Origin of the sequence: Nonomuraea aurantiaca (assembly GCF_020215705.1) — a bacterium.
Classification (GTDB): Bacteria; Actinomycetota; Actinomycetes; order Streptosporangiales; family Streptosporangiaceae; genus Nonomuraea; species Nonomuraea aurantiaca.
In genome coordinates this window covers 1-110845 of record NZ_JAIWNB010000023.1, presented here as the reverse complement: position 1 = coordinate 110845, position 110845 = coordinate 1, and the positions used below count along the sequence as shown (strand labels likewise).

The 110845-nt window shown below is 69.5% G+C and carries 118 protein-coding genes, 1 tRNA gene and 1 pseudogene (1 of these 120 cut by a window edge); 51 read left to right on the top strand and 69 right to left on the bottom strand.

The window, feature by feature from the left end:
- From LDL49_RS40425 to LDL49_RS40385, 9 genes are all read left to right on the top strand, one after another.
- Window positions 1-88, top strand: the 3' portion of a protein-coding gene (locus LDL49_RS40425; RefSeq protein ID WP_225299711.1) for a cysteine hydrolase family protein. Its footprint begins 467 nt before the window's first position; only the last 88 of its 555 coding nucleotides appear in the window; its start codon lies beyond the left edge, outside the window; its stop codon occupies window positions 86-88.
- Window positions 89-150: 62 nt separating this feature from the next.
- Window positions 151-348, top strand: coding sequence for a hypothetical protein (locus LDL49_RS40420; protein ID WP_225299709.1), 198 nt, complete (start codon window positions 151-153; stop codon window positions 346-348).
- A 187-nt stretch (window positions 349-535) separates the two neighbouring features.
- Window positions 536-1366: a helix-turn-helix transcriptional regulator gene (locus LDL49_RS40415; RefSeq protein ID WP_225299707.1), complete on the top strand. Its 831-nt coding sequence runs from the start codon at window positions 536-538 to the stop codon at window positions 1364-1366.
- A gap of 44 nt (window positions 1367-1410) precedes the next feature.
- Complete coding sequence (locus LDL49_RS40410; protein WP_225299705.1) at window positions 1411-2373, top strand: quinone oxidoreductase family protein; 963 nt, start codon at window positions 1411-1413, stop codon at window positions 2371-2373.
- Between the two features lie 320 nt (window positions 2374-2693).
- Window positions 2694-3020: a PadR family transcriptional regulator gene (locus tag LDL49_RS40405; RefSeq protein ID WP_225299704.1), complete on the top strand. Its 327-nt coding sequence runs from the start codon at window positions 2694-2696 to the stop codon at window positions 3018-3020.
- On the top strand, window positions 3017-3373 hold the full coding sequence (locus LDL49_RS40400) for a DUF1048 domain-containing protein (RefSeq protein ID WP_225299702.1): 357 nt from the start codon (window positions 3017-3019) through the stop codon (window positions 3371-3373). The genes LDL49_RS40405 and LDL49_RS40400 overlap by 4 nt, the downstream gene beginning before the upstream one ends.
- A gap of 1 nt (window position 3374) precedes the next feature.
- The gene (locus LDL49_RS40395; RefSeq protein ID WP_225299700.1) at window positions 3375-3701 is read left to right on the top strand and encodes a DUF1048 domain-containing protein; all 327 of its coding nucleotides are present in this window, start codon (window positions 3375-3377) and stop codon (window positions 3699-3701) included.
- Window positions 3702-4180: 479 nt separating this feature from the next.
- Window positions 4181-4951, top strand: a complete 771-nt coding sequence (locus tag LDL49_RS40390; protein ID WP_225299698.1) for an ABC transporter ATP-binding protein — start codon at window positions 4181-4183, stop codon at window positions 4949-4951.
- A 9-nt stretch (window positions 4952-4960) separates the two neighbouring features.
- Window positions 4961-5722, top strand: coding sequence for an ABC transporter permease (locus tag LDL49_RS40385; RefSeq protein WP_225299696.1), 762 nt, complete (start codon window positions 4961-4963; stop codon window positions 5720-5722).
- A gap of 519 nt (window positions 5723-6241) precedes the next feature.
- Here the strand turns inward: LDL49_RS40385 and LDL49_RS40380 are convergent.
- Complete coding sequence (locus LDL49_RS40380) at window positions 6242-6949, bottom strand: thioredoxin-like domain-containing protein (protein WP_225299694.1); 708 nt, start codon at window positions 6947-6949, stop codon at window positions 6242-6244.
- 121 nt (window positions 6950-7070) lie between these two features.
- Here LDL49_RS40380 and LDL49_RS40375 point away from each other — a divergent pair, with 121 nt between their 5' ends.
- Both LDL49_RS40375 and LDL49_RS40370 read left to right on the top strand, forming a co-directional pair.
- The gene (locus LDL49_RS40375) at window positions 7071-7724 is read left to right on the top strand and encodes a DUF305 domain-containing protein (protein ID WP_225299692.1); all 654 of its coding nucleotides are present in this window, start codon (window positions 7071-7073) and stop codon (window positions 7722-7724) included.
- 168 nt (window positions 7725-7892) lie between these two features.
- Window positions 7893-9365, top strand: a complete 1473-nt coding sequence (locus LDL49_RS40370; RefSeq protein ID WP_225299690.1) for a phytoene desaturase family protein — start codon at window positions 7893-7895, stop codon at window positions 9363-9365.
- An 85-nt stretch (window positions 9366-9450) separates the two neighbouring features.
- Here LDL49_RS40370 and LDL49_RS40365 read toward each other — a convergent pair whose 3' ends face one another.
- The 5 genes from LDL49_RS40365 to LDL49_RS40345 form a co-directional block, all read right to left on the bottom strand.
- Window positions 9451-10497 (bottom strand): threonine aldolase family protein, encoded by a 1047-nt coding sequence (locus LDL49_RS40365; protein WP_225299688.1) that lies wholly within the window; start codon window positions 10495-10497, stop codon window positions 9451-9453.
- Window positions 10494-11123: an SDR family NAD(P)-dependent oxidoreductase gene (locus LDL49_RS40360; protein ID WP_225299687.1), complete on the bottom strand. Its 630-nt coding sequence runs from the start codon at window positions 11121-11123 to the stop codon at window positions 10494-10496. Before LDL49_RS40360 ends, LDL49_RS40365 begins: the two co-directional genes overlap by 4 nt.
- On the bottom strand, window positions 11120-13222 hold the full coding sequence (locus LDL49_RS40355) for a DUF6421 family protein (RefSeq protein ID WP_225299684.1): 2103 nt from the start codon (window positions 13220-13222) through the stop codon (window positions 11120-11122). Before LDL49_RS40355 ends, LDL49_RS40360 begins: the two co-directional genes overlap by 4 nt.
- An 88-nt stretch (window positions 13223-13310) precedes the next feature.
- Entirely contained in the window at window positions 13311-14825 is a 1515-nt protein-coding gene (locus tag LDL49_RS40350) for a serine/threonine protein kinase (RefSeq protein WP_225299683.1), read from the bottom strand.
- Window positions 14825-16336 carry a hypothetical protein gene (locus LDL49_RS40345; protein WP_225299681.1) on the bottom strand — a complete coding sequence of 504 codons (1512 nt, stop codon included), beginning with the start codon at window positions 16334-16336 and terminating at the stop codon, window positions 14825-14827. The genes LDL49_RS40350 and LDL49_RS40345 overlap by 1 nt, the downstream gene beginning before the upstream one ends.
- Window positions 16337-16442: 106 nt before the next feature.
- Between LDL49_RS40345 and LDL49_RS40340 the strand changes: the two genes are divergently transcribed.
- Window positions 16443-18446 carry a hydantoinase/oxoprolinase family protein gene (locus tag LDL49_RS40340; RefSeq protein ID WP_225299679.1) on the top strand — a complete coding sequence of 668 codons (2004 nt, stop codon included), beginning with the start codon at window positions 16443-16445 and terminating at the stop codon, window positions 18444-18446.
- The gene (locus LDL49_RS40335; protein WP_225299676.1) at window positions 18439-20175 is read left to right on the top strand and encodes a hydantoinase B/oxoprolinase family protein; all 1737 of its coding nucleotides are present in this window, start codon (window positions 18439-18441) and stop codon (window positions 20173-20175) included. Before LDL49_RS40340 ends, LDL49_RS40335 begins: the two co-directional genes overlap by 8 nt.
- On the opposite strand, the gene LDL49_RS40330 is transcribed toward LDL49_RS40335, so the two are convergent.
- From LDL49_RS40330 to LDL49_RS40290, 9 genes are all read right to left on the bottom strand, one after another.
- Window positions 20176-20832: an adenosylcobinamide amidohydrolase gene (locus LDL49_RS40330; protein WP_225299674.1), complete on the bottom strand. Its 657-nt coding sequence runs from the start codon at window positions 20830-20832 to the stop codon at window positions 20176-20178. It lies immediately after the preceding gene.
- Window positions 20829-21632, bottom strand: a complete 804-nt coding sequence (locus LDL49_RS40325; protein WP_225299672.1) for an ABC transporter ATP-binding protein — start codon at window positions 21630-21632, stop codon at window positions 20829-20831. The genes LDL49_RS40330 and LDL49_RS40325 overlap by 4 nt, the downstream gene beginning before the upstream one ends.
- Window positions 21629-22627, bottom strand: coding sequence for a FecCD family ABC transporter permease (locus LDL49_RS40320; protein WP_225299866.1), 999 nt, complete (start codon window positions 22625-22627; stop codon window positions 21629-21631). Before LDL49_RS40320 ends, LDL49_RS40325 begins: the two co-directional genes overlap by 4 nt.
- 11 nt (window positions 22628-22638) lie before the next feature.
- On the bottom strand, window positions 22639-23598 hold the full coding sequence (locus LDL49_RS40315) for an ABC transporter substrate-binding protein (RefSeq protein ID WP_225299670.1): 960 nt from the start codon (window positions 23596-23598) through the stop codon (window positions 22639-22641).
- Window positions 23599-23798: 200 nt separating this feature from the next.
- Window positions 23799-24662, bottom strand: coding sequence for a Gfo/Idh/MocA family protein (locus LDL49_RS40310; RefSeq protein ID WP_225299668.1), 864 nt, complete (start codon window positions 24660-24662; stop codon window positions 23799-23801).
- A gap of 228 nt (window positions 24663-24890) precedes the next feature.
- Entirely contained in the window at window positions 24891-25706 is an 816-nt protein-coding gene (locus LDL49_RS40305) for an SDR family NAD(P)-dependent oxidoreductase (RefSeq protein WP_225299666.1), read from the bottom strand.
- A complete protein-coding gene (locus LDL49_RS40300) occupies window positions 25703-26965 on the bottom strand; it encodes a cytochrome P450 (RefSeq protein WP_225299664.1) in 1263 nt (420 codons plus the stop codon). The genes LDL49_RS40305 and LDL49_RS40300 overlap by 4 nt, the downstream gene beginning before the upstream one ends.
- On the bottom strand, window positions 26962-27918 hold the full coding sequence (locus LDL49_RS40295; protein WP_225299662.1) for a phosphotriesterase family protein: 957 nt from the start codon (window positions 27916-27918) through the stop codon (window positions 26962-26964). The genes LDL49_RS40300 and LDL49_RS40295 overlap by 4 nt, the downstream gene beginning before the upstream one ends.
- Before the next feature lie 33 nt (window positions 27919-27951).
- Entirely contained in the window at window positions 27952-28713 is a 762-nt protein-coding gene (locus LDL49_RS40290; protein ID WP_225299660.1) for a phytanoyl-CoA dioxygenase family protein, read from the bottom strand.
- A 179-nt stretch (window positions 28714-28892) separates the two neighbouring features.
- Between LDL49_RS40290 and LDL49_RS40285 the strand changes: the two genes are divergently transcribed.
- From LDL49_RS40285 to LDL49_RS40275, 4 genes are all read left to right on the top strand, one after another.
- The gene (locus LDL49_RS40285; RefSeq protein WP_225299659.1) at window positions 28893-29546 is read left to right on the top strand and encodes a hypothetical protein; all 654 of its coding nucleotides are present in this window, start codon (window positions 28893-28895) and stop codon (window positions 29544-29546) included.
- A 128-nt stretch (window positions 29547-29674) separates the two neighbouring features.
- Window positions 29675-34045: a cation-translocating P-type ATPase gene (locus LDL49_RS40280; protein ID WP_225299657.1), complete on the top strand. Its 4371-nt coding sequence runs from the start codon at window positions 29675-29677 to the stop codon at window positions 34043-34045.
- Between the two features lie 101 nt (window positions 34046-34146).
- Window positions 34147-34272, top strand: a complete 126-nt coding sequence (locus tag LDL49_RS57515) for a hypothetical protein (protein ID WP_263656124.1) — start codon at window positions 34147-34149, stop codon at window positions 34270-34272.
- 336 nt (window positions 34273-34608) lie between these two features.
- On the top strand, window positions 34609-35520 hold the full coding sequence (locus LDL49_RS40275) for a TIGR03621 family F420-dependent LLM class oxidoreductase (RefSeq protein ID WP_225299654.1): 912 nt from the start codon (window positions 34609-34611) through the stop codon (window positions 35518-35520).
- Here LDL49_RS40275 and LDL49_RS40270 read toward each other — a convergent pair.
- Window positions 35510-36475 carry a zinc-binding dehydrogenase gene (locus LDL49_RS40270; protein WP_225299652.1) on the bottom strand — a complete coding sequence of 322 codons (966 nt, stop codon included), beginning with the start codon at window positions 36473-36475 and terminating at the stop codon, window positions 35510-35512. The genes LDL49_RS40275 and LDL49_RS40270 overlap by 11 nt on opposite strands.
- A 59-nt stretch (window positions 36476-36534) precedes the next feature.
- Between LDL49_RS40270 and LDL49_RS40265 the strand changes: the two genes are divergently transcribed.
- Window positions 36535-37119, top strand: coding sequence for a histidine phosphatase family protein (locus tag LDL49_RS40265; RefSeq protein ID WP_225299650.1), 585 nt, complete (start codon window positions 36535-36537; stop codon window positions 37117-37119).
- Window positions 37120-37167: 48 nt separating this feature from the next.
- On the opposite strand, the gene LDL49_RS40260 is transcribed toward LDL49_RS40265, so the two are convergent.
- The 6 genes from LDL49_RS40260 to LDL49_RS40235 all read right to left on the bottom strand — a co-directional run bounded on the left by LDL49_RS40260 (window position 37168) and on the right by LDL49_RS40235 (window position 40594).
- The gene (locus tag LDL49_RS40260; RefSeq protein ID WP_225299649.1) at window positions 37168-37434 is read right to left on the bottom strand and encodes a sigma factor; all 267 of its coding nucleotides are present in this window, start codon (window positions 37432-37434) and stop codon (window positions 37168-37170) included.
- Window positions 37434-38324 carry a maleylpyruvate isomerase mycothiol-dependent enzyme family protein gene (locus tag LDL49_RS40255; RefSeq protein WP_225299647.1) on the bottom strand — a complete coding sequence of 297 codons (891 nt, stop codon included), beginning with the start codon at window positions 38322-38324 and terminating at the stop codon, window positions 37434-37436. The genes LDL49_RS40260 and LDL49_RS40255 overlap by 1 nt, the downstream gene beginning before the upstream one ends.
- A gap of 21 nt (window positions 38325-38345) precedes the next feature.
- A complete protein-coding gene (locus LDL49_RS40250; RefSeq protein ID WP_225299644.1) occupies window positions 38346-39104 on the bottom strand; it encodes a hypothetical protein in 759 nt (252 codons plus the stop codon).
- A gap of 47 nt (window positions 39105-39151) precedes the next feature.
- Entirely contained in the window at window positions 39152-39403 is a 252-nt protein-coding gene (locus LDL49_RS40245; RefSeq protein ID WP_225299642.1) for a 3'-5' exonuclease family protein, read from the bottom strand.
- Window positions 39404-39490: 87 nt separating this feature from the next.
- Window positions 39491-39727 carry a DUF397 domain-containing protein gene (locus tag LDL49_RS40240; protein ID WP_225299640.1) on the bottom strand — a complete coding sequence of 79 codons (237 nt, stop codon included), beginning with the start codon at window positions 39725-39727 and terminating at the stop codon, window positions 39491-39493.
- Complete coding sequence (locus LDL49_RS40235) at window positions 39728-40594, bottom strand: Sco1979 family transcriptional regulator (protein WP_504854023.1); 867 nt, start codon at window positions 40592-40594, stop codon at window positions 39728-39730.
- A 176-nt stretch (window positions 40595-40770) separates the two neighbouring features.
- On the opposite strand from LDL49_RS40235, the gene LDL49_RS40230 reads away from it, so the two are divergent.
- Both LDL49_RS40230 and LDL49_RS40225 read left to right on the top strand, forming a co-directional pair.
- Window positions 40771-41277, top strand: coding sequence for an ATP-binding protein (locus LDL49_RS40230; protein WP_225299639.1), 507 nt, complete (start codon window positions 40771-40773; stop codon window positions 41275-41277).
- Between the two features lie 79 nt (window positions 41278-41356).
- Window positions 41357-43777, top strand: a complete 2421-nt coding sequence (locus LDL49_RS40225) for a helicase-associated domain-containing protein (protein ID WP_225299637.1) — start codon at window positions 41357-41359, stop codon at window positions 43775-43777.
- Here the strand turns inward: LDL49_RS40225 and LDL49_RS40220 are convergent.
- A complete protein-coding gene (locus tag LDL49_RS40220; RefSeq protein WP_225299636.1) occupies window positions 43761-44759 on the bottom strand; it encodes an ABC transporter substrate-binding protein in 999 nt (332 codons plus the stop codon). The two genes, LDL49_RS40225 and LDL49_RS40220, sit on opposite strands and share 17 nt — an antisense overlap.
- Before the next feature lie 95 nt (window positions 44760-44854).
- Between LDL49_RS40220 and LDL49_RS40215 the strand changes: the two genes are divergently transcribed.
- The 5 genes and pseudogenes from LDL49_RS40215 to LDL49_RS40200 form a co-directional block, all read left to right on the top strand.
- Complete coding sequence (locus LDL49_RS40215; protein ID WP_225299861.1) at window positions 44855-45895, top strand: FecCD family ABC transporter permease; 1041 nt, start codon at window positions 44855-44857, stop codon at window positions 45893-45895.
- On the top strand, window positions 45892-46899 hold the full coding sequence (locus LDL49_RS40210; protein WP_225299633.1) for a FecCD family ABC transporter permease: 1008 nt from the start codon (window positions 45892-45894) through the stop codon (window positions 46897-46899). Before LDL49_RS40215 ends, LDL49_RS40210 begins: the two co-directional genes overlap by 4 nt.
- A gap of 88 nt (window positions 46900-46987) precedes the next feature.
- Complete coding sequence (locus LDL49_RS40205) at window positions 46988-47806, top strand: ABC transporter ATP-binding protein (protein WP_225299631.1); 819 nt, start codon at window positions 46988-46990, stop codon at window positions 47804-47806.
- Entirely contained in the window at window positions 47725-48021 is a 297-nt protein-coding gene (locus LDL49_RS59805) for a YxiG-like protein (RefSeq protein ID WP_443689897.1), read from the top strand. Before LDL49_RS40205 ends, LDL49_RS59805 begins: the two co-directional genes overlap by 82 nt.
- Window positions 48021-48134 (top strand): annotated as a pseudogene (locus LDL49_RS40200) (hypothetical protein); the annotation flags it as partial. The gene LDL49_RS59805 and the pseudogene LDL49_RS40200, both read left to right, overlap by 1 nt.
- On the opposite strand, the gene LDL49_RS40195 reads toward LDL49_RS40200, so the two are convergent.
- From LDL49_RS40195 to LDL49_RS40185, 3 genes are all read right to left on the bottom strand, one after another.
- Entirely contained in the window at window positions 48098-49234 is a 1137-nt protein-coding gene (locus LDL49_RS40195; RefSeq protein WP_225299629.1) for a glycosyltransferase family 2 protein, read from the bottom strand. The pseudogene LDL49_RS40200 and the gene LDL49_RS40195 sit on opposite strands and share 37 nt — an antisense overlap.
- Complete coding sequence (locus LDL49_RS40190; protein WP_225299627.1) at window positions 49224-50336, bottom strand: iron-containing redox enzyme family protein; 1113 nt, start codon at window positions 50334-50336, stop codon at window positions 49224-49226. The genes LDL49_RS40195 and LDL49_RS40190 overlap by 11 nt, the downstream gene beginning before the upstream one ends.
- A 206-nt stretch (window positions 50337-50542) precedes the next feature.
- Window positions 50543-51175, bottom strand: a complete 633-nt coding sequence (locus LDL49_RS40185; protein WP_225299625.1) for a TetR/AcrR family transcriptional regulator — start codon at window positions 51173-51175, stop codon at window positions 50543-50545.
- A gap of 36 nt (window positions 51176-51211) precedes the next feature.
- On the opposite strand from LDL49_RS40185, the gene LDL49_RS40180 reads away from it, so the two are divergent.
- Window positions 51212-51526 (top strand): rhodanese-like domain-containing protein, encoded by a 315-nt coding sequence (locus tag LDL49_RS40180; protein WP_225299623.1) that lies wholly within the window; start codon window positions 51212-51214, stop codon window positions 51524-51526.
- A 132-nt stretch (window positions 51527-51658) separates the two neighbouring features.
- Here LDL49_RS40180 and LDL49_RS40175 read toward each other — a convergent pair whose 3' ends face one another.
- Window positions 51659-52912: an ArgE/DapE family deacylase gene (locus LDL49_RS40175; protein ID WP_225299621.1), complete on the bottom strand. Its 1254-nt coding sequence runs from the start codon at window positions 52910-52912 to the stop codon at window positions 51659-51661.
- Window positions 52913-52978: 66 nt separating this feature from the next.
- Here LDL49_RS40175 and LDL49_RS40170 point away from each other — a divergent pair, with 66 nt between their 5' ends.
- Together LDL49_RS40170 and LDL49_RS40165 are read left to right on the top strand one after the other, a co-directional pair.
- Window positions 52979-53950 (top strand): endonuclease/exonuclease/phosphatase family protein, encoded by a 972-nt coding sequence (locus tag LDL49_RS40170; protein WP_225299619.1) that lies wholly within the window; start codon window positions 52979-52981, stop codon window positions 53948-53950.
- Window positions 53951-54000: 50 nt separating this feature from the next.
- Window positions 54001-54321, top strand: a complete 321-nt coding sequence (locus LDL49_RS40165) for a GroES family chaperonin (protein ID WP_219533268.1) — start codon at window positions 54001-54003, stop codon at window positions 54319-54321.
- A gap of 6 nt (window positions 54322-54327) precedes the next feature.
- Here LDL49_RS40165 and LDL49_RS40160 read toward each other — a convergent pair whose 3' ends face one another.
- Window positions 54328-55311 carry a TolB-like translocation protein gene (locus tag LDL49_RS40160; protein ID WP_225299616.1) on the bottom strand — a complete coding sequence of 328 codons (984 nt, stop codon included), beginning with the start codon at window positions 55309-55311 and terminating at the stop codon, window positions 54328-54330.
- Window positions 55312-55366: 55 nt separating this feature from the next.
- Entirely contained in the window at window positions 55367-55822 is a 456-nt protein-coding gene (locus LDL49_RS40155; protein WP_225299614.1) for a TIGR02611 family protein, read from the bottom strand.
- A gap of 175 nt (window positions 55823-55997) precedes the next feature.
- Here LDL49_RS40155 and LDL49_RS40150 point away from each other — a divergent pair, with 175 nt between their 5' ends.
- The 3 genes from LDL49_RS40150 to LDL49_RS40140 all read left to right on the top strand — a co-directional run bounded on the left by LDL49_RS40150 (window position 55998) and on the right by LDL49_RS40140 (window position 59169).
- Entirely contained in the window at window positions 55998-56894 is an 897-nt protein-coding gene (locus LDL49_RS40150) for a phosphotriesterase family protein (RefSeq protein WP_225299612.1), read from the top strand.
- A 140-nt stretch (window positions 56895-57034) separates the two neighbouring features.
- Window positions 57035-58462: a sensor histidine kinase gene (locus LDL49_RS40145; protein WP_225299610.1), complete on the top strand. Its 1428-nt coding sequence runs from the start codon at window positions 57035-57037 to the stop codon at window positions 58460-58462.
- 56 nt (window positions 58463-58518) lie between these two features.
- Window positions 58519-59169: a response regulator gene (locus LDL49_RS40140; protein WP_225299859.1), complete on the top strand. Its 651-nt coding sequence runs from the start codon at window positions 58519-58521 to the stop codon at window positions 59167-59169.
- Here LDL49_RS40140 and secY read toward each other — a convergent pair whose 3' ends face one another.
- Window positions 59170-60462 (bottom strand): preprotein translocase subunit SecY, encoded by a 1293-nt coding sequence (gene secY / locus LDL49_RS40135; protein WP_225299608.1) that lies wholly within the window; start codon window positions 60460-60462, stop codon window positions 59170-59172. It lies immediately after the preceding gene.
- A gap of 88 nt (window positions 60463-60550) precedes the next feature.
- Between secY and LDL49_RS40130 the strand changes: the two genes are divergently transcribed.
- Complete coding sequence (locus LDL49_RS40130; protein ID WP_225299606.1) at window positions 60551-61132, top strand: P-loop nucleotide/nucleoside kinase family protein; 582 nt, start codon at window positions 60551-60553, stop codon at window positions 61130-61132.
- On the opposite strand, the gene LDL49_RS40125 is transcribed toward LDL49_RS40130, so the two are convergent.
- Window positions 61129-61908: a putative hydro-lyase gene (locus LDL49_RS40125; protein ID WP_225299605.1), complete on the bottom strand. Its 780-nt coding sequence runs from the start codon at window positions 61906-61908 to the stop codon at window positions 61129-61131. The genes LDL49_RS40130 and LDL49_RS40125 overlap by 4 nt on opposite strands.
- Window positions 61909-61983: 75 nt before the next feature.
- Between LDL49_RS40125 and LDL49_RS40120 the strand changes: the two genes are divergently transcribed.
- Together LDL49_RS40120 and LDL49_RS40115 are read left to right on the top strand one after the other, a co-directional pair.
- Window positions 61984-63615 (top strand): sodium:solute symporter family protein, encoded by a 1632-nt coding sequence (locus LDL49_RS40120; protein ID WP_225299603.1) that lies wholly within the window; start codon window positions 61984-61986, stop codon window positions 63613-63615.
- Window positions 63612-63773 (top strand): hypothetical protein, encoded by a 162-nt coding sequence (locus tag LDL49_RS40115; RefSeq protein WP_225299601.1) that lies wholly within the window; start codon window positions 63612-63614, stop codon window positions 63771-63773. Before LDL49_RS40120 ends, LDL49_RS40115 begins: the two co-directional genes overlap by 4 nt.
- 53 nt (window positions 63774-63826) lie before the next feature.
- On the opposite strand, the gene LDL49_RS40110 is transcribed toward LDL49_RS40115, so the two are convergent.
- Together LDL49_RS40110 and LDL49_RS40105 are read right to left on the bottom strand one after the other, a co-directional pair.
- A complete protein-coding gene (locus LDL49_RS40110) occupies window positions 63827-64063 on the bottom strand; it encodes a helix-turn-helix domain-containing protein (RefSeq protein WP_225299599.1) in 237 nt (78 codons plus the stop codon).
- Entirely contained in the window at window positions 64063-64287 is a 225-nt protein-coding gene (locus LDL49_RS40105) for a DUF6158 family protein (protein WP_225299597.1), read from the bottom strand. Before LDL49_RS40105 ends, LDL49_RS40110 begins: the two co-directional genes overlap by 1 nt.
- Before the next feature lie 97 nt (window positions 64288-64384).
- Between LDL49_RS40105 and LDL49_RS40100 the strand changes: the two genes are divergently transcribed.
- Window positions 64385-65317, top strand: coding sequence for a LysR family transcriptional regulator (locus LDL49_RS40100; protein ID WP_225299596.1), 933 nt, complete (start codon window positions 64385-64387; stop codon window positions 65315-65317).
- A gap of 88 nt (window positions 65318-65405) precedes the next feature.
- On the opposite strand, the gene LDL49_RS40095 is transcribed toward LDL49_RS40100, so the two are convergent.
- A complete protein-coding gene (locus tag LDL49_RS40095) occupies window positions 65406-65933 on the bottom strand; it encodes a histidine phosphatase family protein (RefSeq protein WP_225299594.1) in 528 nt (175 codons plus the stop codon).
- A 106-nt stretch (window positions 65934-66039) separates the two neighbouring features.
- Here LDL49_RS40095 and LDL49_RS40090 point away from each other — a divergent pair.
- Window positions 66040-66113, top strand: a tRNA-Ile gene (locus tag LDL49_RS40090).
- A 145-nt stretch (window positions 66114-66258) separates the two neighbouring features.
- Here the strand turns inward: LDL49_RS40090 and LDL49_RS40085 are convergent.
- The 25 genes from LDL49_RS40085 to LDL49_RS39965 all read right to left on the bottom strand — a co-directional run bounded on the left by LDL49_RS40085 (window position 66259) and on the right by LDL49_RS39965 (window position 82650).
- Complete coding sequence (locus LDL49_RS40085; RefSeq protein WP_225299592.1) at window positions 66259-67662, bottom strand: tyrosine-type recombinase/integrase; 1404 nt, start codon at window positions 67660-67662, stop codon at window positions 66259-66261.
- Window positions 67662-67862 carry a helix-turn-helix transcriptional regulator gene (locus LDL49_RS40080; protein WP_225299590.1) on the bottom strand — a complete coding sequence of 67 codons (201 nt, stop codon included), beginning with the start codon at window positions 67860-67862 and terminating at the stop codon, window positions 67662-67664. The genes LDL49_RS40085 and LDL49_RS40080 overlap by 1 nt, the downstream gene beginning before the upstream one ends.
- A gap of 183 nt (window positions 67863-68045) precedes the next feature.
- Window positions 68046-68744: a DUF3631 domain-containing protein gene (locus LDL49_RS40075; protein WP_225299588.1), complete on the bottom strand. Its 699-nt coding sequence runs from the start codon at window positions 68742-68744 to the stop codon at window positions 68046-68048.
- Window positions 68633-69289, bottom strand: coding sequence for a hypothetical protein (locus LDL49_RS40070; protein WP_225299586.1), 657 nt, complete (start codon window positions 69287-69289; stop codon window positions 68633-68635). Before LDL49_RS40070 ends, LDL49_RS40075 begins: the two co-directional genes overlap by 112 nt.
- Complete coding sequence (locus tag LDL49_RS40065) at window positions 69286-70200, bottom strand: bifunctional DNA primase/polymerase (protein WP_225299584.1); 915 nt, start codon at window positions 70198-70200, stop codon at window positions 69286-69288. Before LDL49_RS40065 ends, LDL49_RS40070 begins: the two co-directional genes overlap by 4 nt.
- Before the next feature lie 144 nt (window positions 70201-70344).
- Complete coding sequence (locus LDL49_RS40060) at window positions 70345-70854, bottom strand: hypothetical protein (protein WP_225299582.1); 510 nt, start codon at window positions 70852-70854, stop codon at window positions 70345-70347.
- Between the two features lie 65 nt (window positions 70855-70919).
- Window positions 70920-72821 (bottom strand): DNA polymerase, encoded by a 1902-nt coding sequence (locus tag LDL49_RS40055; RefSeq protein WP_225299580.1) that lies wholly within the window; start codon window positions 72819-72821, stop codon window positions 70920-70922.
- Window positions 72818-73105 carry a hypothetical protein gene (locus LDL49_RS40050; protein WP_225299578.1) on the bottom strand — a complete coding sequence of 96 codons (288 nt, stop codon included), beginning with the start codon at window positions 73103-73105 and terminating at the stop codon, window positions 72818-72820. The genes LDL49_RS40055 and LDL49_RS40050 overlap by 4 nt, the downstream gene beginning before the upstream one ends.
- 96 nt (window positions 73106-73201) lie before the next feature.
- Window positions 73202-73666, bottom strand: coding sequence for a single-stranded DNA-binding protein (locus tag LDL49_RS40045; protein WP_225299576.1), 465 nt, complete (start codon window positions 73664-73666; stop codon window positions 73202-73204).
- A gap of 20 nt (window positions 73667-73686) precedes the next feature.
- Window positions 73687-73995, bottom strand: a complete 309-nt coding sequence (locus LDL49_RS40040) for a hypothetical protein (protein ID WP_225299574.1) — start codon at window positions 73993-73995, stop codon at window positions 73687-73689.
- 14 nt (window positions 73996-74009) lie between these two features.
- Complete coding sequence (locus LDL49_RS40035; RefSeq protein ID WP_225299572.1) at window positions 74010-74327, bottom strand: hypothetical protein; 318 nt, start codon at window positions 74325-74327, stop codon at window positions 74010-74012.
- A gap of 31 nt (window positions 74328-74358) precedes the next feature.
- Entirely contained in the window at window positions 74359-74577 is a 219-nt protein-coding gene (locus LDL49_RS40030; RefSeq protein ID WP_225299570.1) for a hypothetical protein, read from the bottom strand.
- A gap of 139 nt (window positions 74578-74716) precedes the next feature.
- Window positions 74717-77059, bottom strand: coding sequence for a cell division protein FtsK (locus LDL49_RS40025; protein ID WP_225299568.1), 2343 nt, complete (start codon window positions 77057-77059; stop codon window positions 74717-74719).
- A gap of 112 nt (window positions 77060-77171) precedes the next feature.
- On the bottom strand, window positions 77172-78134 hold the full coding sequence (locus LDL49_RS40020; RefSeq protein WP_225299566.1) for a hypothetical protein: 963 nt from the start codon (window positions 78132-78134) through the stop codon (window positions 77172-77174).
- On the bottom strand, window positions 78131-78676 hold the full coding sequence (locus LDL49_RS40015) for a hypothetical protein (RefSeq protein ID WP_225299561.1): 546 nt from the start codon (window positions 78674-78676) through the stop codon (window positions 78131-78133). The genes LDL49_RS40020 and LDL49_RS40015 overlap by 4 nt, the downstream gene beginning before the upstream one ends.
- Window positions 78673-78822 carry a hypothetical protein gene (locus LDL49_RS40010; protein ID WP_225299559.1) on the bottom strand — a complete coding sequence of 50 codons (150 nt, stop codon included), beginning with the start codon at window positions 78820-78822 and terminating at the stop codon, window positions 78673-78675. Before LDL49_RS40010 ends, LDL49_RS40015 begins: the two co-directional genes overlap by 4 nt.
- A complete protein-coding gene (locus LDL49_RS40005) occupies window positions 78819-79199 on the bottom strand; it encodes an RRQRL motif-containing zinc-binding protein (RefSeq protein ID WP_225299557.1) in 381 nt (126 codons plus the stop codon). Before LDL49_RS40005 ends, LDL49_RS40010 begins: the two co-directional genes overlap by 4 nt.
- Complete coding sequence (locus LDL49_RS40000; RefSeq protein ID WP_225299555.1) at window positions 79199-80200, bottom strand: DUF4097 family beta strand repeat-containing protein; 1002 nt, start codon at window positions 80198-80200, stop codon at window positions 79199-79201. Before LDL49_RS40000 ends, LDL49_RS40005 begins: the two co-directional genes overlap by 1 nt.
- Entirely contained in the window at window positions 80197-80451 is a 255-nt protein-coding gene (locus LDL49_RS39995) for a hypothetical protein (RefSeq protein ID WP_225299553.1), read from the bottom strand. Before LDL49_RS39995 ends, LDL49_RS40000 begins: the two co-directional genes overlap by 4 nt.
- A complete protein-coding gene (locus tag LDL49_RS39990) occupies window positions 80448-80756 on the bottom strand; it encodes a WhiB family transcriptional regulator (RefSeq protein ID WP_225299551.1) in 309 nt (102 codons plus the stop codon). The genes LDL49_RS39995 and LDL49_RS39990 overlap by 4 nt, the downstream gene beginning before the upstream one ends.
- Before the next feature lie 118 nt (window positions 80757-80874).
- Entirely contained in the window at window positions 80875-81048 is a 174-nt protein-coding gene (locus tag LDL49_RS39985; RefSeq protein ID WP_225299549.1) for a hypothetical protein, read from the bottom strand.
- 97 nt (window positions 81049-81145) lie between these two features.
- Window positions 81146-81346 (bottom strand): hypothetical protein, encoded by a 201-nt coding sequence (locus LDL49_RS39980; RefSeq protein ID WP_225299548.1) that lies wholly within the window; start codon window positions 81344-81346, stop codon window positions 81146-81148.
- Between the two features lie 103 nt (window positions 81347-81449).
- Window positions 81450-82109 (bottom strand): NUDIX domain-containing protein, encoded by a 660-nt coding sequence (locus tag LDL49_RS39975; protein ID WP_225299547.1) that lies wholly within the window; start codon window positions 82107-82109, stop codon window positions 81450-81452.
- Window positions 82110-82226: 117 nt separating this feature from the next.
- Entirely contained in the window at window positions 82227-82391 is a 165-nt protein-coding gene (locus LDL49_RS39970) for a hypothetical protein (RefSeq protein ID WP_225299545.1), read from the bottom strand.
- Window positions 82392-82494: 103 nt separating this feature from the next.
- The gene (locus LDL49_RS39965; protein WP_225299543.1) at window positions 82495-82650 is read right to left on the bottom strand and encodes a hypothetical protein; all 156 of its coding nucleotides are present in this window, start codon (window positions 82648-82650) and stop codon (window positions 82495-82497) included.
- 246 nt (window positions 82651-82896) lie between these two features.
- Here LDL49_RS39965 and LDL49_RS59400 point away from each other — a divergent pair, with 246 nt between their 5' ends.
- The 5 genes from LDL49_RS59400 (at window position 82897) to LDL49_RS39940 (ending at window position 87315) form a co-directional block, all read left to right on the top strand.
- Window positions 82897-83334, top strand: coding sequence for a GntR family transcriptional regulator (locus tag LDL49_RS59400; RefSeq protein WP_372470539.1), 438 nt, complete (start codon window positions 82897-82899; stop codon window positions 83332-83334).
- Window positions 83335-83601: 267 nt separating this feature from the next.
- On the top strand, window positions 83602-85245 hold the full coding sequence (locus tag LDL49_RS39955) for a hypothetical protein (RefSeq protein WP_225299539.1): 1644 nt from the start codon (window positions 83602-83604) through the stop codon (window positions 85243-85245).
- Between the two features lie 36 nt (window positions 85246-85281).
- Complete coding sequence (locus LDL49_RS39950) at window positions 85282-86274, top strand: asparaginase (RefSeq protein WP_225299537.1); 993 nt, start codon at window positions 85282-85284, stop codon at window positions 86272-86274.
- Between the two features lie 55 nt (window positions 86275-86329).
- The gene (locus LDL49_RS39945; protein ID WP_225299534.1) at window positions 86330-86791 is read left to right on the top strand and encodes a PPC domain-containing DNA-binding protein; all 462 of its coding nucleotides are present in this window, start codon (window positions 86330-86332) and stop codon (window positions 86789-86791) included.
- 50 nt (window positions 86792-86841) lie between these two features.
- Complete coding sequence (locus tag LDL49_RS39940) at window positions 86842-87315, top strand: hypothetical protein (protein ID WP_225299532.1); 474 nt, start codon at window positions 86842-86844, stop codon at window positions 87313-87315.
- Window positions 87316-87683: 368 nt separating this feature from the next.
- On the opposite strand, the gene LDL49_RS39935 is transcribed toward LDL49_RS39940, so the two are convergent.
- Window positions 87684-88700 carry a tyrosine-type recombinase/integrase gene (locus tag LDL49_RS39935; RefSeq protein ID WP_225299530.1) on the bottom strand — a complete coding sequence of 339 codons (1017 nt, stop codon included), beginning with the start codon at window positions 88698-88700 and terminating at the stop codon, window positions 87684-87686.
- A gap of 54 nt (window positions 88701-88754) precedes the next feature.
- On the opposite strand from LDL49_RS39935, the gene LDL49_RS39930 reads away from it, so the two are divergent.
- Window positions 88755-89588 (top strand): hypothetical protein, encoded by an 834-nt coding sequence (locus tag LDL49_RS39930; protein ID WP_225299529.1) that lies wholly within the window; start codon window positions 88755-88757, stop codon window positions 89586-89588.
- 719 nt (window positions 89589-90307) lie between these two features.
- Here LDL49_RS39930 and LDL49_RS39925 read toward each other — a convergent pair.
- Window positions 90308-91081 (bottom strand): SMODS-associated NUDIX domain-containing protein, encoded by a 774-nt coding sequence (locus LDL49_RS39925; RefSeq protein WP_225299527.1) that lies wholly within the window; start codon window positions 91079-91081, stop codon window positions 90308-90310.
- Window positions 91082-91654: 573 nt separating this feature from the next.
- Here LDL49_RS39925 and LDL49_RS39920 point away from each other — a divergent pair.
- The gene (locus LDL49_RS39920; protein ID WP_225299525.1) at window positions 91655-93292 is read left to right on the top strand and encodes a hypothetical protein; all 1638 of its coding nucleotides are present in this window, start codon (window positions 91655-91657) and stop codon (window positions 93290-93292) included.
- Between the two features lie 87 nt (window positions 93293-93379).
- Here LDL49_RS39920 and LDL49_RS59395 read toward each other — a convergent pair whose 3' ends face one another.
- The 5 genes from LDL49_RS59395 to LDL49_RS39895 form a co-directional block, all read right to left on the bottom strand.
- Window positions 93380-93643 carry a CHAT domain-containing protein gene (locus LDL49_RS59395; protein WP_225299858.1) on the bottom strand — a complete coding sequence of 88 codons (264 nt, stop codon included), beginning with the start codon at window positions 93641-93643 and terminating at the stop codon, window positions 93380-93382.
- A 249-nt stretch (window positions 93644-93892) separates the two neighbouring features.
- Complete coding sequence (locus tag LDL49_RS39910) at window positions 93893-94174, bottom strand: SDR family NAD(P)-dependent oxidoreductase (RefSeq protein ID WP_225299523.1); 282 nt, start codon at window positions 94172-94174, stop codon at window positions 93893-93895.
- 105 nt (window positions 94175-94279) lie between these two features.
- Complete coding sequence (locus tag LDL49_RS39905; RefSeq protein ID WP_225299522.1) at window positions 94280-95101, bottom strand: alpha/beta fold hydrolase; 822 nt, start codon at window positions 95099-95101, stop codon at window positions 94280-94282.
- Window positions 95098-95670, bottom strand: a complete 573-nt coding sequence (locus tag LDL49_RS39900) for a DJ-1/PfpI family protein (RefSeq protein ID WP_225299519.1) — start codon at window positions 95668-95670, stop codon at window positions 95098-95100. Before LDL49_RS39900 ends, LDL49_RS39905 begins: the two co-directional genes overlap by 4 nt.
- 92 nt (window positions 95671-95762) lie before the next feature.
- Window positions 95763-96512: a GntR family transcriptional regulator gene (locus LDL49_RS39895; protein WP_225299517.1), complete on the bottom strand. Its 750-nt coding sequence runs from the start codon at window positions 96510-96512 to the stop codon at window positions 95763-95765.
- 430 nt (window positions 96513-96942) lie between these two features.
- On the opposite strand from LDL49_RS39895, the gene LDL49_RS39890 reads away from it, so the two are divergent.
- The 8 genes from LDL49_RS39890 to LDL49_RS39855 all read left to right on the top strand — a co-directional run bounded on the left by LDL49_RS39890 (window position 96943) and on the right by LDL49_RS39855 (window position 105568).
- Entirely contained in the window at window positions 96943-98295 is a 1353-nt protein-coding gene (locus LDL49_RS39890; protein WP_225299515.1) for an extracellular solute-binding protein, read from the top strand.
- Window positions 98296-98375: 80 nt separating this feature from the next.
- A complete protein-coding gene (locus LDL49_RS39885; RefSeq protein ID WP_225299513.1) occupies window positions 98376-99242 on the top strand; it encodes a carbohydrate ABC transporter permease in 867 nt (288 codons plus the stop codon).
- Window positions 99242-100153, top strand: a complete 912-nt coding sequence (locus tag LDL49_RS39880; protein WP_225299510.1) for a carbohydrate ABC transporter permease — start codon at window positions 99242-99244, stop codon at window positions 100151-100153. The genes LDL49_RS39885 and LDL49_RS39880 overlap by 1 nt, the downstream gene beginning before the upstream one ends.
- Window positions 100153-101220, top strand: coding sequence for an ABC transporter ATP-binding protein (locus LDL49_RS39875; RefSeq protein WP_225299508.1), 1068 nt, complete (start codon window positions 100153-100155; stop codon window positions 101218-101220). The genes LDL49_RS39880 and LDL49_RS39875 overlap by 1 nt, the downstream gene beginning before the upstream one ends.
- 8 nt (window positions 101221-101228) lie before the next feature.
- Entirely contained in the window at window positions 101229-102296 is a 1068-nt protein-coding gene (locus LDL49_RS39870; RefSeq protein WP_225299506.1) for an ABC transporter ATP-binding protein, read from the top strand.
- Between the two features lie 185 nt (window positions 102297-102481).
- Entirely contained in the window at window positions 102482-103942 is a 1461-nt protein-coding gene (locus LDL49_RS39865; RefSeq protein ID WP_225299504.1) for an NAD-dependent succinate-semialdehyde dehydrogenase, read from the top strand.
- Entirely contained in the window at window positions 103939-104334 is a 396-nt protein-coding gene (locus LDL49_RS39860; protein ID WP_225299502.1) for an Ldh family oxidoreductase, read from the top strand. The genes LDL49_RS39865 and LDL49_RS39860 overlap by 4 nt, the downstream gene beginning before the upstream one ends.
- Before the next feature lies 1 nt (window position 104335).
- A complete protein-coding gene (locus tag LDL49_RS39855; protein WP_225299501.1) occupies window positions 104336-105568 on the top strand; it encodes an iron-containing alcohol dehydrogenase in 1233 nt (410 codons plus the stop codon).
- Between the two features lie 893 nt (window positions 105569-106461).
- Here the strand turns inward: LDL49_RS39855 and LDL49_RS39850 are convergent.
- From LDL49_RS39850 to LDL49_RS39840, 3 genes are all read right to left on the bottom strand, one after another.
- On the bottom strand, window positions 106462-107370 hold the full coding sequence (locus tag LDL49_RS39850) for a class I SAM-dependent methyltransferase (protein ID WP_225299499.1): 909 nt from the start codon (window positions 107368-107370) through the stop codon (window positions 106462-106464).
- A gap of 918 nt (window positions 107371-108288) precedes the next feature.
- Window positions 108289-109953 (bottom strand): serine/threonine-protein kinase, encoded by a 1665-nt coding sequence (locus LDL49_RS39845; protein ID WP_225299496.1) that lies wholly within the window; start codon window positions 109951-109953, stop codon window positions 108289-108291.
- Window positions 109954-110276: 323 nt separating this feature from the next.
- Complete coding sequence (locus LDL49_RS39840; RefSeq protein ID WP_225299494.1) at window positions 110277-110486, bottom strand: hypothetical protein; 210 nt, start codon at window positions 110484-110486, stop codon at window positions 110277-110279.
- Window positions 110487-110845 lie beyond the last annotated feature (359 nt).

Below are 110845 nucleotides of genomic sequence, written 5' to 3'. Positions count from 1 at the left end.
CGAGGTGCACCGGGTGCTCGTGGAGAAGGTGTTCCCCGGCCAGGCGGACGTCACCACCGTGGCCGACTGGGTGGCGGCGACCAAGTGATCCAAGACTCCTTGCTTCGCTGACACCTGTTTTCCTGACACCCCGACGGGTACGCCGGGGTGATGCACGAGCCCAAGGCAGAGCGGATCCGACGACGCGCCGAGCACCTGCTGCCCGAGGAGCAGGCAGCAGGGAGCGACGACAACGAGAAGCAGGCGGCAAGCATCCTCGCCGACTCCGACGCCCGCGAGGAGTACGCGGAACCAACACCCGATCTGCGGATCGACCACCGCACGTCCGAGGAGACGGTGGATCCCTAGCCGGCCGCCGGCCGGGCCGCCATGACGGCCTCGCGGATGAGCGCGTCGTCCTCGTGCAGCGGGCGGCCCATCCTGAGGAGCATGGGCACGATCACCTTGCGGTAGACGAGGGTCTCGCCGCGAGGTCTCGCCTTGCTCGGACGATCGCAAGTCGGAGGCCGATTCCGCTGTCGCCTATGGTGTTTTTGTGACTGCCAGTCCAAGCCGCCGTGACCAGCTCAAAGAATTCCTGCGTGCCAAGCGGGAAGCCCTCTCCCCCGCCGACGCCGGCATGCCCGCCGGAGGGCGCCGCCGTACTCCAGGACTGCGCCGGGAAGAGGTGGCGGTGCTCGCCGGGGTGGGGGTGTCCTGGTACACCTGGTTGGAGCAGGGACGCGACATCAAGGTCTCCGATGCCGTGCTGGACGCGGTCGCCCGCGTGCTGAAGCTCGACGAGGCGGAGCGGGCGCACCTGTACGTACTCGCCGGGCTGAATCCCCCGGACCCCGCAGGTCGACCTGGCGCACCGGTGAGCGAGCAGTTGCGCGCGGTGCTGGACGCATGGATGCCCAATCCGGCGCACGTACTGGATCGGCACTACAACCTGGTCGCGATGAACGACGCGGCCAGCTGGGTGTTCGGCTTCGACGACGATGTCCGGAACTGCATGGTGGCGTTCTTCACCCACCCGATCTACCGCGGCAGGTTCACCGAGTGGCACGAGTTCGCCCCGGACATGGTGGCCGACTTCCGTGCCAGTGCGGCCCGCTATCACGACGATCCGGTCTTCGGGCAGATCGCCGACGAGCTGTGCGACGCCAGTGCGGAGTTCGCCGAGCTGTGGGCCCGGCCGGATGTACGCTCCCGCTCCCAGGGGATCAAGGCGATCACCCACCCCGAAGCCGGGAACCTCACCTTCGAGTACTCGCTGTTCCGGCTGCCGGACCGTACGGACCTGAACGTGGTGCTGCACACGCCGCATCCCGACACCGACACCAAGGAGAAGGTGGAAAGCCTGGTGGTGGCACACCCAGGATGAGCTGACACTGCCGTGCCGAAAGCCGTTCCAGCACGATGGACGGCATGAAGGCAATCACGATTCCCGAATTCGGCAGCGCTGACGTCCTCCGCCTCGACGAGGTCGAGCTCCCCGAGCCCGGGCCGGGGCAGGTCTCCATCGACGTGGCGTACGCGGGCGCCAACTTCGCCGAGATCCTCTACCGGCAGGGCGTGGTGGACGTACCGCTGCCCTTCGTGCCCGGCATCGAGGTGTCCGGCCGCGTGCGGGCGCTCGGCCCCGGCGTCGAGGGGCTGCGCGTGGGCCAGTCGGTCGCCGCGCTGACGATCGTCGACAGCGGCGGCTACGCGGAGGTGGTGACCACCTCCGCCGACCTGGTGGCCCCGTTGGACGGCTACGACCTGGGGCTGGGCATCGCGGCGGCGCTGCCCTCCAACAGCACCACCGCGTTCCTCGTACTCGACCGGGTAGCGCGCATCGAACCGGGGGAAAGCGTGCTCGTGCACGCCGCCGCCGGCGGCGTGGGCAGTCAGCTCGGCCAGGCCGCCCGGTCGCTGGGCGCGGGCCGCGTGGTGGGCACCGTGGGCAGCTCCGCCAAGATCGAGACGGCCAAGGCGTTCGGCTACGACGAGGTCGTCCTGCGCGAGCAGGTGGCCGAGGCCGGTCGGTTCGACGTCGTGGTGGACATGGTCGGCGGTACGGCACGACGGGCCAGCCTGGACCTGCTCGCGCCGATGGGCCGGATGGTGGTGATGGGCAACGCCTCCGGCGCCGAGGACGTCGGGATCTCGGCCGACGAGCTGTGGTTCACCAACAAGACGGTCTCCGGGTTCAACCTGGCCGCGTTCTCCGCGGCTTTCCCCGCGGAGGCAGGCCGGGCGCTGAATCGGGCTGTCGCGGCGGCCGCGAGCGGGGAGCTTCGGGTGCAGGTCGAGTCGCTACGGCTGGAGCAGGCCGCGCAGGCGCACCGCCGCATCGAGTCCGGCCGTACGACCGGCAAGCTCGTGCTCGAAGTCGAACGAATCTGACGTTCGCCAGGGACAGACCCGCTGCCCATTGTCCAGGAACAGCGCCTGCGGACCGTCCTCGAAGCGGAGCAGCTGCGCTTCACGGGCGACCCGAACGGGCGGCGGACGCGGGTGCTCGCCGACCTGGACGACCAGGCCTTCAACGAGACCTGGATCGCCGCTGTCGAAAGGGCCCAGCAGCAGCAGACCCTCGCATCCGCCGCCGGAAACGCTGTTGATCGTTTCCGGTCACAGCACTCTTGGCGCGTTCTCTACTCTGTGCTACTTTGTAGTGGTACTCGGTACTACAAAGTACCAAGAGCGCTCGAAGAGGACCCACGATGGACGACCTGACGGAGATGCTGAAGGGCACGCTTGAGGGCTGCGTGCTGGAAATCATCGACAGCGAGGAGACCTACGGGTACGCCATCACGCGCCGGCTGAACGAACTCGGCTTCGCCGACGTCGTCGAGGGGACGGTTTACACCATCCTGCTGCGGCTGGAGAAGAACGGGCTGGTCCAGGTGACGAAACGACCGTCCGGGGTGGGCCCGCCGCGCAAGTTCTATGCGCTCAACGGCAAGGGGCGTCAAGAACTCGCGACGTTCTGGATGAAATGGGAGTACATCACATCACGGATCGACAAGCTCAAGGAGGGCGGGAGATGAGCTTCTGGGAGACCATGACGGGCAGCGATCTCACCAGGGAATGGAAGGCGTTCGAAGTTCGGGCCCAGGCATTGCCGGCCGACCACCGGGCGGCGTGGGAAGAGATCAAGGGTCATCTTTTTCCCTACGGGGACTTCACCGGGCGAAACCTGATGCCGATTCTCGACAATGTCCTGGGGCTGCTCGAAGAGACAGCGGCCGATGGGCGGAGCGTTCACGAGGTGCTGGGTGACGACATCGGGGGCTTCTGCGCCGCGCTGGCCGGCGGAGAAGGGGCTCGGACCTTTCACGGCCGGTGGCGCGAGCAGTTGAACAGGAACGTCGCCAGGAAATTGGGCCGGCTAGGAGGCTGACGTGGGCATCCAAGACATCATCGAGGGCAAGAAGCAGTGGCGGGCGCACATGGCGCGGGTCAAGGCGCTTCCGCCGGACTACCAGATCGTCTACAAGGAGATTCAGAGGTACCTCTTCAAGGTTGGGCCGATCGACTTGCTTGACGGGTCCCTGCTCTCAGGGATCGTCGATTTCTTCGAAGAGGGCGTCGCGGCCGGCAAGGGAGTCCTGGAGCTCATCGGCGACGACGTCGCCGCCTTCTGCGACGACCTGATCAAGGACTCGCGCACCTACGCGGACGTCTATCAGGAGTCCATCAGAGGGGGATCCGGCACGGCCGAGAAGTAACACCCGTCGACCCGAACTCCAGCACCTCGACGATCTGAATCGAGCCCGCCGGCCACCGCGGGACGGATGACGTCCTCGACCGTCTCGGTCGGTGCCTCGGTCATCTTGAATCTGAGCTCCAGCCCTGTCACCAGCGCGGCCCGATCGACATCTCCACCGGCGGCGGCGAGCTCCGCGTCCGCGCGATCGGCGCTTGCGGCGCTTGCGGCGCTTGCGGCGCTTGCGGCGCTTGCGGCGCTTGCGGCGCTTGCGGCGCCATCCACGAACTCCGGTGGATAACCCGAATCGGCGAGGCCGCCGGCGACCTCGCCACCTCCCACACGGCGATCAACGCGCCCCAGCGATAGCCGCAGTCCTTCAGGCCGCCGGAAAGGCGGACAGCCTGCGGGCGATGCCGGAAGATCCCGCCGACCTGGTCGAGAACACCATCGATCGCGCCACGGCGACCAGCCGTGCCCGAACAGAGAACGGATATCCGAATGACAGCCAATAAGGTCCGCGGGCCTGTGATCCACGTGCAGGGCCTGGAGAAGTCGTACAAGGAACTGCGGGTGCTGCGCGGGGTGGACTTCGAGGTGGCGCGGGGCAGCATCTTCGCGCTGCTCGGCTCCAACGGCGCGGGCAAGACCACGGTGGTGAAGATCCTGTCCACGCTGCTCAAGGCCGACGCGGGCACGGCCAGTGTCAACGGCTTAGACGTCGCCACGCAGGCCGCGGAGGTGCGGGAGTCGATCAGCCTCACCGGACAGTTCGCCGCCGTCGACGAGATCCTCAGCGGGCGGGAGAACCTGGTGCTGGTCGCCCGGCTGCGGCACCTCAAGGATCCGGGCACGATCGCCGATGACCTGCTGGCGCGCTTCTCGCTGACGGACGCGGGCGCGCGGAAGGTGTCGACGTATTCCGGTGGCATGCGCCGCCGCCTCGACATCGCGATGAGCCTCATCGGCGATCCGCCGGTCATCTTCCTCGACGAACCGACCACCGGGCTGGACCCCCAGGCCCGCCTCGAGGTGTGGCAGGCCGTCAAGGAACTCGCCGCTCAGGGTACGACGGTTCTGCTCACGACGCAGTATCTGGACGAGGCCGAGCAACTCGCCGACCGGATCGCGATCCTCCACGAAGGCCGGATCATCGTCAACGGCACCCTGGCCGAGCTCAAGCAACTGCTCCCGCCCGCCAAGGTCGAATACGTCGAGAAGCAGCCGACCCTCGAGGACGTCTTTCTCACCCTCGTCGGCACGAAGGCATAAGGACAAACGATGAGCAAGCACTTCTTCACCGACACCACCGTCCTGCTGGGACGCTCCCTGCGCCACATCACGCGCAGCCCGGACACCATCATCACCACCGCGATCATGCCGATCGCCATGATGTTGATGTTCGTCTACGTGTTCGGCGGCGCGATCAGAACAGGATCGGAGCCGTATGTGAACTACATGCTGCCCGGCATCCTCCTCATCACGGTCGCCTCAGGCATCGCCTACACCGCGTACCGGCTGTTCATGGACATGCGGGGCGGCATCTTCGAACGCTTCCAGTCCATGCCGACCGCCCGGTCGTCGGTGCTGTGGGCGCACGTGCTGACCTCGCTGGTCGCCAACCTGATCTCGCTCGTGGTCGTGACGCTCGTGGCCCTGCTCATGGGCTTCCGCTCGGGGGCGGGAGTGGCGGCGTGGCTGTCGGTGGCGGGCCTCCTGATCCTGTTCACCCTGGCGTTGACCTGGATCGCCGTCATCCCTGGCCTGTCGGCCAAGACGATGGAAGGCGCGAGCGCGTTCTCCTACCCGCTCATCTTCCTGCCCTTCCTCAGCTCGGCCTTCGTGCCCACCGACACCATGCCCGGCCCGCTGCGCGTCTTCGCCGAAAACCAGCCGGTGACCTCCATCGTCAACGCCATCCGCGCCCTGTTCACCGAGCAGCCGGTCGGCACGGACATCTGGATCGCCCTGGCCTGGTGCGTCGGCATCCTCATCGTGGCCTACGCCTTCGCCATGAACACCTACCGCCGCAAGATCTCCTAGGCGTACCGATCGGGCGCGTCTTGAGCGGGGCAGATCGCGGCGCAGTCCCTCCGAACAAGCACAGCACTCCCTCGGCTCGTCTCGCGCAGCCGGGCGAAGGCTTCCAGCAGATTCGCGTGAGATGAACATCGGGCTGTGAGCGGACCACTCAGAGCACGTGCGCCAGCCGCTGCTCCATGCCCGCGCGAGTGACGAACGACCTCCACCGTGGGCCGGCATCTCCTCGCCCTTGGCGATGATCCGCGTGAGAAGGTCCGGCAGGACAAGGGGCGTGAGGCCGAGCCCACCGCAGTGATGCGACATCACATGGCCGGGCAACGCCAACGGTGAGACGTCTGCCGCCCGTCTGCGAGGGGATCGCGGCCGGGGGCGGCGGGAGCCGGCAGGCCCCGCTGAAAGGCGGAGCCCCCGAGAAAGCAGCCTGAGCGAAAAGCGAAGACCATGCCTTTTCGGGGGTCGAAGGGGGCGGAGGCCCCTGGGAGGCGCCGCCCGAGCGCTAGGGAGGCCCGAGCTTGGGGGTTACTTGTTGGTCGGGCTCGGGCTGATCATTTCCGTGGGGGGCTGGCTGGCCTGGCCCTTGGGCTCCGGGGGGAGGGGGGCCTGGTCCGCCGTCGTGGTGATGGCGTCGGGGCCGCCGCAGATGGCGCCGGCTTCAGGGGTGTCCGGGCCGTTCTGGTACTTCTTGATGAACGCCGCGAGCTTCGGGTCGTCGGCCTTGTCGAGCTTCAGCTGGTGGCCCCACGACGATGCCACGACCGGAGCGGGCAGGTTCGGGTAGGGGCTGACCAGCATGTAGTCCTGCTGACCCGTCGAGGTGGCCGTCTTCTTCAGCGCGTCGACCTGCGCCTTAGGCAGGTCGGGACGGTACGTGATCCACAGGGCGCCGTGCTCCAGCGAGTGGACGGCGTGCTCGTTGTGGATCGGCTTGTCGTAGACCGCGCACTGCTGCCAGTAGTTGTTGTGCTGGCCGCCGACCGGCGGGGTCTCCTTGTACGTGACCGCGTTCCAGACGTGCTGGCCCGCCTCGTACTTGTAGTTGGCCACGTCCCCCAATGACGTCTCTTTGGCCTGCTTGACCAAGTAGAAACCGACCACTCCGACGAGCAGCACGATGACGAGTCCGCCTGCCCCCCACATCAACAGCGCGGCGCGGCGCTCCTTGCTCTTCTGCTGCGCTCGCATCTTCTGCAGATGCTCGCGCCGCGCCTGCGCCTTCTCCTTCGTCATCGTTCCTCCATCGGAATGCCAACTCCGGGTCACCCTATGCCCTAGGTCAGTATGCGGAGAATAAGAGCGTCCTAAGTGTCCGGGCACGCCTCGGCGATGAGATGGGTACGCTGGACGAGCCATGGAAAAGCCCGCCAAGAACTCACTGCTCATCGCCTGCGCCGTGCTCGTCCTCGCCGCAGCGGTGATCTTCCTCGTATGGGGTCGGAGCGGCACTCCCGGCGACGCCTCGGCGGAGGCCGGGTTCGCTCGCGACATGGCCACGCATCACGCGCAGGCCGTCGACATGTCGTTCACGATCAGGGACAAGACGCAGTCCAAGGACATCAGAAACCTGGCCTACGACATCATCACCACCCAGTCCAACCAGCGGGGCATGTTCCAGGGGTGGTTGCAGCAGTGGGAGCTCGACCAGGCCACCGATCGCCGGCCGATGGCCTGGATGGCCGGGCACGGCCACGGCGGGTCGGGCACGGCGGCCTCCCCCGCGGCCGTTCCCGTGGGCGGGGCGATGCCGGGCATGGCCTCGCCGGACCAGCTGACCAAGCTCAAGGAGCTGCAGGGCACGGCGGCCGAGGTGCTCTACCTGCAGCTGATGATCCGCCACCACGAGGGCGGCGTGCAGATGGCCGAGGGTCTGCTGAGGCTGTCCACGCGGGACGAGGTGGTCGGCATGGCGCAGAAGATCGTCACCGGGCAGACCGGCGAGATCAAGCTCATGACCGAGATGCTCAAGCAGCGCGGCGCGCAGCCGTACCCGACGATCCTGAAGTAAGCGCGCGAGGTCTCGGGGAATGGGCGGGCGCTCAAGTGAGCGCGCGGCATCTCGGGGAATGAGCCGGATGAGGCGGCCCTCAAGTGAGCGCGCGGCGTCACGGGGGATGAGCCGGATGAGGCGGGCCTGAAGTGAGCGCGCGGCGTCACGGATTGAGGCGGGGTTGAGGTGAGTGCCGACGCCGTTGTGGTGGGGTCCGGGCCCAACGGGCTGGTCGCCGCCATTCTGCTGGCTCAGGCCGGGCGTGAGGTGCTGCTGCTGGAGGCGGGCGATCAGTTCGGCGGGGGGCTGCGGTCGGCGGAGGTGACGCTGCCTGGGCGGGTGCATGATCTGGGTGCGACCGTGATGGCCATGGCGTTGGCCTCTCCTGCTTTCAGGGAGCTCGGCGTCAATGGATCCGGCCCCAAAGAGCCCGGTCTCCATGGGGTCGAGTCCTGTCCGGTCGAGTCCCGTCCGGTCGAGTTCGGTTTGGTCGAGTTCGTGCATCCCGCTGTCGTGGCCGCTCATCCGCTCGACGATCGCCCCGCCGTGCTCGTGCACCGTGATGCCCGCCGTACCGCGGCCGGTTTGGGGCGGGATGCGGCGGTGTGGGAGCGGACGGTGGGGGCGGCGGCGCGGGCCGGGTTGCCGCTGGTCGATCTGCTGCTCAAGCCGCTCGGGCCCTGGGAGCCGCAGCCGCGGGTGTTCGCGCAGGCGGCCGGGTTCGGGGTGGCGGCGGCGTTGCCGGCCACAACGCTCGGCCGGCGGGCGTTCCGGACCGTCGAGGGGCGGGCGGTGCTCGCGGGCATGGCCGCCCACTCGATGCTCGACCTGCGCTCGCCCATGACCAGCGGGTACGGCCTGCTCCTGGCGGCCCTGGCGCACCTGGTGGGGTGGCCGGTGGTGAAGGGCGGGTCGCAGGTCCTGGCCGACGCCCTGGTCGCCAGGCTCAGGGCGCTGGGCGGGGAGGCGGTCAGCGGGCATCGGGTACGTCATCTGCGGGAGCTGGACGCCGAGACGGTGGTGCTCGACGTGACCCCCCGGCAGTTCCTGACGATGGCCGAGCTGCCGGCCGGGTATCGCAGGGGGCTGGAGCGCTATCGGTACGGGCCGGGGGTGTTCAAGCTGGACTGGGCGCTCGACGGGCCCGTGCCGTGGCGGGATCCGGCGGTGGCGGCGGCCGGGACGGTGCACCTCGGGGGCACACTGGAGGAGATCGCGCTCAGCGAGGCCGAGATGGCTCACGGACGGCACTCGCCGCGGCCGTACGTGCTGCTCGTGCAGCCGTACGCGGCCGACGACAGCCGTGGCGGCCACACGTTGTGGGCCTACTGTCATGTGCCGAACGGGTCCCGGGTCGACATGACGGACGCCATCGAGGGGCAGATCGAACGGTTCGCGCCGGGGTTCCGCGACCGGGTGCTGGCCAGGCACGCGATGGGGCCCGCCGAGCTGGAGGCGGCCAACCCCAATCTGGTGGGCGGCGACATCGGGGGCGGGCTGGCGAGCCTGGGGCAGTTCGTCAGGCGGCCGGTGTGGTCGGCGGCGCCCTGGCGGACGCCGCTGCCGGGGGTGTTCCTCTGCTCGGCGGCCACGCCACCCGGGGCGGCCGTGCACGGCATGGGCGGCTGGCAGGCCGCCCGCCTCGCGATCACCGGCTGAGAGTCGCCTCGTGCTCAACCTCTGAGAGCCCCGAGAGCCCCAAAGCCCTCAGAACCCTAAGAGCCGTGCGAGCGCAAAGAAGGAGTCAGCCCATCTCCTCCCGGATCGCGGCCGCGAACGCGTCCACGTCCGCTTCCGTGGTGTCGAAGGCGCACATCCACCGCACCTCCCCCGTCGCCTCGTTCCACGTGTAGAACCGGAACCGCTTCTGCAGCCGCTCCGTCACCTCACGCGGCAGCACCGCGAACACCGCGTTCGCCTCCACCGGGCGCGGCACCTCGACGCCGGGTATGTCGCGGACCGCCGCTGCCAGCCGCCGTCCCATGGCGTTGGCCTGGCGGGCGTTGCGCAGCCACAGGTCGCCGGAGAGCAGCGCCTCGAACTGCGCGGACACGAACCGCATCTTCGACGACAGCTGCATGAACGTCTTGCGGATGTAGTCGATGCCGCTGGCCGCCTCGGGGTTGAGCACCACGACCGCCTCGCCGTACAGCAGGCCGATCTTGGTGCCGCCGAAGGAGAGGACGTCGACGCCCGCGTCGGTGGTCAGCGCCCGCAGCGGGACGTCGAGGGCGGCGGCGGCGTTCGTGAGGCGGGAGCCGTCGAGGTGGACGAGGAGGCCGCGCTCGTGCGCGTGGGCGCAGACGGCCGCGATCTCCTCGGGGGTGTAGAGGGTGCCGAGTTCGGTGGTGTTGGAGATGGACACGACGCGGGGCTGGGCGCGGTGGACGTCGCCGAAGCCCCAGGCCTGGCGGTCGATCAGCTCGGGGGTGAGCTTGCCGTCCGGCGTGGGTACGGTCAGCAGCTTGATGCCGCCCACGACCTCCGGCGCGCCGCCCTCGTCGGTGTGGATGTGGGCGGTCTCGGCGCAGATGACCGCCTCCCACTGGGCGGTCATGGCACGGAGCGAGACGACGTTCGCGGCGGTGCCGTTGAACACCGGCCAGACCTGGGCCCGCACGCCGAAGTGCCGCTGGAAGACGCTCAGCAGGGCCTCGGTGTAGACGTCGTCACCGTAGGCGATCTGGTGGCCGCCGTTGGCCTCGGCGATGGCGCGCAGGATCTCCGGGTGTACCCCCGCGTAGTTGTCGCTGGCGAAGCTCTTGAGCTGCGGGTCGTGCCGGGGAATCACTGAGTGAGGTCCAATCTGGTGCCGTTGAGCCGCTCGGCGGGCCGGTCGTAGAGGTCGCCGATCGCCTCTGCCAGCGTATTGACGTCGGTGAAGCCGGTGAAACGGGCGTCCGGCTTGGCGGCGCGCATGGCGTCGTTCACCAGGGCCTTGACGACCAGGATGACCGCCGCGCTGCCGGTGTCCTTCAGGGAGTCGGCCAGGGCCAGGGTCCACGCCTCCGCGGCCGCCTTGGCGGCGGCGTAGGGGGCGCCGCCCGCCGTGGGGTGCTGGGCCGCCTGGGCGGAGACGATCACGAAACGGCCGTTCCGGCTCTTGCGCAGCAGCGGCTCGAAGGCCAGTGAGACGTGCTGGAGCGTGCGGATCAGCAGGTCGTGCAGGGCGTCCCAGTCGTCGAGGCTGGTCTCGGCGAACGACTTGGCGCCGCGCCAGCCGCCGACCAGGTGCACCACCCCGTCGACGTGGCCGTGCTCGGCGGAGATCCGGTCCGCGAGCGCTTGTACGGCCGCGCGGTCGAGAAGGTCGACGTCGTCCCTGCCAACCCCGAGCACAGTGTGCCCATTTTTGCGGAAAAATCCGGAAACGGCCTGGCCGGTGGGACCGCCGGCACCCGTAACCAGAATGATCATGCCCGGATCCCCCTAGTCGATTCGACCACTTCGGCCAGCTTACGGCGCAGCGCCTCGTAGAACATGCTCAGCGGGAACTCGTCCGGCAGCACCGCGTCCACCTTGGCCTTCTGCTCCTCCGGCAGCGCCTGGATCCCCTTGGCCCACGTCGATCCGGGGCTCGGCTCGACGTACCCGCTCACCAGCTCGTACGCGGCCAGCCAGTGCGCCAGCTTGGACCGGTCGATGCTGTCGCGGTACAGCTTCTCGACCTCACCTCGCAGATCGGCAACACCGCCCGCCACGCGCTCCCAGTCGACCGTGAGCCGGTTGTCGGTCCACCGCACCACGTCGTTGCGGTGCAGGTACGCGAAGAGCAGCTGCCCGCCGAGCCCGTCGTAGTTGCGCACCCGGTCACCGGTGATCGGGAAGCGGAACAGCCGGTCGAACAGGATGGCGTGCTGGACGTACCGGGCGTGCGGCACGCCCTTCTCCTCCAGCCGGACGGCCTCGCCGAACGCCGTCAGGTCGCAGCGCAGCTCTTCGAGCGAGTAGAGCCAGTACGGCATGCGCTGCTTGATCATGAACGGGTCGAACGGCAGGTCACCGTGGCTGTGGGTACGGTCGTGGATCAGGTCCCACATGACGAAGGTGTCCTGGGCCAGCCGCTGCGACTCCAGCAGCCTGGCCGCGTCCGGCGGCAGGTCGAGCTTGAGCGTCGCCGTGGCGGCCGTGGCGACCCGCCGGAACCTGGCGGCCTCACGGTCGGCGAAGATGCCGCCCCAGGTGAACCGCTCGGGCGCCTGACGTACGGCGACGGTCTCCGGGAAGAGCACGGCCGAGTGGGTGTCGTAGCCGGAGGTGAAGTCCTCGAAGGCGATCGGCACGAACATCGGGTTGTCGTAGCCGGACGACTCCAGCTCGGCCAGCCAGTCCGGCCAGATCGTACGGAGCCAGACGGCCTCCAGGGTGCGGTTCGGGTTGCCGTTCTGGGTGTACATGGGGAACACGACGAGGTGCTCCAGGCCGTCCACCCGCTGGGTGTCGGGGTGGAACAGCTCCAGGGAGTCGAGGAAGTCCGGTACGCCCAGGTCTTGGGCGCTCCACTTGGCCAGGTCGGCGCGGACGGCGGCCAGGTAGGCGGCGTCCTGCGGGAAATATGGCGATATTTCGGCAAGCTGGCTGTCGATCGTGGCCACCAGCGCCTTCGCGTGCGGCTTGTCGGCGGGCACCGAGCCGTCCTTGACCTGGAGCGGGCGGAGCTCCTCGACCGTCGCCTTGAGGGCGGCGAACAGGGCCGCCTTCCGCTCGTCGCGGGAGCCGGCGGCGCCGTCGTCCGGCACGCGGGCCGCCCAGGTGACCACGTTCCCCCACAGGGTGCGGTGGTCGTAGTCCTCGATCGAGTCGTCGCCGAACAGGTCCGAGTCGGCGAACACCACGACCCGGCCGCGCCCGTGCCGCACCACCACGGCCAGCGGCGCCCCCGCCGGATCCGCGCTCCCCGAACTGGCGAACAGCACGGTCGCGTCCACCGGCGGACGCGCACCTGCCGCCGTCGCGTCCACCGGCGAGTCCGCAAGGGTCAGCGCGCCGGAGCGGTAGAAGCAGGCGGCCTTGACCCCGGCCAGCAGCCCGTCACTCGTGGCCCGCTCGCCGAGCACCCAGGTGGCCACCCCCCGGTGAGCGTGCCCGGGATCCCGCACCGTGGCGTGCGTCACGCCCACCCCGAACCGGCCCAGCAACTCCGCCAGGTTGTTGCCGTACTTGTCCTGCTCCTCCTCCGCCAGCACCACCAGCCCGCCGCCACCGGCGACGAACGCCTCCACGGCGTCGAGCTCGGCGGCGGAGAACACCGGGCTGCCCTGGCCCGTGGTGCGCTCCCACCGCTCCCCCGACGGATGCGCGATGACCAGCACGTCCTGTTCCTGGAGCGTTCCCGCGTCCAGCGATCCGGTCAGCCGGGCCGTCACCGTGTGCCCCAGACGCCGCAGCAGCTCGGCCGCGCGGGCATAGCTGTTGTCGTCGGGGTGGGCCGGGTTGATGGCCTCGGCGACGTCACGCCGGATGGTCCACGACTCGCTGTGGGCCTCGTCGAACAGCACCCTGGGGAACGCCTGCATGAAATATCTCCCGCGATAGGCATCTTCTAGCGGAAAATATACATATAAGGACGCCCAAAACCGACAAACACGTCCGCATGGTGAGATGTCAGGAGAGGTGGACGCTCTGCCTGACGCGGCCCTCGGTGGCGTCGTCGCACCGGTTCTTGGCGCAGAAGTACAGCACCAGCAGCGGCTTGGGCCGCCGGTCGATGACGTAGCTGACGAAGCCGAGCCGGTTGCCGCTGTTGCGGTCGCGCAGGGAGCCGTCGTACCGGGTGGCGTCGCTGTCGCCCGCCCGGTCGGGTACGGGCTGGTCCACCACGATCTCGCCGGGCAGCAGCCCTTCGAGCATGGCCTTCATCTGGGCGGCGGTCGCGCTCGCGCTGAGCGCGTCGGAGACTTGCACGTACACGCCCACGGCGTTGTCGGCGTCACCGGTGATGACCTCGTTCACCGTGGTCCAGTCCGCGGCCGCGCCGGAGACGAACATCGACTCGAACTCCGCGGCGTGCGGCGAGGCCACCACGAACAGGTCGCCGTGCGTCCTGACGGTCCAGTCGGCCGGGTACTCGAAGGTGAGCGGCGCGGCGGTGGTGCTCTGGTAGCGGGCCCAGGAGTCGCCCTTCTGGGTCATGACGAGCAGCACGACCAGGGACAGCGCCGCGATGGCCGCGATCACCGTGGCCACCACGAGCGGCAGCTTGCTCGGGCCGGAGGTGGCGGAGGCCGCCTTCTGGCGCCGGCGTACGGCCGACGCCTGCGTGGGCGGCGCCCCGGCGGGCTGGCCGCTGATCGCGTCGCGCAGCGCGGTCACGAACGCGGTGCACGACGGGTAGCGCTGCTCGGGCGACTTGGCCAGCGCCCGCATCATCACGCCGTCGACCTCGGGCGGCAGCTCCGGCCTGACCTGCGACAGCGGCGTGGGCTGCTCGGCCAGGTGCGCCCAGAGCAGCGCGATGTCGTTGTCACGCGGGAACGGCAGCCGCCCCGACAGCGCCTCGTAGGCGACGCAGGCCAGCGCGTACTGGTCGCACCGCCCGTCGATGTGCTCCTTGTTGATCTGCTCGGGCGCCATGTAGCGGGGCGTCCCGATGAACTGGTCGGTCTGGGTCAGCCCGGAGATGGACGTGCGGTGCTTGGTGATGCCGAAGTCGGTCAGGTAGACGTGATCCCCGGCCAGCAGGATGTTGGCCGGTTTCACGTCACGGTGGATCAGGTCGTGCGCGTGCGCGGCGTCGAGCGCGGCGGCCACCTGGGCGATGATCTGGTTCGCCTGCGCGATCGGCAGCGCTCCCCGGTCGTAGATGAGGCGGCGCAGGTCGAGGCCGTCGACGTAGCGCATGGCGATATAGAGCACGCCGTCGGCGTCGGCGTTCGCCTCGTAGATCGGGATGATGTTGGGGTGCTCGATGCTGGCGACCGTCCGGGACTCCAGGATGAAGCGCTGCCTGAACCGGTCGTCGACGCTGAGCACCGGGTTCAGGATCTTCAACGCCACCCGCCGGCTCAGCCTCGGATCGAGCGCCAGGTAGACGACGGCCATGCCGCCCTTGCCCACGATGTCCTCGATGTAGTAACCGGCCACCTCCTGGCCCACGAGCGATCTGTCGTTCACGGGCATCACGTCTCGATGGGGTGGCCGCAGTAGCCGCAGAAGCGGTGGGCGGCCCCCAGCCGCATTCCGCACGCGGTGCAGTATTTGACCGACGGCTGGTCCTGCGCGGTGAGCACCTGCTGTTGCTGCGGGATCACCTGGAAGGGCTGCGACCGGCGGACCACGACGGTCTGGTTCGCGCCCTCGTCGAGCGGCGCCGGCGGTGAGGTCGGCGCCGACGACCCCGCCGCGGCCGCCGCCGCCGCGACCAGCGGTGGTGGCTGGTCCGGCTGGTCGTCAGGAGTACGGCGGCGCCGCCACAGCAGGTACGCCCCGGCGCCCGCGGCCACGAACAGCACCCCGGCGGCGACGATGAACGGCCACAGCGGCATGGTCCTCGGCGCCGGTGCCACGGCCTGCTTGCTGCCCGCGTCCTCCGGGCCGCCCCGCTTCTGCAGGGAGGTCTGCAACAGCGTGGCCGCCACCACGTTGCCCGGATAGAGCTCCAGCACGCGCTGGAAGCCCGGCGCGGCCTCGGTGTAGTACTTGGTGTGGTAGCGGGTCAGCGCCGCCTCGAAGGCGGCGTCGATGGCGCCACGGCGCGGCGCCACCCCGGCCTTGGCCAGCGCGGCCAGGATCTCCCTGACGCCGATCATCCTGGCTTCCTTGCCGCCGCCGATCAGCATGCCGATGACGTGGCCGTCCTTGTCGCCGATGACCGGCGCGCCGAGCAGGCCGCGATCGACCAGGGCGCCGAGCTTCACGGGCTCGTCGACCTTTTTCTCCGGGTCGGCGAAGCTCCGGCCGGCGTCCTGCCCGCCGCCGCCTTTACCCAGGTGCGCGATCTCCACCGTCTCCTTGACGTTCGCACCGGGCCGGTCGGTGAACCCGGCCACGTTGGTGGGCGAGCCCTGCTGGTCGGGCACCTTGTCGGCGAGGGGCGCGGTGGGCATGCCGACGCTGCCGACGGCCCGGCCCGTGGGGATCAGGACGGCGGGACTGTCGGGCAGCGGGCCGGTCTTGACGATGTCGGCCTTGATGCCCTTGGGGTCAGCCGGGGAGACGTTCGGAAATATCGTGACGTTGGTGGTGACGTTGATGATGCAGGTCGACACGTTGGTCTTGGGCGGGTAGCACTCTTTCAAGTGGTGCTCGAGCAGGTCGTCCTTGACCTTGTGCCGCTCGAAGTCGGCTGGGATGTTCACCTTGTGGTGCTCGGCGAAGATCTTGTTGGCCGCGTAGACCGCCACGTCCTTGTCGGTCTTGACCACGCGGGTGAGGGTGACGATGGCGCCCTCGGGGTTGACCACGATGCCCGTTCCCACACCTAAGGGGACATCGTAGGACCGTTCCACATGCATCAGCTCGCCTATGTGATCGAGCAGAGTGATCTCGACGTGAGAGGAGGCTTCCACGCGGACCACGGCCGGGGTGACGAGGTCGGTGATACCGCTGGGGTGCTCGTGCGCCGCCGCGGGCAGGGCGAGCAGGACGAGTGTCGCCGCGACACCCCCGGCAAGAGCTGTGAGACGTGCCATCTCCGCTCCAATTTCGCAGTTATCGAAATAAGGGTCTCAATCACCTGCCGGAAGTCAATAGACGCGTTCATAGACAAGCGCTTGCTTGGACGTCTACGGTACCGGAATGGGCTACGCGATCGGCATCGACGTAGGCGGTACCTTCACCGACGTGGTCCTGCGCGGTCATGTGGGCGAGGTAACGGTAGCCAAGTGTTTGAGCACCCCCTACGACCCCATCGCCGGAATTACGGACGGTGTTACACGCGTGCTCACCGGCGTGGACCCCGCACTGGTCACCCGGGTCGTGCACGCCACCACCCTGGCCACCAACGCCGTGCTCGAACGCAAGGGCGTGCGGGTGGCCTACGTCACCACCCAGGGCTTCCGCTCGGTCGTCCCTCTGGGCCGGTACGCCCGGGTCGAGGAGGACCGCTACGACCTGCGCTTCACCCCGCCGCCCCCGCCGGTGGCCGCGGGCGACTGCTTCGAGGTGGTGGAGCGGGTGTCGGCGCGCGGGGCCGTACTGACGCCCCTCGATCTTGATTCGGTACGGCAAGTGGCGGCGGAGATCGCGCGGCGGGGCATCACGTCGGCGGCGGTGTGCCTGCTGCACTCCTACGCCAACCCCGGCCATGAGCGGCAGGTGGCCGCGATCCTTCGCGAGTCGGTCGAGAACGTGGTCGTCTCGTCCGAGGTGTGGCCGGAGATCCGCGAGTACGAGCGGGCCACGACGACCATCATGTCCGCCTATATCGGACCGATCATGGCCTCGTACCTCTCCAGGCTGCGCGACCAGCTGGCCTCGCTGGGCGTGCGGGCGCCCGTCCACGTGATGGAGTCGAGCGGCGGCGTGATCTCCGCCGAGCTGGCCGCCCGGCGGGCGGTCGCCATGATCGAGTCCGGCCCGGCGGCCGGGGTGCTCGCGGCGGCGGGCAGCGGGTTCGCGAACGTCATCTCCTTCGACATGGGCGGGACGACGGCCAAGACCTGTGTGGTGCGTGACGGGCGGCCGGAGATCACGCACGAGTTCCACGTCGGCGGCAAGGGCAGCTTCGGCGGGCGGCGGGCCGGGACCGGGGTGCCGATCAAGACCCCGGCCATCGACCTGGCGGAGGTGGGCGCGGGCGGCGGCAGCATCGCCTGGCTCGACGCCGCCGGAGCGCTGCGCGTCGGCCCGCACTCGGCCGGCTCCGATCCGGGGCCCGCCTGCTACGGCTTGGGCGGCTCCGAGCCGACGGTCACGGACGCGAACCTGGTGCTCGGCTACCTGACGTCGGCGTCGATCCCGCTGTCCGCGCCGCTCGCCGACAAGGCGCTGGAGCGGCTGGCCGGGCCGCTCGGGGTGTCCAGGGCGGCGGCGGCGCACGCCGTGCACGAGATCGTCAGCGCCTCCATGGCCTCGGCCGTGCACGTGGTGACCGTGCAGCGGGGCATCGATCCGCGCGGGTACGCGCTGGTGGCCTTCGGCGGGGCGGGGCCGATGCACGCGGCGCGGGTGGCGGAGCGGTTCGGGATCGGGACCGTGGTGGTGCCCGCCCACTGCGGCGTCGCGTCGGCGGCCGGGCTGCTGGTGGGCGACCTGTCGACGGACCGGGTGCTGTCGCGGCTGGACGCCGGGGATCCCTCGGAGGTGTTCGACTCGCTGGCCGCGGCGGCGGCGGCCGATCTCGGGGTGTCGCCGGCCGATTCGGGGGTGCGGGTCTCACGGTCGGTGGACGTGCGGTTCCTTGGGCAGTCGCATGATCTGACCATGCCGTGGAGCTCGTCGCGTATGGAGCTGGAGGCGCGGTTCTTCGACCGGTACGAGCGGGTCTACGGGATCTCGCAGCGGGGCGAGGTGGAGATCGTCAGCTACCGGGTCCGCGTCACCCTGCCCGCCGTCCGGGTCCCGGAGATCGCTGCCGACGTCCCCGAAGGTTCCTCGGAGCCTGTCGGCGTGCGGTCCGCGTACTTCGCCGAGGTGGGCGGGTATGCCGAGGTGCCGGTGCACACCCGCGACACGCTGGTGGTCCTGCCCGGCCCGGGGATCATCGAGGACGCCGAGTCCACGATCGTGGTGCCGCCCGGCTGGACCGCCACGCTGGGCCCGGCGCGGGCCGTACACCTGAAGGGGGAGCCGCATGAGTGACGTGCTGACCGCCGAGGTGTTGCGGAACGCGCTGGTGGTCGCCGCCGAGGAGGCCAGCATCGTCGTCGTGCGGTCGGCGTACTCGACGTTCATCGTCGAGGGGTCCGACGCGTCCGCCGCCGTCCTGGACGCGCGCGGGCGGCTGATCGCGCACTCCATGGCCACCACGCTCATGAACAGCATGGCGCTCAAGGTCGCCCTGCCGGAGCTCGTCCGGGACGTGCCGCTGGAGATGATGCGTCCCGGTGACGTGTACGTGCTCAACGACGCCTACCGGGGCGGCGTGCACACCAACGACCTGCTCGTCTACCGGCCCGTCTTCGTCGAGGACCGGCCCGCGTACTTCGCCGCGACCATGATCCACGTGTCGGATCTGGGCGGGCTGTCCGCCGGGGGCATGGCGCCGCTGGCCACCGACATCTTCCTCGAAGGGCTCCAGCTGCCTCCCGTACGGCTGGCCACCGCCGCCGGTCTGGAACCGGCCGTGGAGGCCATCCTGCGGGCCAACAGCCGTACGCCGGACAAGGTCATGGGCGATGTGCGGGCACTCGTCGCGGGTACCGCCGTGGCGGCCGCGCGGGTCGGCACGCTGGTGGCGGAGTACGGCGCGGCGGGGCTGGCGAGCGGGATCGACGACTACCTCGACTACACGGAGGCCAGGACGCGGACCGCGCTGGCCGACCTCCCCGAGGGCCGCTTCGAGGCGTCGTACCCGATCGACGACGACGGAATAAGTCCCGAAAAATCGCATGATGTCCGGGTGGCCATCACCCTGGAACGCCACTCCTCCGCCGGCGGGGGCATCGAGCCTCGGGCGTCGGAGACGCGGGCCGTGGTGGATGCCGGACCACCGGAGATGCGGGCCGTGGTCGACTTCGCCGGGACCGGGGCGCAGGTGCCGGCGGCGATCAACGCGTCCGCGTCCCAGTCGCTGGCCGCCGCCGTGTTCGCGGTGCGCTGCTTCCTCGATCCGACGATCCCCATGAACGACGGCTGCCTGCGCGCGATCGAGGTACGGCTGCCGGAGGGCTCGCTGCTCAACGCCCGCTCCCCCTACCCGTGCGGCGGACGGTACGTGCCGATCTACGCGGCCATGGAGGCCATCTTCCAGGCGCTGTCGGACGCCGTCCCGGAGCGGGCCATCGCGCCCAGCGGCATCCTCCAGCCGTTCTCGATCGCGGCCGTCGGGGCGCCGTACTGGATCCACCTGTCGTACGACTTCGGCGGCGTCGGCGCGCGGCAGGGGCTCGACGGGCCGGACGCGACAGGCGTGCACTTCGGCATCGGCCGCAACTCGGTGCCGCAGACCGAACCGGTCGAGAGCCGCTGCCCGCTGATCGTGGAGTCGATCGAGACCATCCCCGACTCCGGCGGCCCCGGACGGCATCGCGGCGGGCTGGGCTCGCGGACCGTGTACCGGTTCCTGGCGGACTGCCACGTCACCACGCGCGGCGACCGGCTGCGCCTGGCGCCGCCGGGCCGCGACGGCGGGCTGCCGGGACGGGTCGGCGGCTTCTTCAAGCGCCACCTGGACGGGACGGTCGAGCGGCTGGCGTCGAAGGTGAACAACGTGCGGTTCGCCGCGGGTGAGGCGTTCGTGGTGGAGACGACAGGCGGGGGTGGAATGGGCTCCCCGTACGAGCGGGACCGCGAAGCCGTACTCGCCGACCTCGACGCCGGCCGCGTCACGGAACGCGGCGCCCAGGAGGACTACGGCCTCACCCGCTAGCTAGCTCCGGGGCCGCCAGGAGGCCGCGCCCTGGTGGACGGCGGAGTGGGCGGCGCGGGCCAGGCGGGCGCCCCAGGTCGAGCGCGGGCCGCCGAAGAGCTCCTGCGGCCCGTCAGCGCGTACGGCCAGGCACAGGGCGTCCGAGGCGGTGCCGGTGCACGGGAAGCCCGCCTCGATCAGCGCCTGCGACTTGGCCTCCGTCATTGTCATCACGGCGTTGACCAGGGCGGCGTCGGTCATCGCGACCGGCACCACGGCCATCAGGTTGATCGTCCCCACGGGCGGCGCGGGGGTGCTGAGCATCGGGGCGAGTTCCGGGTCGGTGGCGCCCTCCGGGGCGGCCGCCCAGGTGGGGACGCGTAACCCGACCGTCGCCACGACCTCCGCACCGCCGTCCACCGCCCGCGCGTAGCGCTCCACCGAGGCCGCGGTCATCATCCCCACCCCGCTGCCGTCAGGCCCGAGGTCGAGCAGGTGCTCGACCGGGTCCATCCGCGAGTAGCCCGCCACGACCTGCGCGTTCAGCACCCACGTACGCTCCCCGATCCCCCCGCCCAGCAGCGCCGACGAGATCATCCGCCACCCCGGCCCGAACTCCCACAGCAGCGACCCGAGCCGCGCCCCGTCCTCGACCCGATACGTCAGCTCGACTTTCACGAGACTCCTCTGATCAGGTGCACGACGGGCCGCCCTCCGGGACCCGGCGCGATCTCCACCCGGGCGTCGAAGTGGGTGCCGACCAGCGCCTCCGTGAGCACCTGGCCCGGCTGCCCGGCGGCGACGGCCCGGCCGCCGGCGAGCAGGAGGAGCCGGTCGGCGTACTGGCCGGCGAGGGTCAGGTCGTGCAGCGTCGTCACCACGGTCAGCTCGTCGGCGATCCTGAGCCGGTCGACCAGCTCCAGCACCTGCTGCTGGTGCCCGAGGTCGAGGGCGGTCGTGGGCTCGTCGAGCAGAAGCGCGGGCGCCTCCTGGGCCAGCGCCCTGGCCAGGACCACCCGCTGCCGCTCGCCGCCGGACAGCTCCCCCAGCCGGCGTCCGGCGAACTCGGTGAGGTCGAGACGTTCGAGCACGGACCCGGTGACCTCCTTGTCGCGGCGGCTCTCGGTGCCGAGGTAGGAAATGTACGGGGTGCGGCCGAGGAGGGCGTAGTCGTACACGGTCATGTCGGGCGGCAGCGAAGGCGTCTGGGGGGCGTAGGCGACCAGCCTGGCCCGGTCCCTCGGCCTCAGGGTGCTCGCGGCCCGGCCGCCGACGGTGACGTCGCCCCGGTGGCCGACGACGCCCATGACGGCCTTGAGCAGGGTGGACTTTCCGGCGCCGTTCGGGCCGATGATCGCCAGCCATTCGCCGCGCCGTACCGAGAGGTCGACGTCGGTGAGCACCTCACGTTCGCCGAGCCGTACGGACAGGGCGCTCGTCTCGATCATCTGGGCCGGCCGGGCCGTGTCGGCGGTCATGTGGCGGTCTGCCGGGTCATGCGCAGGACGGCCACGAAGAACGGCGCGCCGACGAACATGGTGACCACCCCGATGGGCAGCTCGGCGGGAGCGATGACGGTGCGCGCGACCAGGTCGGCGAGCACGAGGAAGGCGGCGCCGCCGATCAGCGACAGCGGCAGCACGACCCGGTAGGAGCCGCCCGCCAGCCGCCTGACCACATGCGGGATGACGATGCCGACGAACCCGATGAGCCCGCTCACCGCCACGGCCGCCGCGGTGGCCAGGGAGGCGGCGAGCAGGACCGCCAGGCGTACCCGCCCGGCCCGGACACCGAGGCTGGTGGCCTCCTCGTCCCCCACCGAGAGCACGTCCAGCATCCGCCCGTGCGCGAGCAGCAGCCCCGCCGAGACGGCGGCGTACGGCAGGACCAGCCAGAACTGGTCCCAGCCGCCGCCCACGTCGCCCAGGATCCAGGAGTAGATGCGCTGCAGCTCCTCGACCTTGAACTGCTGGATGAACGTCTGGATCGCGGTGAGGAACGAGGTGACCGCCACCCCGGAGAGCACCAGCGTGGCCGTGCCGCCCGACCGCCCGGCGGTGTTGCCGAGCACGTACGCGAGGAACACCCCGCCGACCGCCCCCGCGAAGGCGGCCACCGGGATGCCGACGACGGGGGTCGGCACGAGCACGATGACCACGGTGGTGGTCAGCCCGGCTCCGGCCGCGGCGCCCAGCAGGTACGGGTCGGCCAGCGGGTTCCGGAACACCCCCTGGTAGCCGGCCCCCGCGATGGCCAGCAGGCCGCCGACCACGGCCGCCACCAGCACCCTGGGCAGCCGCAGCTCGAACAGCAGCCCCTGCTCCACGGGGGCCAGCCCCGAGTCCACGTGTACGTACGGCAGCCAGTCGAGCGCCTGGAGCACCACCTGCCACGGGGAGATGTCGGCGGCCCCGCCGAGCAGCCCGGCGACCATGGAGACGGCGAGCACGGCCAGCGCGCCCGCCATCCGCATCGGTCTGGACCTCACTGGCGGGTGGCCGCCTTGCCGACGGCGTCGCTGATGGTCTGCGCCAGGTCGACGACCCGCGGGCCCCAGCGCGAGGCGATGTCGTCGTCGAGCTGGATCACCTGGTCACCCTTGACGGCCGACAGTCCCTTCCAGCCGGGGCGCTTGGCCAGCGTGTCCTTGCTCTGCTGGCAGCACTTCACGTCCGCCAGGAAGATCAGGTCGGGGTCGGCCTGGGCGACGAACTCCGCCGACAGCTTGGGGTAGCCGCCCGCCGGGTCCGGCGCCTTGTCGGCGATGTTGGTGAGGCCGAACATGGCATAGATCTGCCCGATGAACGTACTGGACGTCGCCGCGTAAGGGGTCTGGTCGAGCTCGTGGTAGTAGGTGAGCTTCTTGTCCTTGGGGGCGTTCGCCGAGAGCTTGTCCAGGGCTGTCTTCATGCCGGTCACGACTTGTCCGGCCTTTTCGGTGTTGCCGGTGGTGGCACCGAGGTCGGCGATCTCGTCGTACGCCTCGTCGAGCTTGGTGGCGGCAGGCTCCAGCAGGACCGGCACGTTCACCTTGCCGAGCTCGGCGACGATCTTGTCGATGTCGTTGGAGACGATGACCAGGTCGGGCTTCTGGGCGACGATGGCCTCGACGTTCGGCTTGAAGCCGGACAGGTCGGTCTTGGGGACGCCGGCCGGGTAGTTGGACTGGTCGTCCACCGCGATGACCTGGGGGCCCGCGCCGATGGCGAAGAGCGTCTCGGTGTGGCTGGCGGAGAGCGAGACGATCCGCTCCGGCCTCTTGGCGATGGTGACCTTGCCGTTGCCCGCCTCGACCGTCACGGGGAAGGCGGCGGAGCTGGTCGAACCGGTGGAGCCGGTGGGGCTCGCGGGTGACGGGGTGGTGGTAGTGCTGTTCTGACCACATCCGGCCAGAACGAGCGTTCCCAGCAGCGCGCCCGCGAAGGCCGTGCGTACGGGCCTCACGAGAAGTCCTTTCACACTGTCGGAACCGAGAGACCCGCTTGAGAGCGACGGATCACCCTTTTCCACGAGGGTTGATGACGTCAGCGCGGAGGCAGGCGACCTGGCTATGACAGTTGCGGGACAGCGCCGGACTCGCACCGGACTTCGCTGCAACTCTGCGCGTCGGACAGACGCTATCAATGCGCCAGACGGGCGCTAAGTCAAGGGGTGCCCAATTGGGCCTCCGCCTCGGCGATGATCTGCTGCAACCTGAGCCCGTGGGCCGCGTCCAGCGGGTGACCGCCGCCCTGGCGTACGGTCCGCGCGAACTCCTCGGCGATGGTCTCGAACGGATCGTCGTCGCCATCGGGCAGCAGCGTCGCGCTGCCCGTCCTGCCGTACACCGCGACGCTGGCCGGCGGCAGGTCGCCGGCGGCCGCCATGCACAGCGACGCCTCGCTGGCCGCACCGCCCTCATGATCGAGCAGCAGTCCGGTCCAGCCGAGCGGATCGCCGTGCGCGCGCACGCCGGTCACCCGGCCGAGGGCCGCGTCGAGCAGATCGACCACGTGCGGCCCGACGTCGAGGAGCGCCCCGCGCTCCAGCCGCCACGGGGTGCCGAACGGGTGGCCGCCCAGCAGGACATCGGAGATGTTCGCGGCGTGACCGCCGAACGCCTCGATGTCGGCGCAGCGCGCCAGAAACGCCCTGACCTGCTTGGTATAACGCATGGTGAGAACCATCTGGGAGGCCACACCGGCCTCCCGTACGGCGTCGGCGAGCCGCCGCGCGTTCTCCAGCGAGTCGGCGAGCGGCTTCTCCAGCAGCAACGCCTTCCCGGCCCGCGCCGCACGCACCCCTAATTCGGCCTGTACGCCCGGCGGCACGCAGAACGCGACGGCCTCGCACGCGTCGAACAACTCCTCGACCCGCTCGAACACCGGCGCCCCCAGCCCGGCGGCGGCCTCCGGACGCCGGGCCCATACCCCGGCGAAACGGAGATGCGGGCTGTTGACCAGCATCGGCGCATGCGCCCGCGCCGCCCACGGTCCCGCCCCGACCAACCCGACCGACACCGGCTCCATTCATCCCCCTTGATCCGCCACAACCCTAATGCGGCGCCCACGAATGTTCTCCGGGCATCCGCTCCCCCGAGGGGGTCCGTCCACAGGGACCCCCAGCCACGACAGACCATCCTCCCCCGGAGGAGGTTGTCCCTCCATGGGGACCTTTGCCACGACCGACCGTCACAGGGATCAAGACGGTCATGTGACGAACCACCCCGAGGAACCCCGGTGGTCACCTCCCCCGAGTCACCCCGCCGCGTCGCGCCACTGGCGCAGGGCGTGCTCTGGGCGGTGGGCCACCGTGCCGGAGTCGATGACGATCGTCTGTCCCGTGATGCACCGCGACTCACCCGAGGCGAGGAAGGCGACGAGGTCGGCCACGTCGTCCGGAGTACAGGCCCAGGGCAGCAGCCGCTCGGCCGCCTTGTCGGCCAGCCGCTCCCGGCCGAGGGCCTGCGCGGCCGCGTCGGTCAGGACCAGCGCGGGGGCGACGGCGTTGCAGCGGATGCCGCGCGAGCCGTACTTGGTGGCCACGTACCGCACGAAACCGGTCAGCGCCGCCTTGGAGGTGCCGTACGCGACATGCGCAACGTCGCCCAGCAGGCCCGAGACCGATGAGGTGACGACGAAGGCGCCGCCGTCGGCCATCGCGGGGGCAGCGTGCTTGACCATGAGCAGGCAGCCGCGCAGGTTCACCGCCATCGTGCGGTCCCAGACGGCGACGTCGAGGTCCTCGAGGTCTTGATCGCGGCCGTAGGTGCCGGGGTCGAGCGCGGCCGCGTTGGAGTGAACGACGTCCAGGCGGCCGAACGACGCGAGCAGGTCGGCGACCGCCCCGGCCACCTGCTTCTCGTCCGACACGTCACAGACGAGCGCCGTGGCCGTGCCGCCCTTGGCGCGGATGGCGGTGGCGACCGACTTGGCGCCCGCCGCGCGTACGTCCAGGACGCCCACGCAGGCGCCCTCGGCGGCCAGACGCGACGCGCACGCCGCACCGATGCCCGACCCCGCGCCCGTCACCAGGGCCACCCGCCCATCGAACCGGCCCAGCGCCCCACTCACCACGTCACCCGCAGGGCCGTCAGCCCCCGGCCGACGATGGACTTGCGGTAGACGATGGGCTCGTCGGCGAGCCTTAGGGTGGGCAGGCGGCGGCCGAGCACGTCAAGGGCGGTGCGGAGTTGTAGCCGGCCGAGCGCGGCGCCCACGCAGAAGTGGATGCCGTAGCCGAAGACCATGTGGGCGTCGGCGTTGGGCCGGTCGATGACGAACCGGTCCGGGTCCGGGAAGACGGTCTCGTCGTGGGCGGCGGAGTCGGTGGAGAGCAGTACCAGCGACTTTTCCGGAATTATCACGTCGTGTAGCGAAATATCGGTGGTGGCGTACCGGAACGACCCGAGGGAGGCGCCGTCGATGCGCATGCACTCCTCCACCGCGTTCTGGATCAGCGGCGGCGCGACCGGCCAGGCGTCCTCGCGCAGCAGCCGCAGGACGCTGTTGGCGAGCTGGTTCGGGACGGTGTCGTTGCCGCCGAGCAGGATCGTGGAGATCAGCTCCACCACCTCGCGGTGGCTGAGCTCGGAGCCGATCAGCGAGGTCATGAGCGAGGTGAAGTCATCGCGCGGCTCCTTGGCCCGGGAAGCGACCAGCCGATCCACGTAATCCAGATACGTCAGGAAACTGTCGGCCAGTTCGAGCTGGCGGTCGGGCGGCTGCGGCGACAGGAAGAGCTGGAACCAGTCCTTCACATGCGCCTGTACGAACGCCTCGTCCGACTCGGGCACCCCGATGAACCGGGCGGTCAGCTTGATCGACGGTTCGTGCCCGATCTCGGACACGAAGTCGGCCTCGCCCCTGGGCGCCACGCTGTCCAGCAGGTCCTCGTTGAGCCGCCGGAAATGCTGCTCCATGGCCGAGACCGCCCGTGGCGTGAACGCCTTCGACACCGAACGCCGCAGCCTGGTGTGGTCGGGCGGATCGACGTTCGCCACGAAGCTGGACAGGAACGACCCGTGCTCGCCCAGCCTGTCGCGCGTCTCGCGGGTGAGGCTGCGGGAGATGGTCAGCGAGCCCTCCGAGGAGAACCGCCTCGGGTCGCCGTACGCCGCGCGCACGTCGGCGTGCCGGGTCAGCACGTAGGCGCCGAGATGCTCGCTGCGGAACACCGGCCGCTCCCGGCGCAGCCTGCCGAGGAACGCGTACGGCGAGGCGACGTGCCAGTCCGAGCCGACGTCGAAGTCCTCGATCGCGTCCTCGGTGACGTCCTCGGTCGCGGCGTCGATCGTGCCGTCGGTCCTGCCGTCGGTCGTGCCCTCGATCATGCGAAGATCCTCCGGGGGTTGTCGACGAGCATCTGGTGGATCTGGTCCTCGGTGACGCCCCTCTTGCGCAGCTCGGGCAGGACGTCGCGGGAGATGTGCAGGAGGTGGTAGTTCGGGTGGCGCTGCCGTACGACCTCGGCGTCGAACCGATCGTTGAAGCAGTACGAGTCGTGACTTAGCACCATTTGGTCGGCGTGGCCGCGCGCGCACATCGTCGCCACGATCGACACCCGGTCCTCGAACGGCGAGAGTGTCTCGATGCCGAAGCGGTCCATGCCGAGGTAGGAGCCGTTCGCGGCCAGTTCCTCCAGGTAGGCGACGTCGGTCGAGTCGCCCGCGTGGCCGATGACGACCCTGGTGAGGTCGACGCCGAGCTCGCCGAGCAGCCGCTGCTGCTCCAGTCCGCCCCGGGAGGCGCTGTGGGAGTGGGTGGTGATGGGCACGCCCGTCTCCAGGTGTGCCTCGGCGACCGCCCGGAACACCCGTTCGGTCCCCTTGGTCATGCCGAGATGGTCGGTGGCGCATTTGAGCATGCCCGCCTTGACCCCGGTCCGGCCGATGCCCTGAACGATGTCCCGTACGAAGAACTCCGCCAGCCGATCAGGCCCGCCGAACAGCGAGCCGGGGCCCCGGTTGCCGAAGTACGGAGGGAGGGCGTCGTAGGTGTAGAGACCGGTGGCGGCGACGATGTTCACGCTGGTCAGCTCGGCCACCCGCTGGACGGCGGGGACGTACCTGCCGAGCCCGATGACCGTCAGGTCCACGATCGTGTCGATGCCCTCGGCCCGGAGGTCGTCCAGTTTGGCCGCCGCCTCCCTCGCCCGCCGCTCGAGGTCCCACCCTTCCGGGATGTCCGGCCAGTTCCAGAGAATCTCCGGACTGAGCCCGAACACGTGCTCGTGCATGAGCGTGGCGCCTAGATCGCCGACCGGCCCTCTTACCGTCTCAGGCATGGGCGTCTTCTCTCACCTGTACGTCTGGAGCGCTCACACGCACGGGAACCTCGGGTGGTCGAACGGCCGGTTCACCTCTAGGTCGAGCCCGTCCGTCTGCTGGTACGGCGTGCCGGTGTAGAGGGCGTTGGCGTCGAAGTACGTGACGGTGAACGACAGGCGCGGCTGGTCACGCTGGTTGGCGGGCGCTCCGTGCACGGTCAGCGCGTGATGCACGGTCGCGTCGCCCGCCGCGAGGTCGAGGGGCGGCGACAGCTCCAGCTGCTTTAGCCACGGGTGCTGGCTGAGCTGGTCGTCCCCCGCCCGGGTGAAGCTCCGCCCGAGCAGTCCGTACCGGTGCGAACCGCTGAAGAAGCGCAGCGAACCCATGTCCGCCGGTACGTCCACCAGCGCCAGCCAGACCGTCAGCATCGCCGAGCGGTCCATCGGCATCCACGGGAAGTCCTGGTGGAACTCGGTCGCCGCGTGCTCTCCCGGCTCCTTGACGAGCAGGTTCGTGACCTGCACGCGTACGGCCTCCACCCCACGCAGCAGCCGGGTCGCGTTCTGGCCCATGTCCGGGCTCAAGGCCAGCGCCCGGAACGCCTCGTCGCTCTCGGCGATGTCGCGCGACTGCCCGAACGCCTGGTCCACCAGTGTCCGCCGCTGCTTCGCGCGGGCCGCGAGGTAGCCGGTCGCCCGCTGCCCGAGCTCGGCCACGGCGTCGGGTGGCACGAGGGCGGGCAGCCGCACCCATCCGTGCTCGTGAAAGAAGCCCGCCTCGTCGTCCGACGCGGCGCGTACGGGGATCTCCATGCCCACAGTCTGGCACCTGAGCAAGCGCTTGGTAAGTGCTCTTGCCCCTTCCGTCAACTCAAGCCCTCAAATACGGAAGGAGAACCACAAAACGGATACACAGTCATAAAAGTGGGCACGGAACACTTGTTCGTCGCGTGCCGGAAGGCGTCCGACGTCCTGGATATGGGGGAGGAATCATGGCCGTTGCCCAGTCTCGAGCGCGTTCGTCCAAAGAACTGGCGATTGACCTGCCGATGATGAGCGTCCAGGTCCGTCCCCCGGAGCTGCGGATGCCGCACGTCGAGATGCCGCATCTGGGGCTGCCGCGCCTTTCCCGGCGGGAGCTGGGTCACGCCATGGACGTGGCGCGGACGTTCCTTCCGCCGCCCGAGCGCCTCGCGTACTACGGCGCGCTCGGCGCGCTCGCGGCGTTCGGTGTGCTCGATTGGCCGGTGGCCGCCGCCATCGGCGCCGGTGCGCTGATCGCGCGGCGCGGCCAGGAGGGGAAGAGCGAGTCCCCTGCCCGTGGCACGCGGGCGTCTCAGCCTGCCGCCGCCCGCGGTCGCGCCACCACGTCCAGGAGCTCGGTGGCCGCGAAGACCACCACCTCGTCCAGGAGCACCGCCACACCGAAGAGCACCGCCTCGGGCAGGCGCACCGGCACCGCCTCGGGAGAGACCGCCGCCTCCGGTCGGCGTACCGCCTCGGGCAGGCGCGGCACCTCCGCGACGAGCGCCGCCGCGACCTCCGGCTCCTCGAAGAGGGCCTCCTCGCAGCGCAAGTCCGCCTCCGCCACCACGTCACGAGGCGCTCGGGCGAGCACCGCCGGGCGTGCGCGGTCGGGCGGGTGAGACCGGTTTGCCACCTGTTCTGAGCAGCCCGCGCGCCTGGACGGCTCCGCCGGGCAGCCTGCGCGCCGCCCGCACGGCTCCGCTGAGCAGCCTGCGCGCCATCTGGACGGCTCCGCCGAGGGGACGACATGTGGCCGTTCTCCGCTGACACGGTCCTGAGCGTGCTCCCCGAGCCGGTACGGAGCATGCTCCCCCGTCCGCGCCGGATACAGAAGTGCGCGGGTGGCCTGCGCATCGAACTGCGGCACGTCGGCGGCCCCGGCACGGTGTCGGCCGCGCGCGTACTCGAAGACCGGCTGCGCTCGGCCGGGGTGGACCGGGCCGAGGTGAACGGCGCGCTCGGCTGCGTGTTCGCGGGCTGCGACGCGACCACGGCCGATCTGGACAAGCTCACGGCCATCGTCGACGAACTCGACGTGGACGGCGCCCGCGCCGGTGGCCCGGTGGCGCTGGACGGCGTGCAGCAGCAGGCCCGCACCGCGATGAGCCTCGGGCTGCACGTCCTGGGCACTGGGCTCGCGCTGGCCGGCCGGGTCGCCCGCCTGCCGAGCCTGCCGTCGGCCGTACCCGCCGTTCTGTCGCTGGCCGAGCACACGCCGCGGATCCGGCGGGAGCTGGAGCGGTACATGAGCATTCCCACCGCGGACGCGGTGGTCGCCTCGACTCGCCTCGTCTCCCAGACGCTGGCGGCGCGGCCCGTGTCGATGCTCATCGACTCCGTCGCGGCGGCCATCCGCTTCGTCGACTCGTGCGCCGGGCGCCGGGCCTGGGAGCTGCGCGAGGAGGAGTTCGCGGACGCCGACGGGGCTTACCGTCACATCCAGGTCGTGGGGCAGGCCCGGCCTGTTCCGCTGCCGCACGGGCCCGTCGAGCTGTACGCCAACGCCGCGAGCGCGGCCACCGTGGTGACGCAGGCGGTCACCACCGTGGTGGGCCGCAATCACGAGCAGGGGCTCTCCGTGCTCATCACGGGGATCCCGAAGGCCGCGCACTTCGGCAGGGACGCCTTCACCAGCGTTCTCGCGCGCGCCCTGGCCAATCGTGGCGGAATGGTGCTCCACCGCGGCGCGCTGGGCCGCATAGATCGCGTCGACACGGTCCTCCTCGACACCGCCGCGCTGACCACGGGCGGGTGGACGCTCGACGGCATCGTCCCGCTCGGCGCGAACCACGGCACGAAGCACCGTACGGACCACGGCGCGAACCACGGCACAGACGGGGACCTGGACGGAGGCCTGGACGAGCTGGACGCGCGGATCTACACGCTGCTCGACCTCACCGATCCGGCGGCCCGGCGCGAGCGGGACGGCTGGACGGCGGAGCCGTACTCGGCGACGCGCGAGCCCGCGGAGGTGCGGAAGTGGCGCCGCCAGGGCATCCGGCCGATCAGGGTCTCGCGGCAGGGGACCCCGGTCGCCCTGGTCGGGGTGGCGCCGGAGCTCCACCCGCTGGCCGAAGCCGTGGTCGCCGCCGCGAAGGTCGCGGGTGACGTGGTCCTGGCCGGCGGGGAGGCGTACCTCGGCCCGCGACTCGGTGTGGACCAGGTCGTCGACGGCGGCGCCCGGCTGGTCGCCGCGCTTCGGTCGCTGCAGTCCGAAGGACGCGTCGTGGCCGTGGTGTCCCGCACGTCGCGGCGCGGCCTGCGCCAGGCGGACCTGGGCATCGGCGTGCTCAGGGGCGCGGGGCGCGTGCCGTGGGACGCCGACGTGATCAGCGACCTCGACGGGATCCACCTGCTGCTGCGCTGCGTCCCGTACGCGAAGAGGGCCAGCAGGCGCAGCGTGCGGCTGGCCGCCGCCGCGGGGGTCGTCGGCGCGGGCCTGGCCGTGCTCGGTCCGGCCGGGACGGCGGTGGCGCGGGCGAACCTGGTACGCGACTGCACCTCGGTGGCCGCCCTGATCACCGGGGAGTGGGTGGGCCGGAACGTCAGGCGGACGGCGCCGCCGGTGCCCGCCGACCGCACGCCGTGGCACGCGATGGCGGTCGGCGACGTCCTCGCCCTGCTGCGCACGTCGCCGCACGGGCTGAACGAGAAGGAGGCCGAGCGCCGCAGGACGAAACCGGCGCGGCCGGAGCCCACCGGGCCCACCTCCCTGGCCATGGCGTCCCTGGAGGAGCTCGCCAACCCGTTGACGCCGGTCCTGGCGGCGGGCGCGGGCCTGTCGGCCTCGGTCGGTTCGGTCCTGGACGCCGTACTGATCGGCGGCGTGATGGTGGTCGACGCCGTCATCGGCGGGGCGCAGCGGCGCGGCGCCGACCGGGAGGTGCACCGGCTCACCGAGGTCACCGCGGTACGGGTCCGGCTGCGCAGGCCCGGCGGCGGGGTCTCCGGTGTCGCCGACGACCTGGTGAAGGGCGACGTGATCGAGCTGCGCGCCGGTGACGCCATACCGGCCGACGGCCGGCTGATCCAGGCGGTCGGCCTGGAGATCGACGAGTCCACCCTGACGGGCGAGTCGCAGCTCGTGGCCAAGACCGCGGCGCCCACCGTGGCCGCCGCCGTCGCGGATCGCCGGTCCATGGTGTACGAGGGCACCACCGTCGCGGCCGGCCACGGCCTGGCCGTGGTCGTGGCGACCGGGGAGCAGACCGAGGCGGGCCGGACCGCCGGACTGGCCGCCGAGGGGCGGCCGGTGAGCGGGGTGGAGCTGCGGCTGCGCAGTCTGAGCCGCCGCATCCTGCCCGCCGCGGTCGGGTCGGGCCTGGTCCTCATGGTGACCAACCTGCTGCGCGGCTCACCCCTGTCCGCGGCCCTGGCCCCCGCGGTGAGCCTGGCCGTCGCCGCGGTCCCCGAAGGGCTGCCCTTCATCGCCACCGTGGCCGAGCTCGCCTCCAGCAAACGGCTCTCCCAGCGCAACACGCTGGTCCGCAACCCGTCGACGATCGAGGCCCTGGGCCGGGTCGACGTGCTCTGCTTCGACAAGACCGGGACCCTGACCGAAGGCCACATCAGCCTGCGCCAGGTCTCGGACGGCGGCCACGCCCGGCCGCTCGAGACGTTGACGCCGGAGCTGAAGGTGATCGTCGGCGCGGCGCTCCGGGCGGGCCCCCGCTTCGAGGGGGGGCGGGCCATCCCCCATCCGACGGACCGCGCCGTCGTGGAGGGCGCCGCCAGGCTCCACGTGGCGCCCAAGGACGGCCTGCGGGAGTGGCACCGGGTCGACGAGCTGCCGTTCGAACCCGCGCGCGGCTACCACGCGGTGCTCGGCCTGTCCGAGTCCGGTCACCTGCTGAGCGTCAAGGGAGCCCCCGAGGTCGTCCTCGACCGCTGCACCCACCTGAGCCGCGGCGGCGAACAGGTCCCCTTGGGCGCGAGGACCAGGCGTGAGCTGGAGAAGGAGGTGGAAAGGCAGGCGTTGCAGGGCTTCCGCGTGCTCGCCGTCGCCGAGCGCGACGCGTCCAGCCGCGCCGATCTCGACGAGTCCCGCATCCAGCGCCTGTGCTTCCTGGGCTTCCTCTGCCTGGCCGATCCCGTACGGCCCACGGCGACGCGGAGCGTCGACGGACTGATGCGCGCCGGCGTGCGGGTCATCATGATCACTGGTGACCATCCGAGCACGGCCGAGGCCATCGCCGCCGAGATCCACGTTTTGAACGGCCAGCGGGTGATGACGGGACCCGAGCTCGAACAGCTGGACGACGACGCCCTGATCAAGGTGCTGCCCGAGGTGGCGGTGTTCGCGCGTACCACGCCCGAGCACAAGGCCCGCATCGTCTCCTGCCTGCGGCGCGCCGGCAAGGTGGTGGCCGTCACCGGTGACGGCGCCAACGACGTCCCGGCGATCCGGCTCGCCGACATCGGCATCGCCCTCGGACCGCGTGCCGTCCCGGCCGCCAGGGCCGCCGCCGACATCGTGGTGATCGACGACCGCATCGAGACGATCATCGACGCGATCTCCGAGGGCCGGGCGATGTGGGGCTCCGTCCGCGACGCGCTCGGCATCCTGCTCGGCGGGAACGTCGGAGAGATCGCCTTCACCGTCGGCTCCAGCCTGCTGTCCAGGCGCGGCGCGCTGAACGCCCGCCAGCTGCTCCTGGTCAACCTGCTCACCGACATGCTGCCCGCCATGGCCGTGGCCGTTCGCCCGCCGAGCACCGAGAGCCCGGACAAGCTGCTCGCCGAGGGGCCGGAGGTCTCGCTCGGCACCGCCCTGACCCGCGACATCTACGTACGCGCGGTCACCACCGCGGCGGCGGCGACCGCGGCGTGGCTGCTCGGCCGGATGACCGGCACGCCGGGCCGCGCGTCCACCGTGGGGCTGATCGGCCTGGTGGGAGCGCAACTGCTGCAGACGCTGTCGGTGGGGGACGGGGACCGGCTGGTGTTCCTCGCCTCGGTGGCGTCGCTGGCGGCCCTCATGGTGATCATCTCCGTCCCGGGGCTCAGCCAGGTGTTCGGCTGCCGTCCGGTCGGCCCGTTCGGCTGGGCCATCGGGCTGGGGTGCGCGGTGGCGGCGGCGCTGATGGCGACGGTGATGGAGCGGGTGAGCGCGGAGTAGTCATCAGTCGTTCACCATATAGACACCGGAATTGTGGCCTTATCGCAACTTTTGTGGCTGATTATCCTCATAACGACGGATTTAATGATGTGAGGTAGTCAGTGTCCGAATTTCTCGCCTCTCTGCTCGCCAAGGCGGGCATGATGCTCCTGGAAATGCTGATCGCGCGGATCATCCAGGCGCTGGTCACATCCCTCGCCGCCCGCACCGCGTTCCGCCTGGCGTAAGCTGCGCCGCGCCCGCCTTCCCGTCAGGGCCTTTGCTTCCTGTACGGCACAGCCGCCCCACCCACCACCCGCCGTCCGTGGCTGAGGACCTCCAGGAAAACGGCCGCTGAACCCGCACATGGCCGGGCGCCGTTACGTGGGCGTAGTTGACCATCTCCGCCATTTCGTCGCGGGCTCAGGCCCGGACGAAGCGCTGGCACGGGCGGCGGGCACGGGCGCGGTGGTGTCGCGTCAGCTCGGTGGATGCCATGTCGCGCGGTGGGTGCCGTAAGGAGGTGATCGGCTTTAAGCTGGCAAGCGTATCTACACAAGCGCTTGCTCAAGCGAGGAGATGCCGTGCGGCGGTTCAGGTTCGGGGCGGTGGTGCGGCAGGCGGAGTCGGGCAAAGCCTGGGCGGACAAGGCCAGGCGGCTGGAGGGTGCCGGGTTCGACGTGCTGCTCGTGCCCGACCACCTGGTCGGCCCGCGATTCGCCCCCGTGGCGGCGCTGGCCGCCGCCGCGAGCGCGACGACGCGGCTTCGCGTCGGGACCCTCGTGTTCGCCAACGACTTCCGGCATCCGGCCGTGCTGGCCAAGGAGACGGCGACCCTCGACGTGCTGTCCGACGGGCGGCTCGACGTGGGGCTCGGGACCGGCTGGATGGCCGAGGACTACCAGCGGGCCGGCCTGCCGTTCGAGCCGCCCGGGGTGCGGGTGGACCGGCTGGCCGAGGCCGTGGCCGTGCTCAAGGGGCTGTGGGGCGACGGGCCGTACACCTTCGACGGGGCGCACTACCAGATCCGAGCGCTCGACCAGCAGCCCAAGCCCGTGCAGCGGCCGCATCCGCGACTCCTGCTGGGCGGCGGCGGGCCGCGCATGCTGCGACTGGCCGCCCGGGAGGCCGACGTGGTGAACCTCGGGATGCGGGTGCGCGCCGACGGCACCGGGCCCGACGGGAGCGACGGCGGGCGGCAGGCGTTCATGGACAAGCTGCGGACGGTACGCGCGGCCGCCGGCGACCGCTACGACCGGCTGGAGCTGGGCACGAGCGTGGTGCAGGTGGGCGTACGCAAGCCGGAGGAGACCTGGAGCGCCGCCGACACCTCACAGCTGGACGAGACGCCACAGGTACTCCTCGGCACCCACCACGACATAGTCGACAAGCTGCGCTACTGGCGAGATGAGCACGATATTTCGTATTTCGTGGTGCACCACGAGCGCGACCTCGACGCCTTCACCCCGATCGTCGAGGAACTCGCTACGGGGTGAGGATCACCTTGCCCATGGTGTCCCTGCTCTCCAGCGCCGCATGGGCGGCCGCGGCCTGCGCCAGCGGGAAGGACTGGACGGCGGGCGTGAGCTCGCCGTTCGCCGCCGCCTCCAGCGCCCGCTCCTGCAGGTCGTCCATGCCGCCCTGGCGGCCGAGCAGGTAGGCGAGGGCGTCGTACGAGGTCACGCCGCGGGCCTTCAACTCGGCCTCCTCGGGATGGAACCACTCCCCCGACGCCTGCCCGAACACGACCTGCCGCCCACCGTCGAGGAGTTCGAAGGCGGCCCTGCCGAGTTCGCCGCCGACCCCGTCGAAGACGATCGTGACGTCGCCGGCCGACTCCCGTACGACGTCCGTCCAGCCGGGCGTGCGGTAGTCGACCGCCAGATCGGCGCCCAGCGAGCGGACCCGGGCCGCCTTCGCGGCGCCGCCCACCGCTCCGACGACCCTCGCGCCCACCCGGCGGGCGTGCTGGACGAGCAGCGTGCCGATCCCCCCGGCGGCGGCCATGACGAGCACCACGTCCGAGGCCGTCACGGGCGCGACCTCCAGCAGTCCCAGCGTGGTGGCGCCGGTCGAGAGCATGGCGACCGCGGCGCCGTACTCCAGCCCGTCGGGAAGCACCGTCAGACCGGCGGCGGGCGCGACGGCGAGCGAGGCGTAGCCGCCCGAGGTCACCTCGCCGCTCACCACGCGAGCGCCCAGCAGGCCGGGGCCGACGCCCTCACCGACCGACTCCACCACCCCCGCCACCTCGTGGCCGAACGTCGTGGGCAGGTCGGGCGCGGGGTGCGGGCCGATAGGGATGCCCCGCCTGAACAGCGTCTCGATGAAGTGCACACCGACGGCGTGTACGGCGATGCGGACCTCGCCGGGGCCCGGCATGGGATCGGGGACGGACTCATAGCGGAGGTTCTCGGCAGGGCCGTAGGAATAGAGCTTTATCGCGTGCATGCCGCCCAGCGTGCTACCTGAACCACGGTTGAGGTCAACCGTGCCGGATGATGGAAGTCATGGACGAGATGGTGTTGCTCAGGCACGGCGCGACAGAGTGGAGCAAGGCGGGCAGGCACACGGGCCGCACCGATGTGCCGTTGCTGCCCGAGGGGGAGGAGCAGGCGCGGGCGCTGGCGCCGCTGGTCAAGGAGATGACGTTCGACCTGGTGCTGGTGTCCCCCGCCCAGCGGGCCCGCCGGACGGCGGAGCTGGCCGGGCTGGAGGCGTACGAGGTGGATGCGGACCTGTGGGAGTGGGACTACGGCGGCTACGAGGGCATCACCACGCCCGAGATCCGGGAGACCCGGCCGGGCTGGTACCTGTGGCGTGCCGGCGTGACCCCCGGCGACGCCGGGCATCCCGGGGAGAGCGCGACCGACGTGGGCGCGCGCGCCGACCGGGTGATCGCCAGGGCGAAGGCGGCCGAGGGGCGGGTGGCGCTGGTGGCGCACGGACACTTCCTGCGCGTGCTGACGGCCCGCTGGCTGGGGCTGCCGCCCACCGACGGCCGCCTGTTCAAGCTCGACACCGGCACGTACTCACGACTGGGCTACGAACACGCCGAGCCCGTGGTGACGGCCTGGAACGCACCGGTCACCTGACCCCGGCACGCACCCGCCATCCGTGCGCGCCGAGCGACGCGCGGCGGGTCAGCCGACCTCTGCCCGTACCGCCGACACGTGCAGCGCCTTGCTCACCAGCCAGCCGCGCAGCGAGCCGTATCGGGGCTCGTACGACAGCGGCCGTTCCCACAGCCCGACGAACACGTCCTGGGTGATCTCCTCGGCGGACGCCCGGCTCCCCGTGATCTTGATCGCCACCCCGTACACGAAGGGACCGTGCTCGTCGTAGGCGGCGGCGAGCACGTCGAGGTCGCCCGCGACCAGCCGGGCGTGCAGGTCCACGTCGGGGCCCATCAGTCACATCCCAGCGTGGAGGCGGCCCGTATCAGCTCGCGGGCGAGCGCCGGATCGCCCTCGGCCGCGTACGGGAAGGAGCCGGGCGGCCACCGGCCGGCCAGCAGCTTGCAGAAGTGGACGGCGTCCGCCGAGACCAGCACGGCGACCCGGTCCGGCGTCGGCGAGAGCGGCACCGTCCACGTGCCGCCGCCGGGCCCCGTCAGCACGACGGTGGCGGCCACGTCGCGGCGCGGCCCCTTGACGGCCTTGGGCAGCACGGCCAGCCCGAACTCGGCGATCATCCGCACGTGCTCGTCGGCCGGCGGCGCCGAGGACCTGGCGGTGGCGGTCCTGATGTCGTCGGCGTGCGTCCAGGTCTCGAACGTCCGCTGGACCATCGCCTGCCGCAGCGGCCCGCGCGCCGGCCTGGTCCCGGCCAGCTCCACTTCGACGCCGAGCAGCACCCCGGTGCCGGCGGAAACGCGTTCGAGCAGGGATCCGGCCTGCTCGCGCCAGCGCCGGTGCACCGGCAGGCCGGCGCTCGCCGGTACGCCCATGAAGCCCGCGACCCTGGCGTCGTTGGCGGCCAGGTGCTCGACCATGCCGCGTACGGTGCCGTGCTTGGCCAGGGGCGCCTCCCATTGCGCCACGCTGAGCTCGCCCAGCAGTCCGTCCATGAGCGCGACCTGCTGGGCATAGGGAACGGCCACGGCCGCGACCGCCGTCTCGGCGGGGCTGCGCCGCAGCCGCGCCTTGGCCAGCATCGCCTCGCGCAGCGCGGGCGGCGGAGCAGCCGCCTCACCCTGGGCGCTCGGGGCGTCGAGGAGTGTGATGGCCGCGCTGCAGTCCGGGCACGAGACGACGTGGTCCTGGGAGCCCTGCCCGTTGGAGAGGTACGAGTCCGTCATGGCTACCTCCGCAGCCCGACGCTAACCCGATGTGCCTCCGGGCGCCAGACGGCTGCCGGGGAAGGGCGACAGGAGGGTCTCGCGCCACGGCCCGTCGAGGAAGTCGCGGGCCCGCTTGGCCCAGCCGAGCAGGCGCGGGTCCGGCGGCACCTCGTCGTCCAGCCCGAGGGCGGCGTCCCGGGCCCGCTGCGTGCGCAGGTGGTCGTCGAGCGACACACCCCAGACCGTGACGGCCTCGGTGTCGCAGAACAGCACCTCGTACAGGCCGACCAGGTGGTGCCCGTGCTCGGCCAGCAGCGGGGCGCGTTCGGTGCGGACCGCCTCCAGGTAGTCGAGGGCGGCGCCGGGTCGTACGCGGGCGCTCTCGAACACGTAGAACTCGGCGGTGGCCACCTCGCTCAGGTCCGGGCAGCCCGGCACGGCGCCGAGCGGGCGGGAGAAGGCGGAGAAGCGCAGGTCGTCGATGTCGGACAGGAACAGACGGTCGTCCACCCCTCGGTAGATCTCCATCATCTGGCGCCAGCCGCCGTCCCAGCCGCCGTGGCAGTCCCACAGCGTGACCGCCTTGAACTGCGGGTGGCCGGTGATGCCCACGGCGTAGAAGGCGCCGGCCAGGTCGATCTCGCGGGACCTGATGGACATGCCGGAGGTCAGCGTGGGCGCCTGGCGGGCCTCGTCCTCGCGCTTGTAGCGGGTCAGCCAGGTGAGGTACTCCATCGGGCGCCGGGAGTTCATCGGCCGGAAGTCGACCTCTTCGAGAAGGTAGATCCCACGCCGCATCCAGGGCTCCTTTGACCAAGCGATTGCTCGGCCTCAACCCTAGCTGATCAAGCGACCGCTTGGGTAGGCTGCGGCCCTCTTCCCGTCAGCCACTCCAGCACCCTGCGGTGCCCGGAGGCGGCGTCCTCGAAGTGTCCCCAGTGCCAGTAACGCGGCTGGTCACGGACGCCCGTGACCCAGGTGCGATAGGAGACGGCAGCGCCGGAGGGGGCGACGCCGTAGGTGCGGATCACGACCTTGCCGCCGGGTGCGAAGAGCACGTCGTCGGCGATCGGATAGAGAGTCATCTCGTCGAGCATGTGCCGATCATGGAGCTCGCGGGAGGCGGGGCGGTTACGCCTCCGGCGCGCCCCCGTTAAGGGGACCCGCCGGAGGTTAACAGCCTGTTACACCAGGAGACCGTCGAACTCCCCATCCTTCACTCCGAGCACGAGGGCTCGGATCTCGTCGCGGGTGTAGATCAGGGCCGGGCCGTCGGGGAAGCGTGAATTGCGCACCGCGACCCCGCCGTCGGGGAGCTTCGCGAGTTCGACGCAGTTCCCCTGTGAGTTGCTGTAGTGGCTCTTGCGCCAGGCGACCTGCTGCAGGTCGGTCGCGGGCATGCCGTTGTAGGTCTGCTTCATCTACATCTTTCTGAGAAGACCGCCGATGAGCTCGACGGTGCCCCCTGGCGTGGTGCTCTCCACGCATAACTGCTCCATAGCCGTGAGATATGGATCGATGTCCTCACGCTTGTCCAGGTACAGGGCACCCCAGAGCTGCTCGACATAGACAACGTCCGACAAGTCGGACTCGGGAAATCGCAAGATGCTGAACGCGCCACCTTCAGCGGCGTGCATGCCATATCTGAAGGGCATCACCTGAATGGTGATGTTGGGAAGGGCAGCGACTTCCAGCAAATGCTGAAGCTGCTCGGACATGACCTCCCGCCCGCCGATGGTCCTCTTGAGGGTCGCTTCGTCGATGACCGCCCACAGTCGCGGGCCGTCCTTCTGCGTGAAGCGCTCTTGTCGCTGCATGCGCAGATGCACGCGGCGCTCGATCTGCCCAGGGGTCTCATCGGGGTTGCCGAGTTGGTATACCGCGCGTGCGTATGCGGCCGTCTGCAACAGACCGGGCACGAACTGCACCTCATAGGTGCGGATCACGCTGGCTGCTTCCTCTAGCCCCACGTACGTGGTGAACCACGCGGGCAGAACGGCTGAATACTTGTGCCACCACCCGGGGGTGTTGGCTTCGCGGACCATCTCCAGCAGGGCACGGCGCTCGGCGTCGTCGACGACGCCGTACAGGGTGAGCAGGTCCTCCACATCGCGTGTCTTGAATCCGACACGACCGAGTTCCATACGGCTGATCTTCGACTCGGACGCCCGGATGTGGAATCCGGCCTGGTCGCGGGTGAGCTCGCTGGCTTCACGCAGCCGCCGCAAACTGGCGCCGAGCATGATGCGCCGAACGGTCGAACCTGAACCGGGCGGATCGAGGGACACGTGCTGCTCCTTGGTCGTTTCCTTAGCACACAGTCTGTCACTCCACGGCCGAAAGATCATATGCCGTGGACAAGATCCCCTTTCCCACTGATTGACCTTTTGGGGCAACGGTAGCGCTTGCACACGGTGTCTGCACGTGCATTCGCTCTTGCACCTGCACGAGAGTTTGCTCCAGAATGATCAACGTGCAATCCACCACGGCGACGCAGGGCACGTGGACCACGTTCGACTGGTGGCCCCCGGTCGGGTGGTGGCCCGAAGCCGCGCGTGACCTGCTGGTCCCAGGCCCGGCCTCGAGCGCCACGTTCGTCCTCCCGCCCACGCCGTCCTCGATCCACTCCGTCCGCAGCTTCACCAACGGCACCCTGACGGCATGGGGCCTCGGCGAGCTGATCGAGAACATGGAGCTGGTGGTCTCCGAGCTGGCCACCAACGCGCTGCGGCACGGATTACACCTGGCCGAGCCCCATTGCCCGCGCCCGGTCCACATGTCCCTGGTGCGCCGCGGCGCGCTGGTTACCAGCGCCTTCACCGATCCAGGCTCATCGGTGCCCGTGCTGAGATACCCTGGCCCTCTCGACACCGGCGGCCTCGGACTCCACATCGTCGAATCGCTCAGCCACCGATGGGGCTGGTCCGCACTAGCGCCCCACGGGAAGATCGTCTGGGCAGTCCTCTCCTGACCGGGGGTGATCTGCATTACCGTGGATGCTCATGGCTCACGGTGAGTCCCTGCGTGCGACCCCATGAGAGTGCTGACAGATGGATGATCACCTGCTCGGCTGGCTACGAACACTTGACGAAGACAGGCTGGGCCGCATCCTGGCGACCCGGCCCGACGCTATCGCGGCCCCCTGGCCGCGGCGGCTCGACACCCTTGCCCAACGGCTCGGCAACGGATTCGCCGTGATGGAGGCCCTGCGCGGCCTGCCCCTCCCCTGCCTTGAGCTGGCTCAGGCGTGCCTGGTCGTCCGGCACGCCACTCCCGAGCGGCTGGCGGCCTTCCTCGGCGTGCCGGCCGAGGAGCTGACCCCCTGGCTCGACCTCCTCCATGACCACGCGCTGGCCTGGCCCGACGGCGAGGGCGTCATCCGCCTGGCCGAGGCCGTGTCGCGGTGGTGGACCGCGCCTCTCGGCCTGGGCGAGCCGCTCGACCACTACCTCAACTCCTGGACGATCAGCAACGACACGCTGCGCTCGCTCGCCCGCAACCTGGGACTCCCACCCGACGGCAACAAGCGCCGCACGGTCAGCCGGGCCAGCGAGGTGCTCGGCGACCGGGCGCGGCTCGACGCGCTGCTGCGCGGCGCTCCCGAGGGCACGGTCCGGCTGCTGGAGCGCTTCGCCTGGGAGGGTCCCGTACGCGATGTCGACGGCGGCAGGTTCGTCATGCCCGGCACGCCGGAGAAGTGGTCCGCCGACCACGGGCTGCTCTACCGGCCGAGCTGGCACGTGGCCGAGATGCCGCGCGAGGTGGCGCTCGGCCTGCGCGGCGCCGACTACCACCCGCCGTTCACCCCCGAACCACCCGAGGTGGCCACGATCCCGATCGACCCGGAAGAGGTCGACCACCTGATGACGCTGGCCGCTCCGCACGTGGTGGAGCGGTGCGCGGCGCTGCTCGACAACGCCTCCAAGGCGCCGCTGCCGCTGCTCAAGACCGGTGGCGTGGGCGTGCGCGAGGTGCGCAGGATGGCCAAGGAGACCGGCTGCGACGAGGATGAGACCCGGCTGCTGCTGGAGGTCTGCACCGTGGCCAGGCTGCTGGCCTGGGACGAGCCGTCCGGCGGCATGGTCCCCACCGAGCGGTTCGACCGCTGGCGGCTCGACGAGGGCTCGGCCAGGCTGCGGGTGCTCCTGTCGGCCTGGTGGCGCATGGAGCGCTCGTCGCTGCGCAAGATCGACGGCAAGTACGGCACCGTGCTGGGCGACGACCAGTCGGGCGCCGCCGTGGCGCGTGTGCGCCGGGCGGTGCTGTCGGTCCTGTCCCACCTGCCGGCCGGCACGGCCTTCGCCGATCGCGCCGGCCTGGTCCGTAACGTCCACTGGCACTCCCCGATGCTCGACCAGGACCTGCTGGCCGAGTGCGCGTCCGCGGTGCTCGTCGAGGCGCGGCTGCTCGGCCTGCTGGCCAACGACTCGCTGACCGACCTGGGCAGGGCGCTGGCCGGGCTGGCCGCCAAGGCGGGCGAGGAGAGCGACGACGCGGTGCCGCTGGTCGAGCACGACCCGATGCTCGCGGAGGCGGCGACCAGGGCGCTGGCCAGCGTACGCAGGAGCGCGCTGTTCGGCCCCGACCTGACCGCGGTGGTGACCGGACCGCCGTCCGCCGAGCTGGCCGCGCTGCTCGACCGGGTGGCCGAGCGGGAGTCGCGGGGCGCGGCCTCGGTGTGGCGGTTCACCATCGAGAGCGTGCGCCGCGCGCTGGACCACGGCTACGAGGCCGACGAGCTGCTGGAGGAGCTGTCCGGCGTCGGCACCATCCCGCAGCCGCTCGAATACCTCGTACGCGACGTGGCCCGCAGGCACGGCGAGGTGACGGTGACCACGGTGGGCTGTGTGGTGCAGGCCTCCGACCCGACCCTGCTGGCCGAGATCGCCGGTCACCGGCGGCTGGCCCGGCTCGGGCTGCGGCTGCTCGCGCCCACCGTGCTGGTGAGCTCGGCGGGCGCCGAGCGGACACTCGCCGCGCTGCGCGAGCACGGCTACTCGCCCGTCCCGGTCGCCGACGGCGGCGAGATCACGATCCGCCGCACCCGCGTCGATGAGCCCCACAACGGCAAGCTCATCCTGCTGCCCGGCGGCCAGGTGGCCGAGCTTTCGGAGCTGGCGGCGATCGGCGGGGCCGAGGCGATCCCGCACATCATCGCCGAGCCGATCCCCGATCCGCACGAGCACGCCGCCCGCCTGATCACCGCCAGCCGGGCGGCGAACGACCGCGCCGGGCGCACCTGGGCCGTCATCGGCCGGATGGCGACCAGGCTGCCCACGGCGCAGCAGTCACTGCTGGGCTTCGTCGTGGACCGGGGCGTGCGGGCCGGCATCACGCTGACCGACGGCCTGACCGCGACGATCAGCCACGGCGAGCTCAAGGGTGGCGCCCTCGACGCCTGGTGCGAGGAGGCCGGCGACTACCTGGAGTTCCCGCTGGCCGAGATCGTCGAGGTCACGGGAGCTTACTAGCCTTCTTCAGGTTGGCCACGAGGCCCTCCACGAAGTCGGCGTAGCCCTGGTAGCTGTAGGGGGCCTCGGCGCTCCACGGGTAGAGCTGCCCGGCCTTGACGGCGGGCAGCTTGGCGAAGGTGGGCTTCTTCATCATCTCGGCGGGCTTGAGCGACTGGGTGCGGGTGTCGTAGAGGATGACGTCGGCGTCGTAGGTGTCGGCGTTCTCCCAGCTCAGTGTCTGGAAGAAGCCGCCCTCGTCGACCTTGGCGGGCGTGACGACGGTCAGGCCGTTCTGGGTGAGGTGCACGATGTCCGGATATTCCGGCGGGTTCACCACCCACATGGCGTCGGGGCCCGCCGAGATCATGAGGATCTTGAGGTCCTTGAACGCCGCCAGCTCCTTGCCGGCCGCCGCCAGCCGGGTCTTGGCCTCCGGCACCCCTTGCAGGTTCGCGCCCAGCGACGTGGCCAGCTCCTCGTACTTGCCGATCACCTCCATGGCGCTGCGCCCGGTGAGCATGATGCCGGCCGTCGGGGCGACCTGTTCGATCGTGGCCTTCGACTTCTCCGGTACGTACCAGAGCGTGCCCTTGATGTACATGCTGCTGACCAGCAGGTCCGGCTGGAGCGCGATGTACTGCTCCACGTTGAACTCGTCCCAGACGTTGCCCAGTCCCGTGACCTTGGTGATGTCGACGTTGCCCACCTGCGGGTCCCTGGCGCCGTCCTTGAGCTTGTGCGGGCCGAAGACGCCGACCGGGCGCACGCCGAAGTCCCACAGCGCCGCCGCGGCGCCGACCTGGGCGACCACCCGGGTGGGGCGCTTGGGCAGGCTGAGCTTCTTGTCCCGGTCGTCGGTGAACGTCCACCCGCCCGCCGCGCCGGTCGGCGCCGCCTGGGTGGCGGCGCCCTCGCCGCCGCAGGCCGCCAGGGTCAGGGCCGCCGCGACGCCCGCCGTGGCCGCGAAAAAGCCCCTGCGAGGCAGTACCGGTCCCGACATGTCCATCTCCTAAGGTTAGGCTTGCCTTGGTTGTGGGGCTTTACCTTAGCCTCGCCTAAACGTGACCGTGACGAAAGGGGTGCGGGTTGCCCGCGGTGAAAGAGCGCCCGGCGGAGGTCGAGCCCGTGGCGTCCCGGGGGCGTCCGGCGGCGCTGGCCGGTGGGCTGGTGGTCGTGTTCGGCGTGCTGGTGCTGGTGGCGATGGCCAGCGTGGCGCTGGGCGCCCGATCGGTGCCGCTGTCCACGGTGCTGGACGCGCTGACCGCCCCCGACGGGTCCGGAGACCACACGGTCATCCGCGAGCTGCGCGTCCCGCGGACCCTCCTGGGCATCGGCGTGGGGGCCGCGCTCGGGCTGGCGGGGGCACTGATGCAGAGCCTGACCCGCAACCCGCTGGCCGATCCGGGCCTGCTCGGCATCAACGAGGGCGCCGCGCTCGGCGTCACCCTCGCGCTCGGGCTGTTCGGGCTGTCGGACCCGGCCGTCTACGTGTGGTTCGCCTTCGGCGGCGCCGCCGTGGCCTCCGTCGTCGTCTACGCGCTGGGCTCGGCCGGCCGCTCGGGCGCCGGTCCGGTACGCCTGGCGCTGGCCGGCATCGCCGTCGGCATGGTGTTCACGGCGGTGGCCTCGGCCATCCTGCGCATGGACCCGCAGACGTTCGACCGGATGCGGTTCTGGCTCACCGGCTCGCTGGCCGGGCAGACCTCCGACGTGCTGTCGCGGATCGCGCCCTTCATGGTCGTCGGCCTGGTGGTGGGCCTGTTGCTGGCCAGGCCGCTGAACATGCTGGCGCTGGGCGACGACGCCGGCAAGGCGCTGGGCGTGGCCGTCACCCGTACGCGGGTGCTCACGGCCGTGTCGGTCACACTGCTCTGCGGCTCCGCCACGGCGGCGGCCGGGCCGCTGTGGTTCGTCGGGCTGGCCGTGCCGCACGCCGTACGGGCCGTGGTGGGTCAGGACCAGCGGTGGGTGCTGCCGTACACGGTGCTGGCCGCGCCGGCTCTGCTGCTGGCCGCGGACGTGGCCGGGCGGCTCATCGCCAGGCCCGGCGAGGTGCAGGTGGGCATCATGTGCGCCGTGGTCGGCGCGCCGATCTTCATCCTGATGGCCAGGCGCAGGAGGCTGGCCGCGCTATGAGCATCCGTTTCGGTCCCTGGTCCGTACGGCTGGCGCCGCGGGCCCTCGTCGTCGCCCTGGTCCTCGTCCTGGTCGCGTTCACCGTGACCGTGGCGGCGATCGCGACCGGCGAGTTCACGGTGTCCGTACCCGATGTGCTGACCGCGCTGTTCGGCCAGGGCACGCCGGTGGCCGAGCTGATCGTAAGCAGGCTGCGCGCGCCTCGGGTGGTCACCGGGCTGCTGGTGGGCGCGGCGTTCGGCCTGAGCGGCGCGATCTTCCAGAGCCTGACCAGGAACCCGCTCGGCAGCCCCGACTTCATCGGCTTCACCGCCGGCGCCTCGACGGGCGGCATCCTCGGGGTGATCGCGGGCGGCACGGCGCTGCAGATCGCGGGCGGCGCGCTGGCGGGCTGCGTCGGCACCGCCGTGCTGGTGTACGCGCTGGCCCATCGCGGGGGCGTGCAGGGCTACCGGCTGGTCCTCGTCGGGATCGGCGCGAACGCGCTGCTCCTGTCCGCCAACTCCTACCTGCTGACCAGGGCCAACATCAACGACGCCGCGACCGCGGGCGCGTGGCTCACGGGCAGCCTCAGCGGGCGTGGCTGGGACCACGCGATCCCGGTGGCGGTGGCGCTCGCGGCGCTGCTCCCGGTCTGCGCCTGCGTGTCGCGGCCGATGCGGATGCTGGAGATGGGCGAGGACTCGGCGCGGGCCATGGGCATCAGGGTCGAGGGCGTACGGGCCACGGCCATCACCGTGGGGGTGCTGCTGTGCGCGGTCGCCACGGCCGCCGCCGGACCGGTCATCTTTGTCGCCCTGGCCGCTCCGCAGCTGGCCAGGCGGCTGACCCGGTCGCCCGGCGTGACGATGGGCGCCTCGGCGCTCATGGGCGCCGTCCTCCTGACCGGCGCCGATCTGGCGGCCCAGCGCGTACTGGCCGCCACACAGCTGCCCGTCGGCGTGCTCACCGCCGCGATCGGCGGCGCGTACCTCGCCCTGCTCCTGCGGAAGGACCGCCACTGATGCTCACGGGACAGACCCGCCGCCGCGCACCTCACCCCGCCGAGACGAACGGACCGTCATTGATGCTCGCGCGAAAGGACCGCCGCTGATGGCACTCCCCCAGTCCGAGTCCGCCCGGCTGTCGGGCAGCGACCTCACCCTCGCCTACGACCAGCGCGTCGTGGCGGCCGAGCTGGACGTGAGGATCCCCGACGAGTCGTTCACCGTGATCATCGGGCCGAACGCCTGCGGCAAGTCCACCCTCCTGCGCGCCCTGGCCAGAATGCTCAAGCCCAGGAAGGGCGCGGTCCACCTCGACGGCAGCGTGATCACCTCGCTGCCGTCGAAGGAGGTGGCCAGGCGACTCGGGTTGCTGCCGCAGAGCTCGATCGTGCCCGACGGCATCACCGTGACGGACCTGGTGGCCCGCGGCCGCTACCCGCACCAGAAGCTGATGCGGCAGTGGTCACGCGCGGACGAGGCCGCGGTGAGCGAGGCGATGCGCGCCACCGACGTGTCCGAGCTGGCCGACCGGATCGTGGACGAGCTGTCCGGCGGCCAGCGGCAGCGCGTGTGGCTGGCCATGGCGCTGGCCCAGGAGACGCCGATCCTGCTGCTCGACGAGCCGACGACGTTCCTCGACATCTCCCACCAGATCGAGGTGCTGGACCTCTGCGCCGACCTGCACGAGGCCGGACGCACGATGGTGGCGGTCCTGCACGACCTCAACCAGGCGTGCCGCTACGCCACCCACCTCATCGTCATGCGCGACGGCGCCATCGTGGCCGAGGGCGAACCGGCCGGGATCGTCACACCCGACCTGGTGGCCCAGGTGTTCGACCTGCGGTGCGAGATCATCGAGGATCCCCAGTCGGGCACCCCGCTCATCATCCCGGAGGCGCGCCGCCAGGTGAGAACGACGGCCTGATCCCGAATTACCTGCGCGACTACGAGGTCATCGTCTACACGACGGCGGATCCCCGCACTGGGATCGAGCCGGCCTACCTGCGGTATCTCTTCAGATACTGCGTCGAGGCCCGGTGCGAGTCGTCGGTGCCGCCCGAGACCTGGCGTGTCTGGTCCGAGCGACCAGGACGGTTCTACCGTCGTTTCGGCCATGACCTGCGGGGCAGGAGGGGCTGATGGACGATGAGGTGGCGACGGTGACCCCATGCGAGGACGGTCCGCTGTTGCTCAGAGGGTCGTTCGCGCTGGTGACTCAGGACGGGACGGTCGTCGAGCCGGGACGGGCGACGGTGGCGCTGTGCCGGTGCGGAGCCTCGTCCGCCAAGCCGTTCTGCGACGGCTCGCACAAGGCGATCGGCTTCCGCGCCGCCAGCGAGCCCGACCCGCCCCTCTGACCCCGCAGGCGCGCCCGCCGCCGCAGCGTCCGGGTGGAATGGGCGGCGACCCGCAGCCGGCGGCCCGCGTACGGGACACCGCCCCGCAGCGCCGCGGCCACGGCCAGCCAGGCGCAGACGCCCCGTTCCAGCACCCAGACGGGCGCGAACAACGACGCCGCCCACGGGAACACCCGGCCGCCTCCGCTCCTGCGACGACCGGCCTCGGCCAGGGCGACGGCCAGCAGCGCGGCGGCGGCAGGCGGCGCGTACCGGCGCCGGAGCAGGGCGGTGGCCCCCGCCGGGAGCACGGCCAGGAACGTCGCCAGCCGGAGTGGCTGCGCCAGATCGTCGTAGGCCTGCCGTACCCGTTGCGACCAGAACCGTCCCGCGTCCGGCGGCAGGCGGCGCACGTAGAGGCCGAGCGGGCGGGCCTCTACGCCGCCGTGTGCACGTACGGTTCGGATCAGCTCAAGATTCTCGAACAGGACGTTGCCCTCGTAGCCGCCCATCTCCTCGAAAAGGGCGCGGCGGATGCCGAACGTGCCCGGATAGTCCGCGCCGAAGCACCGGTTGAGCAGGGTGCGGGCGGTGTCCCAGAGGGCGTGCCAGGGCAGCGGATCGAAGTGGTTCTGCGGCCGGACGAGGTGGGCGTGGTCGAGCAGCGAGTGGACGTCGGCCAGCGCGGCCCCGTCGTAGCGCACGTCGTCGTCGGCGATCACCACCCGCTCCGCCCGGGCCAGCCGCAGTCCGGTCGTCACCCCGGCCACCTTGCCGTTGGCGTAGCGGAGGGCAGGGTCGGGACGCACGTGGGTGACCAGGCCGCGCCAGTGGCGGGCGTGGCGGGCGAACAGGGCGGCGGGGCTGCCGTCCACGACGATGACGCGGGCGTGCGGGGTGAGGGTGCGGAGGTAGCCGGTCAGCTCGTCCAGGCCCGTGTCGTCTTCCCAGCGGAGCGGGAGCACGTAGTCGAGCCACCTGCCGCCGTCTGCCGTGGCGCCCCGCTCAGCCGGCATGGCGGCCGGGAAAACGACTGGGCACGCGGCTTGGGCGTGCCGCCGCTACCTCACCCTCTATGGCGTCACACTCCAGGGCATGCCTCCTTGACCCGTGGCCTGCCAGGTCGCCATGGCCTTCCAGCGAGCTGGCGCCCCGCTGCCAGCGGTCCATGACGTGCTCGGCCCAGCGGCGTTCGACGGCCAGGGCGCAGGCCGCCCCGTACAGGATGTCGCCGCTCAGCGCCGGCTCCTGGGCGGCCAGGCCGGCGCAGAGGTCGTGCGCGGCGACCTGCTCGTGCACCGCGTCCGCCTGTACGTGCTCCTCGTAGAAGCGGGTGGTGGCCGCGTCGCCGCCGAGGTGGCGCAGGGCCAGGGCGTAGCGGCGGTTGGGCAGTGACGAGGTCATCTCCAGCGCCGCGAGGTGTCCCGCCAGCGCGCCGCGCAGCCGCCGGTGCAGCCCGAACAGCGACATGACGTTCGAGACGGCCAGCGTGATGCCGGGCACCCGCGACAGGTAGGCGCCGTAGGAGTCGTCCAGGCCGAGCCCGGTCATGGTGGTCCTGAACAGTTCGGCGTGCATGCGCTCTGCACGCCCGCCGCCGTACTCGTCGGCCTGGATCTCGACCAGGGCCGCCTTGGGGCCGCCGTGCAGGCGCGGGATCGCCCACGTGTGCGGGTCGGCCTCTTTGAGGTGATAGATCGAGCGGTGCACGACGAACTCGCGGAACCGCTCCAGGTCCGCCTCGCGCTGGAGGTGGGCCGCCAGCGACGGGCCGCTCGCCTCCTCCTCGGCCACCAGTCCGGCCAGCGCGTGACGCACCTGCTGCGGCGGCACGGCCGGCGGGCGCGGCACGGCGAACGCGAGCGCCGACTCCAGGCAGTGCTCCAGCTTCCGGCGGGCGGCCAGCAGTGACGGCTGCCACTCCCAGTGGTCGTCCACGTCATCGAAGCCGCGGTAGTGCAGCTCGTAGCAGGCGAAGAGGGCGAGCTGGAGATCGCCGTCGTCCAGCGCCCAGGCGGGCGGAGGAGTGGTCAGCGGCGGTTCCAGCTCACGCGGTGGGCCGCCGAGCTGGGCGAAGATCCCGGCGGTGAGCGGGCCGCGAGCAGGGGGCAGGCGCATCACGCACCCCCTGAAGCAAGATCGCGAGCTGCTCCGCAACGGCCGCATGCGTGCAAAGTTGGCACTTCACCCCCGAATGTCCCCCTGTCGTCGCCGTCATCTGCCCTGCCCTCACCTGCTCAAACAGGGACCTAAGGGCGGGAGAGGAGGGCGGCGGCCACCGCGTCCGCGTCACGGAAGAACGCGCTGTCCCGCATGGCCGTCTCTCATCCCACCAGGGCTCCGACCAGGGCGGTGATCGCGTCGCGCGCGCGGGCCTCGCCGTACTCCTCCCTGAGCACGCCCGCCACCTCCGCGGCGGTGGCCGCCAGCAGGGCATGGGACAGTACGTCCGCGTCGGACCCCGGACGCGACGCCGCCAGCAGGATGGCCGCGTGGCGGTGCCAGAAGCGATAGGCCCCGATCCGGTAGCGGGCGCCCGGGCTGGCCGTCTCGGACATGCGTACCAGGTCGAGGTGGGCGAACAGGTAGTCCAGATAGGCGTCGACGAAGGCGGTGAGCCGGTCGCGGGCGGGCGCGCCGGGACCCAGCGGCGGCGGGCCGGACAGGATGCGCTCCTGCAGCACCCGCTCGCGCTCGTCGAGCAGCGCCACCGCCAGCCCCGACTTGTCCCCGAATCTGCGGAACAGCGTGCCCTTCCCCACCCCGGCCTCCGTCGCGATCGCGTCCATGGAGACCGCTTCGACCCCCTTCTCGGCGAACAGTCTGGCCGCGGCGGCCAGGACCTTCTCCCTGTTGCGCGCCGCGTCCGCACGCTCGTTGACCGGGCCTCCGCGAAGCAGTTCCAGTCGCTGTCTTGACGAAGCGGACCGCGGTCCGTTAGCTTTCGAGCCATCCACAAAACGGACTGTAGTCCATTTGAACCGGAGGCCACAATGACCATCACCCGCGACGAGCTCCGCGCGTCACTCGGCACGGTCACCGTGCTCGACACGCTCGGCGGCGCCTACTACGACCAGCAGCACCTGCCGGGTGCCATCGCGCTGGTCGAGAGCGAGGTCGCCGAGCGGGCGCCCGCTCTGCTGCCCGACAAGGACGCGCCGATCGTCACCTACTGCTCGAACCCGGCCTGCAACAACAGCAAGGCCGTCGCCCGCCACCTGACCGCCCTCGGCTACACGAACGTGCGCCGCTACGTCGAGGGGATCGAGGACTGGGTGACGGCAGGCCTGCCGGTGGAGTCTTCCTAGAACATAGTCCTTAGAGCGTGCCAAAAGACGTGGAAGCAGACGCAGGCCGGAGCGGCCTGATAGGAGCCGTCGGTCAGCCGCCTGCTGTTCGCAGGGCAGATCCGCCGTCGTTGATGAGTCCGGGGGCGCTGCTCAAAGTGTTCCGCAACGGCGCACCACGAGCGTTGCCAGCGCTCGTGTGACCTCGCGCAGCTCCCGCAGCTCGACCTGCTCCCTGGGGGCGTGCGCGTACCGTACGTCGCCAGGGCCGTAGTGCAGCGCCGGGATCCCGCCCGCCGCGTAGAGCCGCAGGTCGCTCCCGTACGGCGCGGCCTTCTCCACCGGCCGCGCGCCCGTCGTGTCGGCGATCGCCCCGGCCACCTCCGCCAGCAGCGGGTGCGCCTCGGGCAGCCGCCCGCTGGCGAACTGGCCGCCCGGCCAGGTGATCACCGGCGGGTGGTCGCGCAGCCACGGGTGCGCGACCGACAGCACCGCCTGCTCGAACGCGGCCCGCGCCGCCGCCGGGTCCTCGTCGAGCCGGACGCCCAGCCGGCCCTCCGCGACGAGCAGGTCGGGCACGCTGCTGGCCCAGTCACCCGCCCGCACGGTGCCGACCTCGATCGGATACGGCAGCGCGTTCCCGGCGAACACGGCCGGCACGTCCCGGTTGCGCTCGGCCTCCAGGCGCCGGATCGCCTCGAACACCGGCCAGAACACCTCGACCGCGTTGACCCCCTCGTAGCGGGTGGCCGCGTGCGCGGCCCGGCCCACCACCTCCATGCGGAACGTCAGCGCCCCCGCGTTGGCCGTGATGACGGCGCCCCCGGTGGGCTCGGTGATGACCGCCGCCTCCGCCGTGTGGCCCCTGGCCAGCGTGGCGAACGCGCCGAGGCCGCCGTCCTCCTCGCTGATCACGCAGTGCACGGCGAGCGGCCGGGCCAGCCGTACCCCGGCCTTCTTGAGCGCGCGGACGACGGCGAGGTTGGCCGCCAGCCCGGCCTTCATGTCGCAGGCGCCGCGGCCGTGCAGGGTGTCGCCGGTGATCCTGGCGGCGAACGGGTCGTGGCCCGCCCACTGGGCCGGGTCGCCTATGGGCACGACGTCGACGTGACCCTGCAGGGCAAGTGCCGGTGTGCCTTCGCCGCCGGTCACGGCCACCACGCCGTAGCCCTCGGCCCGGGGCGCCTCGGTGCCGGGGAAGCCCGCGCGGCGACCGAGGTCGTCGAGGTCCAGCTTCCAGACGTCCACGTCGAGATCGGCCTCGGTGAGCACGCGGGCGACGCGGTGCTGCAGGTCGGACTCCGCGTCGGTGCCCGTCACGCTGGGCACCCTGACGGTCTCGGCCAGCAGGTTCACGGTGTCGGTGTCGTCGATGGCCTGGAGGACCCTGGCTTCCGCGTCGCGCATGGAGCCCACCATCTCATGGCGTGAACCTCTGTGATGATTCGTGGCGATACATGGGAGGAGGTGCGGGTGCGAACTTTGGTGAGCGTTTTGGTGTGGTTGGTGGTGGCTCCCCTAGCGGTGTGGGCGGCGCTGCGGGTGAGCCCGTACGACGGGTTGTGGCCATGGGTGCCGATCGTGGCGTTCACGCCGTACGCGGCGGCGGTCTCCGTGCTCGGCCTCGTCCTGGCCGGGGCGCTGCGGCGGTGGGTCGCCGGGGCGGTCGCGCTCGTCACCGTGGCGGCCCTGGCGCTGGCCGTACTGCCTCGCTGGTTCGCCGACGGCGAGCCGGGCGCGGGCGGCAAGCCGGCCGCGAGCGGCGAACCGGTCGCGGGCGGGCGGACGCTGCGGGTGCTGGCGGCCAACCTGATGGTGGGCTCGGCCGACACGGCGGGGCTGATGGACCTGGTCGCCAGGCTCCGGCCGGACGTCCTGACGCTGCAGGAGCTCACTCCGAAGGCCGCGGCGGCCCTCGACCGGGCGGGCCTGCGCAAGGCGTTGCCGCAGGCCGTGGTCCGGGCGCTGCCCGGCGTGGGCGGCTCCGGCGTCTACTCGCGCTACCCGCTCACGGCGGGCCCGGCCATTCAGTTCGGCGCGTTCGGGCAGGCCAGGGCGGTGCTCACGGAGCCGGGCGGGACGAAGATCGAGGTGGTGTCGGTGCACCCGTGCGCGCCCAAGTACGAGGGACCGACGCCCTGCTGGCAGCAGGGGCTGGTCGCGCTGCCACGTGGCGGTGGGGCCGCGCGGGTGCTCGCCGGCGACTTCAACGCCACGCTCGACCACGTGCCGATGCGCGACCTGCTGGCCGCCGGCTACCGCGACGCGGCGGACGTCACCGGGCGGGGGTTCACCGCGACGTACTGGCCCAGCGGCGGGCGGGCTCCCGGCGTGGTGATCGACCATGTGCTGGCCTCCGCCGGGATGGGGGTACGGGCGTTCTCGGTCGAGTCGCTGGCCCACACCGACCATCGGCCCGTCTTCGCCGAGCTCACACTGCCCTGACGTCAGCGGTTGCCGGTTCGCGGGAGTCCGGATGACCGTAAACTGAGCGCGTGGTAGCACCCAAGTTCGAGATCCAGATGCTCAACGACCGGGTGATGATCCGGCTGGAGCAAGAGACCGAGGAGCGGCGCAGCGGCTCCGGGATCGTCATCCCCGCGACGGTCAAGATGGCCAACCGGCTGGCCTGGGGCGAGGTCTGCGGGGTCGGCTCGAACGTACGCGCGGTCAAGGTGGGCGACAAGGTGCTGCTCAACCCGGAGGACCAGTTCGAGGTGGAGCTGCACGCGCAGGTCTACCTCGTCATGCGCGAGCGCGACCTGCACGCCGTGGCGACGCAGGAGACCGACCACGGCACCGGCCTCTACCTGTAGTCACCGTCAGCGCGCGGTCCGGGTGAAGGTCATCCAGAGGCTCGCCTTCCACGTCTGGTACGGGATGCCGGCCAGCACCCGGGTGACCTTGCCCGTCGTCAGGTCGACCACCGACAGGCGATAGGCGCCCTGGTGGGCCATGACCGCGATGACATGGCTGTCGTCCCACCAGCCCCACAGCATCTCGGGGCTGACGGCCACCCGGCTCGCGATCTTGCCCGTGGCCGGGTTCACCAGGCAGAGCTGCTCCTTGAAGCGTGTGGGACACCACGTGGTCAGGCGGCCGCCCGACGGCGAGTAGGCGTCCTCCGGCCCGGTCGGCAGCCCGACGCCCGCGAACGTGCGCACCGCCGCGCCGTCACTGGCCCGGTAGGTCCGCAGGCCGTCGCCGAACCTGGCGACGAGGTCCCCGCCGGGGCTCCACCAGAAGTCCGCGCTCCCGTCGAGCCCGGCCGGGCGGACCGTGCGCGCGGTGCCCGCCACCACGTCGACGACGGTGAAGCCGACGGTCCGCCACTTCCCGCCGGACTTCTGCTCGACGGTGAGCGCCACCCGCTTGCCGTCCCGCGACCATGAGATGTACGAGGCGGCCAGGGGCTTCTTGACCGTACGGATTCGCCTGGTCTGGCCGCCGGCGCGGTCGGTGAGCAGGAGCGAGTCGTAGCCCGCCCGGTAGGACTTCGGGACGCCGGCCATCGTGGCGGCGTCGGGTGAGACCGCCGCCTCCGTCAGGGTCGGCTGATTGATGAACGTGGTGCCGGTCTTGGCCCTGAGGTAGGTGCTCTTGGTGCCCAGGCCGTAGCTGCTGAGCCGTACCGGATCACCCACCTTTTCCTGATATTTCACACTGACGCCGGGAAGGGGCAGTGTGTCCGCCTGGGCGGTCGGGAGCTCGGCGGTACCGGCCGTACTGGCGGTACCGGCGATGCCGCCGGGCGAGGCCGGAGCGAGCAGGGCGAGCGACAGGGCGGCGGCGATGTGGGCGATCACGCCCCGCAGAATAGGCACCGGATGGCCGGATTTCCGGCAGCGATAACGACCCGGTCTAGATAACGCGCTGGGCCAGCTCGATCAGATCGATGCCGAGCGTCCTGAGCCCGAAGTAGACGATCACGGCCGCGACGGCCACGGTGATGATGAGCACGATGACGCGGACCGTCCAGCCCTGCCGTTTGTACCATTCGGTCCAGTCGTGCAGCACCCGCTTGCCGAACTCCAGCGCCCGGCGCGCCCAGTGGAACTCGGTGGCCAGCACGGCCAGCCCCGCGAACACGACCAGCCAGCCCGGCCCGGGGAACGGCACCATGATCAGGCCGCCCACCACCATGATCGTGCCGATGGCGCCGATGACGATCTTCAGCGTGAGCGCGCCCGCGCGGGTGGACCGGATGCCGTCCAGCCAGCCGTGGAGGCCCGACCGGCGCTCGGGCATGCTCGAACGGCCGGCCGACTCATCCTTGATCGCGTCGGCGTCTCCGGTCTCGGAGTCCTGGATCGGCAACGTACTCCCCCGCACGGTCGATGTGCCCCCAAGGATACGGCCCAGCGGCCCTGAAATAGGCTGCCTTACCAACCCGGCAACCCACCAAATCGACAAACGGCACAAAACGTAAAATTTCATGCTTTTATAGGCGACTTCGGGCAAAAATCGGTTACCGTCTCCTATGCCCGAGGCCATGCTTCGTACCGTCACCGGTCCCGTACCCGCGACCGCCATCGACGGCGCCGTCCTTCCCCGCGAGCACCTGCGCACCGACATGCGCTGGGCGACCGGCATCGACTCCGACCCCTATCGGTGGCTCGACGAGGACCAGACCGTCACCACCGAACTCCGCGAGGTGCGCCAGTCCGACCAGCTCGGCTTGATCATCGATCTTACCTGTCTGGGCATGGGCCGCGACGCCGCCGCCCTGGCCCGGATCGCGATGGGCAGCCGGGTTCCGGTGATCGCCGCGACCGGCCTGTTCGCCGGACCGTTCAGCGGTCCCCGCGACGCGGACGTCGAGACGCTCACGAGGCGGCTGATGAGCGAGATCTCCGACGGCCTCGACGACATCGGCGTGTTCCCCGGCGTGATCGGCCAGGCCGGCTGCTGCGGCAAAGAGCCCACTCCGGCCGAGGAACGCGGCCTGATCGCCGCCGCCCGCGCCGCGCTGGCCTCCCGCCTGCCCGTCGCCACGTACGGGCACAACGGGCTGGCCATGCTGGAGATCCTCCTCGCCCAGGGCCTGGCCGGCGACAGGGTGAGCGTGGGCTACGCGGGCGACGACCTGGCCGTCGCCCGCAAGATCGCCGAGGCCGGCGCGTACGTCAGCCTGGGCTCGCTCAGCCTCGGTACGGACCAGTCGGCCAGGCTCGCGCTCGGCCTCATCGAGGACGGCCACGCCGACCGCCTCCTGCTCAGCACCGGCGTGAGCCGGATCGCGCAGGTCAACCGGTACGGCGGCCCCGGCTACGCGCACCTCTTCCACACGCTGCTGCCGCGCCTGCGCGAGTCGGGGGTCACCGAGGACACGATCCGCCTCGTCACCCGGGACAACCCGCTGCGCTGGCTCACCAGCGGGGCCGCTTGACCTGAACGGCGCTCCAGGCTGGCGGCTGAGCGCCCACCACAAGATCGTCTCGTGGGCGTCCGGGCGGTCCGGACGCCAACCGGAAGGCCGGAAACTGGCTAGGATTATGGGCTGAGCGAGCCTGGCCAGGTGGGGGGACGGTGACCGAGCACACGCACAGCGGTGACGGCCCGCGCGGGCCGTTCAAGGCGCTGTCCCGCATGGCCCGGCTGGGTGACGTCCCGGTCGTGATCATGCTGGCCTGGGCGGGCTGGCTGGCCGTCCCGTGGTCCTTCAGCGGCCTGGCCCAGGCACGCGCCGCCGCTGCCGCCGCCGCCGCGGAAGCCGAGCCGCCGCCGGTCATCTCCACGGGCACGGCAGGACCCTCCACCGATGCCGTACGGGTCGGCGCGCTCGCCGATGCCGTGCGAACCGGCCTGCCCCACGATGCCGCACGAACCGGTGCGCCCGCCGATACGGTGCGAACCGGCTCGCTGCCGATCGCGACGCCTGCCAGGGCCTGGGGCATTCCGGCGGCCCACAGTCTCACCCCGGCGCACCGCACCGTCCGCGCCCTCCGTGACGGCGCCCCCTGTGACGAAACCCTTCGTGACGAAACCCTCCATGGCGATGCCCTTCGTGGCGACGTCCCCTGTGAGGGCGCCTCGGTTGACCGCGCCTCGGTTGACAGCGCCTCGGTTGACAGCGCCTCGGCTGACGGCCCGTCAGCTGATGGCGCATCAGCTGACGGGCCTCGGAAGGATGTGCTCGCCGCCGAGCGGGCGCGAATCGCCGGGGAGGTGCACGACGCCGCCGGGCACGGGCTGGCGGCCATCGCCCTGCAGGCCGGGCTCGCGCTCGTCACGCTCGACGACGACCCCGAGCAGGCGCGCGCCTCGCTGCTGGCGATCAAGGCGACCAGCACGACGGCGCTCACCCAGCTACGCGCCGCCCTCGACCGGCTCGACCCGCGCGACAGCACCCATGACCCACGCGACAGCGCCGATGACGCGCGGGACGGCGCCCACGACCTGCCGAGCCTCATCGACGGGGTCAGGGCCGCGGGGCTCGCGGTGGACGTGCGGCCCGCCGACCCCGTCGTGCCCGCCCACCTCAGCGCGACCGTCTACGGGGTGGTGCGCGAGTCGCTGACCAACGTCCTGCGCCACGCCGGGACGACGCAGGCGCTCGTACGACTGTCCGGCGACCCCAATGGGCCGCTCGTCCTGGAAATCGCCGACCGAGGCCCCGACCAAGGCGCCGACCGACCAGGAGCGGCCGTGGAGCGCGCCCGAGGAGCCGACCGACCAGGAGCGATCGAGGAGCGCGGCCGAGCGGGGACGACCGGGGATCGCGGGCGAGTAGGCGCGGCCGAGGGCCGGGGACTGGCCGGGATGCGGGCCAGGGTGCTCGCCGCGGGCGGACACTTCACGGCGGGCCCGCGGGACGGCGGCGGCTTCCAGGTCCTCGCCACATTCCCGCAGCAACCCGCGCTCCACCACGGCTCAGCTCACCACACCCGGCAACCCGCACTCCCGAACGGCTCGGCTCACCACAACACCGCCGACTCCCCGGCAGACCTCACGTGACCCCCGCCCCAGCCGACGAAGCCAAGGAAGCCGAGGAAGCCGAGCAGCAGGAGCCGGTGATCCGGGTGGCCGTCGCCGACGATCAAGCCGTCGTACGGATGGGGCTCAGGGCGTTGCTGGATCGGGAGCCGGGCCTGGAGTGCGTCGGCGAGGCGGCCGACGGCGCGGCGGCGCTCCAGCTCATCCGCCGCACCCACCCCGACGTACTCCTGCTCGACATCCGCATGCCCGGCATGGACGGCCTGGCGACCCTGCGGGCCATCGCCGGTGACCGCGAACTGAGCGGCACCAGGATCGTGGTGGTGACCACGTTCGCCGTGGACGAGTACATCTTCGCCGCGCTCCAGGCCGGAGCCAGCGGGTTCCTGCTCAAGGACAGCGCCCCCGACGAGCTGGCCGGCGCGGTCCGGGTGGTGGCCGCGGGCGAGGCGCTGCTGTCGCCCGCGATCACCAGGAAGGTCATCGGCCTGTTCGGCCGCCACGGCACCGAGCCGGTCGAGGGCCTCGACACTCTCACGCCGCGCGAACGCGAGCTGGTCGCCTGGGTGGCCACCGGCCGGTCCAACGAGGAGATCGCCAAGGAGCTGGTGATCAGCCCCGACACCGTCCGCACGCACGTCAGCCGAGCCATGGTCAAGCTCCGCGCCCGCGACCGCGCCCAGCTGGTGGTGTTCGCGATGCGCGCCGGCCTGGCCGTACCCACGTAGCTATTTCCTGAGGAACCCCTCGTAGTTGCGCTGCTGGAGCTGTGCCTCGATCTGTTTCACCGTCTCGAGCCCCACCCCCACCATGATCATGATGCTGGTCCCCCCGAACGGGAAGTTCTGCTGGGTGCTCGGATCCCGCAGGATCGCGAACGCGAGCAGCGGCAGCAGCGCCAGCACCCCCAGGTAGACGGCCCCGGGCGCGGTCAGCCGCGACAGCACGTACGCCAGATACCGCGCCGTCGGCGCGCCAGGGCGGATGCCCGGCACGAACCCGCTGTAGCGCCGCATATTGTCGGCCACCTCGACGGGATTGAAGGTGATCGACACGTAGAAGTACGCGAATCCCACGATCAGCAGGAAAAATACGATCATGTAGAGCGGGTGCGTGCCGGCGGTGACGTTCCGCGACAGCCAGCCGCCGACCTCGTCACCGAGCAGCGGAGCGGCCAGCGTCGGCAGGTACAAAAGTGACGTGGCGAAGATGACCGGCACGATCCCGGCCTGGTTGACCTTCAGGGGGATGTAGGTGCTGCTCCCGCCGTACATCCGCCGCCCCACCGCCCGCTTGGCGTACTGCACGGGGATGCGCCGCTGCGCCTGCTCGATGAACACCACGGCCGCCACCAGGAACACCCCGGTCACCAGCAGCATGCCGAAGGCGAACGGGCTGAGCACGAAGATGGTCGACATGTACGACGGGAAGAAGGCCACGACCTGCGTGAACATCAGGATCGACATCCCGTTCCCGATCCCCCGGTCGGTCACCAGCTCGCCCAGCCACATCACCATGCTGGTCCCCGCCACCAGGGTGACCACCACCACCGCGACGCCCAGCAGGCTCTCGTCGCGCAGCAACGGGTGGGCGCACCCTGGCAGCAGCTGCCCGCCGCGCGCCAGCGCGACCACCGTGGTGGCGTTGAGCACGGCCAGCCCGACGGTCAGGTACCGCGTGTACTGGGTGATCTTCGCCTGCCCCGATTGCCCTTCCTTCCTGAGCGTCTCGAGCCGTGGCACGACGACGGTCAGCAGCTGCATGACGATGCTCGCGGTGATGTACGGCATGACGCCCAGCGCGAAGACCGACAGCTTCAGCATCGCGCCCCCGCTGAGCATCTGCACCATGTCGAACAGCCCGCCACGCGCCGTCCCCAGGCACTGCTGGACCGCCACGACGTCCACCCCCGGCGCCGGCAGGATCTGCCCCAGCCGGAACAGCCCGATGACGGCCAGCGTGAACAGTAACTTCTTACGGAGATCCGGCACCCGGAACGCCCTGAACAGCACGGTCAGCATGAGCCGAGTCTGTCGGCGCCCCCGCTTCCGGTCGTCCGCCGAGCCGCGTCACCCGCGTACGCAGATCCGCGTACGCGAGACTGACCCCATGAGCACGCTTTGGGTGATCAGCGGCCCGCCGGGCGCGGGCAAGTCCACCGTCGCGGCGGCGCTGCTCGCCCGCCTCGACCCGCCGGCCGCCCTGCTCGACAAGGACACCGTGTACGGCGACTTCGCCGCCGAGATCCTCCGGGGGTACGGCAGGCACCACGGCGAACGCGAGGGGCCGTGGTACGACGAGCACATCAAGGTGCACGAATACGCGGGCCTGACCAGGACGGCCAGGCAGATCCGCGAGCACGGCTGCCCGGTGCTGCTCGACGGCCCGTTCACCGCCCAGGTGCACTCGGTGCGGCTGTGGGAGCGCTGGGTCGAGGAGCTGGGTGGTGACCCGGTCAGGCTCATCTGGGTCCGCTCGGACGGGCCGACCCTGCGCGAGCGCCTGGTGGCCAGGGGGTCGGAGAAGGACGCGGGCAAGCTGGCGGCGTTCGAGGCGTACCTGGCGGCGATCCGGGTGTCCGAGCCGCCGGCCGTACCGCATCTGGAGATCGACAACCGTCCTGGCGCGCGGCCGGTCGGCGAGCAGCTCACGAGAGCGGGCATCCCCCCACAACCGCACAAAACACGTTAAGGAACGCGATACTCGTCGTCGCGCGCGTCGATGATCGCCATGTGGCCCGGCAGGTGGCCGATCGCGAACTCCACGCCGCTGGCCATGATCACCGCCTGCGGCGTCACGCCGCAGGCCCAGAACAGCGGCACCTCACCGGGCCGCACCTCCACCGGATCGCCGAAGTCGGGCCGGCCGAGGTCGGCGATCCCGATCGCGGCCGGGTCGCCCACGTGCACGGGCGCCCCGTGCACCTGCGGGTAGTGGCCACTGACCTCGACCGCGACGTCCACGAGCGCCGCCGGGACCGGCCGCATCGACACGACGAGCGGGCCCGACAGCGGGCCGACCGGGTGGCAGGGCACGTTCGTCCGGTACATCGGCACGTTCGTCCCCAGCTCCAGGTGCCTGATCGGCACCCCGGCCCGCAGCAGCGCCTGCTCGAAGGTGAAGCTGCAGCCGATGAGGAAGGCCACGAGGTCGTCACGCCACTCGGCGGCCACGTCGTCGAGGTCGGCGACCGGCCGCCCGTCGCGATAGACGCGATATCCCGGCAGATCGGTACGCAGATCGCCGGGGAACAGGGCCGTGGACCACGCCCCCGGCTCCCCCACGTCCAGCACCGGGCACGCCTGTGCGTTCAGTTGCGCGAACAGCAGCAGCTCGTAGCCCAGCTTCCTGGGCACGGCGATCAGATTGGCCTGCGTCCAGCCGGAGCACCAGCCCGCGGTCGGCACCCGCTCGCCCGCGCGGAAGCGCTCGCGCGCCTGCGCCGGGGTCAGGTCTGCGACATCCACACCTCGACACTACGCCCGGTAACTGGGCCCGCAATCGACGACATAGTCTGACTTTTCGGGGTAGGAGGGGACGCCGTGCGCCTTGATGTGAACCTCCTCGACTATGCGCTCATCGCGATCTACTTCGCGACCGTGCTCGGCATCGGGTTCGCCGCCAAGCGGAGAATCAGCTCGAGCCTCGACTTCTTCCTGGCCGGCCGTGGCTTACCCCCGTGGATCACCGGACTGGCCTTCGTCTCCGCCAACCTCGGCGCGATCGAGATCCTCGGAATGGCGGCCAACGGCGCCCAGTACGGCGCCATGACCGTGCACTACTACTGGATCGGCGCGGTGCCCGCGATGGTGTTCCTCGGCATCGTGATGATGCCGTTCTACTACCGCTCGAAGGTACGCAGCGTCCCGGAGTTCCTGGGACGCCGCTTCAACGGCGCCACCCAGCTGCTGAACGCGCTCTCCTTCGCCGTGGCCCAGATCCTCATCGCCGGGGTCAACCTCTACGCGCTCGCGCTGGTCATGGAGGCCCTGCTGGGCTGGCCGCTGCCAGTGTCGGTGGTGGTGGCGGCGGTGATCGTGCTGTCGTACATCACGCTCGGCGGCCTGTCGTCGGCGATCTACAACGAGGTCTTGCAGTTCTTCGTGATCCTGGCCGGGCTGATCCCGCTGACCATCCTCGGGCTGGCCAAGATGGGCGGCATCTCCGGGCTGTTCGACAAGGTCCGGCAGAGCGCGCTCGGCGAGGCCGGTCTGCACACGTGGGCCGACAGCGCGGGCAAGAACCCGATGGAGGCCCACTGGCTCGGCATCGTGTTCGGCCTGGGCTTCGTGCTGTCCTTCGGCTACTGGACCACGAACTTCGCCGAGGTGCAGCGGGCCTTATCCGCCCGCAACACCAACGCCGCCCGGCTCACCCCGATCATCGCGTCCTATCCGAAGCTGTTCATCCCGCTGGTGACCGTGCTGCCGGGGTTGATCGCCCTCGTCCTGTTCAAGGACCTGGGCAAGGGCCAGGCCTACAACAACGCGATCCCGCTGCTCATGCAGGACCTGCTGCCCAACGGCGTACTCGGCGTGGCGGTGACCGGGCTGCTGGCCTCGTTCATGGCCGGGATGGCGGCCAACATCAGCGGGTTCAACACGGTGTTCACCAACGACATCTGGCAGGCGCACCTGGCCAAGGACCGCGACGACGGCTACTACCTGCGGGTCGGCAGGATCGCCACCGTGGCGGGCGTCGCGCTGGGCGTCGGCACGGCGTTCATCGCGGCCGGCTACTCCAACATCATGAACTACCTGCAGGCGCTGTTCTCCTTCTTCAACGCGCCGCTGTTCGCGACCTTCATCCTCGGGCTGTTCTGGAAGCGGATGACGCCGTGGGCCGGCTTCTGGGGGCTGCTGGCCGGGACCGCGTCCGCGTTCGCCTCGTACATCGCGTACAAGGCCGGAATGCTGGACTTCGGCACCGAACTGAACGCCAGCTTCTGGGGCGCCGGCGTGGCCTTCGTCGTCGACCTGCTCGTCTCGGTGGTGGTCACGCTGGTGACCACGCCCAAGCCCGTGGAGGAGCTGCGCGGGCTGGTGTACGGGCTCAGCGCGGTCGACCTGGCGGACGACGCGCTGGCCGGTGACACGAAGTGGTACCGCTCGCCCGTGATCCTCGGGACGGGCGCGATCGTCCTGGCCGCCGCGATGTACGGGGTGATCCTGTGAGCGACATCAGAATGGTGATCGGCGGGCTGTTCCTGGTCTACGGGGTGATCCTGATCATCGCCGGGGCGGTGGGGGCGGCGGTCAACCTGTGGACCGGGCTGGTCATGGCGGTCTTCGGCGGCGCCTTCGTGATCTGGGCCCGCGTCAAGCGCATCTGAATGCCGGGGGCGGCCGGCCCGTCGGCCCGCCGCCCCTGTCCCGGTCGGTATTTTCAGTAATCGAGCCCGAACGTATGGGCGCCCAGGCCGAACCCCTCTCCTTGCGGCACCACGTACCCCTGCCCGACCAGCGTCGCCAGGCTCCGCCGTACCTCGTCCTCTTCCAGGCCGGTCGCGCGGACGAGCGCGGGAAGCTCCGCGCCCCCGGACTCGACCGCCTGCGAGGCGACCGCCTCGTACACATGGATGTCGACGTCGGACAGTGCCTGCACGTCGTGATCTCGGGCCATCAGCGCCGCCTCGCCCCGTCCCTGAGCCGGCCCGGGTCGACGTCGCGCTCCGGGTAGCGGCGCAGATACTCGGTCTCCAGTTCGTTGGTCCGCGAGGTGTGGCGCGCGAACGCGGCGGCTGAGCCGTGCAGCAGTGCGTCGGTACGTGTGCTGTGCAGTTGCCGCAGCTCACGCAGCAGGTCTTCGTCCTCGAGTTGCGCTGGATCGATTCCCATCGTCGTCATGGCCTACCCCCTACCCCAGAAGACCCCCGACAATATCTGTCACATTTCCTGACATAAGGGCATTGTCGGGAGGAGATCACCGCTTTACCTTCCCGTTATGGACCTCGAGCTCAGGCACCTCAGGATCGTTCGCGCGGTCGCGGACGCGGGAAGTGTGAGCAAGGCCGCGTCCCTGCTCGGGCTGGCGCAACCGGCCCTCACCGCACAGCTCAAACGCATCGAGCGGGTGCTCGGCGGCACCCTGTTCGATCGCGACAGGCACGGCGCCCGGCCCACCAAGCTCGGCGAGCTGGTACTCGCCCGCGCCCGCGTGCTCCTCCCGGCGGCCAAGGAACTGCAGGACGAGGCCGTACGGTTCGCCCAAGCCCCCTCCCCCGGCTTCCGCATCGGCGCCACGAACGGGCCGATACTCGGCGGCCTCGTCGACCGGCTCGCCGCGGAACGCACGGTGAGCACGTACACCTCATGGTCGGCCGACGAACTCACCACCATGACCGAGCTCGGCCGGCTCGACTACGCGCTGACCGGCGCCTGCGGCGACGGCGGCACCCCCACCGGCTCGCTGCGCTGGGAGACGATCAGCTACGACCCGGTCTTCACGCTGCTCGCCGAGACGCACCCGCTGGCCGGCGAGAAGGAGCTGGAGCTGTCCGAACTCGCCCTCGAAAGCTGGGCCGTCACTCCGGGCGACGGCTGCTTCGCCGACTGCTTCGCCACAGCCTGCGCCCGCGCCGGCTTCACCCCGGGAACGATCTATGAGACCGACGTGGCCACCTGCATCCACCTGGCCCGGGTCGGCCGAGCCGTGGCACTCTGCCAGGCCACCCACCAGGCCGCCCCCGGCCTGGCCATGATCCCGCTCGCGGGCGCGCCCCTGCGCTGGCGGCAACTCCTTGGCCACCACCCCACCGCCCCGGATGCCGCCTGGGTGGCGGAACAGGCCAAACAGACGCACGCGGAGGTGGTACGGCGAAGCACCGTTTATCAGGACTGGCTGGTACGGAACACCGGCTTCGGCACCGCTCCCTAACCCGCCCTGATGCCTCGTCAGCGATGGGGGGCTCACAGTCTCGCAATCTTGTCACCGAGGGCCGGGGAGCCAGGTCTCCCCGGCCCCGCTAAGCCAGGGTGTACTCCCACCCCGGCTGCCAGTCGAACGGAGCATCCACAAGCTCCTCCAACGCCACCCCCTCAAGCAGATTCCGCAACGCCCATCGATTGGCCGAGTGCGAGATGACGAGCACCGTGCACGTCTGCCACTTGTCCATCACTTCCTCCAGAAACGCGGCAGTCTCCGCCACCACCTGCCGATAGCTCTGCCCCCCGGGCCACGGCACATCAATGAACCGCCGCCGCAACCCCGCCACCTCACTGACGGGCCGCCCGTTGTAGATCCCGTAGTCGCACTCCCGCAACCGGGCGTCGAGCCGAATCTCCCGCCCATCCCCGAACGCGATCTCCGCCGTCTCCACCGCCCGCCGCAGATCCGAGGCGTAGACCACATCCACGCCCCGCCGCCGCACCCCCAACTCCCTGGCCAACTCCCGCCCGGCCTGGGACAACTCCCCCGGCAACCAGCCGGTGGCGATCCCCGTCTCGTTGTCCACCGTGAGGGAATGCGTCTCGTAGATCAGCTTGACCGCCATGGCCCGACGCTACCCACCAACCCCGGTGTCTGGCGTACGCGCTGAGTGAACGAGGACGATCTATGCTGGCATGAGGGCTCAGGTGTGGAAGACTGCATGTTTGCAAGGGGCGGTAGCTCAGCCGGTCAGAGCATCGGACTCATAATCCGTGGGTCGTGGGTTCAAGTCCCACCCGCCCTACCTCTCTCGGTCAGCGGAAACCCCCGCCCGACCTGCACCTTTGCGCAGGGGCGGGGGTTCTTCATGTCCGGCTGTCTACGGCTCTCGCCGATCGTTTGCGGGTACCTGTGCCAAATACGTGCGCACGTTCTTGGCGGCCTGGCGATCACTCGTCGCGGAGTGCGTCAGCTATGCGGCGCTTGGCGGCCTCGTCTTGGCCGACGATGCACTTGGCGTAGATCCTGAGCAGGACATCCACGCTGTGACCTGCCCACTCCGCTACCTGCGTGGCCGGTACGCCTGCGTTAAGCCAGGTCGAGACGCAGGCGTGGCGAAGGTCGTAGGGCCGTTTGGCCAGCGGTGACTGTACCTCCTTGTCGGTCAGGGCATTCTGGCGCGCTCTGTTCCACACACGCCGGCACGTGATGTAGGGCAGCTCTCCAGCATGGACGCCAGTAAAGAGGCGTTCGCCGGGGCCAGGGGCGAACTTGACGAGATGCGCGCGGAAGAGCTTGGTCAGCGGTGGCGGGCAGGGAACGATGCGTATCACGCCCTCGGCGCGGTGTTTGAGGGGACGTTTCTCACGTAGGCCGCCGTCATCGGTCCACTCGCGGCCGGCGAACGGGGCCGCGTTGGCGAAGTGCAGTTCCCCCCAGTTGTTGGCGGGTTCTTCCATCTCTCCTGTCTCGGCATTCTTGACCAACTCGGGAAGGATGATGTTGTCATCTGTGAGGTTGACGACTTCCTCTGGGCGGAGCCCTGCGTAGTACATCGCACCGAAGAACGCCACGAGCCGTTTTCCGCTGGGTTTCTGTGCTTCGACCTCGACGAGTAGGCGGCGTGCCTGCGTGGGGTTGACCACGCTGCGCTTGTCTACTTCGTAGGTAACTTTGACAGGTTTCCACCTGAGCGACTTGATCGGATTCGCGTCAAAGAGCTTTAGCTCTACGGCGTAATCAAGGGCGTTCTGAAGGATGGTCTTGTGGCGGCGAATCGTGCTCATGGCGGCAGTTTTGCCGTCCAGGCGGGAGGTTGCCGTGTCGAGCATGATGCGGACGGTAGCGGCCTCGGAAAGATCGGATACTGGCCTAGTATGCGTAGCCAACCACGCCAGCACATTCGCCATTTCATCGGGCGCTTCGTCCCGCTGCTTGGTATTGAAGGCCCATCGGCGCATGCCCGTGCGGAGGTCGAGATCGGATGGCTTGCCTTTGTCGCTGACGAGCATGGCAGGGGTGGCCGCGGTAAGAGCGCGGGCGATGTCTTGCCGGTACTTCGCCGAGGCTGCTTTCCATTTGAAGTCGGCGAACTTGCAGGCGAACTCGTACCAGCTCATTTCGGGCCGTGTGGTGCGGTTCCACTTCACGGGTTCGCCAGTCAGCAGGTTGAACGCTTCTCCTTTGCGCGCGGCGGCCTGAAGTTCCCCACGGTACGTGTCTGCCTGCGCTGCGTTCCGGAAGGGCTTGCGCCACACCCGTCCGGCTTTCCAACGCACGTAGTACGTATTGGCCTTTTTGCCCTTGTAGACCTCAGTCTTGTAGACGCGAACGTCGTAGGTGATGTCCTTCATCAGGCGGCATCCTCTCGGGCGTTGAGCCAGCTCTCTAGGTCCGTACGGCGGACACGTAGCGAGCCGTTGGGCAAGGTGATGCAGCGCGGGGCGCGGCCTTTCTGCCGCCAGTCGTAGAAGGTGGATCGGGAGATCTGAAGTTCGGTGCAGAGCTCGGACAGGGTGAGCATCGCGTGTAGACGGGTGACGGTAGCGGCCATGTTTGGGCGTTCCTTCCGGGGCGTGCGAGTCGGTGCGGGAAACGGGGCCTCGGGGTCGTGATGGTGACTTCGCCGCGGCGGTGTCAGGGGTATACGGGGCCGGTTTGAGGGGGGTAGCCGTACCAGCCGTACCAGCCTCGTTTTGCCTGGTCAGGGCTGGTACGGCTTTTTTGGTGGTACGGCTTAAGCCGTACCAGGGATGCAAGCCGTACCGCTTTGACCTGCGGAATTGAGGCTGGTACGGCTGGTACGGCTTCCCCTGGCGATGGACACGACGTCGGCGTCTCGGGCGGGCTCGTGGGGCGGTTTGTCGCCGTCTCGGGCGGGGTCGGGGGCCGGGCAGTAGCGCGCCCAGGCGTCGGCGAAATCGGCGCGTTGGTAGCCCTTGGCCTGACCGGTCGGGGGTGGGAAACGGATCGTGGTTGAGCGGATGTCGTATTCGCGCAGCAGGCTGCCGAATTTCATTGCGGTCAGGCCGGCGGGTCCGTGTTCGGCCCATTCGCTGTCGGGGTCGGCCTTGAGCCGTTCCAGCAAGACGGCGGTGGGCAGGGCGTTGTGTTCGCCGAAAGCGGCGCGGCAGTCGGTGAGCAGACGCAGGCGTGGTGAGGTGTGGCTGTTGTCGTCGGCCTCGGCGGTCAGGGCCAGGGCGGCGGCGCGGGCGCGGTCGGGCCAGGTGTCGCCGGCGTGGTCGGCGATGATGACCAGGGGTTCCCAAGTGTCGGCGGCGCGGTCTTCGACGGGCATGGCGGGTTCGGCTTTCTCCAGGGCGGTCAGGTCGGGGCGGAGCCAGGCGGCCAGGTCGGCGGCCAGGCAGCGCAGGGGCAGGCGGTCGCGTTTGTGCCGGTAGGGGGCGGCGCTCTCGCCAGGGGCGCGGCGGCGCATGCGGATGACGACGGCGCGGTCCTCGATGTGTCGGGCATGGAGCCGATGCCGGCGAGTGCGGCCATGGCGAAGGTCGGGATGGATTCGACCCGGTTGGCGTTGGCGTCGTAGCGTTTGGCGGGCCGGTTGCGCTGGTGTCCGGCGTTGAGCAGGCCGCGGAGGTCCTCGTGGCCGTCTGCTTTGGCGCCGAAAATGGTGTCGGCCTCATCAACCAAGATGGTCGGCGGGTCGTCTGAGATGGACCGGTAAATGGCTGCCGAGCTGGAGTTGACGGTAATGAACGGGTCGTGGCAGGTGGCCTCCACAATGTCGAGCAGGCGAGACTTGCCACAGCGCTTTTCCGGGCCGCGGATGACCAGACGCGGCGCGTGCGCGAGCGCGGGTTGGGCGTGGGTGGTGGCGATCCACAGGGTGACGGCGTCGGCGGCCTCGGCGCGGGGCAGGATGACGTAGCGGGTCAGGGCGGCGCGGAGCTGGTCAAGCAGGGCGGCGCCGATGGGCGGATGCGATTGGGTCATGGTGTCTCCCAGGTAGGTCGGGTTCATGCGGCGCGTATGCCGGCCTCAATGCCGTAGCCGATGACGGCGGCCAGCGCGTGAGGCGGGCGCGGGTCGCGGCTGTGGCTGTTGGCGGTCTCGGCGGCGGCTTGCAGGGCGTGTTCGACCAACTCGCGGGGTAGGGCGCCGCGGGCGATGAGCTTGCCGAGTTTCCAGGCGGCCAGGTTGAGGGCGCGATTGCGGCCTCCGTCCGGCGCGGCGGTGACGCGTTCGATTTCGCCGGTCAGGGCCGCGTGGCCGTAGGTGGACAGCCGGCGGGCGGGCAGGCCGGCCAGCAATTCGGCGACCGATGTTGCCGAGGCGGGTTGCGGCGGGGCCGGGCTGAGCGCGGCGGTCAGCCAGTCTGGTAGCGGGGCGGGTGGCCGGTCGCAGGTGAGGGTGTAGGGGCCGGCGCCGTCGCGGGCGGCCACGTAGCTGCCGGGGCCGACGACGTAGCCACCGCGGCCACGGGTGTCGATGAGCCAGCCCAGACCGTTGCCGCGCGCCCCGGAGGTGTTGCCCAGGCGCGCGGCGGGCGGGGCGGTGAAGTACAGGTGGGTGCCGCCGCGGCGCGTGGTCACAGTGCGGGTGTGGTCGGGGTAGGGCTGGCTGTAGTCGGCGCACAGATGGCGGAAGACCTGCTCACCGGATGCGACGCCACGTCGTGCCCATTCGGCGGGCGGTTGCTCGCCGGGTTTGGGCAGGTCCAGGTCGATCACTACCAGGTTGGACGGACCGCACGCAATGCCGACGTTGAAGGGGGCACGTCGCCACCAGGCGGTCAGCCGGTCGGGGTCGGTGGTGGCGTTGTGCTCCCAGTCGGTGAAGCCGCGGGCGGGGTACTTGCCGTGCGGCGTGAGCGGGAAGACGTGCCAGCCGCGCCGAGTGGCGTGGGTGGCAGCGGTGAGCAGGTCGGTCATAGATGCGCCTTTCGCCTGTTCGCAAGGTCGGGCGTGCTCGATTGGGACGGGTCGGCCGTCCCCCAACTGGTGGCCTTGTCGGATGGCCGGTAGGCCACCAGTTGGGGGCGGGCGTGCTCCCTCGTGGGGAGTGTGGAGTGTCTGTCAGAATGTGAGGGGGATGACCGGTTCGACCTGTGCAGGGCCGTAGGTGCTGACCTCGGCAAGGAGGGTCTGAGCGAGCCGGGCCAGCGTCGAGATATCGCCGGCGTGCCGAGCCATGACCAGTACGATTTGCCAGGCGGCGCCGGCGTGGCACAGCACCGGGGTGAGGTTGTCGCGGTCACATGCGGTGTTGATCTCCTGATCGGTCAGGATGTACAGCTCGTTGTGCGTGACCTCAACAGCAGCGAAGGTGTCGGCCGGCAGGGTGGGATGGGTCCGCTGGTAGGCGGCTCGGTCGATGGCGGCGCTCAGTGCCAGCCGTCGCGTGGTCTCGCGGTCGTTGGCGCCGAGCGTGCCGATCGAACTGACCAGGATCATGCTGAGGTCCCAGATGGTTTCGACCAGCGGTAGGGGGTCGGAGATCAGGTGCGCGGCGTTGATCGTGTCGGCGTAGGCGGCCCATTCGGCTGACACGGGCGAGGGGACGACGGCCGGGCGGGTGTTTAACATGCGTGGTTCTCCTTCGGAGATCGGGACCGTTTGGGCTGGGTGGGTCGTGCTGACTGCGGGGAGAGTCATGCCGCCTCCCGGTACGCGTCGGCCCTCTCCTGGTCGGGCAGGTGGCCCCAGTGGGTGCCGAGGATCTCGGCGTCGGCCACGATCGGTACGCCTCGGAAGGTGGTGGTCATGGCCTGCCGAAGCGCGACGCACAGGTGTTCGGCGTCGCGTTCGGGGGTTTGAATGATGACCTCGTCATGGACGAACAGCCATAGCTTGGCCTCGGGGTGGGTGGTGGCGAAGGTGTAGACGGCGGCCAGCAGCAGGTCACGGGCGGTGGATTGCACCATGTAGTTGCCGTTGGCGTAGCCGCGGGCGGGGTCGGCGGGGATGCGTCGGCCGCTGGGTGTGGTCACCGTCTTCTGGTCGGCTAGGCGTTTGGTGTAGGCGATCACGCGCGGGTAGGTGGACTGCCACCGGTCGATGACCTGCCGGGCCACCTCTGGTGTGACGCCGGTCTGGTCGGCCAGCGCGGTGGCGCCGCCGCCGTACAGGGTGCCGAAGGTGCACCGTTTGGAGATGGTGCGTTGCTCTTTGGTGTAGCCGTCGCCGTACATGAGGGCGGCGGTGGCGTCGTGGATGTCGGTGCCGGAGGCGATCACCCGTTTCAGGGTCGGGTCGCCGGACAGGGCGGCGGCCACCCGTACCTCTACTTGGGAGAAGTCGCAGGAGATGAGGACGTGGCCGGGGTCGGCGCGGAAGCAGTGCCGTAGCCGCGGGTCGTGTTTCTTGAGCGTCTGCAACGCTGGGCCGGTGATGCTCATGCGGGCGGTCTTGGCGCGCAGGGTGTTGATCTGCGGGTGTACGCGGCCGGCGGTGTCGGCGGCGCGTAGGAATGCGGTCAGGTTGGCGATCAGGTTGGAGGTGGCGGCCATCACCCGCCGGGCGGCCAGCAGCTCACGCACCTGCTCGGGCAGCGCGTCGGCGTGCTGGCCGAGCAGGGCGGTGAGGGTGTCGGCGGTGACCTTCAGGCGGCCGGTCGGGGTGCGAGCCAGGTCGGCAGCGCTGACGCCGGCCTCGGTGAGGTGGTCGTCCAGCCAGGCGGCGAAGCGGGGTGAGCCGCCGGGGAAGCCGAGGGCCTGTTGGATGTGGGTCTCGGCGGTGTGGTGCTCGCGCTGGATCTGGTCGAGTAGGGCGGCGGTGTAGGGGCGGTCCAGCAGCAGGCCGCGGATGGTGATGGCGGTGGCGCGGGCGGCCAACCACTGTTCCATGCGCACGAGGTGGGTGAAGTCGAGGCAGTGCCGTAGCAGCACCGGCAGCAGCCGGCGCACGTAGACGGCGTCCAGCCCGGCATAGACGACGTATGCCTCTTCGGAGGTGGGCAGGTGGTTCCATCCCCAGGTACGCCAGGAGTTGCCGGCGCGGTGTCCGGGCGGTGCCAGGGCGCGCATTCGGGCGTGCAACGCGGCCTCGGCGTGCTGGAGACCGTCGTCCAGGTGGCGGCCGGTCAGCTCTTTGAGCCCGTGGCCGGCGCGTTCGTCGGGGTCGATCAGCTTGGAGATCAGGTGCGTGTCGATGACGCGCTGCCCGAGCGCGATACCGAAGGCTGCCCAGACGGCCAGCGGGTCGTAGGTGGTGTGGGTGACGAACCGGCGCGTCGGGTCGGCCAACGTAGCCCGGATCGCGGCATGCTGGTCGGGGTCGGCCGGGTCCAGGACCCACGCCTGATCGGGTGAGCCGAACTGGATCAGCCGGACCGTGAACGCGGGGTCGAACTGGCGCGGGCCTTTGTCGTCGATGGCGCTGGTCTCCACGTCCAGCCCCAGCATCGCTTCGGCGGCGGTGAACCGGGCGAACGCGGCCGGCTCGAACCCTGCGGGACTGTGGACGGTCATGCGGTGCCCGTCGTGTTCGCGCACGTAGCAGCCGTCTGGGGCGACCGTGGCGGGTGCCGTTGGGGCGGTGGGTGTGATGGTCATCGGGTCTCCGTGGGGTGGCAGCGCGGGCAGGTCCACAGCACCGGGGCGGCGGCGGGCAGCACGGTCGGGCGGTGGCAGGCCGGGCAGGTGGGCGGTCGCGGGGCGGGCAGCGCGGCGGCCAGCCAGCCGTAGCCGTCACCGATCAGCGCGGCGTCACTGGCGGCCGGGTCGGCGGCGATGAACCGCACGCCCGACACCACGCGCTCGGCGTCGTCCGAGGCGGTGAGGGTGAACAGCGACGCCTGGTCATCGGCGGGCTTCGTGGTCGCGGTGGTTGCTGGCATGGAATGTGTGGGTCCTTCCAGGTGGGTGATGGCGGTGCCTCGGAGCGGCGGGTGAAGGGCAGGCCGCGCCGCCCCGAGGCAGACCCGAAAAGAGGGTCAGAACGGCGGCGCGTCACCGACGCCGGCGGGCTGGGAAGAAGCCCACGGGTCATCGAACCCACCGCGCGGCGCGGCGCCGTTGCCGTTGCCGTTGTTACGAGCTGCCTTGACGGGCCGGGCGTTGGCGAACCGCAACGACGGACCGATCTCGTCTACGGTCATCTCCATGACGGTGCGCTTGTCGCCATCGTTGGTCTCGAAGGTGCGCTGACGCAGCCGGCCAGAGGCGATGACGCGGGCGCCGCGGGCGAGCGATTCGGCGACGTGCTCGCCGAGGTCGCGCCACGCCGAGCAACGCATGAACAGGACTTCGCCGTCCTGCCACTGCTCCACCTGCTTGTTGTAGGTGCGGGCGGCGGAGGCGATGGTGAAGCTCGTCACCGACAGGCCGGTCTGGGTGACGTGCGGTTCAGGGTCGGCGGTCAGGTTGCCGATGATGGTGATGGTGGTCTCGCCGGACATGGCGGTCTTCCTTCCGGGTTTCAGCGGGCGGTGAGGCGTGCGGATAGGTGGGCGGCGGTCGCGGTGACGAACGTGAAACCGTTACTGGTCGGCCGGAAGCGGTCCAGCAGGATGCGGCGGGTGATGCCGCGCATGTCGTGGGTGGTGCCGTGCTCGTCCGGGTCGGCCAGGTCGATGAGGCGCTGCACTTCGTGGGAGTTGGTCAGGGTCGTGCAGACGGCGTGCCGGCCGTCGATGGCGTCGATCAGGACGGTCCGGCCTCGGGCGCGCGTGTCAGCCCACAGGCTTCCGGGGGTGACGACGTCAAGGCCGTAGATCTTCTTGGGCATGGCAGGTAGTCCGTTCATGGATGGGGCGGGGTCAGGGTGTGGGCAGGGTTGTGCATGACGGCGTCGCCGCAGTGGCCGCAGGAGCGGAAGCGAAGTTCGGGGCGGGTGACGCCGGGCTGCCAGTCCCCCCACCGGTGGCCGTTGCGCTCGCAGTCGAGTTCGGTCACGCAGCGGGGGCAGAAGTCGGGCGTGTCAGGGTTGGCCCATTGCCAGTCGCTGAGCCAGTCGCGCAGTTCGTCCACGGTGCTGGCATGCAGGGTGGGGTAGTCGTCGTCCACCTGACCGCATCGGGTGCAGGTGACGACCAGGCAGGTACGGATGGTGACGCTCATGACGGGTCGGTTCTCCTCCGGCAGAGCGGGGTCAGCGGGTGCCGTCGTGGTGCAGGCGGCGTAGGTAGACGTAGAGCTGCCAGCCGAGGCGGGGCCGCATACCGGTTCCCTCACAGGCGCGGCAGGTGCGGTTCTTGCCACCGGGGGCGCAGCGCCGGCAGACGCCCCACGGGGAGACGTAACACCAGATGGTGTAACCGAGCGTGACGGGTGGTAGGCAGGCGACTAGAAAGGTGATGATGGTGGCCATCTGGGCTCCAGGCGGGGTTTCCGGGGTTTGCACAGGTCAGCATCTAGACGCTAGATGCCTGCTAGATCGCGGTTTCGGCGTCTAGGGGAACCTCTAGACCTAGAGGGGGTGGCCTCTAGATCTAGAGGTGATCGGGCGGTTAGGAAGCCGCCCCGGAACCCCGCCGTTTATCACTCTCGGTGACGGTGGTGAGGATGTCGTCGCGGGCGATGCCGATGCGGTTGGCGCCCTTGCCGCCGCCCTCGGGGGTGCCCCAGACCTGCATGGTGCGGATGCCGTACGGCTTGAGTGCGGCGGTGAGCTGAGCCGTCTTGGCGCCGCCCTCCAGTGCGTCCCATGCGCCGTAGATGTCGGGCCGCAGGTCGGCCAGGCGGGCGATGACGACCTCGTTCCACACCTTGGCCTCGGCCGGCGGCACCACGGCCAGGATGTCGGCCAGCAGGTCATAGCTCGGGGTGAGCTGTTCGGGCGTCTCGCCGAGGGCGTGACCGGTCAGCACGCCGGCTCCCTTGCGAAGGGCGTGGGCGCGGTCGGCGATGAGCTGGGTGGACGGGGTGTTGAGGTAGCCGGACTTGACCACCTTGGGCATCGGGGTGGCGCCGACCAGGTAGCCGGTACCGGCGTCGCCGCCCTTGTCCGGCGGGCCGGGGACGAACAGCGTGGCGCGGATGCCGTTCTGATACGACGACGTGCCGAGGATCATGTCGTTTTCGAGCTGGCCGGCCACCCGCAGGCAGAAGCGGATGGTGACGTTCGCGCTGATGCCGGTGGGCAGGCTGCGCTTGTCCGGGCGCTGGGTGGCGAGGATGAGGATCACGCCGAGGGCGCGCCCGAGTTTGATGATGAACTCGGCATCTTCACCCGCCTTGGCCCCGTACTCCTCGTGGGCGAAGAGGTTCTGGCACTCGTCGAAGATGGCCACCAGCGGGTGCAGGCCGAGTGAGCGTTTGTCGGCGATCGCTCTGGTGACTTTCTTGTCCGGGCACAGGTCCGGCGGTAGCGCCTTCAGGGCGGCGGCGCGGCGCATGACCTCCTTGCGCAGCAGCGTCAGGGAGTCGGCGGCGTAGGCGATGGCCTCGTCTTCGATGCCGGAGACGTAGCGGTGGCAGTTCTGCTCGTGCGGGTCCAGGTCGCCGGTGCCCTTGAGTTCGTGAATCCACAGCTCGGCGGACGGGTCGAGGGCCGCGCCGGAGGCGAGCACGCGAACCGAGGCGGTCTTGCCCTGGCCGGGCTGGGAGCCGATCAGGATGTTCTGTTCGATGATCGGCACGGTGATGGAGCGCCCGCGCGGGTCGGCCCCGAACGGGATGCCCTTGAATACATCGTGCGAGGTGGCCTTGACCAGCGGAGATTTCACCACGGTGCGAGACAGGTCCTTATCGCCCACCCACAGGATCAGCCGTCCTTCATGGACGGTGGAATCGCCCTCAGGCCAGATGCAGCCCAGCGGACGGCGCAGCGCGCCGGACATCCGGTCACGCTTGTCCAGCACGTCGCCCACGGTCACGCCGTGCGGCAGGTCCAGGTCAGCGCGCCAACCGGGGCCATCGCGGGTGATCGGGGCAACGAACCGGATGGCGTCCTTGGGGTTCTTGGACATGGCCTGCGTGATGCCGGAGATGCCCAGCGTGGTCAGGGCGCGGATGACGATGTCGCTGGTCAGCTTCTCCACGGTGGAGGCCAGTACGGCACGCTCGATCAGCGGCCGGTCAGCCGGCTTGCCGAGGATGCCGAGGGCGGCCAGCGCCACCGCGAGGGCGCCCAGTTGGGTGGCGGTCGGCGCGCCGGCCACCATCAGGGCCGCGATCAGCAGCGTGACCAGCACGACCAGCGCGGTAGGGACGCGCAGCCGAACGCGGGAGTCGCGCTGACGAGACAGTTTCAGGTACGCCTCCGGGTCGGCCTTTTGCACGGCGGCCAGCCGTACCGGCTCGCCTTCCAGGTCGAACGTCCAGCGCACCATGCCGCCGACCAGCCTGAGGAAGCCGCGCGGGGTGCGGATGGCCAGCCGGCTGGCATATATCGGGGTGCGGAAGGCCTGGTAGGCGGCCACGTGGGCGTAGTGGTTGCCGAGCCAGCCGAGGGTTTGCAGCGCCTCGGCGCGCGAGCGTAGCCACAGCGGCACCACCGGGCGGCGAGTGCGCAGCTTGGCTTCCAGCTCGGCGCGCCAGTCGCGTTCCTCCTTACCGTCCTGGTCAACCCGCACGGCCTGGCCGTCCAGGATCGGGCGGTCGGCGGCCGGGGCGGGGCTGGTCGGTTCGGGGTCGTCATCGGACCTGTAGGGGTGGCGGCCGGCGCGGGCGGCCTCCAGGTCAACGACCTGCGCCCCCTTGCCGCCGTCCTGTCCGTGCTCAGCGGGGGCGGGGGCGACTTGGTCGGCGATCCATTGGACGGGGTCATCCACCTTGCGTCCATCCTGGTCGGTCCAGGTGGGGCGCGGCGGTTCGGGCTGGTCGGCGGGGTTGAACGGGTCATGCGTCATGATGGGATCACCTCGTGTGCGTTGCAGCGGGCGGGGTGGCAGGGTGCGGTCGACGTCTTGGCGGATGAGGCCGCACCCTGCGCGTTTGCGTGGTGAAGGCTCGCGTAGGTCATCACGCTGCCTCCGGGGCGAGGGCGTCACGGACGGCTCGGGCGTCGTCCATGCCGCAGCGCAGCGCGCGCTGAATCTTGTAGGCGCTCGGGTGGGCGGGCAGGTCGCCGGTCGTGATGAGGACCTGTGCGCGTTCGATCAGTGGGGCCACCTCGGCGGCGGTGCGTCTTACGCGATCACCGGTGTTCTCGCTGTACGTAATGCCGGTAAGTCCACCGTCGGGGGTGTAGTTCAGCCGGGAGAACGCGGCCAGGATGATCGGCAGGGCGGTGACGATGGCCACGGCCACGATCGGCCCCAGCACGTGTAGCACCAACCGCGAGAGGGTGAAGTCGTCGTCGGTCCAGGGCAGGTACGGCCAGGCGTTCATGCCGAGGGTCAGGCCGAGGAACAGGTACTCGGTCCGGATCAGCTTGGGGTCGTTGAGCGGCTGTCCCTGGGTGCCGAGGTAGGCGCGAGCCCCGACGACGACCAGCAGGGCAATGGACATGAACGGCTCGACCAGCCATGCGAACATCCAGGCCGGCGACCACGGTTCGGCGCCGTCGGCGGCGAAGTGCTGCACGCCGGCGGTGGACCAAGCCAGCGCCAACGTCAGCGCCACCATGGCGGCCGTGATCAGCAGGCGCCGCATCCGCGCGGCCTGCCAGGCGCGCATCGCCGGATCCTGCCCGAGCCGGTGCAGCCGGGCCGCCTCGTGGGCCTTCCTGCGGCGCTTGCGCACGCGGGGAGTGTCCAGCAAGAGCGGTGTGTCGTCGGTTTGGAGCGCGGCCAGGTGACGGGCCTCGGCGACCTCGGCGCGCAACTGCCGTACGCGCTTGGTCTCACCCATCTCTTCCGCCTCCTCCAGGTCGGCGGGCGGCGGGTGGATCGGCGGTGCGGGTTCGATCAGGTGGCGTTCGATCTCGGCCAGGGCGCGGGAGATGTCCTCCGGGTCGGGGGTCGGATTAGCGATGCTGCTCATGCGGCTTTCCTCCAATCGGTCTTGTCGGTGCGGGTGGGGATGGGGTCGCTGTTCCACTGGCGGCGCAGCCGGTGAACGGCGGCGATGTCGGGCAGGTCTTTCGGGCGGCGGGCGCGCTGTTTCCAGGCCAGCACGTCGCCCAGACGCATGAACGGGATGCCGTCGATCAGGTCGGCGGAGGCGATCAGGTAGTCGGTCGGCCAACCGGGCGTCCACCGATCGACGAACTCGATGGCGGCGCGCGGGTGATTGACGACCAGGCCGTGACCGGACAGGGCCACGCTCGGCGGCACGCCGAGCGTCAGCACCTTTAGCCACGCCGGGCCGCGAGCGAGCACGTCCAGGTCACCCATGCGGGCGCGCAGGCCGCGCACGTACAGGGCGGCACTGCCGCACACCACGTACTCACCGAGCGGCAGCGCCAGGCGTGCCAGCTCGGCGAACAGGCCGGCCGGGTCGGTCACCATGATGGGTGGATCGGCCACGATCGACAGTCGGGGCGCGATGGCCTCGGCGGGTGGGCAGATCGCGATGCCGTTCACGACGATTCCAGGTGGGTGATGAGGTCGTCCAGGTCGGTGGCGACCGTTTCGAGAATGTCCTGACGGTTGCGGTGTTCGTCGTTCAGCTCGGTCTCGATGCGGTCGCATAGGGCGCGCAGCTCGGCGCGGATCTCGGCGGTGTTCATGCGGCGACCTCCTTGGCGCAGTCGAGGCAGGTTCCGAGGTGGCGCAGCAGCACGTAGCCGGCATCGCGCAGGCATTCGGGGCAGGTGCGGCGGGCGGCGTTGGCCTTGCCGAGGGCGACGCGCTGACGCGCGGTGGCGGTGCGCTTGGGCAGCGCGAACCGCACGTCGTACAGGTAGGCGGCGCGGACGCCGGGCGCACCATGGCGGCGGGAGCGCCACAACACCTGTGCCTGCACACCCTGCCCGCCGGGTCGAAGCCCTTCGGCGGTGAGCTGCCGCAGCGTGAGCAGGTGCGGCGGCGCCATCCGCCATGGGTAGGTGGGGATGCCGTAGCGGTCGCCGGCGGGGTCCCAGAAGGCGGCGCGGATGCGAGACATCAACGCCTCCACAGCAACGAGCCGAGGGCGATGGCGGCCAGGAACGCCAGCCACGGCCACAGCAGAAGAAAGACGGTGTTCACGACAGACCTCCTGTTGGTCAGCGGTGCCGCCGGGCGGCGGGGGCGGGCGGGGCCGGCGATCGGGCGCGGGGTGCGCACGTCGCCGGACACCGAGCGGGCATCGACGGTCAGGGCGTTCTCGCCGGTGGCCGCGGCCAGCTCGGCGGGGGCGGTCACGCGGATGTCGCCGGATGTGGAGTTGGCGGTGACGTGGCCGGGCTCGGTGGCGTGCACGGTGATGTCACCCGAGATCGTGCGCAGCCGCGCCGAACCGCCGAAGTCGCCGATGCTGATGTCGCCGGAGGTAGAGCCGGCGGTGGCGCTGTCGGTCCTGCCGAGCCGGATGTCACCGGAGACGGTGCGCACCTCGGCCTCGTCGGCGTAGTCGGCCGACACATCGCCCGAGGTCGAGGAGGCGCTGAGCTTGCCGCAGGCATCGATGCGCAGGCTGCCGGAGACGGAGGCGAACTGCGTCCACTCCAGTTCGCCGCTTGTGGTGACCTCGCCGGTTTTGGTGTGCACGGCCAGGGCCGACCCGCGCGGGAGGCGGACCACGGCGCGCACTCCGGGGGTGGCGTTGACGCCTCCGCCGATGTGTACGGAACCGTCACCGCTGATGGTGATTCCGGTGATGGTCGTGCCGGCGGAGACGTGGCCGAAGTTCTGGACGACCATGCGCCCGCCGCGACTGACGATGGTGGTACCGCCGTCCGGGGTGGGTACACGAACCGTGATCTTCCGTACCTCGGCGGTTAAGGTCGCGTCAGCGACGGCCCTGGCGGCGGGGCTGCCGTCCGGGGCCGGGGTGGACAGATCGATCTCGGCGCGGTCGATATCACCGACGCGCACGTCAATCTGCCCGTGCGGCATGTCCAGAGCGAACACGACGGGGCCGGCGATCGGGGCGGACAGGGTCCGCTGGGTGGTCAGGGTGGTCATGGAGAACTCCATTCAGGTGGGGTCAAGCTCGCGGGGCGGACGTGTTCGAGGTAGGCGGCAGCACCAGGTGCGGCGGCCAGGACGTAGCGGGGCTGACGGGGGATGCGGTAGAACGCGGCGTCGGCATCGGCCGCGTCGCATTCGGGGCACTCGCAGATGTCGGCGATGACGTACTCGCCGTGCTCGTGGGTGAGAGAGCCGTGATAGCGGACCCGAGTCCCGGAGGTGTAGGTGCCGGGCGCGCGCATCACGCCGCTTCCGGCAGGCCGCCGGAACGCATCACGTCCAGCTCGGCGCCCAACAGGGCCAGCTCGCGCGCCGTGCGGCCGGCCCACACGCCGGAGGTCGGGCGAACCTGCATGCTGTACAGCTCGCACCGGGCGCGCACGGGGCAGCCGGCGCACACCTCGCGGGCCACGTCCTCACGGGCGGCACGCTCGTCGGCCGGTTCGATCTCGCCGGCCGGGCCGGTGTGCAGGTCCGGGTCGTAGACGCACTCCGCCGTGGGCGGCTCGTGGTCGATGCGCCACGCTGCCGACCACTGTTCAGGCAGCATGCGCGACGGGTGGATAGGGCGTTCGCGGTGAACCATGATGGTGCTACTCCTTCGGGAGTCGAGAAGGGGGCGGCTCAGGTCTTGGCGGATGGGGGCCGCCCCCAGCGGGTTGGGGAGATCACTGCCTGATGGCCTTGACGAACTCGGCGAACTGCTGGGCACCGGTCACGATCGCCTCAAAAGCCCACTTGAACGCCACGGCGGCGCCCTGCGGGTCGGTGAAGAGGTAGATGACCATGCCGATCACGACCAGCGTGGGCAGGAACCGAGTCAAACTCTTGGCGGGCTGCATGAGGGAAACTCCCTTGGCTTGGTGAACCCGGCAGAGCAGCCGGAGCGCCCCGGCAGGGAGTCGAACCCTGCCTGCGACCATCGGGGCCGATTGGCAATTAGGCGGTGGTGTGGGGCGGCTCCGTGAGCACGCCGTCTTCGCTGGTGTGGATCTCGTAGTCGAACTCGACGCATTCGACTCGGTAGCCGCCGTGCTCCGCTGACACCTGCATGGGGAAGGTGCAGTGCTGCGGCGGGTTGGCCAGGTCGATCTGGCTGCCGGTGTGCAGGTCGCTGTCAAAGTCGGGGGTCGGGAGCATGGGGTGTCCTGTTCGTCGTTGGGTAGACCCGGCAGAGCAGCCGGAGCGCCCCGGCAGGGAGTCGAACCCTGCCTGCGACCATCGGAGCGGTAGAGCGGCCGAATCAGCCGAGCAGGTCGCGCAGCATGGCCACATGGGCGCGGAACACTTGACCGTCATAAGAGGTCTTGAGCTGGGCGACCAGGTCGGTGTAGCTGTTTGCGCGCACCCACGCGGCGCGCTTGGCGTCGTCGGCACCGACCACGGCGGGCAGATCGACGGCGAACAGGGCGCACAGTTTGAAGGTGACGGGGACGGTGACCATCCACGCCTCATCGCTGGCGCGCGGGTCCGGCACGTACCGTGCCGGAAGCACCTGACGAGATGTGCTCGACAGGTTGAGGCAGGTCTCCTCTGCGAGTTCGCGAACCGCCGCCACCTCGGGATCCTCTCCAGGTTCCACGTAGCCGCCGGGGACGGCCCAGCCGTGCCCGTCTGAGCGTTCGACCATGACCAGCCAGCGGCCGGTCTGGGTGTGGGCGGTGACGACGGCGTCGGCTGCCACCTGCTCGCCCCAGTGGCCCAGCTCGTTGCGGCCATAGCGGACGCAGGTCGTCTCGCACGGGTTGACCGGTCGGCCGTCGATCACCTGGAACGGGATCGCGGCGGCGGTCTGGCGGGGAGTCCAGTCGATCTGTGTCGGGTCAGTCTGCGGGTCCGCCCAGCCCTCTTGAATGCCCCGGTCGAACACGTCGGGGTGAGTGAACGTCACGCATGCGGTCATGGTGGGATCCTTTGGTCGGGTTGCGTGTGGATCTCGGCATCTGTGCGCCGGAGCGCCCCGGCAGGGAGTCGAACCCTGCCTGCGACCATCGGGGCGGTAGAGGAGATCGGATGCGGGTTAGCAGTCCCAGCACGGCCATGGGCCGTTGCCGTAGACAATGACCGTGCGTTCACGCAGGTCACGGCGCAGACGTCGCATAGCCGCGATCCAGTTCGGGCAGTCGCCCACATGCCTTTCGCTGCCGTCCGGGTTGTAGAACTCGATGGCCTTGCGCCGTTTCATGAGTCGAACCCCTTTGAGGTGGGCTGGTTGCTGGCAGTGCCCCGGCAGGGAGTCGAACCCTGCCTGCGACCATCGGGGCGAAAGATTTGGTAGGCCGGCGTGGTCAGCCGGGGGCCACTTCGACGTAGACGCGGACACTGGGCTGCGCAGGCGCCGAGGGGCATAGCCCTTTGATCGCGGCAATGCAGAACGTCTCGCGCAGGGTCAGCACGGCATCGGCTACCTCGGCAGGCGTTCCGGTCAGGCGGATGGACAACATCGGCACTCCCTGGGTGTGTGGGACAGAGGTACGAGCGGTGGAGGGCGCCCCGGCAGGGAGTCGAACCCTGCCTGCGACCATCGGGGCGAACCAAGCAATGAGAAAGTGCGCAAGGCCGAACGCCCTGCACAGGCCGCCTTTTCGCGGGAGGCGGTGGCCCTTCGTCGTCACTGTTGAGTTCTCAAACGATCAAGTGCTCCAGCCCGTCGGCGCGCGGCTTGTGCCGCCTTCCCAGATCTTCCGGCTGTGCTGATACGTGCCAACTTAGCTAGTACTGTGCTAGCACGCAATAGGTCGCTACAGGACACTTACGGTTTAGGCGGGTACGCTGGTCAGGTGACGATTAGCGACAACGACCCCCGCCCCCCATACCTCCAGCTAGCGGACGCTCTGCGGAAAAGCATCGAGTCGGGCGAACGTGTGCCAGGCAGTCGCTTGCCGTCGATCCGGGACCTTGCGCGGGACTACGGCATCTCAGCTCAGACCGTCCAGAACGCCCTCCGCGAGTTGCGGACTGAGGGACTGGTGGTCGCCCAGCAAGGTCGGGCTTTCTTCGTTCGGGATCCGAGCAAGGAAGGTGGCCCTGAGCCCGCCCTCTCGGCACGCGTATCGATCCTGGAGGCCACCGTGAAGGACCTCGCCAATAGGCTTACGAAGCTTGAGCAACAGGCTCAAGACCAGTGACTATGCTCCCGGCAGCTATATCAATCCCTCATGAGACTGCTAAGTTCGACCGACTAAGCAGTGTGTCCCGTTCCGTAACATTTCCGCCCCCTTCCTCCTGCTGTGGCGCGGCGTTCCCTGCGCCACATCAAGGAGACCGCTAAAGGCCAAGGCATATCGATGGCGTCTCACGCGGCACTGAAATGGCAAATCGTCTAGCGACGGCGGCAGCGAACAGTTACGGTTGCCGTGCTCCGTGCAAAGTCCATAAAGACGCAGGCGGAAGGCATGGCGGTGACCACCAAGACCAAGGTCAAGACGCCCAATCCCGTACTCCGCCGCATCCGTGAAGAGGAGCGGCGCGAATCGCGTGAGGAGTTCGCGCGAGCGCTGGTCGCTATTGCTGGCACGATCGGTGAGCATGGCCTTGCCTGTGACGCGCGCCTGGTCGCGCGCTGGGAGGACGGAGAAGTCGGGCGACCACGTCCCGCGTATCAGCGAGCCTTGGAGGCGTTGACCGGCAGGAGCTTCGATCAGTTGGGGTTCCGGCGCCTAAATGCCATCGAAGTGCCATCGCAAGATGCGCTTGCCCCCGAAAGACTGTCCTTCTACGTGGACGAGGAGGGGCAGGTGTGGGCGAACGTTGACCGGAGGACGTTTCTCGTGGGGGGCAGTGCAACCGCATTGCTCGCACAGCTAGGAACGGACTTGCCCCTCATCGGCGGGCCGAATGATCTTTACGGCTTCGCTGGCCACGCCAAAGCGAGATGGCCTGATCTGAAACTCTCGCGACCGACGCCGGACTTCGGTGTAGATGCCACGGCGCTACTTCCTGACGGTCGCGCCATGGAGGGCGCAGTTTTGCGCATGCAGTTCCATGCGGGCAGTACCTCCGGGGAGCGCGTCCTGACGAGACTGACGAACGCCCCCCGATGGGCGGAATTCTCGCGTGCGACAAGCCGCGGGCTCGTGGTCGCCGCCAATCGATCGGCCGGCGAGTCGCGGTTCTTCGCGATGGATGCTCGGGAGGCGCGACGGCGACTCGCGCAATCTCCTGACAGCGACACCATCGCCATCCCCGGCGCCTACGAGCTGGACGATTTCACGTACGGCCTGCTGTGGGCGGCGGCCAGCCTTGACGATGGCCTCCAAGCAGACGATCAGGAGCTTGCTATCTCGCGTGAGGAGCTTGCACAGTACGAGGCGCTCACCTCCTCAGCAGTCAGTCGTGAGGCGGCTCCGGACCTCGGAAGGGTGTCGCATGCTTGGCTCGGTTCTGATTTCTGTGCCCGGCATATCCTGCGCAACCTGACCAACCTGCCCGAACTTCCAACCTTCTGGACTCGTGAGCAGCGTGGCGAGGAGGCATGCTCATGGTTGCTGTTCGACCACAAGTACGCCTATCTGCGTGCGGTTCGCAGTACAACCGGAGATCAGGCATCGGTGCGGATGTTCTGCATCCCACGCGGAGCCGTCCAGGATTCGCCGCGCCATGAGCGTGTTCTGCTCTTCGTGTCCATCGCGTTGATGGAGGCAACGGGGATTCACGCCAAGGTCTGCGATGATCCCGCGTATTCCAATGTCGAGGGATTCGTCCTCGGCGGCGGGCAGGCGATCCTTGCCAACTGGGTCCGCGGCGCGGGCATGTGGCACGTGGACACTACCCAGCGCGTCTCCGTCCTTCGTGAATTCCGTGAGGCTACCGGTCAAGTCGGCGCGCATTCCGTCATCGAAGCTAACAGCCCTGCGGAGCGGCTTCGCGCGCTGGCCGCGTATCTCGAACTGGACTGGGCATGGCTCGTTACCCGATGCCGGGCGCTCGCTCACGTTGGCACAGCCGGACTGTTGCGGCCTCGCAGCCGATTGATCTCGGTTGCCGGTATCGACGCTGCATGCGCTTTCGTCAACGACATGGGCCAGAACGTCGCTTGACTGGCCACGTACTCCGACCTGTAAGAAGGTTCCCTAATGACTGCCCCTGCCCGCGTAGCCGTGTTCTCCCTGGGCGGCACCATCGCCATGGTTCCCGGAGCCAACGGGGTTGTGCCCACGTTGACCGCCAAGGAGTTGCTTGCGGCTGTTCCGGGGCTCGACAACATCGCTGTCGAGCTGGACGTGCAAACTTTCCGGCAGCTCCCTGGCGCGTCGCTCTCCTTCGCCGACCTCATCGAGCTTACGGAAGCGATGAAGGGAGCGGTGCTCAACGGCGCGGCCGGCGTTGTGGTCACTCAGGGGACCGACACCATCGAGGAGACCGCCTACGTGCTGGATCTCTTGTGGGAGGACGAAGCTCCGGTGGTAGTTACGGGGGCGATGCGGAACCCGTCCATGGCTGGCGCGGATGGCCCCGCCAATCTGTTGGGCGCGATTCGTACGGCCACGAGTCTTTCGGCGCGTGACTTGGGTTGCTTGGTCGTTTTCAATGACCAGATCCACGCAGCGCGCTGGCTCCGTAAGACCCACACCAGCAGTACGGCGGCGTTCGTTTCGCCGAATCACGGACCGATCGGCCACGTGGTCGAGGGCCATGTGGACGTCCCGTTGCGTATGGCGAGAGGGCCGATCCTGACGCCTGACACGTGGCGCACGGTCAAGGTCGGTCTGTTCACTGTCGCGCTGGGCGACGGTGGAGAGCTTGTTTCAACCATGGGCCAAGAGGTCGATGGTCTGATTGTCGGCGCTTTCGGTGTCGGGCATGTTCCCGCGGGCATGGTGCCGGCGCTGGCCAAGCTCGCGTCAGTCAAGCCCGTCGTGTTGGCCTCGCGGACGGGCGCCGGTCCTGTTCACGAGCAAACGTATGGCTTCGAGGGGTCAGAGTCCGATCTGCTGGCACGCGGTTTGATCCCAGCGGGTTACCTTGACCCTCTGAAGGCGCGCATTCTTCTCTATCTGCTTCTCGCGTCGGGGGTTGGCACCAGGTCGATCAGGGAGACGTTCGCGGAAGTTGGGGGTCGTGGATGAATTCCTGATAATTCGATGAATGAGCACATTTAATCTTTGAAAGAATCGAGAGCGTATGCGAGCCCGCGAGCTGACGACCGGACGTACTTTCGGAGTCACTTTCGACCACGGCGACGACTTCATGACCGCCCTGGCGAAATTCTGCAGCGAACACGGCATTCGTCAGGGCTACATCCCCATGTTCATCGCGGGCTTTGCCGAAGCCGAGATTGTGGGTACTTGCGAAAAGCTTGAAAACCCTGAAGCTCCAGTGTGGACCAAGGTTCACCTGACCAACGCGGAAGCCATGGGATGCGGCACCATCGCGGCGGCCCCCGAGAAAGGCGGTATCCTGCCTCACATCCATGTCGCCCTTGGACTCAAGGAGCGGTCTGCGATTGGCCACACGAGTCACCTCCTGTCAGCCCAGGTGCAATTCCTAACTGAGATGCTCGTGGTCGAAGTCCTCTCACCGTCCATGACGCGGCCCCGGAATCCAGAACTGTACGACGTACCACTCTTGACCTTCGGGGAATGACGTGTCGCGGAGGGCGTGACTAAAGGAGCGAGGACACCTACCGTAAGGCCGTGGGGATCTCATGGTTTGAGAAGTTACGCGCGTGGCGCCGAGCCAAACTCGCAGAGATCGACGCCAACCCCTACGGGATACCTCCCAAACGGCCGACCATTCATCGGGTGGCACTCGCGGCGGTCGTCGCAGCGGCGTGGATCCTCTGGGTTCCGTGGCCCTACGTCGCGCTCAGGCCCTACGACGATTGGACCTTGCTACTTGCGCCCGTAGGCATCGGGGCCTTCCTCGCAGTCCTTGCGATGATGAGCTGGCTTCCTCTCCAGTCCCAAGGATGTGCCAATTGGGTAGGGCTCGGCTTCACGGTCATCGCCATGGTGGTCACGGGACTGGACGGGGGCAACGACGTGGGTGGCCCCGCACTCGCCATCGTTGCGGCAAGCCCTGCCGCAGCGGTCGCGTGGGCTCTCCCTCTGTTGTGGCGGCACAGCAAGACTGATTGGTGGGAGAGGGAGCATCCCGACACCGACTGAGCGATCAACAGCTCTCTAGCGGAGCGCCGAGAAGCCCGTAGACGGCCGTTCGCATGTCGGTGCGATATAGGTAGATGGGTCCGGCAATTGATCTCGCCACAAGCCAGCGCGTCCATGATCATGCCAAATACGTGCGCAAATCCGGGTTCACTTACTACCGACACCCTCCCCCACCTGCACAAATACGCATCGCGCAAGCCTGTCTCATAATCCGTGGGTCGTGGGTTCAAGTCCCACCCGCCCTACTCACCAATACCGCGTTCAACCTGGGGTTTCTCGGTTCTCGTTGGCCTTGAATCTCATTTTTGATCATGGTCGGTTGCTCGGTGGTTGCTCTTGTGTACGGACCGTGTATCGCGGTAGATCATTTAGACCGCCACCGTCACCTCAGACCCCTCGACCATCCGAAGATCGAGCCAGAAGGCCTGCGCAGCGCCGCTGGCCAACGGGGGCTGATACCCGGTCAAGCCTTGTGCAAGTGGGCTCGTCTTGGGGGCCAGGCCGCTGGTGACCAGCGGAGAAAAGATCCGCTGCTTCTCGGGCGCTCTTCTCGGCCCGTTCCAGCGCAGCTTGGAGATCGATAGGCTGCGCTGCCTGTGCGACAGCCCTTGAGGACGAGAGAGGCAGGCCCGCCGGAGGATCGGCAGGCCTGCCTGGGTTCGACGGTTCAGGTGGTGGTCTGTCAGGTGTGGGTCGGCAGCGTGATCAGCCGGGCCGTTTGAGCGCTGCCGGCTGCGGTGTTGACCAGGGCGGCGGTCGATTCTGCGGCGGCGCGGGCCACTTCCGGGTAGACGCTGGTGTAGGTGTCGCGGGTGAAGGTGGAGGAGACGTGACCGAGGGTCTCCTGCACGACCTTCAGGTCGACTCCCGCGGCGAGCATCAGCGAGGCGGCGCCATGGCAGGTCGTGCAGCCGCACCGGTGGCAGCCCCACCAGGAAGGCCAGCTGGTAGAACTGGTCGCTGACCTGCTGCGGGTGCAGCGGCCGGCCGATCTCGTCGGTGAAGACGAACTCGCTGTTCGTCCAGGCCTCTCCTGCGGCCAGCCGTTCGGCAGCTTGGCGCTTGCGATGCGCGCGCAATGCGGTGACGGTGTCCTCATCCAGGGCGATGGTGCGGTCGCTGGCCTCGGTCTTCGGCTTGCCCTGCACCGGCTCCCAGCCCAGCTGGGTGATCTGCCAGTGCACCCCGGCGGTCCCAGCAGCGAGGTCGACGTACTTCCAGCGCAGCCCGACCGCCTCGCCCCGACGCAACCCACGCAGGGCGATCAACCTGTATAGCGCGGACAGCCGGTGGGTGGCCGCCTGGGCGAGGAAGGTGTAGGTGTGCGAGGGCGTCCACACCATTACCGAGGATGGCCGGGGCACGGACGCGTACACGTTGATCATGGCGGCGCGGCTGAGCCGGGCCCCGCGCTGCCGCTCCTCCGCCGCCAGCCGATCATGCAGGTCGCGGTTCCAGTCGGCGACCCGCTCCTCGGTCCATACCAGCGCCTTGGGACGGTCGGCGTCGGGAGTTCGACGACCGCGGCGGGGCTGAGCCGGCACGAGCTCACCCAGTCACCCGACGACCTCGACCGTGCGGTCGCGATGCTGCGACAGGCCCGGCACAGTGCCCAGGCCGGCGACCCTGGGCGCGCGGCCTACGAGCCGAACCTTGCCATCGCCCTGCATAGGCTGTCCCAGAGCACCGACGACCTCACATCGGCGCTGGCCCACGCCCAGGCGGCGCTGTCCGTGCTGCCGGCGGGACACCCGTTCCAGGCGGCGGCCGGGCTGAACCTCGGCATCGTCCATGAGTCGCTGTTCGACCGTACGGGTGACGAGCGAGAGCGTGACCTGGCCGCGCAAGCCTGGTCTGCCGCGGTGGCCGAGTCTGGTTCGCCGCCGGGCAACCGGGTGGCGGCCGGGCGCCGATGGGCGGAGCTGTCGGTCCGTACCGGGCATAGCCAAGACGCGGTCACCGCCTACAAGGCGGTGACCAACCTGCTTCCACTGCTCGCCTGGCGTGGCGTCGCCCGCGCCGACCGGGAACGGTTACTCGCGGGGCACCGGGGGCTGCCCGGCGCAGCCGCTGCCGCCTGCCTCGATATCGGTCGGCCCGACACGGCGGCGGCGATGCTCGAACGCAGCCGGGCAGTGCTCTGGACGATGGCGGTGCAGACCCGCGGCGACCTCGACCGGGTTCGCGCCGCCGACCCCGTGCTGGCGTCGGCTCTGGAGCGTGTCGGCGCTGCGTTCCAACATCCGCCGAGGGCGGCAGTCGATCCTGGCTGACGTGGTCGTGTGGTCCAGTGAAGGAGCACGCCATGGCACATCCAGTTCCCGCCGCAGTCGCCACCGGCGAAGCCCTCGCCCACATGGGCGACTATCGCCGTAACAGCGATCTCACCGCGCTCTCCTCAGCGACCGATCGATTCGGCGCGGCTGTCGAAGCCACCGGCCCTCCTGGTCGAGCCGGCGACCTGGCCGGGCATCTGTCCAACCTTTGGCCAGCGTGGCGACCGACCGGTTCACCGCTATGGGCGACCGCATCTTCCTCGACGAGACGATCATCGCTGCGAGGCACGATCGAGAATCTGGCACCCGACCCCAGGACTGGCGGGGCATCTCTTCGAACCTCAGCGACCGGAATCTGCTTGCCTGCACGACGGACCGCCGACGATGACCCGACGTCTGCCAACTGGACCTGAACCACGTCGACTTCGTCTACCTCTCCTTATACGAAAGCGGCGCGGCCGATTTCGCTCTGCCGGAGGAGCCACTGCACCTGGCGAGAGCCCTCATGATCGCGGCTGCCGCTACGTGATCGCGATGTCGCGAACCGTTATGAATGAGAACGCTCTGCGGGGTCGCGGAGCTGTCCTAGCCGCTCCCGGCCACCACGACGGGACGGGACGGCAGGCACGCAGCCCACACCGCGCTACGCCGATCCCGCGGAAACTTCCCCTCTCCTGCTAGGCGGCTTACGCGCACTACGGTGCCTGACATCCGTCTCAGGCACGCGCGACCGGCGGGATGTCCTGACGGTAGCGGCGGGTGCCGAAGAGGAACGCCGACTGCGGGCCGATGAACAGCTCACCGTAGCGCCCGCCGACGATGTCCTGACTCGAGGCGAGGATCACCCGCTGGTCGTTCGCGTCCCGCCCGCTATCGAGGAGGCGGCTACTCAGGCGGGAGGCAGCCTCGTCGCCGGTTTCCAGGTCGTACACCTCGAACAGGCGCACCTGCCGGTAGTCCCGGCCCGGCACCTTGCGGGGCGGCTCCGCTACCCTGCGCACAAACCGGAACGCCAAGCTCTCCACCTCTGCCCTCAGATCGGGGTAACCGATCTCAGAGAGCTCCTCGCGCAACTCGCGACGCAGACATTCGGTGGCCGACTCCCGGCCCGATCCGCTGTGGAACCAGCGCAGGAAGGACGCAAGCCGACGTGCGGGTACGAAGCCTCGCAGGTCACGTTGCATGACGCCGGCGTGGGCTGCGCGCAGTTCCTCACGAAAGGAGAAGCGATCCAGGTGCTGCTGGGCGGAGTGGTGAAACTTGACGACGCCGCCCGGGGGCCCGTAGGACCCCGGCGTGTACGGTGTGTGGAACAGCACGTACCGGTCGCCCTCTTTGATTCGTAGTAGCGTGCTTAACGAGACCCTGACGGTCCCCACCGGCATCAAGACCACGGTGAGGATGGCTAGATTCTTGCGATTACGCCAGGCGAGGGTGCCGATCCCGGCGATCACGCTCGCGATGAGACTAGAGATGATGCCAATGATCATCGCGACTCCGGCTCTTCGCTCCGCGGGAATGGAGCGCGATGCCAGCTTGACATAGCAGGCCTGCGTGGAAAAGACCATGACGTTCGATGAGAGTTGGCGAAACCGGTGTGAGCGACGAGCACTCTCCATCCCTCTTACGTGACATACACCGGGTCAGGAAGACTCGCAGCAAAGCTGACACGCGTTGTGAATGGCGAGGGCGGGCAACGGGGCTCGATCAAGAGGTTCGGCGTAGATCTCCGATCCTGTCAGAATCATAAGAGACACCGTTTCTGACCTGCAATTTTTGGTGCTCTTAGCCGATCTGTGGACTCTTGCTGGTTAACCCGGATTGGTCGCTCCGGTTCATGATCCAATGGCACTTATCCTGATCATGAACGGTGGCAGCAGTCGTCGTTGCCTTCATCCTGGGAGGATGGCGGCGCCCCCTAAGCCGAGCACAGGCCACAAAGCCGACATCGCACACTCCGCGTGGACGGTTCAGTGGACCGTATATCAGGGTCCATGCCATTCTTCCAGCGGATAGTCTGGCGTCGTTGACGATCGTTTCGCCTCCCCCTAAGGACGGGACACGTGGGCTTGCTCTCCGGTGATGGATGGGAGGAACTGCCGGATCACGTCCGTACCGGGCTCGATGACTGGTGCGCTTCGCACGACGGCGAAATCAGGCTCGTCCGGTGGTTGTCCGGCGGGCTCAGCGGTGCGCCCCTTGGTGTGATCCGCTGGTTCGAGCCGGGGAACGAGGATCGCCAACTGATCGTCAAGTTCCTCCCAGATGGTCCGGAGGAGGCACGGCTGACCAGGCGGGCGCTGAAGTTGTCGCCGAAGGATTTCAGACACCGCCATCTGGTGGAACCGAACAATGACGCGGTGCCCGTGGGCAAGTGGTGGATGCTGCACCTGCGGATCGCCGGCGGCGATCTGTCCATGATGAAGCCGCTCGCTGATCTGCCTCAGGAAGCCGACTTGGCAAAGATCTGCGCGGTCGTCATTGGTTCCGTCCTCAGGGACTGGAACCCCACCTCGAAGCACGCCTCGGACCCCCTGACAAGCTGCCAGTACGTTCGCAGTCACCTCGGCGCCAAGCTCGCTCCTCAGGGCGCCCTGACGCTGTGGGCGGCCCGGAACGGCCTGTCGCCTGCTGACGACTGGGTGGCAGGCGATGGTCTCGGCTGGCTGCCCAATCCGCTCGCTCTTGCAGCGAACCGGCCGTTCGAGGGGACCGACAGCACAGTCTGGGTCCAGCGTGGTTGCGCTCACGGAGACCTGAACGCGCGCAACGTGGTGCTGCGCCCTGATCGCCCGGACGAGTTCAGGCTGATCGACCTGGGCAGGTTCGCCGACGACGCGCCGCTCGCCCGCGATCCGATGCACCTCCTGCTGGCGATGGCCAGCGAGTGGGTCAAGGGGTTCACCCCGGGCTCGGCGAATCGTGCCGCTCTGATCCGGGCGATCGTCGCTCCCGCGGACACCGACAGTGCCGCGGTGATGGGTTACGCCGCCGTCGCAGGGGCCATCCGCAACGCGGCGCAGGAGTGGGCCGACAACAGGGGATGGGGCGATCAATGGCGCCTGCAGGCACTACTCTCCCTCGTCGGTTGCGGACTGTTGTTTACCGGACGGCATGAGATCGGGGACAATCGGCGGTGGTTCTTCGATCTGGCCGCATACGCTACGCAGGCGTACCTGAAGCTCGCCGCGCCGGTGGCGGGAACGGGCCCGCCTCCGCCGGGCGCCAGGCAGGAAAAGGCAGGCCGAACCGCTCCTGCCGGCTTTCCTCGGGACCGCGCCCTGATCGACCGCGCGTTAGAGGGACAACTCGTCTACTGGCAGCGCACTATAGGCAACAAAAAGGGGCTCGTCGAGGTCGTGATGCGCTTGCTGGCCGACGACGCCCTCTTCATCCGGCTCGCACCCTGCCGGCTCTCCGGAGCCACCCCAGGCTCCGGTGTCATCGCGCTGAGCGACCGGCACATCCATCTGGCTGACATCGATACGAGCTATCGACCGTCAGGGGTCGTCGCCATAGCGTACGGCGATCTCGAAGACATCGTCGTCCACCACGATCGCAGGCTCGGTCTCTTGGATACGGCCGACATCGGGCTCTTGGCCTCCTCGGGCCGGTTCCTCGCTCGCGGGCTGCTTCGCCAGCAGGCGGACGCGATGGTGCACGACCTGGAACAGATGACAGGGCTGCGCCATCACCGCTGACCACGAAGCGGAAAGGCGTTGTCGACCGTCATGGGCCGAAGTGGAGATGCGATGCCCAGATGCTGGGACTGTCCGGATAGCGATTCCTCAGTTGCCGAACAGTGTTGTGGGGTGCGAGGGCGGGGACGCCGCTGTTCCGGACCTCACGGTAGAAACCCTCCGCCACTTCTGGCGCGACGCTGTCGCGATGGGCCACAGCGTGCCGATCACGTGTGTGAAGCCCGCGAGTTGCAGCGCGGAGGCGATGTGCACGGACTCGTCGAGCAGTTCGACGCCGCCGAAAGCAGTGGTGCACGCGGACAAATAGGCGAGATAGCCGTCGTCTATGACGAGAGACGTGAGCTCATCGATCGACAGGCCGCCTGTGGCGCGTCAAACTCGCGCGCGGGGGTCTGATCTGGGGTTTCGCCGATCGAGCCAGGCGGCTCGGTAGTACTCGTTGATCGCTCCTGCGAGTACCTCGTGGCGTTCGATCATTGTGGGTGCCGGAAAAGCGCCGCCCGCTTTGGCCTGATGTTAGCCCGAGAACGATCGCTCTCGTTTGAGCAGACGCTCAATCGCTTTGAGCGCTCGCCCAAGGTCAGCGTAGGAGCCATCGCATCACCACAGCTCTGGAGACGGTGGCGAGATTTGAAGCGGTACAGGAGATTCTCGCGAACGACAATCGTCCTCCCGTGCTGCTGACTGCACGATCGCGCCGGACCGCCGTGTCCGCAGGTGGGGAAGGGCGGCGCGGGTCAGCGCGGCGGGGCAGAAGAAGCGGACCTCGAACAGGGCCCGCTGCTCGGCCTCGCCGGTTTCATCCACAGCACCGACGTGGCTACGTCCGGCGTTGTTCACGAGGATGTCGATGCGACCATGCCGAGCGATGACCCCGGCCACTGCCTCGTCATGGCCCGGGTCTCGGGGAGGGCGCTGGCTTCTGCGCGGATCACGCCTGCTTCATGCTGATCTGCTTGAGCACGGGCTGCGGACCTGTCGCAGCAATTAGTGACCTCGTTCCCGGCCGAGGAAGCACGACAGGAGTCGCCTGAAGTCGTGCGGGTGCTCGAGCGCCGGCACGTGCCCGCATCGGCCGAGCACGTACAGACGGACATCGGCCAGGTGTTCGAGCAGGGGCAGGGCTGCCGTCCCGAGCGGGGTGACTCGGTCCTCGGCGCCGTGGACGAGCAGCACGGGCGCGCGGACCCCTGCCAGCGTTTGCGCCGAGAGGGTGAGCTCGTCGGCCCAACGTGCCCTAGGTGGAGGGAACAACGACGCGAATGCGGCCGCCCCCGCTCGCATCGCAGCCGCACGGGCAGCGACGGCCGACTCGGTCACGAGCGCTTGGTCGAGGACGAGGCGACTCAACATGTCTCGTGCCCCGAGCGGGCCGGCGGGGGCGGCCCAGACCGCGTCGAGCTCGGCGGACAGCGGCGCCCCGGGGGCGCCCATCGTCGAGACCGCCACGACACGGGTGACCTGCTGGGGACGCGCGGCCGCCAACGCCAGCGCCACGGCACCGCCCATGGAGTGACCCACCACGGCGTAGTGCTCGACACCAAGAGCATCCATCAGGCCCGCGGCCTGCTCCGTCCACAGCCGGAGCCCACCCCTGGAGCCCGCCGGGATTGGTGTACGGCCGAACCCCGCCTGGTCAGGAGCCACCAGGTGCCAGGACGTGCCCAGCGCCTGTGACGTCGTCGCCCAGGCGCCGGATCCGGTCGTACCGGGTCCGGAGCCGTGCAGCATCAGCACCGCGGGCCCGGCGCCGCTCTCCAGGACGTGGACGGGGGAGCCGTCGACTGTGACGGTCCGAAGTGCCGTCACCGAGCCGATGCGGAGGTAATGGACTTCGAGAAGACCTCCATCATCGCCCTGCCGAATTGCGGCATGTCGGGCCACCCCCGGCAGGAGACGAGGTTGCCGTCCACGACGTCGGGAGCGTCGACGACCGTCGCGCCCGCGTTCTCCATGTCACCGGTGATGGGGGGGAAGCACGCCGTCCTCCGACCCTTCAGCAGCCCGTACACAGCCGGCACCTGCGCGCCGTGGCACACCAGGGCAATCGGGAGGTCGCGCGCGAAGAAGTGCTCGGTGATGCGCCTGACGTCGGCGTCGACCCGGATCCACTCGGGGGCACGTCCCCCAGGGATGATAAGGGCGTCATAGCGCTCGACGTCGACCTCGGCCCAGGGCACGTCGACCGGCAACTTTCGGCCGTTCTTCTCCACGTAGGCGTCGGAGTTGGGGTCGAACTCGTGGATGACCAGCTGAACGTCACGCATCGTCCGTGACGAGACGTCAACGTCCCAGCCGCCCTCCTGCACGCGATAGTAGGGATACATGGTGTCGAGCTCCTCGGCGGCGTCGCCGGTCAGGAGCAGCGCTCTGGGCACCTGCTTCTCCTCGCATCTGAGGCGGGTGAGGTGGATCCAATCCGATCCGATCCGATCCGATTGCGTTAGCATTCCTCGACCCGGCCCGCCCGTCAAGCCTCCACTGCCATTCCGTCCGCGCCCTCGGCTTCGGCCTCGTCGAACAATCGTCGGAACCGCTCGCCGGACAGCAGGATGTGCCGACGCATGGCGTAGGCGGCGGCGTCGGAGTCACGCGCGGCGATCGCGCCCACGACTTCTTCGTGCTCGGCCATGGCCAAGTGAGTGACCTGGGTGTCGTGGAGAAGCCGGAACAGGTGCACGTGCGTGTGCAGGCGAGCGAGCGCTTCGCGGATGACCTGGTTCTCCGCGCTCAGGGCGACGAGATCGTGAAAAGCGGCGTCGCGCAGCCCGAAGGCGCCATAGGCCATGGGCCCATCGCCCCCCTCCAGCTCCGCCATCTCCTCCAGCAGTCGTCGCAGATCGGCCACCTGCTTCGAGGATGCGCGTTCTGCGGATCTGCGCGCCGCCGCCGGCTCGAGGAGCAGGCGGAGCTCAAGCATGTCCTCGAATCGGTGACGGGTGATTTGGGGGGGAATGCGATAGCCGGCATGGGGCACACGCACGACCAGGCCCTCGGCCTCCATGCGGTTCAGAGCGTCTCGGATCGGCGTCTGCGAGACCCCTAGCTCCCGCGCCAGGACGTCGATCGTGACGCGGGAGCCAGGCTCGATCCTTAGCGACATCAGCTGTCCGAGCAGCGTGTCGTACACCTCGTCGGCGAGCCGGCCGCGAGATCTTCCCGGCGGCATTCCGTCCGTCGTGGCCTCACGGCGCCGCGCGATCATCGCTTCGTCGTCCATCGTGACGTGAGGTCCTTTCTTGCGTTTTCGGGAACCTGTTGACATCGGTCGCAACGCTGAGGGATGTTGAGCTCCCACTCGGATCGTATAGGAAAGGTGGCGGATGCCAGCCATCCTTCACCCATCGCGGAACCGCCCGTCATCGCTCCGCTTCGGTTAGTTGGAGCTCCTATGAGCATGCTCGACGTCCTACTCGATTCGCCACTGGGCCGCACAGGGACCGAAGGACTTCTTGACTGCTTGAAGCCCCATTACGTCGCGGCGTACTAGTGACGCCGGTCTGCGGGTCAGCCCCTGCGACAGCCGGCAACACGTCTGAACAACCCAGCAACTGCTCGGCGAAGCACGCAGCAAGGCTCCAGAGGTCCCCACCCAGAAAGCAGGCAAGAAGATGCGGTATCCGAAGCGAATAGGACTGGCGGCGGCGGCCATGTTAGTGGCCACGACCATGGCGGCTTGCGGTCAGGACGACGGCGCGGCGAGTGCCCCCAAGGCACCGGCGACCATCCCGGAGCTCACCAAGGACCCGCTGACCCTCAGCTTCGTCTGGTTCGACTGGCCCCCCGCCCACGCGCTGGAAGCCTTCGCGAACGCGGAGTACACCAAGGAGCGGTCGAATGTGACCATCAAGGTCAACACCGTGCCGAACGCGAACTGGCACGACGCGATATTCACCCAGTTCGCAGCGCACAAGACCGACTTCGACATCCCGATCCTGGACTCGCAACACATCGGCGAGGCCGTGACGAACGGCAACATCCTCGACATCACCGACTTCGTCAAGAAGAACATCGACGTCAAGGCCTACAACCCGTACCTCCTGGCGGCCTACGGCCAGTTCCCCCAGGCGGAGACCGGGAAGCGCGACGAAAACGCCAGCCTGTACGGACTGCCGCTGCTCGGCGACACCTGGACGATGATCTACCGCAAGGACCTGATCGGCGACAAGCCACCGCAGACCTGGGACGAGATGATCTCAGTCGCCGAGAAGTGCCAGGCGGACCACCCCGGCGTCAGCGGGCTGGCTTTCCACCAGGCCAACGGCTCCGACGCCGCGGCCGTGACCTACAACACGGTCAACGGCATCTACGGCGGCAACCTCTGGGACTCCAAGACGCGCAAGGTCCAGGGCGTCCTCAACGACGCTGCCGGCCAGGAGGCGATGGACGTCCTGGTCAACAAGATGAAGCCGCTGACCGCCAAGGGCTCAGGCAACTGGTTCATCGACGAGGTGAACGCGGCGGTCGCCCAGGGCAAGGCATGCATCGCGTTCAACTGGATCGCCGCGAGCGGCGGCCTGCTCGACCCGAAGCAGTCGACGCTCGGCACCACGCGGGAGCAGATTCTCGACAAGCTGGGTTTTGCCCCCCTGCCGAGCCAAAAGACGAACCTGGTGCCTCTCGGCGGCATGGGGATGCACGTGTCGGCCTACTCCTCCACGACGAAGCAAGCGGAGGCCCTGAACTTCATGAAGTGGTTCGAGCAGGCTGACATCCAGAAGAAGTGGGCCGCTGCCGGCGGCGTGCCATCGCGTACGGACGCCCTGGAGTCGCCCGAGTTCCTCAATGCCCAGCCGTTCAACAAGGTGTACACCGACTCGGTTCCGCGGATGCGGGACATGTGGAACGTCCCCGAGTACGCGCGCCTCGTCGACATCGAGAACACCAACGTGAACGCGGCTCTCAACGGCGCGAAGAAGCCGAAGGACGCGCTCGACGACATCGCCAAGGAGCAGCAGGGCGTGCTCGACTCCAGCAGCCGCAAGGGCGGCGGCGGACTGTGAGTGACCCCGTCCCTCTGACGACCGACCACCCCGGGCAGGTGGCGTCTGCGACGCCGCCCGCACCGGGTCGGTCCCGCCACTTGAGCGACCGCCGGCTCACCGTGGCCTTCATCTCCCCCGCGTTGCTGCTATTGCTCGCAATGTCGGTGTTCCCGCTGCTGTGGGCGTTGTACCTGTCTTTCACCGACTACTCGGCCACCCGCGGGGGGCCCGCCCATTTCATCTGGTTCGAGAACTACACCGCCATCCTGACTTCGGCGCAGGTCCACCTGAGGACCTTGACGACGTTGATCTACGTGATCGGCGCGGTCACCCTGCAGACCGTGCTCGGTTTCACCATCGCCTACCTGATCTCACGGCGCACGCACGGGCGAGGACTGCTGACCACTCTGTTCCTGGTTCCGATGATGCTGTCGCCGGTCGTGGTCGGGCTGTTCTGGCGATTCATGCTCGACGCGCAGTTCGGCGTGATCAACAGCATGCTCAGCTCGCTCGGCCTGGGGCAGGTGGAGTGGCTCACCCGGCAGCGAACAGCATTGATTTCCCTGATCGTGGTCGACACCTGGCAATGGACGCCGTTCATCATGCTCATCGCACTCGCGGGCCTTACCGCGGTCCCCAAGTACTTGTACGAGGCCGCCTCGATCGACCGGGCGTCCGAGTGGTTCCGGTTCCGCACCATCACTCTTCCGCTGGTGTGGCCGCTGCTCCTCATCGCTGTGTTGTTCAGGGCCATCGAGGCCTTCCGGCTGTTCGACCTCGTCTACATCCTCACCAGCGGAGGTCCGGGGGTCTCCACCGAGACGTTGTCGTTCCACGTCTACAAGGTCGCGTTCCTGGGTTTCAACACCGGAACCGCGTCAGCGTACGGGATCCTCATGGTCCTCATCGTCATCGTCCTCACGCAGCTCTACATGCGCTACTTGAACAAGCTCAAGGAGGACTGATGGGCGTCTCTGTCGACGAGACCGTGTCCACAGGTCCTGTCCGGGATCACACGCCCCCCGCGCGCCGCCTTGGCGGCCGGGGCCGCTCCGTGCTGGAGGTCGCGCTACTGACCGCGCTGGCCGTTGTGATGCTCTTTCCGGTGCTGTGGATGATCGAGACGTCCATCAAGGAGAACCGGGACGTCTACGCCATCCCGGCCAAGTTCTTCGACTTCAAGGTCACTATGGACCATTTCAAGGACGTGTTCTTCGCCTCCGGCGGCGGTCGCTCGGCCTTGTCCGTCTCGTTCCTCAACTCCGTCGTGGTCGCCGGGGTCTCCACGGTGCTGGCCACCGTACTGGGGGTCCCGGCGGCCTGGGCCTACTCACGCTTCGCCGTGAAGGCCAAGAAGGACCAACTGTTCTTCATCCTGTCCACCCGCTTCATGCCGCCCGTGGTGGTCGTGATCCCGATCTTCCTCATGTACCGCCAAGTCGGACTCTTCGACACCAAGCTCGGCCTGATCCTCATCTACACAGCGTTCAACGTCCCGTTCACGATCTGGATGATGAAGGGGTTCGTCGACGAGGTGCCCGCGGAGTATGAGGATGCCGCCATGCTCGACGGCTACACCCGCTTGCAGGCGTTCTGGCGATTCACCCTTCCCCTGCTCGTGCCCGGCATCGCCGCGACGGCGGTCTTCGCACTCATCTTCTCGTGGAACGAGTTCGTGTTCGCCATCTTCCTCACCTCCAGCGACACCGTGCGGACGGCCCCGCCCGCCATCGCCGGCCTCATCGGTGGAACCACTGTGGACTGGGGTCTCGTGGCCGCCGCCTCAGTGGTGTTCGCCCTACCGGTGCTCGTCTTCGCCTACCTGGTGCGCAAGCACCTCGTCGCCGGTGTGACGCTCGGGGCGGTGCGACGCTGATGGCGGGCATCGAGGTGACCGCCCTGCACAAGCGCTACCCGGACGGGACGGTCGCAGTCGATCACGTGGATCTGTCCATTGGGGACGGCGAGCTGTTCGTGATGCTCGGCCCTTCGGGTTGCGGCAAGACGACCACGCTGCGGGCCATAGCCGGCCTGGAGAGGCAGACGACGGGCGACATCCGCATCGGCGACACGCTGGTCAACGACCTGCCGCCCGCCGAGCGCGACATCGCCATGGTGTTCCAGTTCTACGCTCTCTACCCGCATCTGAGAACCCGCGACAACCTGGCGTTCCCCCTGCGGGCCGAGGGACTGCCCAAGCCGGAGGTGCACGAGCGGGTCGAGGAGGCCGCCCGGCTGATGCGGCTTGGTCCGCTCCTGGACCGGCGACCGCACCGGCTGTCCGGCGGGGAGCAGCAGCGCGTCGCGCTTGCTCGCGCCCTGGTCCGACGACCGCGCGCATTCCTCATGGACGAACCTCTCACCAATCTGGACGCGGAGCTGAGGGCGGACATGCGCACGGAGATCAAGCACCTGCAGGGGGAGCTGGGGACGACGATGGTCTACGTCACCCACGACCAAGTCGAGGCGATGTCGCTCGGTCACAGAATCGCCATCCTCAACAAGGGCCGCGTCGAGCAGATCGGCACGCCGCTGGAGGTCTACGACCGTCCGGCGAGTCTTTTCTGCGCCGCGTTCATCGGCTCCCCGCCGATGAACCTGATCGAGGTGGAGGTGGCCGACGGGAAGCTGCGCAGTCAGAGCGGACTGGTCCTCACGCCACCGCCAAGCCTGCCGCGCGACCGTTGCCTGGTCGCAGGCGTCCGGCCGGAGGCGCTGGAAGTCACGGAACCAGGGGCGGAACGTTCGGTCCCGGCCCGCGTGGTCTCGGCGGAGTGGCTGGGCGACGAAATCATCTACGTGGTTGACCACGGCGGCCAGCGCGACGTACGGGTTCGGATGCCACCGACTGTCCGTTTCGCTGCTGACGCACCGGTCGGGCTGCGGCACACCGGCGGGCCCCCGCCGGTCTACGACGTGAGCACGGAAGAGCTGGTGGCCTGATGGGAACCGTGGCAGTGCACGGGCTGTGCAAGTCCTTCGGTAAAGTCCAGGCCCTGGACGGGGTGACGCTGGACGTGCCGGACGGCTCGTTCTTCGTCGTGCTCGGGCCCTCCGGGGCAGGCAAGACGACGACCCTGCGAGCGATCGCCGGCCTTGAGAAGCTTGACGCCGGGTCGGTGCATCTGGACGGGAGGGACGCGACCGGTGACGCCCCGGCCGCACGCGACCTGGCCATGGTCTTCCAGAGCTACGCCCTCTATCCGCGACACACGGCGTACGAAAACATCGCTTCGCCGCTGCGGGCACGCCGCTGTTCTTCGAGCGAGGTCGCCGCTGCCGTCGAGCAGATGTCGAGCCTGCTGCACATCGAACGTCTGCTGCAGCGTCGTCCCGCGCAGTTGTCGGGCGGTGAGATGCAGCGTGTCGCCCTGGCCCGGGCGCTGGTCCGTCGCCCGCGCGCGTTTCTCATGGACGAGCCGCTGACGAACCTCGACCTCAAGCTCCGCGTCGAGATGCGCACCGAGCTCACCCGCATCCACCGGAGCCTCGGGGGAACCTTCGTCTACGTGACCAACGACCAGGTCGAGGCCCTGTCCATGGCCGACCAGGTCGCGGTCCTCAAGGAGGGGAAGGTGCAACAGGTCGGAACGCCGACCGAGGTGTACGAGCGTCCAGCCAACCAGTGGGTCGCAGGCTTCGTCGGGAGCCCGCCGATCAGCCTGCTCGCCTGCCACGCCGAGGGAGATCGTCTGGTCGGGGCGGAAGGCTGGACGCTGCCGCGGCCCCGCTGGACCACGGCTGAGGACGGTCGTCCGCTGCTGCTGGGCCTGCGCGCAGAGGACCTGTCCGTCGAGCAGCGTGGGAACGCGTCGTTGTCGGGTGAGCTCTACGGCCTTGAGCCGCTCGGTGACCGAACGGTGGTCGACGTCCGAGTGGGGACGGAGATCCTCAAGGTCAAGGCACGACCCACCGTTACCGGTACGCCGGGCGAGCGGCTGCTTGTCACGGTCGACCTGGACCGTGTGCACCTGTTCGATGCGGGTACCGGGCTGGCGCTGTCCGAGGCGGGGAGGTAACCGCGCAGGGCGGCGGACGATCGGTGGCACGGGGCGTCGCCCTGCAGCCGAGGCCAAGGCCATGTTCGACCCGCTCGCTCGGCAACCTCGACCCGACAAGGTCGTGTGACCCGTTCGTCAACGCGCGTGGCGCGATCGCTGAGGTCACGCTGGACATCACCAAGAACATCACAGGAGGCGACGCCATGAGTGACCCGATGAACGTCCTGGCCCCCGAGCACCGGCGGCTCCGGATCGGCGACGCCTGGCGCGACGCCGCCGGCGGAGCCACCTTTGCCGTCGAGGACCCGGCCACCGGCAAGACCATCGCCGAGGTGGCGGACGCCGACGTCGTTGATGGGCTCGCCGCTCTGGACGTGGCGAGCAAGGCGATGGCGGAGTGGGCGGCGACCCCGCCGCGAAAACGGTCAGAGTTGTTGACCGCGACGTACCGGGCACTGATCGAGCGATCCGAGGAGGTCGCCCGGCTGATAACGCTCGAGATGGGCAAGCCGCTCGCCGAGGCACGGGGAGAGGTGGCCTACGGCGCCGAGTTCTTCCGTTGGTTCGCCGAGGAGGCGGTGCGCGTCGAGGGGCGCTACAACACCGCTCCCGCTGGTGGATATCGCATCCTCACCGTGCCGAAGCCGGTCGGGCCGTGCGTCTTCGTGACGCCCTGGAACTTTCCGTTGGCCATGGGTGCCCGCAAGATCGCTCCTGCGCTGGCGGCGGGCTGCACGACGATCACCAAGCCGGCCGCCCAGACGCCACTCACCATGCTGTTCCTGGCCCGCATCATGGAGGAGATCGGCGTTCCCCCGGGCGTCGTCAACGTCGTGACAACCAAGCGTGCCGGCGAGGTGGTCTCAGCACTGCTAGCCGACCGTCGGACCCGCAAGCTTTCGTTCACCGGGTCGACCGAGGTCGGGCGCGTGCTGCTACGACAGGCGGCGGACAACGTGCTGCGCACCTCCATGGAACTGGGCGGCAACGCGGCCTTGATCGTGTGTGCCGACGCGGACCTGGACGTCGCGCTCGACGGTGCCATGGTGGCCAAGATGCGCAACATCGGGGAGTCCTGCATCGCGGCCAACCGAATCTACGTCGAGGAGCCGGTGCGCGAGGAGTTCACGGCGCGCTTCGCCAAGCGGATGGGCGCGCTCTCGGTGGGCCATGGTCTCGACGACGGCGTGGACGTCGGGGCGTTGATCGACGAGGCCTCGGTCACCAAGATCGACGAGCTCGTCGCCGACGCGGTCAATCGCGGCGCCCGTGTCTTGGTAGGCGGCGAGCGACCGGATGGGCCGGGCCACTTCTACCCGCCTACGGTCCTCGTCGAGGTGCCCGAAGACGCGCGGATACTGGAGGCGGAAATCTTCGGCCCGGTGGCGCCGATCATCTCGTTCACGTCCGACGACGAGGTAATGGCGAAGGCCAACGACACCGAGCACGGCCTGGTCGGATACGTCTTCACCCGTGACCTCCAGCGGGCGCTCCGGTTCACCGAGGGGCTGGAGACGGGGATGGTCGGCATCAACCGTGGTCTGATCTCGGACCCGTCAGCTCCGTTCGGAGGCGTGAAGCAGTCCGGGATCGGCAAGGAGGGGTCGCACGAGGGCATCCTCGAGTACCTCGACGTCACCTACGCGGCGATCGACCTACCGTGACCGGCCTGCTGCTCCGGGTGCCCGCCGGGGATCACCGCGCCCTGTGCACACATGACCTGACCGGCCTCCACCCGTGGGGCTGGACCCGGGCCATGGTCGGCACGAATCCGCCGGCACCCGGGGACGCCGCCGACTCCGCCGGTGTGCGCGCCACAGACGCGGCCGCGGCGGTGGATGGGGCGATCAGCCCTTGCGGCGGTCCCAAAGGCTACGCCTCCGGGCTCATGATCGAGATGCTGGTCGCGACCTTGACTCCTACCGCCCTTGGCGACGCTGTCCGCGGGACCCTCGACCCGACCGACTTGCCCACCCAGGGCGACGCCGTCCCGGTCTCGCAGGTGACCCGGACGTCCGCCCAGCAAATCACCGCCGACGTTCCAGAGAGGCACTGACATGCTTGAGACCGTCCGCGGACCACGCCAGCTGATAGTAGGCGAAGGGGTCGCGCAGAACGTCCCACGAGTGGTGGCCGAGTGTGGCTCACGAGTCCTCATCGTGACCGACCGGGTTCTTCTGGGGCAGCCGGGCGTGGCCGAGATCGTGGCCGCCGTACGGGAGAAGGTCGAAGTCGTCGGGGTGTTCGCCGACGCGACTCCGGACGTGCCACTCACCGATGTCGCCCTGGCGGTCTCGGTCGCCGCCGAGGTGGACGCCGACGTAATCCTCGCCATCGGGGGTGGCACGGTGATCGACCTCGCCAAAATCGTCGGCGTCGTCCGGCGCCACGGTGGCACGCCGCGCGACTTCTACGGCGAGTCGAAGGTGCCGGGGCCGACGTTTCCTCTCGTCGCGCTCCCGACGACGTCAGGCACCGGCTCCGAGCTCACGCCCGTCTCGGTGTTGACCGACCCGGACCGCGAGCTGAAGGTGGGGGTCTCCAGCGTCCACATCGTGCCCGACTTCGCCATCGTCGACCCCGAGCTCACCTACACCTGCCCTGCGACCGTCACTGCCCACTCCGGCATCGACGCGTTTTGTCACGCGGTGGAGAGCTACACCGCGCGACCCCGGGCCCACGGACCGCGCGACCCGGTGGAGCAGGTCTTCCTCGGCCGCAACCCGATCACCGATCACTACGCGCTCCTGGCCGCTGAGCGGATCGCCCGCAGCTTGCCCCATGTCGTCAGGGACGGGGGCGACAAGGACGCGCGCGCGGACATGTCCTATGGGTCCATGCTGGCCGGGCTCGCATTTTCCCACGCAGGCAACGCGGCTCCGCACGCCCTCCAGTACCCCATCGGCGCAGCCACCCACACGCCGCACGGCCTGGGCGTCGGGCTGCTCCTGCCCTACGCGCTGGACGCGGCCAAGGATGCCATCGGCGACCGGTTGGCCATCCTCGCCGGGGTGTGCGGGCTCGACGTGACCGACGCCTCGGATGCCGAGGCCGCAGATACGTTCCTCACCTGGCTCGACGAGCTCCTTGCCGACATCGGCATCCCTACCACCTTGGCGGACATCGGCGTGGCACGCGCCGACCTCCCGCGCTTCGCGGAGATGGCCAGTGGCGTCACCCGCTTGATCCAGAACCATCCCGGCCCGACCGACACCGCCAGCCTGACCGCGATACTCGAAGCGGCCTGGATCGGGGACCGGACCCGACACGTCCTGACTCCGGAGCAGTGACAGTGACGGGCCTTTCACATGACGACGAGTTCCCTCCCCCACCCTGGGTATCGGAATCGTCGGCTACTGCGCCTGCCGAAAATCGCGTCCATGCACGTCAAGCAGGCTCTGCATCGCCTTCGACGCGACCACAAGTCATCCTGTCGAGCAGGCTCACATCACTTACCGACGACTGCTCGTTGGTTGCTCGTACACGTTCGATCTGCGTGAGGCCGGGGCCTCGTCATGGACACCTGGCCCATCACAGACGCGCCGAGATATAAGACAAATGGCGCACAATGGCGACGGCCAAGGACGTATGGTTGCTCGGTGGTTGCTCGCGTGTATGCGATGAAGCACGGCACGCATAGGCACAGGCCGACACGACACCAGGAAGAATCCCGGCCACAGCAATACAAAACAACACCCGGCGGCACTGAGCGGCACCAATCGAGCCGACTCATAATCCGTGGGTCGTGGGTTCAAGTCCCACCCGCCCTACTCTTCCATCCTAGGATCCACCTGCGGGTTCCTTGATCCCGCCGAATCCGCCCGCGATCGACATCAACGAGGTCGGATACTTCGGCTTCCTCAACCGGCTCGCTGCTGCGCATGCCCGACGAGGAGACTTCGAGGCGGCCCATGAACGCTACGACCTCGCTCCGGGGTAGGGCGTCTTCCCTCCGAGACCGTGAAGTCCGCAGCCGGATCACCCGTGCCTAGTTTCGCCGCCAGGCGGAGGGCGCGGTGTTGCAGGAGGACGGCCGGTCGGTTCGCCCCGGGCGTTTCAGCCCGGGGCCGGGTAGGACCGCCGCATCGCTGCGGCGGTCAGGCTCGGCATGCTGAAGCCATCGTGACGCCGGCCTGAGCCGTGTTCACCGGCCTGTGGCTGACCACGGCCCGGACGCCGCGGACTATCCCGGACGGCGTCCCCATGCCGAGATCAGCGGCGCGAGGGTGAGGTCGAGCTCGCCGGCATCGATGGCGGCCAGGTGCGCGTCGATCTCGGTGTCGTTGGCCAACCCAGCGGCGAGCAACTCGGCGCGGACCATGCGCACCGTCGCGGTCTCCAGCCGGTCGCAGGCTACCCCGCCGACCGGGAAGCAGCCGGCCGCCGCGACATCGGCCAGGCCGGCCGCACGCAACGTCCGCGGCAGCGTACGGCCGTAGCGCAGGTCGGCGCCGCGGCGGGTCATCAACTCCCGAACGGCGCGCCGCAGCCGGTTGGCGCGCTGCTGTGCCGGGCCAACCTCATCGAGGCAGGCCAGCGGCTGCAGCTCGGTATCGGCGTCCTCGACCAATAGCCAGCCACCGGGGCGCAGCGCCGCCACCATCGTCGCCAACGCCCGGGCACGGTCGGGCACATGGACGAGCACGAGCCGGGCGTGTACCAGGTCGAACGTGCCTGGCTGCGGCGGCGGGTCCCCGACGATGTCGTGCCGGAGCACCTTGTACCCGCCGTACGGGTCCAACCAGGCCGGATTGATGTCCGTGGCCAGCACGTAACCGGTGGGTCCGACGGCCGTGGCGAGTGCCTCGGGAATGCTGGGGCCTCCTGCACCGACTTCCCAGCAGCGCCAGCCCGCCTTCACTCCGAGCCGGTCGAAGTGCCCCCGTGTGACACCATCGAACAGCTCGGCCAGCCAGGTGAACCGCTCGCCCGCCTCCACCCGGGCGTTGTCGAGCAGGTAGCGGTGATCCGGGGCAGACCCAGGGGTGTGCGGCGATGGGGGGCAGGACCCCGCGCCGGCAATATTCACCGCCCCGCCTGCGGTCGTGTCCGGCTCGGACCCAGGGTCGGCGAGGGGTTGCGATGAACTCATGCCTACATCCTCACGATCTTCCGCGTGCTGTGTCAGCGCGACATGGAATGAAACCAGACGGCCTCCAGGACTGGAGGATCGGACCGGATTTTGGCGCCGCGCCACTACAAAACGAATGCGGTCGAAGTACGCCAAAAACGCGCCGCGTGGCGTAGGCCCCAGTTCTCCGTGTTGGTGTCGCCGGGCCGCTGGGTCGTGTTCGGCGGTGGTGCGGGCGGAGGTCTCCTCGCCGGGGCGGACGTAGCGGCCGAGGCCGGCCAGGTGTTGATGGCGGGACTCGGCCTGCAGCTCAGGTGCGGTGCGTCCGGCTTCGGCAAGATGTCGCAGCGCCCTGTGGCGGGGCTGGTGCGGCGTCCACCCTTGCCGGTGCGGGTCCAGGTGGACAGTGGCGGTCTTGGACAGGTGCTCGGCGCGGGGGGTGGGACAGGCGGCCGGTAACGGTGCAGATGTCGGCGGCCGGGGGCATCCAAGGTCCGGAGGTGGGGCGCGTGTCAGGCAAGTAAGGTGTCCGCGTACTTGCCTCACCAGTATTCAGGGGACTTCAGGCATGTCAGGTGTGCTGCCTCGCTACTACCGGCCTGAGCAGGCGACCTGCTCTACCGCTTCGTCTTGAAGGGCGCTCACCCGCTCGTCGGCGCCGCGCTGCGTGATCGCGGAACCTCCAGAATGTCGGTGCCGGGTGCTTGGGTGGGGGCATACGTTTTGGCATCGACGCGTGGGTGATCCACCGCAACTCCAGACATGACGTGCTGGCGGGCGCTGCCTGCAGTTGTGGCGGTAGAGGGGTGCCGCTGTCGACGCCCGCCCGGCGCGCGATGTCGTCCAGCGGCACGGCGGGGCCGCGCTCGATGACCAGGTCCCGCGCGGCCGGCAGGATCCGTTCCAGGTTGGGTGCCGGTGCCGTGGTGGCGGACGTGGTCAGACTATGCGGGCGCAGAGGGTGCGGCCTCGGACCTCCCAGTCGACCCTTCTGCCGCCCGGCGGGCAGGCACCGCTGGTGAACGCGGTGATACGGAGGACGAAGTCGTACTCCTCTGGAGCGGAGTCGGCCCTGCACGGCCACGACGTCATCAGATCCGCGTTGCTGATGGCGACCGAGTTCTTGTTCTCACCCTTGGTGGCCAGAAAACAGTCACCCACGCGGAACTGCCGCTGCACGCAGAGGGCGATCTCGTTCGCGGCCTCGTCGTAGCTCCACCACAGTTCCCCGTCCAGATCGGCGCCGTGCCTGAGGCACTCGGAGGAGTCGTCGACCACCTTGAGCACCTTCAGGTAGGCGTCGGAGCGGCCGCAGCCGACCGCGCGCGGCTTGCTCCTGCTCCACTCGCCGGACGGACGCTCGTAGGCGTCCAGGCAGTCGCCCGCCGAGATCTTCTCGAACGCCTTGCGGGTGGGATCGGATGTGGGGGTGGGGGTGGCACTGTCGGTGGCGCTCGCGGTCTCGGACGGCTGAGGCGCGGGTGTCGGGGAGGTCGGGGTCTGCTGGGGAGTGGCGATGACCTTGGAGGTGGCCGGTGCGTTTCCGTCGTTGCCGATGGCCTTGGAGGTGGCCGGTGCGTTTCCGTCGTTCCCGATGGCCCAGGCGGCGAAGGCGACCAGCAGGACGCCCACGACCGCGGCCACCGGGAGCTTCATTCGTCCGAGCGGTGGAAACCGCCGGCCGTTCCCCGGCGCGTCCTGCGGCGGGGGCGCCAGCACCTCGGTCTCCGCCACCCGCGTGGCGATCATCGTGCTGACGGGCTCCGGCAGCGGAGCGTCCTCACCCTCGGCGAGCGCGGAGCAACGTTCGAGGAACGCGTCGAGGCCGGGCCGGTCTTCCGGATCCTTCTCCAGGGCGGACGCGATCAGCGGGAGCAGCGGCTCCGGCACGCCGGTCAAGTCGGGTTCCTCGTTGACGACGCGATAGCCGAGGGCCTCGATCGGGCCCTCGCCGAAGGGCCGCCGGCCGGTGGCGGCGAAGGCCAGCACGGCAGCCAGGCAGAACACGTCACTGGCCGGCCCGACCTCGCGGCCCCGAAGCTGCTCGGGCGACATGAACCCGGGCGTGCCGACCACGCTGGTGCGGGTGGTCTGCGAGGTGGCGTCGAGCGCGCGTGCGATGCCGAAGTCGATGATGCGGGGCCCGTCCTGGGCGAGCAGCACGTTGCCGGGCTTGAGGTCCCGATGGACGACGCCCCGCTCGTGGATCGCCATCAGCCCTTCGGCCAGGCCCGCGCCGAGCCCTGCGACCGCCGCTGCGGAGAACGCGCCGTGCTCGCCGACGGCCTCCTGCAGCGACGGCCCCGCGATGTACTCGGTCACGAGCCAGGGCGGATCGGCGTCGGCGCGGGCGTCCACCACATGCACGGTGTGGATGCCCCCGACCCGCCGCACCGCGGCGACCTCCGCCTCGAACCGCCGCCGGAACTGCGCGTCCTCCGCCAGGTACGGGTGGATCACCTTGACCGCGACCGGCCGGCCGCCCTTCGAGCGGCCCAGGTAGACGCGACCCATCCCGCCCGCCCCCAGCCGCGCCAGCAGCCGGTACCCACCGACCTTCTTCGGGTCGCTAGCCTCAAGCGGCTTCAGTTTCTCGCTGGACACCCGCACGTCCTCCCACACCCACTGCTGATCTACAACGCACCCTTCCACAGGACGACGGGCCGGGGACACCCCGCTCAGGCCGGCTCGCAGGTGCCGTCGCGGTGTTCGTAGACGGGGTCTGAGAGGTGGTCTTCGATCCCCTTAAGTGATCTTGGATCGGGCTCGGAGCGAGGCGAAAAGACCTTGCCCGCCAGAGTTTGTCACGTTTCGTGATCAAGCGCATGCTATCTGTTGGGGGTCCGCATCCCCGCCGTTGTCCCGTACGTCTCATGCGAGGGGAAGCGGACCATGCCGACCATGATCGGGCACGTCACCCAGGAGCGCTACGACCGGATCGTCACCCGCGGCCGGAACTGGTCGAGCTCCAAACCCGTTCCCAATTCCAGCTCGGCGATCTGGCGCTGGAGCTCGAACCGATCCAGCCGCACGGCGGTGCGCACGCGAACCAGGGCGAGGCGCCGTTCGGCGTCTTGGAATCGCTGCGGCTGTTCGCCGGCGACCTGGCCGGCTCGGTAAAGACGTTGGAAGCCCACCGCTGGGCAACCTCCCGTTGGCCGGCTCAGCACCGCCAGGCAGGGGTCCGTACGACATTCACAAGACGCCGGCTTCCATCCGCGACGATGAGGAGCGGTGGGCGCCGCCATCACGCTCATGAGCCGGAGACTCACCCGCAGGAAGGCCGCCCGGGCCTGGACCAGACATCGGCCCGACTCGACCCAGGCGGCCTGCTCCGCACGTGGATTACCGACGGATCGAAGGTGCCTTCTTAGCGGACTCGGTCGTAGACCATGGCGATCTCGCCCAGTTCGCCGCTTTGCTGGTGGGTGAGCATCCACTTCGAAGCTGGCAGGCCATCGTCGAACAGTCGCTGCCCACCGCCGGCGATCTCGGG

Excerpts from the sequence above, each read along its gene's own strand:
- LDL49_RS40060 (WP_225299582.1), bottom strand. The coding sequence starts at position 70,854 with ATGTTAAACACCCGCCCGGCCGTCGTCCCCTCGCCCGTGTCAGCCGAA.
- LDL49_RS40340 (WP_225299679.1), top strand. The coding sequence starts at position 16,443 with ATGGGCTACGCGATCGGCATCGACGTAGGCGGTACCTTCACCGACGTG.
- LDL49_RS40195 (WP_225299629.1), bottom strand. The coding sequence starts at position 49,234 with ATGCCGGCTGAGCGGGGCGCCACGGCAGACGGCGGCAGGTGGCTCGAC.
- LDL49_RS40220 (WP_225299636.1), bottom strand. The coding sequence starts at position 44,759 with ATGTCGGGACCGGTACTGCCTCGCAGGGGCTTTTTCGCGGCCACGGCG.
- LDL49_RS39945 (WP_225299534.1), top strand. The coding sequence starts at position 86,330 with ATGCGAGCCCGCGAGCTGACGACCGGACGTACTTTCGGAGTCACTTTC.
- LDL49_RS40280 (WP_225299657.1), top strand. The coding sequence starts at position 29,675 with ATGTGGCCGTTCTCCGCTGACACGGTCCTGAGCGTGCTCCCCGAGCCG.
- LDL49_RS40225 (WP_225299637.1), top strand. The coding sequence starts at position 41,357 with ATGGATGATCACCTGCTCGGCTGGCTACGAACACTTGACGAAGACAGG.
- LDL49_RS40380 (WP_225299694.1), bottom strand. The coding sequence starts at position 6,949 with ATGACGAAGGAGAAGGCGCAGGCGCGGCGCGAGCATCTGCAGAAGATG.
- LDL49_RS40230 (WP_225299639.1), top strand. The coding sequence starts at position 40,771 with ATGATCAACGTGCAATCCACCACGGCGACGCAGGGCACGTGGACCACG.
- LDL49_RS40250 (WP_225299644.1), bottom strand. The coding sequence starts at position 39,104 with ATGCGGCGTGGGATCTACCTTCTCGAAGAGGTCGACTTCCGGCCGATG.
- LDL49_RS40360 (WP_225299687.1), bottom strand. The coding sequence starts at position 11,123 with ATGATCATTCTGGTTACGGGTGCCGGCGGTCCCACCGGCCAGGCCGTT.
- LDL49_RS40175 (WP_225299621.1), bottom strand. The coding sequence starts at position 52,912 with ATGCGCGACGCGGAAGCCAGGGTCCTCCAGGCCATCGACGACACCGAC.
- LDL49_RS40000 (WP_225299555.1), bottom strand. The coding sequence starts at position 80,200 with ATGACCACCCTGACCACCCAGCGGACCCTGTCCGCCCCGATCGCCGGC.
- LDL49_RS40290 (WP_225299660.1), bottom strand. The coding sequence starts at position 28,713 with ATGGAGATCCCCGTACGCGCCGCGTCGGACGACGAGGCGGGCTTCTTT.
- LDL49_RS40210 (WP_225299633.1), top strand. The coding sequence starts at position 45,892 with ATGAGCATCCGTTTCGGTCCCTGGTCCGTACGGCTGGCGCCGCGGGCC.
- LDL49_RS40390 (WP_225299698.1), top strand. The coding sequence starts at position 4,181 with ATGACAGCCAATAAGGTCCGCGGGCCTGTGATCCACGTGCAGGGCCTG.
- LDL49_RS39895 (WP_225299517.1), bottom strand. The coding sequence starts at position 96,512 with ATGGACGACGAAGCGATGATCGCGCGGCGCCGTGAGGCCACGACGGAC.
- LDL49_RS39950 (WP_225299537.1), top strand. The coding sequence starts at position 85,282 with ATGACTGCCCCTGCCCGCGTAGCCGTGTTCTCCCTGGGCGGCACCATC.
- LDL49_RS40020 (WP_225299566.1), bottom strand. The coding sequence starts at position 78,134 with ATGAGCAGCATCGCTAATCCGACCCCCGACCCGGAGGACATCTCCCGC.
- LDL49_RS40180 (WP_225299623.1), top strand. The coding sequence starts at position 51,212 with ATGACCATCACCCGCGACGAGCTCCGCGCGTCACTCGGCACGGTCACC.
- LDL49_RS40190 (WP_225299627.1), bottom strand. The coding sequence starts at position 50,336 with ATGCGCCTGCCCCCTGCTCGCGGCCCGCTCACCGCCGGGATCTTCGCC.
- LDL49_RS40005 (WP_225299557.1), bottom strand. The coding sequence starts at position 79,199 with ATGTCTCGCATCCGCGCCGCCTTCTGGGACCCCGCCGGCGACCGCTAC.
- LDL49_RS40040 (WP_225299574.1), bottom strand. The coding sequence starts at position 73,995 with ATGCCCAAGAAGATCTACGGCCTTGACGTCGTCACCCCCGGAAGCCTG.
- LDL49_RS39965 (WP_225299543.1), bottom strand. The coding sequence starts at position 82,650 with ATGTTGTCCATCCGCCTGACCGGAACGCCTGCCGAGGTAGCCGATGCC.
- LDL49_RS39990 (WP_225299551.1), bottom strand. The coding sequence starts at position 80,756 with ATGCTGCCTGAACAGTGGTCGGCAGCGTGGCGCATCGACCACGAGCCG.
- LDL49_RS40350 (WP_225299683.1), bottom strand. The coding sequence starts at position 14,825 with ATGCCCGTGAACGACAGATCGCTCGTGGGCCAGGAGGTGGCCGGTTAC.
- LDL49_RS40320 (WP_225299866.1), bottom strand. The coding sequence starts at position 22,627 with ATGCGGATGGCGGGCGCGCTGGCCGTGCTCGCCGTCTCCATGGTCGCC.
- LDL49_RS40105 (WP_225299597.1), bottom strand. The coding sequence starts at position 64,287 with ATGACGACGATGGGAATCGATCCAGCGCAACTCGAGGACGAAGACCTG.
- LDL49_RS40010 (WP_225299559.1), bottom strand. The coding sequence starts at position 78,822 with ATGAACACCGCCGAGATCCGCGCCGAGCTGCGCGCCCTATGCGACCGC.
- secY (WP_225299608.1), bottom strand. The coding sequence starts at position 60,462 with ATGCTGACCGTGCTGTTCAGGGCGTTCCGGGTGCCGGATCTCCGTAAG.
- LDL49_RS39980 (WP_225299548.1), bottom strand. The coding sequence starts at position 81,346 with ATGCTCCCGACCCCCGACTTTGACAGCGACCTGCACACCGGCAGCCAG.
- LDL49_RS40240 (WP_225299640.1), bottom strand. The coding sequence starts at position 39,727 with ATGAAGCAGACCTACAACGGCATGCCCGCGACCGACCTGCAGCAGGTC.
- LDL49_RS40355 (WP_225299684.1), bottom strand. The coding sequence starts at position 13,222 with ATGCAGGCGTTCCCCAGGGTGCTGTTCGACGAGGCCCACAGCGAGTCG.
- LDL49_RS39855 (WP_225299501.1), top strand. The coding sequence starts at position 104,336 with ATGCTTGAGACCGTCCGCGGACCACGCCAGCTGATAGTAGGCGAAGGG.
- LDL49_RS40260 (WP_225299649.1), bottom strand. The coding sequence starts at position 37,434 with ATGGGCCCCGACGTGGACCTGCACGCCCGGCTGGTCGCGGGCGACCTC.
- LDL49_RS40055 (WP_225299580.1), bottom strand. The coding sequence starts at position 72,821 with ATGACCATCACACCCACCGCCCCAACGGCACCCGCCACGGTCGCCCCA.
- LDL49_RS40310 (WP_225299668.1), bottom strand. The coding sequence starts at position 24,662 with ATGGAGCCGGTGTCGGTCGGGTTGGTCGGGGCGGGACCGTGGGCGGCG.
- LDL49_RS40080 (WP_225299590.1), bottom strand. The coding sequence starts at position 67,862 with ATGGCCGCTACCGTCACCCGTCTACACGCGATGCTCACCCTGTCCGAG.
- LDL49_RS39955 (WP_225299539.1), top strand. The coding sequence starts at position 83,602 with ATGGCGGTGACCACCAAGACCAAGGTCAAGACGCCCAATCCCGTACTC.
- LDL49_RS40085 (WP_225299592.1), bottom strand. The coding sequence starts at position 67,662 with ATGAAGGACATCACCTACGACGTTCGCGTCTACAAGACTGAGGTCTAC.
- LDL49_RS40420 (WP_225299709.1), top strand. The coding sequence starts at position 151 with ATGCACGAGCCCAAGGCAGAGCGGATCCGACGACGCGCCGAGCACCTG.
- LDL49_RS40045 (WP_225299576.1), bottom strand. The coding sequence starts at position 73,666 with ATGTCCGGCGAGACCACCATCACCATCATCGGCAACCTGACCGCCGAC.
- LDL49_RS39850 (WP_225299499.1), bottom strand. The coding sequence starts at position 107,370 with ATGAGTTCATCGCAACCCCTCGCCGACCCTGGGTCCGAGCCGGACACG.
- LDL49_RS40025 (WP_225299568.1), bottom strand. The coding sequence starts at position 77,059 with ATGACGCATGACCCGTTCAACCCCGCCGACCAGCCCGAACCGCCGCGC.
- LDL49_RS40130 (WP_225299606.1), top strand. The coding sequence starts at position 60,551 with ATGAGCACGCTTTGGGTGATCAGCGGCCCGCCGGGCGCGGGCAAGTCC.
- LDL49_RS40405 (WP_225299704.1), top strand. The coding sequence starts at position 2,694 with ATGGACGACCTGACGGAGATGCTGAAGGGCACGCTTGAGGGCTGCGTG.
- LDL49_RS40075 (WP_225299588.1), bottom strand. The coding sequence starts at position 68,744 with ATGCGCCGCCGCGCCCCTGGCGAGAGCGCCGCCCCCTACCGGCACAAA.
- LDL49_RS40410 (WP_225299705.1), top strand. The coding sequence starts at position 1,411 with ATGAAGGCAATCACGATTCCCGAATTCGGCAGCGCTGACGTCCTCCGC.
- LDL49_RS40100 (WP_225299596.1), top strand. The coding sequence starts at position 64,385 with ATGGACCTCGAGCTCAGGCACCTCAGGATCGTTCGCGCGGTCGCGGAC.
- LDL49_RS39875 (WP_225299508.1), top strand. The coding sequence starts at position 100,153 with ATGGCGGGCATCGAGGTGACCGCCCTGCACAAGCGCTACCCGGACGGG.
- LDL49_RS40385 (WP_225299696.1), top strand. The coding sequence starts at position 4,961 with ATGAGCAAGCACTTCTTCACCGACACCACCGTCCTGCTGGGACGCTCC.
- LDL49_RS40270 (WP_225299652.1), bottom strand. The coding sequence starts at position 36,475 with ATGCACGCGATAAAGCTCTATTCCTACGGCCCTGCCGAGAACCTCCGC.
- LDL49_RS40295 (WP_225299662.1), bottom strand. The coding sequence starts at position 27,918 with ATGCCTGAGACGGTAAGAGGGCCGGTCGGCGATCTAGGCGCCACGCTC.
- LDL49_RS39935 (WP_225299530.1), bottom strand. The coding sequence starts at position 88,700 with ATGATCAACGTGTACGCGTCCGTGCCCCGGCCATCCTCGGTAATGGTG.
- LDL49_RS40035 (WP_225299572.1), bottom strand. The coding sequence starts at position 74,327 with ATGAGCGTCACCATCCGTACCTGCCTGGTCGTCACCTGCACCCGATGC.
- LDL49_RS40065 (WP_225299584.1), bottom strand. The coding sequence starts at position 70,200 with ATGACCGACCTGCTCACCGCTGCCACCCACGCCACTCGGCGCGGCTGG.
- LDL49_RS40335 (WP_225299676.1), top strand. The coding sequence starts at position 18,439 with ATGAGTGACGTGCTGACCGCCGAGGTGTTGCGGAACGCGCTGGTGGTC.
- LDL49_RS39890 (WP_225299515.1), top strand. The coding sequence starts at position 96,943 with ATGTTAGTGGCCACGACCATGGCGGCTTGCGGTCAGGACGACGGCGCG.
- LDL49_RS40375 (WP_225299692.1), top strand. The coding sequence starts at position 7,071 with ATGGAAAAGCCCGCCAAGAACTCACTGCTCATCGCCTGCGCCGTGCTC.
- LDL49_RS40325 (WP_225299672.1), bottom strand. The coding sequence starts at position 21,632 with ATGACCGCCGACACGGCCCGGCCGGCCCAGATGATCGAGACGAGCGCC.
- LDL49_RS39880 (WP_225299510.1), top strand. The coding sequence starts at position 99,242 with ATGGGCGTCTCTGTCGACGAGACCGTGTCCACAGGTCCTGTCCGGGAT.
- LDL49_RS40205 (WP_225299631.1), top strand. The coding sequence starts at position 46,988 with ATGGCACTCCCCCAGTCCGAGTCCGCCCGGCTGTCGGGCAGCGACCTC.
- LDL49_RS40400 (WP_225299702.1), top strand. The coding sequence starts at position 3,017 with ATGAGCTTCTGGGAGACCATGACGGGCAGCGATCTCACCAGGGAATGG.
- LDL49_RS40285 (WP_225299659.1), top strand. The coding sequence starts at position 28,893 with ATGGCCGTTGCCCAGTCTCGAGCGCGTTCGTCCAAAGAACTGGCGATT.
- LDL49_RS39925 (WP_225299527.1), bottom strand. The coding sequence starts at position 91,081 with ATGATCATTGGCATCATCTCTAGTCTCATCGCGAGCGTGATCGCCGGG.
- LDL49_RS40300 (WP_225299664.1), bottom strand. The coding sequence starts at position 26,965 with ATGATCGAGGGCACGACCGACGGCAGGACCGACGGCACGATCGACGCC.
- LDL49_RS40095 (WP_225299594.1), bottom strand. The coding sequence starts at position 65,933 with ATGGCGGTCAAGCTGATCTACGAGACGCATTCCCTCACGGTGGACAAC.
- LDL49_RS40255 (WP_225299647.1), bottom strand. The coding sequence starts at position 38,324 with ATGACGGACTCGTACCTCTCCAACGGGCAGGGCTCCCAGGACCACGTC.
- LDL49_RS40245 (WP_225299642.1), bottom strand. The coding sequence starts at position 39,403 with ATGCTCGACGAGATGACTCTCTATCCGATCGCCGACGACGTGCTCTTC.
- LDL49_RS40030 (WP_225299570.1), bottom strand. The coding sequence starts at position 74,577 with ATGGCCACCATCATCACCTTTCTAGTCGCCTGCCTACCACCCGTCACG.
- LDL49_RS40345 (WP_225299681.1), bottom strand. The coding sequence starts at position 16,336 with ATGGCACGTCTCACAGCTCTTGCCGGGGGTGTCGCGGCGACACTCGTC.
- LDL49_RS39975 (WP_225299547.1), bottom strand. The coding sequence starts at position 82,109 with ATGACCGCATGCGTGACGTTCACTCACCCCGACGTGTTCGACCGGGGC.
- LDL49_RS40110 (WP_225299599.1), bottom strand. The coding sequence starts at position 64,063 with ATGGCCCGAGATCACGACGTGCAGGCACTGTCCGACGTCGACATCCAT.
- LDL49_RS40265 (WP_225299650.1), top strand. The coding sequence starts at position 36,535 with ATGGACGAGATGGTGTTGCTCAGGCACGGCGCGACAGAGTGGAGCAAG.
- LDL49_RS39865 (WP_225299504.1), top strand. The coding sequence starts at position 102,482 with ATGAGTGACCCGATGAACGTCCTGGCCCCCGAGCACCGGCGGCTCCGG.
- LDL49_RS40150 (WP_225299612.1), top strand. The coding sequence starts at position 55,998 with ATGCTTCGTACCGTCACCGGTCCCGTACCCGCGACCGCCATCGACGGC.
- LDL49_RS39970 (WP_225299545.1), bottom strand. The coding sequence starts at position 82,391 with ATGAAACGGCGCAAGGCCATCGAGTTCTACAACCCGGACGGCAGCGAA.
- LDL49_RS39930 (WP_225299529.1), top strand. The coding sequence starts at position 88,755 with ATGCAGGTCGCGGTTCCAGTCGGCGACCCGCTCCTCGGTCCATACCAG.
- LDL49_RS40070 (WP_225299586.1), bottom strand. The coding sequence starts at position 69,289 with ATGAACCCGACCTACCTGGGAGACACCATGACCCAATCGCATCCGCCC.
- LDL49_RS40050 (WP_225299578.1), bottom strand. The coding sequence starts at position 73,105 with ATGCCAGCAACCACCGCGACCACGAAGCCCGCCGATGACCAGGCGTCG.
- LDL49_RS39985 (WP_225299549.1), bottom strand. The coding sequence starts at position 81,048 with ATGCAGCCCGCCAAGAGTTTGACTCGGTTCCTGCCCACGCTGGTCGTG.